The following is an 87,236-nucleotide window of genomic DNA, read 5'->3' on the forward strand; positions in this document are numbered from 1 at the left end:
CCGGTGGTGCAGGTAGGCATGGTCTGGAGAAAGGGCTCCAGCCTGCCGCAGTCGGCCCGCGATTTCGTCGGGATCGCCGAGGCGCTTCGAAGCGGCCGCGGACGCTGAAGAAACGCGTCTGCTTGCATTTGCCGACAGGGGCGCGGCAGTTCGCGGGTTGCAAACGGCGGGCGGGCCGATAAGTTGAAGGCAGGTTTCGGCATCGCCCGGCACCGGCGTCCGACGTGCCCCCCGTGGAGAGGAGTTCAACGATGAACAGGACCGGCACTGCCGCCCGGAGGTTCCTTGCTCTGGCGACGGCCGTCTGCCTCGCCTCGGCCCCTCGATCGGGCAGGCCTGCACGCGGCTTGTCTATCTCGGCCCGGACGACAATATCATCACCGCCCGCTCGATGGACTGGAAGACCGATGTGGCGACCAACCTGTGGGTTCTGCCGCGCGGCATCGAGCGCAACGGCCAGGCCGGCCCCAACTCCTTCGAATGGAAGGCAAAGTACGGTTCGGTCGTTGCCACCGGTTACGACGTCTCCACCACGGACGGCGTCAACGAGGCGGGCCTCTCCGCCAATCTCCTCTGGCTGGTCGAATCCCAGTATCCGGCGCCAAACGTCAACAAGCCCGGCCTGACCATCGCGGCATGGGCGCAATACGTGCTTGACAGCTTCGCCACGGTTGCCGAGGCCGTGGACGCGCTGGAGAAGGAACCGTTCACGATCGTCACCGCCAACGTACCCGGCGAGGAGCGCCTGACGACGCTGCACCTGTCGATCTCGGATAAGACCGGCGACAGCGCGATCGTCGAATACATCGGCGGCAAGCAGGTCATCCACCATGACCGCAAATACCAGGTGATGACCAACTCGCCGATCTTCGATCAGCAGCTCGCGCTCAATTCCTATTGGCAGCAGATCGGCGGCACGGTCATGCTGCCCGGCACGAACCGCGCTGCCGACCGGTTTGCGCGCGCCTCCTTCTACGTGAACGCGATCCCGAAGGACGAAAACCCCAACCGCGCGCTTGCAAGCGTGTTCAGCGTCATCCGCAACGTGTCCGTGCCCTACGGCCTGACCACGCCCGAGGAACCCAACATCTCCTCCACTCGCTGGCGCACCGTGGTGGACCACAAGCGCAAGCTCTACTTTTTCGAAAGCGCACTGACGCCGAACACCTTCTGGGTGGACCTCAACGCGATCGACTTCTCGCCGGAGACGGGCAAGGTGATGAAACTGGACCTCGGCGAGAACCAGGATCACACCTATTCGGGGAACGCGACGTCCAGCTTCCAGGAGGCCAAGCCCTTTGAGTTCCTGGGCTTGTAGGGAGCCGTGACCCCGGCGTGCTGGCGAGGCCGACGGCGCCCCACTGAGCGGCCCTGTCTCGACCTGCGTTTGCAAGGTTTCCATTCGATTTCGGAAATTCCGATACCGCAATTCTGATTAATGAATTTGCGAAAGCGGCAGAAACGGGGCACGCTTCTTTCCGGGAACAATACCGCGCATCAAGCGGACAAACCGGGAGACTATCATGAAGCGATTTCTGCATTCCTGCACCGCGCTGACCCTGTCGCTCTCATTCGCCACCGCCGCCGTGGCACAGGAGCCACTGAAGGAACTGGGCAAGGGCGAAGGCGAGGTTTCGATCGTCGCCTGGGCCGGCTATATCGAGCGCGGCGAGACCGACAAGAACTATGACTGGGTCACGGCCTTCGAGAAGGAGACCGGGTGCAAGGTTTCGGTCAAGACCGCAGCCACCTCGGATGAAATGGTCGCGCTGATGAACGAGGGCGGCTTCGACCTCGTCACCGCGTCTGGCGACGCCTCTCGGCGCCTGATCGCCGGCAAGCGCGTCCAGCCGATCAACACCGACCTGATCCCGAGCTGGAAGACGGTGGACGAACGCCTGCAGAGCGCGCCATGGAACACGGTGAACGGCGTTCACTACGGCACCCCCTACCTGTGGGGACCGAACGTGCTGATGTACAATACCGAGGCCTTCAAGGACGCGCCACCCAAGAGCTGGAACGTCGTCTTCGAGGAGATGACGCTGCCGGACGGAAAATCCAACAAGGGCCGCATCCAGGCCTATGACGGCCCGATCCACATCGCCGACGCCGCCAACTACCTCATGCATCACAAGCCCGAGCTCGGCATCAAGGATCCTTACGAACTCAACGAGGACCAGTACAAGGCAGCCCTCGATCTTCTGCGCGTCCAGCGCACCCTGGTCGGGCGCTACTGGCACGACGCCATGATCCAGATCGACGACTTCAAGAACGAGGGCGTCGTCGCCTCCGGCTCCTGGCCCTTCCAGGTCAACCTGCTCAAGGCGGAAAAGCAGCCGATCGCCTCGACCTTTCCGGAGGAGGGCGTGACCGGCTGGTCTGACACGACCATGCTGCACGCCGACAGCGAGCATCCGAACTGCGCCTACATGTGGATGGAACATTCGCTTTCGCCGAAGGTGCAGGGCGACGCCGCCGCCTGGTTCGGCGCCGTCCCCTCGGTACCCGGGGCCTGCAAGGGCAACGAGCTCCTCGGCGAAGAGGGCTGCGCCACCAACGGCTTCGAGAACTTCGAGAAGATCCGCTTCTGGAAGACGCCGATTTCCAAGTGCGAAAGCCAGGGCGAGTGCGTGCCCTATCACCGCTGGGTGTCGGATTACATAGGCGTGATCGGCGGGCGTTGAGGCCGTTTTATCCCTCCCCCTGATGGCGAGGGTGGCCCGACAGGGCCGGGAGGGGTTTGCAAAGAAAAAGTCCCCTCCCCAACCCTCCCCACAAGGGGGAGGGAGACCGTTTCCATGTGCCGCTCAGATCCCGGTCATTCACCGAGGACTGCCGCATCGTGCCGTACAAACTGTTGCTACCCGGAGTTCGACGCCCATGACCACCGCCGTCCTGTTCGACAAGGTATCCCGCCATTTCGGCGCCGTGCGCGCCGTCGATAGCGTCGACCTTGCCATTGTCGAGGGCGAGTTCTTCGCCATGCTGGGGCCGTCGGGTTCCGGCAAGACGACCTGCCTGAGGCTGATGGCCGGCTTCGAGCAACCCACAGACGGGCACATCGAGATCTTCGGCGAGACGGCGGAGGGCGTTCCCCCCTACCGGCGCAACGTCAACACGGTGTTCCAGGACTACGCGCTCTTTCCGCATCTCTCGATCCTGGAAAACGTCGCCTACGGCCTGATGGTCAAGGGCGTGGCCAGGGAAGAGCGGCTGAAGGCGGCCGAGGCAGCGCTCGCCATGGTCAAGCTGCCGGGCTACGGCACGCGTCGGCCCGGCCAGCTCTCCGGCGGCCAGCGCCAGCGCGTTGCGCTTGCCCGCGCGCTCGTCAACCGTCCGCGCGTCCTGCTCCTCGATGAACCGCTCGGCGCGCTCGACCTGAAGCTGCGCGAGCAGATGCAGGAGGAACTGAAGACACTACAGAAATCGCTTGGCATCACCTTCGTCTTCGTCACCCACGACCAGGGCGAGGCACTGTCGATGGCCGACCGCATCGCCGTGTTCAACGACGGAAAGATCCAGCAGCTCGGTACTCCCGAGGAGGTCTACAAACGGCCGCAGACCCGCTTCGTCGCCGATTTCGTCGGTTCCTCCAACGTGCTCTCGCCGATCTTTGTCAAGAGGCTCGGCTATCCCGCCCGCTACGCCAGCCTGCGCCCCGAGGCGCTGTCGCTCGGTCAAGGCACGGGCGCGCGCAAGACTGTGACCGGCAGGCTCGTGGCCACGAATTTCCTCGGCGCCTCGAACCGGCTGACGATCGAAGCCGACGAGGGCACGCGCATCGCAGCCATGGTGCCGGCCTCGATTGCCGTGCCTGAGCAGGGCAGCGGCGTCACCCTGTCGTTTGCTGCCGAAGACCTGCACCTGATGGACGACGCGGCATGAGCGCGATTACGGACAACAGCATCCTTGAAGGCCGCTCCGGCACCTTCGGCCGGCTGTCGGATTTCTTCTGGCGCAATCCGAAGATCCTGCTCTTCCTGATGCTTGCCCCGCCGCTTCTGTGGCTCGGCATCGTCTATCTCGGCGCGCTGTTCGCGCTGCTGCTGCAGAGCTTCTTCTCGATCGACGAGTATTCGGGGCTGATCAACTACGAGTTCACGCTGGACACCTACCGCCAGCTGCTGATCCCCTCCAATTTCGACATCATCCTGCGCACTGTGGTCATGGCGGCGCTGGTGACGCTGGCATCCGCCCTGATCGCCTTTCCGATCGCCTACTATGCGGCCCGCTACGCGCGCGGCAAATGGAAGGCCCTGTTCTACCTCGGCGTCATGCTGCCGCTGTGGTCGAGCTACCTGGTCAAGATCTACGCCTGGAAACTGATCCTCGCCAAGGAAGGCATCCTCACCTGGATCTTCGCGAAACTCCACCTGAGCTGGTTGCTCGACGGCTGGCTGTCGCTGCCGATCGTCGGCGGCAACTCGTTGTCGATCAGCTATACCGGCACCTTCATCGTGTTCGTGTATGTCTGGATGCCCTTCATGATCCTGCCGATCCAGGCAGCGCTGGAACGCGTGCCGGGCAACCTGATCGAAGCATCGGCCGATCTCGGCGGCCATCCCGCGCAGACTTTCCGCTACGTGCTGTTTCCCTTGGCGCTGCCCGGCATCATCGCCGGCTCCATCTTCACCTTCTCGCTGACGCTCGGCGATTACATCATCCCGCAGATCATAGGCTCGTCGCGCCTCTTCATCGGCCAGGCGGTCTATGCCCAGCAGGGTACCGCCGGCAACATTCCGCTCGCAGCCGCCTTCACCGTGGTGCCGATCGTCATCATGGGCCTCTATCTCTGGATGGCCAAGAAACAGGGGGCCTTCGATGCGCTCTGACCGCACCACCTCCGCGCCTCTCGGCCTGAAGATCGCAGCCGCTCTCGGCCTATTGTTCCTGCACCTGCCGATCCTGCTGATCTTCCTCTACGCCTTCACCACCGAAGAAAAGAGCTACCAGTTCCCGCCGCCGGGCTACACGCTGCAATGGCTCTCGGTCGCCTGGAACCGGCCCGACGTCTGGCAGGCGCTCGGACTTTCCGTCCGCGTCGCCTCGATCGCCACCGCGATCGCGCTGGTGCTCGGCACGCTCTGCGCCGCCGCCGTCAGCCAGACGCGCTTCTTCGGCCGCGAGACGATTTCGCTGCTGGTCATCCTGCCGATCGCCCTGCCCGGCATCATCACCGGCATCGCGCTACGCTCCGCCTTCTCCGTTGCCGAGATCCCGTTCTCGTTCTGGACGATAATACTCGGCCACGCCACCTTCTGCGTCGTGGTCGTCTACAACAATGCGGTGGCGCGCTTCCGCCGCGTCTCGGGCTCGCTGATCGAGGCGTCGATGGACCTCGGCGCCGATGGTTTCCAGACCTTCCGCCATGTCATCCTGCCCAATATCGGCACGGCACTTCTCGCCGGCGGCATGCTGGCCTTCGCGCTGTCATTCGACGAAGTGATCGTCACCACCTTTACCGCCGGCCAGCAGCAGACGCTGCCGATCTGGATGCTGGAGGAACTGGTGCGGCCGCGCCAGCGCCCGGTGACCAACGTCGTCGCCATGTTCGTGGTGCTCGTCACCCTGCTGCCCATTCTCGCAGCCTACTACCTCACCCGCGAAGGCGACCAGGTCGCCGGCGGCGGCAAATAGAACAACGAATTGGACCAAGGGAGATTCCTGATGGACACGCAGATGCTGATCGGCGCACGCTTCGAAGCCGGCACGGAGAGCGAGGAACACATTCTCAACCCCAAGACGGGCGAGACGGTCGCCGACCTGCCCGAAGCCACGCACGCCCAGATCGACGCCGCCGTCGATGCCGCCGAAAACGCCTTCCGCGGCTGGTCGATGACGACGCCCGGCGAACGTTCCGCCTATCTTCTGAAGATCGCCGACGCGATCGAACGCGACGCCGACGGCTTTGCAGCGCTTGAAGCGCTGAACTGCGGCAAGCCGATCAACGCCGTCCGCAACGACGAGATTCCGGCGATCGTCGACTGCTGGCGTTTCTTCGCCGGCGCCGTTCGCTCGATGACGGCGACGGTGGCGGGCGAATACCTCCCCGGCCACACTTCGATGATCCGTCGCGATCCCATTGGCATCGTCGGCTCGATCGCGCCTTGGAACTATCCGATGATGATGATGGCGTGGAAGCTGGCGCCGGCGATCGCAGGCGGCAACACCGTCGTCTTCAAGCCGTCGGAGCAGACGCCGCTTACGGCGCTGAAGATGGCGAAGCTTCTGGCCGACATCCTGCCCGAGGGCGTCGTCAACATCGTGCTCGGCCGCGGCGAGACGGTGGGCAACGCCCTGATCAATCACCCCAAGATCAACATGGTCTCGATCACCGGCGACGTCGCCACCGGCAAGAAGGTGCTGGCCGCTGCCTCGAAGACCGTCAAGCGGACCCATCTGGAGCTCGGCGGCAAGGCGCCGGTCATCGTCTACGACGACGCCGATCTCGAAGCGGTGGTGAACGGCATCCGCGCCTTCGGCTATTACAATGCCGGCCAGGACTGTACCGCCGCCTGCCGGATCTACGCGGAAAAGGGCATCTACGACAAGTTCGTCGCCGAGCTTTCAGCCGCCGTCGCCACCATTCGCTACAACCAGACCGACGATACCGAAAACGAGATCGGCCCGCTGATCTCCAAACGCCAGCGCGATCGCGTCGCAAGCTTTGTCGAGCGCGCAGCCGACGTAAAGCACATCGAGATCACCACCGGTGGCGCGCCCGGCAGCGACAAGGGTTTCTTCTTCCAGCCGACCGTTGTCGCCGGTGCAACCCAGGAGGACGAGATCGTCCGCCGCGAAGTTTTTGGCCCGGTCGTCTCAGTGACCCGCTTCGAGGGTGAGCAGCAGGCGATCGGCTGGGCCAACGACAGCGACTACGGACTTGCCTCCTCTGTCTGGACCCGGGACATTTCCAAGGCGATGCGGGCGGCCGCCCGGCTGCAATACGGCTGCACCTGGATCAACACGCACTTCATGCTGTGCAACGAGATGCCGCATGGCGGCGTCAAGCAGTCCGGCTACGGAAAGGACATGTCCGTCTATGCGCTGGAAGACTACACCGCCGTCCGTCACGTGATGATCAACCACGGTTGAGAACGCTCCTCTACCCGGCGGGCAAGGCTCGCCGGGCGCCCCCGCTTCCACGGCGCAGGGAACAAATTTCCGTCTCGAACGTATTCCTCTCCGGTTCAAGAGAGGACACTGCAATGCTGAAATGGGCCCTTATTTTTCTCCTGATTTCGCTCGTCGCCGGTTTCCTCGGCTTTCGCGGCGTTTCCTCGGCGGCAGCGACAGTTGCAAAGGTGCTGTTTGCGATCGCTCTGATTCTGTTCCTGATTTTCGTCGTGCTCGCCTTCATGGCAGGAAGCGCGGCACTCTAGCGATTGTCCGGATCTCACCTTTAGGTTGACGATAAAAGACCGCCACCACCTTGGCGGTCTTTTTTGTTGCGCATCGGCAACATCGCCACAAACATGACGTTTGCAGTCATATAAACCTTGCGCAGCGCCATAACATGAGCAGAACAGTCATCTTATCGACTTAGTAACATCATGAGACCTTTCCCATGCCACTGACCTCCTCGCCGATACGCCGCACGATCGTCCTTGCGCTTGCCGGAACCTCCCTCCTGACCCTCTCCCTTTCGGCGCGTGCGCAGGACCAGGCTGCCGCGGCATCCACCGAAGGCACGACGACGCTGGAGGAGATCGTCATCGACGGCGGCAGTGGCGGCGTGATCACGGCAGATGGCTACGTCGGCAAGAGCAGCGCGACCGGCGCCAAGGTCGACACGCCCTTCCTCCAGACCCCGCAGTCGGTGTCGTCGGTCACCAAGGCGCAGCTGGAAGACCGAAACCCGCAGAACCTCATCGACACGGTCGCCTATACCCCGGGTGTCCGCGTCAATGCCTACGGCTTCGATCCGCGCTTTGATTCCTTCTCCGTCCGCGGCTTCGATGTCCTCTACACGGGCGTCTTCCGCGACAACCTGCGCCAGCCCGGCGCCAGTTCCTCGGTCTTCAAGACCGAGCCCTACGGCCTGGAGGGCGTCTCGATCCTGCGCGGCCCCTCGTCCGCCCTTTACGGCGCGACCGGTGCCGGCGGCCTTTTCAACCTTGTCACCAAGCGCCCGACGGAAGAAACGCTACGCGAGGTGCAGCTTCAGTACGGCAGCCACGATCGCTTCCAAGGCCAGTTCGACTTTTCGGGTGCCGTGAACGACACCGATCCGTTCTACTATCGCCTCACCGGACTGGCGCGCAATTCCGATACGGAGCAGGTCGGCGTTCCCGACGACCGGATCTACATCGCCCCCGCCTTTACCTGGCAGCCCGACGACGACACCCGCCTGACGGTTCTGGGCGAATACTCCCGCACCAAGACCGGCGGCACGGCGGCCTATTACTACGACTCCACGGCCGGCAAGGTGACGGACTTCTTCTCCGGCAACCCCGCCTTCAACGATTCCGTGCAGAACCAGGGCCGCATCGGCTACGAATTCGAGCATCGCTTCAACGAGACCTTCACATTCCGCCAGAACGTGCGCGCCTCGACGCTGAATATCGATGCCGACTGGGCCTTCGCCTATGCCCCGAACGCCATCGATCCGACGCTGATCGATCGCAGCGCTGGCACCTTCGATGAACGCCTGTCGGCCATCGTCATCGACAACCAGCTCGTCTCCGAGTTCGAGACCGGCGCCTTCGGTCATACGCTGCTGACCGGCGTCGACCTGATGAAGCTGCGCTACCGCTCGCTGGGCGGCTACGGCGTTTCGCCGCCGCTCGACACCAACGACCCGGACCGCGGCGACCCCGTTGATCCGATCCCGTTCAGCGAGCGCGTGGATCAGGACCAGTGGCAGGTCGGCACATATGTTCAGGACCAGATCCGCTACAACGCCTGGACGCTGACGCTCGGCGGGCGCTATGACTGGGTTTCGACCGACACGGACTCGACCGATCTGCTGGGCGGCACCGTCACCACGCTCGACCAGAGCGACCGTGCCTTCTCCAAGCGCGTGGGCCTGACCTACGAATTCGACTTCGGCCTGGCGCCCTACGCCAGCTATTCGACCGCCTTTGCGCCGAACGCGGGCTTCAACCAGGAAACCGACGCGCCGTTCAAGCCGACGGAAAGCGAACAGGAAGAAATCGGCGTCAAGTATCTGCTGCCCAACAGCAATACCATGCTTTCCGCGGCCCTGTTCAACATCGATCAGGATAACGGCCTGTACTATACGGTCGTCGACCTGCCGACCGGCCCCGCCAACGTCCAGGTCCAGCGCGGCAAGCTTCGCTCGCGCGGCCTCGAGCTCGAGGCCAACACGAGCCTGGACAACGGACTGTCGCTGACCGCCTCCTACACCTATACGGCAATGAAGATCATCGAGGGTCCGGAAGCGACGATCGACAACGACGTTTCCTCCGTTCCGCGCCACCAGGCAGCCCTGTGGGCCTTCTACACCATGCCGGAAGACACCGCGCTCGACGGCGTTGGCGTCGGCGGCGGCGCCCGCTTCATCGGCTCCAGCTACGGCAATGACGAGAACACGATGGAGAATGGCTCCCGCGTCCTGTTCGACGCAGCCCTGCGCTATGACTTCGGCGCCCTGGACAAGAAGATGGAAGGCCTGGCCCTGCAGGTCAACGCCACCAACATCTTCGACCGCCGCGATCCGGTCTGCTCGGCAGGCTTCTGCTACAAGGACCAGGGCCGCACGGTGATCGGCTCTCTCAAGTACACGTGGTGATCCATTGAGCGCTGTCCCTCCCAGGACTGACGAGACCGTCTTCGGGCCGCAAGGCCTGAGGGCGGTCTTTGCCGGTGAGCATGCCTGGTGCGGCGAGAAGATGATGCTGTCTTCCGAGCTGGCAGACGGCATCCCCGTCCGCCAGTTCTTCGAGGGCGGCGCATTTGCCGACGGGCTCGAGACCTATTCAAGGACGCACGGCGTGGATCGCCGTGCCGCCGCCTCGTTCTGGTCGCTGTACTATTTTTCGGCGCTCTCGATCCCTTATGTCGTCGCCCGCCGTGCCGAGCTCGCTCTCCCGATCGGCATCGACGAGATGACGATCGCGCTTGGGGACGACGGGCTGCCGCGGGCGTTCGGCCTGCCGCGTGTCGGCGACTGGTGCGAGATCGGCGCGCCGACGGATATCGCCATGCCTCTCGTGACCGGGCATCTGGGCGAAGTCATCGCCCGTTTGAAGCAGCACGCCGGCATCGCGCCCAAGCTTGGCTGGAACAATGCGGCCGTCTACATCGACTACGCGCTGAACAGCACCTCAACCGATCCCGCCGCCGGCCCGGATCCCTGGCCCGCTCGTGAATTGTTCGAAGAGGCCTGCCTGCCGGATGGGTCGCCCAACCCCTTCAAGGGTTGCCTGCGCCACGAGATGGAAGGGGAGCAGATCCACTGCCGCCGCAAGGTATGCTGTCTGCGCTACATGCTGCCCGGCATTCCAAGCTGCGGCGAACTCTGCGCGCTGCCTGCACAAAGGAAGCATTGACGTGCTGCGAATTGCCACCCTCCTCCTCTTCCTTGTGTTGCTGCCGGTCCATGCCAGCCTGGCGGACGAACGCTGGCCGTTGACGGTGACCGACGCGCTGGGACGCGAGGTCACTATCCCCGAGAAACCAAAGGCGGTTCTGCTCGGCAGCGGCTTCAACCTGATCGCGCTGTCCCTGATCCATCCCGATCCCGTCAACCTGCTTGCCGGCTGGGCCGGCGACATGAAGGGCGACAATCCCGCCATCTACGAGAGCTTCCGCCGGAAGTTCCCTGAGATCGACGATGTGCCGTTGATCGGCGACGGCACCGGCAATTTTTCCTTTGAGGCCATACTGTCGCTGAACGCGGATCTGGCAATCCTCGCCAACTGGCAGGCCGACACCGAGCTTGGGAAACAGGCGATACAGTATCTCGAACAGATCGACGTCCCCGTCGTCGTCGTCGATTTCAACAGCGATGCGCTGAAGAACACCCCCGACAACATGCGTCTCCTCGGCCGCATTTTCGAGCGCGACGAGCAGGCGGAAGCATTTGCCCGCTTCTATGAGGATAGGGTGAAGTTGATCCGCGACCGTGTCGCCGCCCATCCGGAACCCGGCCCGACCGTGCTGATGGATGCCTTTCCCAACGACCAGACCTGCTGCTATGCCTATGGTACCGGAGGCCTGGGGGAATTTATCGGCATCACCGGTAGCCGCAATATCGCCTCCGACCTCCCCCGCCAGGGCGGCGTGGTCAGCATCGAATACATCATCGCTGCCGATCCGCAGGCCTATATCGCCACGGCCTCGCCGGGCGGTACCTACAGCGCATTCTCCGTCGGTCCGGGCGTTCTTCCAGACGAAGCGCGGCAGACGCTGAAGAGCGCGACCGAGCGGCCGGTGCTCGCCGACCTTTCGGCAATCCGGAACGGCCGCGTCTACGGGCTCTGGAACTTCTTCAACGCCGTCCCCCTGAACATCCTTGCCGCCGAGGCCTTCGCCCACTGGCTGCGCCCCGATCTCTTTGCCGACATCGATCCGGAAAAGAGCCTCGCAGAGATCAACGCCCGCTTCGCCGCCGTCCCTTTCGAAGGCGCCTACTGGATCAGCCTGAAGGAGTGAGGGCTTCGCAGGTGGCGGGAAGGCGTGCCTCCCCTGCCACGGCCACCTCATCCGCGTGCCGGCACGGCGGCCCGGCGGAACGTGTCGCCTTCCCAACCCACCCCAGCTGCCACATCACGATTGCGCGATCACATCCCCTGAAGCCCGCTTTACCGGCAATCTGCGCTCCTCCGCTCCTCCGCCATCCCCAATTGCATGATTGCAACGGTCTTTTGGCTTTGCGCGCGGCAGGCTATATGAAGGTTGGGGAGGATCTTGATGATCTGGGCATTCGCAGTCGTCGCCGTCGCCGTTCTCTATCTCGCCGCGCGCTACAAGCGTTTCCAGAGCTGGGTCGAGCCTGTCCTCACCATCACGGTCGCGATCGGGCTCGCGAGTGCGGCCCTGATATGGCTGACGGACAGCCGCAGCGTCACGCCTGAACCGGTCGTCCCCCGCAATGCGGTCGCCCCAGAAGAGATCACGCTCTCCGATATGAAGTTCGCCGTCGGCCAGCCGGTCACGAGCTATCGCGTCACCGGCGTGATCACCAACAACAGCACCGCCACGCTCCAGTCGCTGCGGCTCAGCATTACCCTTGAGAATTGCCCCGGCGGCGTCTGCACACAGGTCGGCACGGACGCCGGACTGGTCGTGGTACGCGTGCTCCCGGGTGAAAGCCAGCCCTTCACCACCTTCGCCGTCTTCACCGGTAGCGACCTGTTGCAAATCACCGACCCGAAGTGGACATGGGTCGTCAGCGACGTGCGCGCGCTGCCGCGTTCGATCCCGGCCCAGTAAGCCGCTGCGACCGGGCCCCAACGTTCCGGCCCACCTGCGATGCTCAGAAGTAGATGCGGAACTTCTCCCGTATCGCCCGGTCGATCTCAGGCTCGAACAGCGGCCCTCCCGCCTCGGCGAGGATCCGGTTCTTCCGCTCGATCGCCTTGGCGACTAGGTCCGGCCTGCCGATCTCCGCCCATTCCTTCGGGCTCGTACGGTCGGCAACGGCCGGATAGACGTACTCCGTCTGCATCAGCGAAAGCGTCTGCGGATCGCCGAGATAATGGCCCGGACCGCCGAGGCAGACCGACCGCATCGTCTCCAGCGAAACCGTGTCCTCGGTGACGTCGATGCCGCGGATGCAACGCTGCACCTGACCGAGCAGGTCGTCGCCAAGCACCAGGCTTTCGAGGCAGAAGCCCAGCAGCGAGGCATGCATGCCGACCGCCTCGTAGACCATGTTGAGCCCCGAGAGACCCGCCATGACATTCGAGATTGCCTGTTCCCAGCCGGCCTGCATGTCCGGCAGCTTGGCGTCGGCGATCCCCGCCGCAGCCCCGCCCGGCAGACCGTAGAACTGGTGCATCTGCGCGCAACCGGCCGTCAGAAGCGCCTGCTCGCCCGAGCCGCCCGACATTGCGCCCGTGCGCAGGTCCGACACGAACGGCCAGGTGCCGAAGATCGCCGGATGGCCGGGCGCCATGGCGTTGACGTAGACGACGCCCGCCAGGCACTCGGCGACCGCCTGTACGATCGCGGTCGCCAGCGGTGCCGGCGCGGTCGCGCCCGCCTGCCCCGCCGAGAGCAGCAGGATCGGCATGCCGGCGCGAATGCAGGCCTCCATCGTGATGCAGCTCTCCTCGGCAAACTTCATCGGCGGCACGACGAAGCAGTTGGAGTTCGACACGAACGGCCGCGCCCGCCACCTGTCCTCCCCGCCCGCCATCATGTGGATGAGGTCGAAGCAACCGGCGACGTGGGAAGGGTCTGAGAAACTGGTGCCGACATGCTTGGAGGTGCCCGCGCAGCAGCCGTAGAGCGTGTTGATGTCCATCAGGAAATTGTCGGCCACGTCCCGGCAGACCATCGCCCGCTGGAAGAAGTGCACGTTGTCGAGGTGATGGACGAGCTGGGCGGCGTTATAGAGGTCCTTTGCGGTCGATTCGCGATACTCCCGCTTCTCGACGTCGACGATGTGCACCGCCGCCCCCGCCGTGCCGTAATAGACCCGCGTGCCGGTCAGTTCGAGGTCGTATTTCGGGTCCCGGCCGTAAAGGGTGATGCCGCGCGCGGCGAGCGCCAGCATGTCCTCGACCAGTGCGCGGGGGAATCGGATCCGCCCGTCCTCGCCGAGGATCGCGCCGGCGCCCGTCATGATGTCGATGCCGGACTTCGGCGCATTGGCCAGCCCGATGTTCTCTAGCGCATCGAGTGCCGCCTCATGGATCCGGCGCACGCCCGCCTCCGTCAACGGCCTGTACTGCCCGCCGGAAAGACCGGGCCGCACAGGGCGGACGTTCTCCGCCAGCGGTGCGGCCCGCATGGCGACGCGCGCGGCACGGCCGCCGGCGCGCCGGGACGTCTGGGTTGCCTCGGTTATGCTCATTGCGCCCTCCACCTGCTGCCGCTTTGCGCGGATATTGACGCGCGAAAGCAGATTCAGAACTTCAATTCCGCTGCATAGTCCCTTGAATTGATTCCATTCCATTCAACCCGACGTCCTCCAGAAACGCCGGCAAGGCAGCACGTTCCCGCTCGCACCTGCAGCGCTGCTTGGCGCGACCGACCCCACAAGCACCGTCCTGCCGGACCCGATCCGGCATCCAGCGCGCGCGAGTCCTTGCGCGCAAGAGGTGCACCTTCTCATGCCGCTGACGCGGCGTAGCTGGACCCCGGATCTAGTCCGGGGTGACGGGCGTGGGTGGCCGCCCGGTATCCATCACAACTTGCCGCCGCGGCTTCGGCGACCGCCCTCAAGCACTGTATGCAACAGGAGCAGGCCCGCGCCTTTTCCCTCACGCCCGGCTGATCTCGTCGAGATACCAGTCGATGTAGCGCAGCTCGTTCTGCTCCATCGGCGCGATCGGGCCGGGCTCGAAGTAGTGCGAGCGCACCCCGCGCGCGGTATGTTCGATGATCGCCTTGTCCTCGTCGGTGGTGACCCTCCACAGCCAGGTCAGCCGGTCGAGGTCATAGTCGCGCCCCGCCTCGGCCTTGCCGTCCACAAGCCAGATCAGTTCCATCTCGCAGGTCTCGGCCGTCTTCGGGATGAAGCGGTAGATCATGCCGTGGTCCGGATAGCAGACGAGGAAGGTGGTGCCGCCGAGGTGGATCGAGGTGACGCCGCCGTCGAAGTCGGCGAAGCGGCCCATCAGCGGCGCCACCGCCGCCCCGTCCTCGCTGCCGCTCTTCACCCCTTCGTAGAGTGCGTAGCGGAAGGCATGGATCGCCTCCTTGCCGTTCTCCGACGTCTGCCAGTGGTTGCCCGAGCCGACCTCGATGCCGAGTGCGCAGGTGCGCTGCTCCATCGCCTGGTTCATCGCCTCGATCATGTGCAGCGGCTGCTCCAGCGCATGGGTCTGAGAGTATTCCGGATGCGCCGGGCCGCAATGGTAGCACTCGACGTAGTTCTCGACCGCGAGCTTCCAGTTGGCATTGATCGCATAGCTCTCCCGGTGTGCGACCCTGGCATTCGCCCAGCCATACTGGCCACAGGTCGCATGCAGGAGATGCTCGACCTCGGTGAAATCGAGCGGCACAGGCGCGAACGAGATGAAGACGAGGCCCTCGACCACCCGCACATGCAGCTTCTTCAGCCCGTGGTCCTCGCGCCTGAACTCCTTCGGCATCAGCCGCGCGGCACGCAGCGCCCCGTCATTGGAATAGGTCCAGGCATGGTAGGGGCAGACGAACACCCGCGCATTTCCCTTGTCCTTGGTGCAGACTTCGGCGCCGCGATGGCGGCAGACGTTCAGCAGCGCATGGATCGAACCGTCTGCATGCCGCGTCAGGATCACCTGCTCATCGGCGATGCGGAACAGCTCGAAATCGTTGGCGTTCGGAATGACGCTCTCGTGGGCGATGCAGTGCCAGTGCCGGCGGAAAACGCGCTCCAGGTCGCGCGCGTAGATGTCCTGGTCGTGGTAGAAGGCGCGCGCCAGGCCATGGCCCGGTCGGTGCTCCGCGACGAGGCGGTCGATCCGGTCGCCGGATGGCGCGTTGACGTCCTTGAGATCGGAAACGATCACCTGAAAGCTCCATGAAACGAGGGGAAAGAAACAAACACGGTCATTTTGCGGCCTGCTGGAAATAGGGTCGCGCCTTCAGGTGCAGCATCACCACCGGATAGGCCATCAGCAGCGCCCCGCCGAGGAAGGCGCAGAGGCCCGTTGCAAAATCGAGGTGCCCCTCGTCTGCCGCCTTCATGAAGATCGCCGTCCCGGCCGGCAGAAACAGCACCACCGCGGTGGCGAGCCCCGGGGAGAAGCGCCCCTTGGTGCGGATCACCGGCAGGATGTGGAAGAACACGGCGTTGATCAGCATCAGTGCGGCAAAGATCAGCGGGACCAGCGGCAGGGTGGGCGCCAGTTGCGCCTGGGCGACGCCAACCGCGATCACCACCGCATTGGTGACGTAGAAATCCGCCCACTCCACCGGCAGCCCGACGACGCTCCGCGCCCAGTTGCGCCAGTCGAACGTATGCTCCTCCATGACGTGGACGGCATAGGCCGCCATCGCCAGCCACGCGAGATCCTGCAAGCTCATCGAAACCTCCAGTCAGCCCGCGTGCGGGCAGCAACCATCGTCGGGAAACATGCGTCTGCTGTCTTCGTCGTCGGTCGTCCCTACAGGCGCACCCGCGCAGCCTTCGGGTCGTACATCGGCACGAGCGATGCTTCGGCCTTCACGCGCACGCCGGCGATCTCGATCTCGTAGCCGGATGCCAGCACCTGCTCTTCGCTTTCGCCCTCGCAGGGCACGTAGCCCATGCCGATCGCACCGCCGAGGAAGTGGCCGTAGTTGCCAGACGTGATCGTCGAGACGATCTTGCCGTCGCGCACCAGCGCCTCGTTGTGGAAGAGCAGCGGCTCGGGATCGGCGAGCCTGAACTGCACCATCCGCCGCTTCAAGCCCTTGTCCTGCTTGCGCAACACCGCCTCGCGGCCGATGAACTCGCCCTTGTTCACCCGCACCGCAAAGCCGAGGCCGGCCTCCAGCACGTGGTCCTCGTCGGTGATGTCGTGGCCGAAATGGCGGAAGGCCTTCTCGATGCGGCAGCTGTCGAGCGTGTGCAGCCCGCAGAGCTTCAAGCCAACATCAGCGCCGGCCTCCTCCAGCGCCTCGAACACATGCGCGGTCTGGTCGGTGGAGACGTACAGCTCCCAACCGAGCTCGCCGACATAGGTGACGCGATGGGCGCGGGCGAGCCCCATGCCGATCTCGATCTCGCGCGCGGTGGCAAACGGATGGGCGGCGTTGGAGAAGTCGTTCGGGCTGACCTTCTGCATCAACTCCCGTGCCTTCGGTCCCATCACGCAGAGCACGCTTTCGGCAGCCGTGACGTCGGTGATGACGACGAATTCGTCCCGGAGGTGCTTGCGCAGCCAGGCAAGGTCGCGCTGCAGCGTCGCACCGGGCACCACCAGCAGAAACGCCGTTTCCGACAGCCGCGTCACTGTCAGGTCGCTCTCGATGCCGCCGCGGGCGTTCAGCATCTGAGTATAGACGATCTTGCCGGGAGCGACGTCCATCTGGTTGGCGCAGAGCCTCTGCAGGAAGGAGAGCGCGTCGCGCCCCTCCACCCGGATCTTGCCGAACGAGGTCATGTCGAACAGGCCGACGCCCTCGCGCACCGCCATGTGCTCGTCGCGCTGGTTGTCGAACCAGTTCTGCCGCTTCCAGCTGTACTTGTACTCCCGCGGCTGGCCCTCCTTCGCGAACCAGTTGGCCCGCTCCCAGCCGGCGACCTCGCCGAACACGGCGCCGCGGGCCTTCAGGTGATCGTGGATCGGCGAGCGGCGGACCCCGCGCGCGGTCGCCATCTGGCGATAGGGGAAATGGTCGGCGTAGAGCAGGCCGAGCGTCTCGGAGACCCGGTCCTTCAGGTATGCGCGGTTCTTCTGGAACGGCTGCGCCCGGCGGATGTCGACCTCCCAGAGGTCGAACGGCGGCTCGCCGTCGTTCATCCACTGCGCCAGCGCCATGCCGGCGCCGCCGGACGAGACGATGCCGATCGAGTTGTAGCCGGCCGCGACCCAGTAGCCCTTCAACTGCGGCGCCTCGCCGAGATAGTAGCGGTCGTCGGGCGTGAAACTCTCCGGGCCGTTGAAGAAGGTGTGGATGCCGGCCGTCTCCAGCATCGGCATGCGGTTGATCGCGTTTTCGAGAATGGGCTGGAAGTGATCAAAATCCTCCGGCAGCTGGTCGAAGCAGAAATCTTCCGAGATGCCGTCCATGCCCCACGGCTTGGCCTTCAGCTCGAAGGCGCCGATCAGCATCTTGCCGGCGTCCTCCTTGTAATAGGTGCACTCGTCCGGAACGCGCAGGACGGGAAGCTGCTTCAGCCCCGCGATCGGCTCGGTGACAATGTAGAAGTGCTCGCAGGCATGCAGCGGCAGCGTCACCCCGGACATGTCGGCGAGCGTCCGCCCCCACATGCCGGCGGCGTTGACGACGTTCTCCGTCTCGATCGTGAAGTTCTCGCCGTCCCGCTCGCAGGTGACGCCCGTCACACGGCCGTCCTTCGTTACCACCGAGGTAACCTTCACGCCCTCGATCACCGTCGCACCGTTCTGCCGCGCGCCCTTGGCGAGCGCCATCGCAATGTTGGCCGGGTCGCACTGGCCGTCGAGGGGAAGGTGCACCGCGGCCTTGACGTCGGCCGTGTTCAGGTGCGGGTATAGTGCCTTCACCTCGTCGACCGAAATCTCGCGCACGTCAATGTCGAAGGCGCGGGCGAGCGATGCCTGGCGGTAGATTTCCTCCCTGCGCTCGTCGGTCAGCGCCACCGTCATCGAGCCGCACTGGCGCATGCCGGTGCCGATGCCGGTCTCGGCCTCGAGCTTGACGTAGAGGTCGGCGGAATATTTCGCCAGCCGCGTCATGTTCTGCGAAGCGCGCAGCTGCCCGATCAGGCCCGCCGCATGCCAGGTGGTGCCCGATGTGAGCTGCTTGCGTTCCAAAAGCACCACGTCGGTCCAGCCGAGCTTAGCAAGGTGATAGGCGACCGAGCAGCCGGAGACGCCGCCGCCGATGATCACAGCACGGGCTTTGTTCGGAATGGGCTTGCTCATGCGCGCAGTCTTTCATTGTTGGGGTCGAACAGCGGCCCGTCCGGCTGGACGGTGGCCTTGAACCGGTCGCCATAGATCTCGACCTCGACCTCGGTGCCGGGCTCGGCAAGATCGGCGCGCAGCATGCCGAGCGCGATCGACTTGCCGACCCGGTAGCCCCAGTTGCCCGAGGTGGTCTCGCCGACCACCTGTCCGCCGTGCCAGAGCGTCGACATATAGGGCGCGTCGCATTCGCCGGCCTCGACGGTCAAAAGCACGAAACGCTTGGAGACGCCCTGCTGCTTCTCCCGCTCCAGCGCCGCCTTGCCCTTGAAATCCGGCTTCGACCAGTCGACGAAGCGTTCCAGCCCGCCCTGCAGCACGGTGTAGTCGGTCGAAAGATCGCCCTTCCAGGCCCGGTAGCCCTTCTCGATGCGCAGACTGTCGAGCGCCTCCATGCCGAACGGCTGCAACCCGTGCGCCTGCCCTGCGGCCCAGACTGCGTCGAAGATCGCAGGTGTATCCTCGACCTTCGTGTGGATCTCCCAGCCGAGCTCCCCGGCGAAAGACACGCGCACCAGCTGGCACCAGCGGCCGGCGATCTGGCAGCTCTGATGCGTCAGCCAGCCCTTGGCGAGATCGGCATCCGACACTTCGGCCAGGATCGCCCGCGAATTCGGGCCGGAGAGGATCTGGCAGGAAAAATTGTCCGTCACGTCATCGACCGTGAACGTGGCGTCCTTCGGCAGATGCTTCTTCAGCCATTCCAGGTCGTGCCACTGCGCGGTAGCAGCCGTGATCAGGAAGAAGAAATCCTCGTCCAGCATCATGACAGACATCTCGGTGACGATGCGGCCCTTGTCGTCGGAAAAATACGCAAGGCCGATGCGGCCGGGTTTTGGCACGCGACCGGTAATGAGCGAGGATAGCCATGCGGTCGCCCCCTCGCCCTTCACCCGAAAGCGGGAGAAGCCTGGCAGGTCGAGGATGCCGGCAGCCTCCGTGACAGCGCGGCATTCCGCCTCGATCCGCGGCCGCCAGGGCCCTTCGCGGTTCCAGGTCTGAGTTGATTCCTCGGAGGAGTCGTCGCCGGGCTTCGCATACCAGTTGGCCCGCTCCCAGCCGTTGTAGGGCTTGAACTGGGCGCCGAGGGCGGCGATCCGGTCATGAATCGGCGAGAGCTTGCGGTTGCGGCCGGCCGGCCATGCGTGTTTCGGAAAATGCATCGCATACTCGTGGCCGTAGATCTCCATGCCCTTGTCGATGCAGTAGTCCTCGGCAGAGGCGAAGCTGGTGAAGCGGCGCGGATCGCAGGACCACATGTCCCACTCCGTCTCGCCCTCGGTGATCCATTCGGCGAGTACCTTGCCGGCCCCGCCGGCCTGGCAGATGCCGAAGGTGAAGACGCAGGCCTCGAACGCGTTCGGCACGCCCGGCATCGGCCCGATCAGCGGGTTTCCGTCGGGCGCATAGGGGATCGGCCCGTTGATCATCCGCGACAGACCTGCGGTGCCGAGGATCGGCACGCGCTCGCAGGCGTCGTTCAGGTACCATTCCAGCCGGTCGAGATCGTCCGGGAACAGCTGGAACGAGAAATCATCCGGCATCGGATCGTCAGCGGTCGTCCAGTGGGCCTTGCAGTTCCTCTCGTAAGGACCGAGATTCATCCCGGTCTTTTCCTGGCGGAGATAATAGGAGCTGTCGACGTCGCGCAGGAGCGGCAGCTTGTGGCCGACCTCCTTCGACCAGGCGGCAAGCTCCGGGATCTCCTCGAACAGGATATACTGGTGGCTCATCACCATCATCGGCACGTCGCGGCCGAACCATTTGCCGACCTCGCGGGCATAGTAGCCGGCGGCGTTGACGACGTATTCGCAGCGGATCTCGCCCTGATCAGTCGAGATCACCCACTCTTCGTTCTCCCGGCGCGCGCCGGTGGCGGGACAGAAGCGGAAGATCTTGGCGCCGAGGTCGCGCGCGCCTTTCGCCAGCGCCTGGGTCAGCTGCGCCGGGTCGATGTCGCCGTCATAGGGGTCGTAGAGCGCGCCGGTCAGTTCGTGCGTCTCAAGAAAGGGATACTTGCCGCGCATCTCGTCAGGGGAAAGGATGTCGAGGTCCATGCCCTGGTAGCGGCCCATGCCGACGACGCGCTTGAACTCCTGCAACCGCTCCTTGGAGTGGCCAAGCCGGATCGAGCCGGTGACGTGGTAGTTCATCGGATAGTCGACCAGATCGCCAAGCTCGCGGTAGAGCGAGGCCGAATAGCGCTGCATGTTCATGATCGACCAGGAGGACGAAAAGGTCGGCACGTTGCCGGCCGCATGCCAGGTCGAGCCCGCTGTCAGCTCGTTCTTTTCCAGGAGCACGCAGTCGGTCCATCCGGCCCTCGCCAGATGGTAGAGCGCAGAGGCGCCGACCGCCCCTCCCCCGATGATGACGACGCGTGCATGTGACGGCAGGTTCGACATTCTCTTCCCCTTGATTGCCTGCGATTTGTGGCAACCAATTCGATGCCCGACAAGCGGCCAGAATCCGCTTTATTGATCGAAGATTTCGATTAGTGTCGGCGTGTCGAATTCACTCCTATCCGTGGAGGTTGCGCCTCATCCGCCCGCCAACCAGAGCCCGCCCATGCAGATCGAACTCATCGAAACCTATCTCGACCTGATGGAAACCCGCAGCTTCAACCGCACCGCCGAGCGGCTGAACCTGACGCAGTCCACCGTGTCGCACCGAATGAAGGCGCTGGAGGCGGTGCTGGGGCGGCCGCTGTTTGCCCGTAACAAGGGCGGCACCCAGCCGACGGCGGCGGGCCTGCGCTTTCATGACCACGCCAAGGCGATCCAGCACCAGTGGCACGAGGCCGCGCGCGCGGTCGAGACGGCGGGTGCCTACGAACGCTCGATGCGCATTGGCCTGCAGCACGACCTCGCCGCCCACTATGCCGGCGACTGGCTGGCGGCGGTGCGCAAGGAACTCCCCGGCACTTCGATCTATCTGGAAGTGGACTATTCCAAGCAGATGAACCGCGATCTCGCGGCAGGCGACCTGGATCTCGCGATCCTCTACACGCCGCACCATCTGCCGGACCTGCACTACGAGCCCATCGGCGACGTGCGCTACGAATTGGTCAGCAACAAGGTGACGCGGATCGGGGATGTGAAGCCGGAAGACTATATCCAGGCCGTCTATTCCCCCGCCTTCGATCGCCTGCATCGCCAGGCTCTTCCCCACCTCTCGACCGCGCCGATCGCAAGCGGCGAAACGACGGCGATCATGGCGTTGATGGCAAAGCTCGGCGGTTCCGCCTACGTGATGGCGCCCGATGCGCTCCGCCTTGTCCGCAGCGGGGCGGTGAGCCGCGTGCAGGATGTGGAGCCGATCCCGCAGACCGTCTACGCCGCCGTCAACGTCCGCACCCGCCACGCCCACCAGCATCGCCGCATCATCAGTCTTCTGCAGGCGCTGCTGGCCACCTGATCGCCTCCCGCGGCAACCTGATCGCAACGCACATCCCTACCATTGCAACTGGATGCCCGCAGGCGCATCATTCTCAGCCTTCGGTTCCCTAGCGTGAAATTGCGGGTTCCGATCGGAACGAGGCGGACGCCATGAACTGCGCGGCATGCGGCTTCAAGGTCGAGGACGGTTTTGCCTTCTGCCCCAGATGCGGAGCATCGCAACAGAAGATCTGCTCTTCCTGCGGCCAGGTTTCTCCGCCTGACTTCGCGTTCTGTCCCAAATGCGGAACGAGCCTTGTGCCTCCGACCGGCATGGCGAGCCCGGCCAAGCCGCAGTCGGCGGGCGCATCTGCGGGTTCGCATCCGCACCCGGGAACGCCCGCAGCACCTTCTGAAACGGAATCCGACCGTCGCATCGTCACTGCGCTATTTGCGGATCTCTGCGGCTACACGACGCTCGGCGAGCGGATCGATCCGGAGATGCTGCAGTCCCTGCAGAACGAGGTGTTCGAGGAATTGAGCGCCGCCGTCGCCGCCGAGGGCGGCTACGTCGACAAGTTCGTCGGCGATGCGCTGCTGGCCCTGTTCGGCGCCCCGGTGGCGCATGAGCGGGATCCGGAACGCGCATTGCGGGCCGCACTCGACATGCGCGTGCGGATATCGCGCATCGGGGAGCGCTGGCAGACGCGCCTCGGCCAGCCGGTGGCGCTGCATATCGGGGTGAATACCGGCCCGGTCGTTGCCGGTGGCGTCGGCGTCGGCGGAAGCAAGTCCTACTCGGTCACCGGCGACACGGTGAATACCGCCCAGCGCCTGCAGGCAATGGCCGGGTCAGGCGAGATCCTGGTAGGTGCAGTCACGCGCCGTCTGACGCAGCACGCCTTCGATTTCACCGCCCTCGGCACCCTGCCGCTGCGCGGCAAGGCGGGAGAAACGCCGGTCTTTCGCCTTGAAGCCTCGCTCGACGCGCCGCCGCCGGCGCGCGGCCTTGCAAGCTTCGGCATCGACACCGCGATGATCGGCCGCGACGGCGATCTCGCCACCCTGATGCGGTGCCTCGACCAGGTCCGCGGCGGCGCCACGCAGCTCGTGCGCGTCATCGGCGATGCCGGCATCGGCAAAACGCGACTGGTGGAAGCCTTCCTCGACCGTATCCGGGCCGCCCAGCCAGACATCACCATCCGTCAGATCGCCTGCTCGTCGCTCGGAGAACCCTCCTATGGAGCGCTTGCAGCAAGCCTCCGGCAGGCCTACCGGATTGCTCGCGACGACAGTCTCGAGCGATGCCGCGACCTGCTCGTGGCCGGATTGACCGACCTCGGCCTGGCCAGGGAAGAGATCGACAGGCTGAAGCCCCTCTTCCTTTTCGTGCTCGGCTTCGGCGATCCCGACGGCGCGCTGCGTTTCCTGGAGCCTGACCAGTTGCGGCGGCAGATCTTCCATGCCATGCGCACCCTGTTCGATCGGCGCATGGAGCAGTCCCCGCTGCTGGTGGTGATCGAAGACCTGCATTGGGCCGACAGCGTCTCCATCGATGCGCTACGGTTCATCATGGACCGGATCGAAAGCCGCAGGCTGATGCTGCTCGTCACCCACCGCCCCGGTTTCGAGACGGAGGTGCTGAGCTCCGCCCGCGCCAGCCAGACGACGCTGAGGCTGAGCCCGCTGTCTACCAGCGAAGCCGGCGCCCTCCTCGATGGCGCGCTGGAGGGCTGCGTCCTGCCGGAAGCACTGCGCAGGCGCATCGTCGAGCGGGCCGAAGGCAACCCGTTCTTCATCGAGGAAATCCTGCGCACGCTGATCGAGACCGGCATGCTTCATCGCGCAGCGTCGGGCTGGCAGGCGCAGACCGCGGCAGCCGACACCGAGATGCCGCTCGGCATCCAGGCCATGATGCTGGCCCGTCTCGATCGGCTGCCGTCCGGCGCGCGGCGGCTGGCGCAGGCCGCCTCGGTCATCGGCCACCGCTTCGACGTGGCTCTGCTGAAGGCGCTTCCCACGGGCATCGATGACATCGAGGCGAACCTCCAGCGCCTCGCCGAGGCCGACATCATCGAGGAACTGGTGGACATTCCCTCGCAGGCCGCCCCCCGTTATGCCTTCCGCCAGATGCTGCTGCACGAAGTCTTCTACGACAATCTGCTGCTGCGACGACGAACCGAGTTGCACGGCGCGATCGGCACCCTGCTCGAACGCCGCCAGGGCGGCGTGCCCGAACATCCGGAGCAACTGATCGAGCTCGGCTACCATTTTGCCGCTTCGGCCGAAAAGGAGAAGGGCGCGCGATACTTCACGGCCGCCGGCGATCTCGCACGCAAGGCCTATGCGAACGCCGACGCCCTGCGCCTCTATGCCCGCGCCCTATCGGCTGCCGAGGCAGCGGGCGGCGATTGCTGGCAGATCCCGGGCGAGCGCTACGCCGACCTCTGCCATCCGTTGGGCCGCGGTGAGGAGGCTCGCCACCTCTATGAGGACCTGCTGGCGGCCGCGCGCAAAGCTGGCGACGTGACCGCGGCCGCGCGCATCCTGCGCAAGCTCGGCCAGCTTGCCTTCGAAGGCGGTGACCGGGAGCGGGCGACCACGTGTTTCGACGAAGCACAGAGCCTGCTCGAAGGCGTCGATGCCCCGATCGAGCTCGCCCACCTGATGCAGCGGCAGGGACATTTTGCCTTCCGCGCCGGCGACTACCGGCGGGCAGCTCTGTGGGCGGACCGGGCGCTGGAATGCGCCAACCATCTGCCGCCGCGGCCGAACGAGGCGGAGAAGGCCGATATCGCGCTGGCGATCGCCCGCGCCTTCAACACAAAGGGCGTGGCATTGGCCCGTCTCGGCCAATCCCGGGAAGCGCTGCAGATGGTCGAGCGCAGCGTCGAGATCGCGCTGGGCGCAAACCATCTCAATACCGCGTGCCGCGGCTACACCAATCTCGGCGCACTCTACACGACGATGGATCCGGCCCGGGCGATCGAAGTCTGCAAGCGCGGTTATGACATGGCCAGGCAGATCGGCGATCTCGGGCATCAGGCACGCCTGCTCACCAACCTCGCCGTCGCCTTCTGCACCTTCACCGACCGCTGCATGGCCCAAGGGCTTCCGGCCGTGGAGGAGGCAATCGCAATCGACCGCGCGCTCGGCCAGCGTGACCATCTGCCGGTTCCGCTTCTCGTGCTCGGCCAGATCCGCCAATGCCATGGCGCAATCGACGCCGCGCGCGAGAATTTCCTGGAAGCACTCGACCTCGTTCGCGACAGCGCGGAGGCGCAACTGCTGTTTCCGTGCTATGATGGCTTGGCGACGCTCTGCCTCGAACTGAACGAACTGGAGAAGGCGGAGGAGTATTTCGAACTGGCGCAGCAGGTCTGTGCCAGACACGGCCTCGACCCTGATGCCCTTATCGTCCTGCCGTTTCTCGACTAGCCGCGGCTGCGGTCTTCGGTCCGCGAGCGCAGCAAACGAAGGACAAACGAGAAGCGCCGCGCGTCCGGCCCCGACCTAAGGCGCTTCAGTCGGAGGAGCAACCAATGGCAGAGCATGCAATGGAACGCCCCCTTCGCCCCGGAGATCGCGCGCCGAACGTGGTGCTGGATGCGATCAACCACGGCGGCAAGGTCTCGATCGAGGATTTTCGCGGCCAGTCAGGCGTACTGGTCGGGCTTTTCCGTGGGCTGCAATGCCCCTTCTGCCGCCGCCACATCGCTGCCTCCGCCGAGCTGGCCTCCTCGCTGCACGCGAAGGGCATCGACAGCCTCACGGTCGTCAACACCCCGATCGAGCGGGCGCGGCTCTATTTCCGCTATCATCCGCTGCCAGGGGTGATCGCAGCTTCTGATCCCGACAGCATTGCCCACCGCGCCTTCGGCCTACCGAACCTGCAGTTCACCGAGCATGAGGATGCCTGGCCCTACAAGGTCTCGATCCCGACCGTGATGTCGATGCGGATGGAGATGCCGGGCGAGTTGCCCGAGCCGATGAACCCGTTCGACGCGTCGACCTACCTCAATACGCTGGACGGCTACGAGAAGACCCCGGCCGACGAGAAGACGGAGGAACGCACGGGCGGCCAGCTTGTCGGCGAGTTCCTGCTCGACCGTAACGGGATCGTGCGCTGGTCGTTTACCGAGGTCGACGGCGAGGGATCGAACATGTTCGCGATCCCGCGGGCAGAGGAACTGATGTCGGCAGCCTCGCAACTGCCGCATTGAAGCATGCCGCGAAAAGCGCGCCGCGGAACTGCGACAACGACACGCGCAAGAACAATGGCTTCAAGCGTGTCGCGCGAAGCCTTTTTTCACGCAACAAGACGCGCTGCTCGTCGGCGCTCAGGCCGTGACTGCGTCGGCAAGCGACGGCTGCCGCTGCCCGCCGCCTGCGACCGAAAAGCGCATCCGGTATTCGCTCGGCGAAATTCCGAGGATCTTGCGGAAGATCTTCCTGTAGGCATTGCTGTCGTCGTATCCACTCTGCCAGGCCACCTGTTCGATGGAGAGATAGGAGCGCTCCAGGAGTTCGCGCGACTTGGCGATCCTGAGGCGCTGGCAGTATTCGGTCGGATTGATCCCGGTCGCCTTCTGGAAGCGGCGCAGGAAGGTGCGCTCCCCGAGCCCGGCGCGATCGGCCATCATCTGCAAGGTGATGCCCTTGGTATTCGCCCCATGCAGCCAGTGCTGGATCTTCAGGATGACCTGGTCGCCATGGTCCATACGCGGCGCGAAGACGCTGTAGTAGCTCTGTTCGCGGGCCCCGGGATCGACCACCATGAAGCGGGCCGTTTCCAGCATCACCGTCGATCCCATGAAGCGGTCGACAAGCTTCAGCCCGAGATTGATCCAGGCCATCATGCCGCCGGTCGAGATGATGTCGCCCTCGTCAATCATCAGCTTGTCGGTATCGACATGCACCTGCGGGAAGCGCCGAGCGATCTGCTCGGCATGCGACCAGTGCGTCGTCAGCGCCCTGCCCTCGACCAGGCCGGACTCGGCCAGGAGATAGGCTCCCCCGCAAACCGAGGTCAGCACGGTCCCCTCTGCATGCCGCTGCCGCAGCCATTTGGACATCTGCGCAAGATCGCGCTTCAATTGCAGTTCCACCGAAAGCGTCGGCGGCAGGATCAGCGCGGAGAGCTGGCCGACAGGGTGCGCCGGGTCGCTGTCGAAGCCGCGCGTCACCGAGCCGTCCAGGCCGAGCTTCCAGTGGCTGGTGCGGATCTGCGGCGCGTTCATGCCGTGCTGCTCGCGGCTCTGGAGATTGGCGACGTTGAACATGTCGGTCAGGCCGTAGACGGCGGACATCAGCGCCTCCTCGTGCACGACGATGCCGATCTCGGCGGGCTCCATGGCCGTCACCTTTGTCAATTCTGCCTCCATCGTTGTCAGCTTTGCCGGTCGAGAGATCCGGCAGGCGGCTGTATCTATTCAATCACAGCTTCGGAACGGAAGCCAAGAGTTGAAACAAAACAACGATCTGCTCGGAAAGGAACACAGTCATGGCAAAGGCAATCGCAACCACCGCGACCGCAACGATCTCCCGCCGCAACATCCTGGCCGGGGCATTCGGCGCAGCCGCAACCGCCGCCGCAGTAGGCGCAGTCCAATCCCCCGCAAAGGCGGCTGACGCTGCCCAAACCCAAACGAAGTCAGAAGGAGCAACGACCATGGCAAGCAGGATCATCACCCGCGACGGCGTCGAAATCTACTACAAGGACTGGGGTCCGAAGGACGGCCCCGTCGTCGTTCTCGCCCACGGCTGGCCGCTGTCTTCCGACAGCTGGGAGGCCCAGGCCTTCCATCTGGCGAACAACGGTTTCCGCGTCATCACCCATGACCGCCGCGGCCACGGCCGCTCCAGCCAGCCCTGGGACGGCAACGACATGGACCACTATGCCGACGACCTGGCCGACGTGATCGAGCAGTTGAACCTGAACGACATCTTCCTCGCCGGCTTCTCCACCGGCGGCGGCGAGATCACCCGCTACATCGGGCGCCACGGTACGAGCCGGGTCAGGAAGGCCGGCCTGATCTCCGCCGTGCCGCCGCTGATGGTCAAGACCGACAAGAATCCCGGCGGCCTGCCGAAGGAAGTCTTCGACGGCATCCAGGCGGCGAGCCTGAAGGATCGCTCGCAGCTCTACAAGGATATCGCCTCCGGTCCCTTCTTCGGCTTCAACCGGCCGGGCGCCACCGCTTCGCAGGGCATGATCGACAGCTTCTGGCTGCAGGGTATGATGGGCGGCCACAAGAACACCTATGACAGCATCGTCGCCTTCTCGCAGACCGACTTCACCGAGGACCTGAAGAAGTTCAACGTACCGACGATCATCATCCACGGCGACGACGACCAGATCGTCCCGATCGACGCCGCCGCCCGCGCCTCGAAGAAGCTCGTGCCGCATGCGATCCTGAAGGTCTATCCGGGTGCCCCGCACGGCATCACCGATACCCACAAGGACCAGCTGAACGCCGACCTGCTGGAGTTCGCCAAGTCCTGACCGGCACGATCCTGACCGGTAGGGCACCCAGCGCATCGCTCTCGCAAACCGGCATCGCTCCCATGGGGGCGGTGCCGGGCTTTCCTCCAGACGAAGGACGACGCCCATGAACCGCCCCGTTGACAGTTCCGCATTCGCCCTCACCCGCCGCCAGCTTCTGTCCGGCGGCGCCGCACTCGCCGCAAACAGCCTGCTTCCGAAGGGGGCATTTGCCGTCGAGGCCCATCGCTTCGACCATGGCAGCTTCGATGTCACCGTCTTAAGCGACGGCTTTCTCACCCTGCCGGCTGAGGTGCTGCTGCCCGACGCGACCGCCGAGGAACGCCTGCCGATCCTGAAGCGTCTGGGCGGCGATGCCGCCGGCGCCCCCGTTCAGGTCAACATCCCGCTGATCCGCACGGGCGACGAGCTCATCCTCGTGGACATCGGCTCGGGCACAAGCTTCCAGGACAGCGCCGGCAGGCTGGCCGAAAACCTGCGGGCCGCAGGCGTCGACCCCGCCGCGATCACCAAAGTGGTGTTCACCCATGCCCATCCCGACCATTCCGGCGCGACGCTCGGCCCGGACGGAAAGCTACTCTATCCGAACGCCGACTATGTGGTCAGCGCTGCCGAATGGGAATTCTGGACCGACCGGGACTTCGAGAAGAGCCAGCCGGAGGCGCTGCACGGCTTCGCCCGCGGCGCAAGGCGCGATCTCCTTGCCGTCCGGGACCGGCTGCGGCTGGTGAAACCCGGCGACGAGGTCGTGCCCGGCATGACGGTCCTGAATACCCCCGGCCATACGCCCGGCCACATCTCACTGCATCTCGACGGTGGCGACGGCCTGATCGTGACCGGCGATGCCGCGACCAGCAACGTCATCTTCTTCGAGAATCCCGACTGGCATTTCGGCTTCGACACGCAGGCCGAGACAGCACTTGCGACCCGCAAGGCGCTGATCGCCGAGGCGGCGACCAGGAAGACCAAGCTTCTCGGCTACCACTGGGCCTATCCCGGCGTCGGCTTTGCCGAGCGCAAGGGCGCCGCCTATCGCTTCGTCCCGGCATCGTGACAAGGCCGCTTCGCCCTGCCCTGCCCCGAATCTACCTTTGCCGCAGGGTTCGGGGTTTTCCTTTCGCCCATCGCTTCTATGTCTGTCCCTGTATATCTGTCCCTGTATAAAGGATGAAAGGGAATGGAATGAACGAACGACTGACGGTGGCGGCCGACACCATCCGCACCCTTGCGGTCGACCTGCCGGTCAATGCGACCTTCCACATCTGGCTGAAGGCGACAGGGCACAACAGCTTGGGCTCTGTCTCCTTCGCCAACGCTCGCGGCAAGTTCGCCGAAGTGTCGATCGCCAATGCCGAGGAATACGGCCTGCGCATCTATCAGGTCTTCGGCGGTGGTCACGTCGAACTAAGCTTCGACACGGCGACGACGGCGGTGTCGGTGATCTACTGGTTCACCGCCGCCGACGTGCTGGAGACCGGCATCACGGTCGTCCACACCAACCGCGGCAACGCGCCCCCGGAGCTTCCGGGCGGCTACCATTTCCGCCCGCCCTTCGGCTGGATGAACGATCCGAACGGCTTCGGGCGCTTCGATGGCCGGCCCCACCTCTTCTACCAGCACTATTCGCACGGCCTGCGCTGGAACACGATGCACTGGGGGCACGCGGTTTCCTCCGATTATCTGCGCTGGCGCCACCTGCCGATCTTCCTCTTTCCCTCCGAGGACCTGACCGCCCGCCCTGACAAGCGCGGCGGCGCCTTTTCCGGCACCACCATCCCGCTGGTCGACGGCCCCGGCATCCGCGTGTTCTTCACCGAGCAGGTCGCCGACCGACAGCCCGAGCAGCAGATCCAGCTCACCGCCACCTCCTCCGACCTGATCACCGCCGGACAGGCCGAGGTGGTCCTTGCCAGCCGCCCCACCGGCGCTGGCCTGACGCCGGACTTTCGTGATCCCTACGTGTTCCGGGGACCGGACGGGCTCTGGAAGATGCTTCTCGGCAGCCAGAGCGACGAAGGTGGCGTCATCCTGCTCTACGAAACCGAGGACCGGACGGCTGCGACCGGCTGGACCTATGTTGGCAAGCTTCTGGTCGAGGAGCGCTACCGCACGACCGCGATCGAATGCCCCTGCCTGCTGCCGCTCGACGGCCCGGCCACCAGCCGCTCGACACGCTGGGTGCTCGTCTACGGGCTGATGAACAGCAAGGACGAGGAGACCGGCCGGCAGAACCTGACGATGGCCGATGTCGGCTGGTTCGACGGCCGCAGCTTCTCCAAGGAATTCGGGCAGGAGCTCGATTTCGGCACCGACAACTACGCCTTCCAGGCCTTCCTCGACGGCGATCGGGCCGTTGGCATCGGCTGGCTCGCCAACTGGGCCGACGCGCATCCGGACATCGACTTCCCGACGGCCATGACATTGCCACGCGCGATGCATCTTTCGGACGGCATGCTGCTGACGCCGCCGATCGGCGCGGCCGAAAGCCTGCGCAGCCGCATTCTCGACCGCACGCGGCTTGCCGCCGGCGAGACGGTGACGTTCGACAATGGCGCGGTCGAGATCCTCTTCGATCTGGACGAAGCCGGGGCGACTTTCGAGCTGGAACTGGATCACCCCGGGGCCGCCATCGCAGTCTTTCGCGACCAGCGCGGCCTCGGCATCCGCTATGAGCGCGACGACGGGCCGGCGTCGCCGCTCTACGTCGCCCGCGGCGCCAATCCGCGGCGCGTGCGCGTCTTCCTCGACTACGGCTCGATCGAGGTCTTCGCCGACCGCGGCCGCTGGGTCGGCACGAAACGCATCGACGGCTTCGAGCCGATCCGCGCCGCCCGCTTCAGTGCAGGCGCGCAAAGCGTCGTGCAGGCCACGGTATGGGCCTTGAAGCTCTGAGAACCAGCCTTGCTCACGTTGCCCTGGCATAGGCCAGGATGAAGAGAACGAGGGATGCGATCGAGGTGACCGTGCGGACGTGGTTCCACGCGGTCCAGCGGCCCAGATAGGTCTTCCATAGCGCCTCGCCTTCCGGGCTCGCCGGGTTCACCGCGGCGAGCGCGTCGTTCATCGGGACATTGAAGACGATGGTGACGCCGAGCGTGCCAACCAGGAAGACGGCAGCAGCTCCGATCGCAAGTGCACTGCCGGGAGCGCCGTTCAGGAAAGCCAGGACGATTATCGCGACCGCCAGCAGCGCCGTGCCCATGAAGGCGGCAAAGAACAGCGGGTTCTGGATCACCACGTTGATCGCGTTCATCGCCGCGATGCCTTCGCCCGCCGGCAGCCGCGCCAGCGCCGCCATGATGCACACCGAAAAGATGAAGAAGAGGCCGGCATTCAGGCCCGCACCGACGGTGGCGACGAGGAGAAGCAAGGTGTAGGCGGCCACGGCAATCCTCCGAATCTACTGGCGGGGGCGCAGGCGTGCGGCCCGGCTCAGCTATACCAGCTCTCGTCCGTGTGATCACCGACAGTTGAACGGAATTGCCGGTCGGCCCCGGCAAACGCCTGTGCTACAGTCTTCGCTTGCACGGTTGGCGCCTGAATCGCGCCGCGCATCGCCGCCCTGTTCCGCGTTTCCGTCCCAAACGGCAGCGGACGTTTCCGCAGGAGGGAAATGCAGGATGCTGCTTGCCGCACTCGCCATGTTCTTCAGCGTGACCGCCTATGGCGATACGCACGCCGTCGCGACCGAAAGCGGCACTGTCGTCGATCTGGAGCTTGTTCTTGCCGTCGATGTTTCCGGGTCGATGGACCTCGAGGAGGCGCAGGTCCAGCGCGCCGGCTATGTGTCCGCCCTCACCCACCCCGAGTTCCTTGCCGCGATCCGCGAGGGCTATAACGGCCGAATCGCTCTCAGTTACTATGAGTGGGGCGGCTCCGTCAGCGCCAATTCACGGATGCCCTGGGCACTGATCGAGACGGCCGAGGACGCTCGTCGCTTTGCCCAGAAGATCAAGGAGCGCCCTTTCGCATCGATGCGCGGCACGTCGCTCTCGGCCGCGCTGGCCTATGGTTCCACGCTTTTCGAAGGCAACGGATATGACGGCGCCCGGCGGGTGATCGACGTTTCCGGTGACGGCCCCAACAATTACGGCGCGCCGGTGGCGCCGGCCCGCGACGCGGCGACGGCGCTCGGGATCGTGGTCAACGGGCTTGCGATCATGATCCGTCCCTCGGCCGCCTACGGCCCGCTCGACCGCTACTATGCCGATTGCGTGATCGGCGGCCCCGGCGCCTTCGTCGTCGCGGTGCAGGAGCCCGAGGATTTTGCGATCGCCATCCGGCGCAAGCTGGTGCTCGAGGTCAGCGGCCGCCTGCCCCCGCCGAACGTCTTCGCAGCGGCCGGCGACAGCGACTGCCTGATCGGCGAGAAACTCCGGCCGGGCTTCGACCAGTATTACCCGGAACTGAACCGATGAGACGCGGCCGAACGCGTTCAGCGTGACGGCCGCTCTTGCTCCGCCATGGCGCGAAGCATCCACATATCCCGGGACTGACCTGCGGGCGCAAGCCCTTCCGGGTGTCTTGCGACCGCGACCGGCCGCGTTACTCGACCCGCTCGTTTGCCGGACGGCGGGGCCATGTCGAGGTGGCCGTCAACACCCCCTGAAACAAGCCACGAGCGGGCTGCCCATCGCAACCTATTCCTTTATTTATGGAAATATGCTTTAATTGAATGAACGTTCAGCAAAATGTGGGGAAGAAGATGAATGAAGTGATCCGCGACATCTCCATTCCGAACGACTGGGACCGCAGCGGTCTGCCGGGATGGTGCTATCACAGCGCCGCCCTGCTGGAGCTGGAGAAGCAGCATATTTTCCGGGAGCACTGGCAGATCGCCTGCCACGTCTCCGACGTCCCCGAACCCGGCAACTACATCACGCTGGACGTGATCGGCGAGCGCGCCCTGATCCTTCGCGATCAGGACGGTGAGATCAAAGCGTTCCACAATATCTGTCGTCACCGCGGCTCGCGTCTCGTCGCCGACAGGAGCGGCACCTGCCGCAACGCGCTCGTCTGTCCGTTTCACGGCTGGGTCTACAATCTCGACGGCACGCTGCGCGGGGCCGCGCGCCCCCGCTCGTTCCCGCCCATGGACAAGCACGAATTCGCGCTGAAGACCATCGAATGCGAGGTCTGGCAGGGCTTCGTCTTCATTCGCTTCGCTCCCGGCCCGCAAGCGTCCGTGGCCGAGATCATGCGCCCGTTCGAGGCGGAACTGTCGCACTACCGTCCCGCCGAGATGGTGCCCGTCGGAGAAATCCACACGCAGGAGACCCCGGTCAACTGGAAGTCCGTGCGCGACGTGGACAATGAGGGCTACCACGTGGCGATGGCTCATCCCGCGCTACAGGATCTCTACGGCTCGACCTACTACGACGAGCCCTTCGTCGACGGCCTCTGCCGCTCGTTCGCCACCTACAATCCCCATGCCGGGCGCCGCTGGAGCGTCGGGCGCTACGTGAAGATCGCGCCGGAAAACAAGAGCTTGCCGGACCATCTGCGCAAGGCCTGGATCTATTTCGGCATCTTCCCCAATGCCGTGATCGCGGTGACGCCGGAAAGCCTGCAGTTCTACCAGGAGTTCCCGATCTCCGTCGGCCGGACGATGCTGCGCGGCGGCGTATACCGCTACCGCGACGAAACCCGCGAGCAGGCCGCCGCCCGCTATCTCGCCGCACGCATCGACCGCGATACCCAGGCCGAGGACGTTCAACTGACCATCTGGTCGAACGAGGCCATGACCTCGAACGCCTTCGCCGGCTTCTACCTGTCGGATCTGGAGTACGGCGTGCGGACGCACCACGACCATCTGCGGAAAGCGCTGCCGGTGATGAACCTTGCAACCCCGCCGGACGAGAAGGACATGGCGGCGAAGAATGCTGCCATGCGCTGAGCCGCTTGGCTCCCGCCAACCCTTGCAACGCAGCCTAAAAAAGAGCCCGCTTTCGCGGGCTCAAAAATGTCGGGGCCGGGAATGAGTGACCCCGACAGGCTGGCAGACGGCGGCCTCAGCCGCGCCACAGTCCTTCCCGAACCAGGTCGTCCATCGTCAGCTCGATGCCGCGGCGAAGGATCGCCGCCATGTCGTCGATCTGGCTGGTGCTGATCGTCAGCGGCGGCGACATCACGCACATGTTGATGAGCGGCCGCACCAGCAGGCCAAGCTCCTGGCAGTGGTTGTCGATGCGCTTGCCCACCTCGAGGTCGAGCGTCAGCGGATTGTTGCTCACCCGGTCGGCCACGCATTCCACGCAGGCCATCAGCCCCATGCCGCGCACCTCGCCGACCAGCGGAAGTTCCTCCAAAGCCTTCAGGCTGGATTGGAAATGGCCGGATATCGAGCGTGCGTGCTCCAGAAGCCCGTCTTCGAGAAGATCGAGGTTCTTCAGTGCCACGGCACATCCGACCGGATGGCTCGAATAGGTGAGCCCGTGCGCGAACATCGCCTCCGAATGATTGGAGCGGCGCAGTTCCTCCAGAAGACGTCCGGCGATCATCACGCCGCCGAGCGGGAAGTAACCTGACGTCACGCCCTTGGCAAAAGTGATCATGTCCGGATCAAGGCCGAATACCTCCTGCGAGGCAAAGACGTGCCCGAGCCTTCCGAAGGCGGTCACAACCTCATCGGCGATGAAGAGGATGTCGTTTTGCCGGCACAGTTCGCGAATGCGGCGCAGATAGCCGTCCGGCGGAACGATGACGCCGCCCGATGCCATCACCGGTTCGGCGACGAAGGCACCGATGCGCTCGGCGCCGACCGTCTCGATCACGTCCTTGAACTCGGCCACCAGATAGTCGCAGAACGCCACCGCTGCCACACCCTCCGGCCGGCGGAACGGATTGGGGCAGGTCAGCTTGACCACCTGCTCGCCGGCGCCGTCCATCCAGTCCTGATCGCGCGGCCGCCCGTTCAGCGAGGCCGAGAGATAGGTGGAGCCATGGTAGGCGCCCTGGCGCGAAACGATCAGCTTCTTCTCGCCCCGTCCCTTCACATTGTTGGCAAACTGCATGAAGCGCAGCGCGGTCTCGACCGCCGAGGAACCGCCGGTGGTGTAGAACACGTGGTCGAGCCCGTCGGGCGCATGGCCGGCAAGCCGTCCTGACAGGAGTGCTGCGGGCGCGTTGGTCGTGTACCAGGGCGAATTGTAGGAAAGCTCCATCGCCTGCGCCGCCATGACCTCGGCCAGTTCCCTGCGCCGGTGACCGGCGTTGACGCACCACATGCCGGCGGGCCCGTCGATCAGCCGGCGTCCGGCGGCGTCGGTGACGTAGATACCCTCCCCGCCTTCGATCCGCCCGCGGGCTTCCGCACCGATCGAGCCCGACATGGGCCAGGGCTGCACCAGATGACGCTCGGCCAGCAGCGTCAGCTCGTCTGCAGCCTCCTCCGCCATTGCCCCACCCTGCATTCCGGTCGACTTCGGTATCGCAGCCATCCCACGCTCCAGACACGTTGAAAAACGTAATTCATCACTCAACACAATGAAAAGAATATTCTTTTCACCAAATATTGAATGTTCGTTCAATCAATATTGCAGAATTAGCGCTTGATTTCAATGGCGGTTTGCGCTCATCTTTCGACAGGGAACAGCAACAGCCGAAAAGGCGGTCGAGATGAAATCTGCATCAGAGGCAGGCGGGTTCTGTCCCGTGCTACAGATCCGTATGCAGGGCCAGGATCACATCCAGGGAAAGTCGCGGCGATGAGCACCGCGGCCATCGCCAGTTCACCGGAAAAGCCGGCTCCCGCCAAAGGCATCCGTTGGCTGCACGGCGAGGAGGCCCGCGGGCTGGCGATGATCTCGCCGACCCTGCTTTACGCGCTTGCCCTGCTGCTTGTGCCTGTCCTGCTGGTGATCGCCTACAGCTTCTGGACCCAGAACTACCTGGAGATCGACCGTACCTTCACGTTCGAGAACTACCGCCTCGCCCTGACGGAGCCGATCTACCGCGACCTTTTCGTGCGCTCGCTGTGGATCTCGATGCTGACGAGTGCCATCACCGTCGTGTTTTCCTATCCGATCGCCTGGTACATTTCCTTCCACGGCGGCCCGCACAAGAACCTCTGGCTCTTTCTCGTCACCATTCCCTGCTGGACCAGCTATCTGCTGCGGGTGATGTCGTGGAAGGTGATCCTCGGCTATGGCGGCGTCCTCAACACCGGCCTGATGGCTGCCGGCGTCATCGACCAGCCGATAACGTCGCTGCTCTACAATGCCAATGCCGTCGTCATCACTCTCGTCCACAGCTGGGCCGCCTTCGCGATCCTGCCGATCTACGTCTCGCTGCAGAAGATCGACCGGTCGTTGATTGAGGCTGCACGCGACCTGGGCGACGGTGCCGTGCGCTCCTTTCTGCGCGTCACCCTGCCGCTGTCCATGCCCGGCGTCATCTCCGCCTTCCTGATCGTGATGATACCGACGGTCGGCGACTACGTGACGCCCAAGCTGGTGGGCGGCAAGGACGGTGTGATGATCGCAACCGCGATCCAGGCGCAGTTCGGCAAGAGCGCCAACTGGCCGCTCGGCGCGGCGCTATCGGTCACGACGATGGTGCTGGTCTCGCTGGCGGCGGCAGCCGTCGTCCTTTCCCTTCGCTTTGCCGTGCGGAGGTTACGCTGATGCTGCAGAGAATTCGCTTCCTGCCGTTCTTGCCGCTCTACGTGGCGATCTATTTCCTCTTCCTTTATCTGCCGATCCTGCTTCTGCCGGTCTTTTCGTTCAACGACGCGGCGACCACCACCTTCCCCCTCGCCGGCTTCACGACGAAATGGTACGCCTCGCTGTGGGGCAATTCCGTGCTGCTGCAGGCTGCGCGCAACAGCCTCGTCGTCGGCGTCTGCGTCTCCCTGCTCAGCACCATCCTCGGCATCTGCGCCGCCCGCGCCATCACCCGCTACCGCTTCCGGGGCCAGCGCGCCGCAGGCGGGCTGATCATGGCGCCACTGTTTCTGCCGGAGATCATCGTCGCGGTATCCTTGCTGATGATCGCGCTGCAGTTCGGGCTGCAGCTGTCGCTCGTCACCGTGATCCTCGGCCAGGTGGTCTTCTGCATCCCCTATTCCATGTCGGTTCTGGTCTCCGGCTTCGAAGGATTCGACCGCAGCCTGGAGGAGGCGTCCTACGATCTCGGCGAGACAGCCTTCGGCACCTTCCGGCGCGTCACCCTGCCGGTGGTGGCGCCGGCGATCGTCTCCAGCCTGCTCGTCACCTTCACCATCTCGCTAGACGAGTTCATTCTCGCCTTCTTCCTTTCCGGCACCGAACCGACACTGCCCGTCTACATCTGGGGACAGCTCCGCTTTGCCGCCAAGCTGCCCGGCGTGCTGGCGCTCGGAAGCCTGATGATCCTCGCCTCCGTCGTCTTGCTGACCGTTGCCGAAGTGCTGCGCCGGCGGGCCGAACGGCGCACGCAAGCCGCACTCGCCCACTGACAGGAGCCCCCATGTCTGACCGCCCGATGATCTCCATCGAAAATGTCTCCCGCTACTACGGGGTGTACAAGGCGCTCGACGACGTATCGCTGCAGATCGGCGAAGGCGAGTTCTTCTCGCTGCTCGGGCCATCCGGCTGCGGCAAGACCACGCTTTTGCGTTCCATCGCCGGCTTCGACGTGCCGACCAGCGGCGAAATCCGCATCGACGGCGTCGCCTCGACCCTGCTGCCTGCCAATCGTCGCCCGACCAACATGGTCTTCCAGAACTATGCGATCTTTCCGCATCTCGACGTCGGCGAAAACGTCGCCTACGGGCTGAAGCGGCTGAGGCTGGATGCGGCCGAGGAACGTCGGCGCGTCGCAGATGCGCTCGACCAGGTGCGGCTGACGGGCCTCGACCGGCGCAAGGCCAACGAGCTTTCGGGCGGCCAGCGCCAGCGGGTGGCGCTCGCCCGCGCCCTCGTCATGCGCCCCAAGGTGCTGCTACTGGACGAACCGCTCTCCGCACTGGACAAGAAGCTGCGCGAGCAGATGCAGGTCGAGCTGCGCAGCCTGCAGCAGGCCGTCGGCATCACCTTCATTCTCGTCACGCATGACCAGTACGAGGCCCTGGCACTGTCGGACCGCATCGCCGTGATGTTCGGCGGCTGTATCGCCCAGGTGGCGACGCCCAAGGAGATCTACCAGCATCCCCGCACGCGCAAAGTTGCAGATTTTCTCGGCGGCATGAATTTTCTCCGCGCCCGCCTCCTTGCCGACCGCAAGGGCGACGTATCGGTCGACGCGGCGAAATTCGGCACGGTGAACCTGGCAAAGCCGGTGGGCTTCACCACATCCGACGGCCACGTCACGGTCGGCATCCGGCCCGAACGGCTTCGCCTCCTCTGGGACGACGAGAAGGCGCCGCACGAACTGACCGGCCGCGTCGAGAACCGCGCCTACTTCGGCGAGGTGACGCATCTGACCATCGGCGTCGATGGCCTGGAGCAACCGCTTTCCATGGTCGAGACGAACGACTACGGCGCCGACGACCTGCCGGTCGGCGCGGAGATCAGGCTGGCTTACGACCCCGACGCTTTCGTGCTGCTGGCCGATGACGAAATGGGCCTGCGGGCCCGATGATGCGCCACGGGCGCTGGCCTGGCCGACCGCGCTCGTCGTGCACCTTTGCCGTCCGTCACCGCTTACAGGGCATTCTCTCCCCCGGCCGCCATGATCCGTTCCGCCGCCATCCGCCCGGCCACGATGGCCCCTTCGATGTAGCCTGGATAGGAGAGCGACAGTTCCGAACAGGCAAACTGGATGCGCCCTGCGCCCGAGCGCAGCACGTCTTCGGCATCCTTCGCCCGCAGGTCGCAGACGGTGTCACTGTAGCCGCCGCCGCTCCATGCGTCGCCGGTCCAGTCCCGCAGCAGGATGGCGGTCGCCGTGCGGGCAGGCTCCCCCAGAACGTCCGCAAGCTTTCCAAGGATCATCGCCTCAAGCGAAGCTGGCGGCATCCCCTGTGCGGCGATCGCCAGCGGACCGCCGACGAAGACCACGAGCGCGGCACCGAGCCCATCGTGGCTGACGTCGCAGGCAAAAAGCCCCGACGGATCGAGCCAGGACACCATGCCGCTCAGGCCGCGCTCGCGCCAGAACGGACGCGGATAGCGCACCAGCGCCTTGATGACCGCCCCGCTCCTCCACACCGAAAGCGCCCGTCGGAGCGCGGCCGGCAGATCCGGTTCGAAGCCGATGCGCGACGTGGCCACCGGCGGCACGGCGACAACCACGTGCCTTGCGGACAACAGCGCCTCCCCGGCCTGAACCTGCACGCGATCCACCCTCATCGAGATCTGCGTGACCGGCCTGCCCGTCAGGACCCGGCCATCCAGACCCGCTGCCATGTCGTCTGCCAGCGAATGGATGGTCTCGCCGACGAAATACTCGATTTCCGATTGCCGGTTGGTGATCCGCCGATCGTTGGAGACGAGGTACCAGAGCGGCAGTTCGCCGATCGGCCTGCACCATAGCCCCTCGACCGTCGAACGAAAGGCCCTTGCAGCATCGGCGCTGACAGGCTGCGCGGCCAGCCAGTCCGCGACGCTCATCCCGTCGATGGCAGGATCCCGCGGGTTGAGCGCCCTCATTCGCAGACGAAGGGACCGTGATTCCGCATAGGCCTTGTCCGGCGCGTCGATCGCCGGCTGGACGACGAAGGCGCCCTCGACCGGGGTCTGGACCAGCGTCTTGCCGTAGCGGCGGATCAACGCCATAACGTTCGTCATGTCGTCGCATACGAACTGGCCGCCCGTATCGACGCGTCCGCCATCCGCAAAGGTCTGCGCCGCGACCCGCCCGCCGACGCGCGCCTGCGCTTCCAGCACGACAACGTCCAAGCCCCGCTCGAACAGCACCGCTGCAGCCGAGAGGCCGGTGAACCCGGCCCCGACGACGATTACGTCATGATGCTGCGCCATCAGTAGCCGGACTTGATCTTCTCGAACTCGGCGATCATCTTCTGCCGCAGTTCCGTCGGCAGCGGCGACTGGAACAGCGTGTCCTTCACGAACTTGTCGATATCGCCATAGCCCTTCTGATCCAGAAGCGCCGGATCGACCGCAGCCATTCCCTTGGCATTCGAATGCCCGTAGCCCCAGGATTCGACCATGTAGTTGGCGACGGGCGGATCGGTCAGCGCGTTCAGATAGTCGTATGCCTTGTCTTCGCTGCCCTCCCCGCCCTTGAGCCGCACGTAGCCGCAGACCCACGTCGACAGCCCCTCATCCGTGTCGCGCTTCATCTCGACGGGCACGCCGTCCGCCTGCAGCGTGACGGAGGTTTCGTTCCAGGCCCAGGCGAGGTCGACCTCGCCGCTCGCCATCGCCTGGCTCAACTCGGTGTTGTCGGTCCAGTAGAGGCGTATGTTCTGATGCACCTGGCGAAGGAAGTCCGACGCCTCCTTGAACTGTTCATCCGTCATCTGCGACCAGTCCTTCAGCCCGATCGCAAGGCTTGCCAGCGCATAGGCATCGTCGACATTGTCGCCGATCGAGACCCGGTCCTTGAATTTTGGATCGGCGAAAGCCTTGAGCGAGGCCACCTCCTCCGGCTTCACCGTATCGGTGCGGTAGGTCAGCACGGTGTTTCCCCACTCGAACGGAATGAGCCAGGCGGTGCCGTCCTCCGACGTCATCAGGCCCTTCATCGCCTTGAACCCCGGTAGCACGTCGTTCCAGTTGCGAAGCTTCGATGTATCGAGCGGCTCCAGCAACCCCGCCTCCCGCCACTTCGCCACGCTCTGCGAACAGGGATGGGCGACATCGGCCTTGAAGCCGGCGCGCAGTTTCTGGAAGGCCTCCTCTTCGTCGCCGAAGAAGGCGAAGTCCGGCGGCGTCTCGTGTTTTTCCATGTAGGCGGGGAAGAAGGCCGGCTCCTCGTAGCCGGACCAGTCGAAGACGGTGAGCCCGTCGCTGGCCCGTGCAGGCAAGGCGGTGGAGACCGAAAGTGCAGCGGCGAAAGCGGCAACGAGAAGTTTGCCCGTCCTGTAGCTGATGCTCATGCTCATTCCCCTTTTGACGTTGGCTATTTGGGTCCCGTTCGCGCGATATGCTTCGGAAACATGGCCGCGATGGCCTCGATGGCGGCCTCGTGAGCCCTCTCTCGGGTCAGCCCGTCGCCCATCATCAGGCGCAGCCAGAGCCCTTCCAGCATGGTCGAGACGGCGAGCGCCATGGGCTCGACCACATAGTCGTAGCCGCCCTCCTCCTTGAGCCGCGCACACAGGGAGACGACGATTTCCTGATACTTGACGTCGCGGGCGCCGCAGAGCGCCTGGTAGGTCGGCCGCGACTTCGCCTCGCCCCAGAAGGCGCACCAGGCGGCAAGCTTGCGCTTGGTGCAGATCTTCCGGTCGAAATCGGCAGCGACCAGCGCCCACATCTGGTCGGCCGGCCGCTCGCCCGCCTTCTCCAGCGCGGCATACCAGTGATTGGCATATTCGTCGGCCATGAACTGCAGCGTGGCGACGAGCAGCTTTTCCTTGCTCTCGAAGTGGAAGTTGACGATGCCGCGCGAGAGCCCCGCACCGTCGGCGACGTCGGCAAGCGTCGTGTCGGCATATCCGCGCCTGGCAAGCGAATCGATCGTCGCCTCGATCAGTTGCAGCCGCCTCGTTTCCTTCGATGCCTTGCGGCCCTTCTTCTCGACTTCCGTCACTTCCTTCTGCGCCGCACCTGCCCGCATCTTCACCGCCGTTCTCATTTTGGGATTTCGCAGCGCCTCGTTCACGGATGGCCTCCGCCCGGCTTGCTGCCGCGCAGATGAGTGGGGCAATGCTCGCCGGTGTCAAGCACCTTCTGCATCGCGCTCCAGATGCGGATGTTCTTTGCCACGTATTCCTCGCCGACGGCGGCCACGGCCTGCGCATGCAACGGTCCCGAGAGCCGTTCGAGCTCGCCGCGGGCAACCTCGCGATACCAGGCGTTGCGGTTTTCCGCCGATACGTCGACGAAGCCCGCTGCCGTCATCGCCTGCAGGTAGCGCTGCGGCGAGGCCATGCCGAAGCTCAGCCCCTCGGCGGCGACATACTCCTTCATCTCGGTCGACGGCTCACCGTCATGCGCGATCAGCCAGTCGGACGCCGCCAGCCGCCCGCCCGGCTTGAGCACGCGGAACAACTCGGAAAACAGCCATTCCTTGTCGGCCACATGGATCATCGCGTCCTTGGAGAAGACGACGTCGAACTCCCCGTCGTCGAAGGGCAGCGTTCCCGGCGGCGTGGCGATGAAGCGCACCTGCGCCGTCAGCCCCTCGCGCACCGCAGCCAGCCGCGCCCGGTCGATCACCGGCTGCTCGACATCGTAGCCGACCACTTCGGCGGGAGCGTAAGTCTTGGCGATATGCAGCGTGATGCCGCCGGCTCCGCAGCCGAAGTCGAGCACCGCCTTGCCGGCAAGATCGAGCCCAGAAAGCACGCGATCGACCTCTTCCGGGCCGCCAGGAGAAAGGTATCCATCCCCCCAGACCACCGCCAGAAACCGGATCGCCGCATCGTCGTATTCGGCCTCGTGTCCCGCTTCGCTCTGGTTTTCCGCCGTCATATGCGCCCTCGAAACCAGCCGCATCCCGCTTGCGACTAAAACGAAATTTTACCGGATTATCAGAGGATTGCAACATACTTGCTGAATATTCATTCAAAATATCTGGACAAGCTTTTGGCTTTGATGCAGCCTTTTGGCAACTGAGGGAGAACGAGCATGCAGCGATATGACGTCCTCGTGGTGGGCGGCGGCCATAACGGCCTGGTCACCGCCGGCTACCTGCAGCGGGCCGGCCTGAAAGTGGCTGTGCTGGAAAAGAACGGCTGGGTCGGAGGTGCGGCCACGAGCCGCGAACTGACGCCCGGCTTCCTCTATTCCAACTGTTCATACGTCTGCTCGCTGTTCCGCCCGGAGATCATGCGCGACCTGGAACTGCCCCGGCACGGCCTGCAGGTAGTCGCCTATGAGGGCGGCGCGGTGCTGACCCGCGACGGTGACTATCTCGCCTCCTACCGCGACCATGACAGCCATCGCCGCGAGTTCGCCCGCTATTCGAAGCGCGATGCCGAGGCCTACGAACGCTATGCCCGCGACGTCACCCGCCAGTGCCGGTTCATCCAGCCGCTTTTGATGCGCACAGCCCCCGACCCCTTCGGCTTCCGCCCGCGCGACATCGCCGAACTCGTCTACCTGGCGAAGAAATTCGGCGAATTCAGCCCCAGCGAAATGGCCGAGACGCTGCGCTTCTGGACCATGTCGATCTCCGACTTTCTCGACGAGTATTTCGAGACCGACGTCATCAAGGCCTACCTGGCGATCTCCGGCATCATCGGCACCGCGCTCGGCCCCATGTCGCCGGGAACGGCCTACGTGCTCCTGCACCACTACATGGGCGAGGTCGATGGCTCGGTCGGCGCCTGGGGCTATGCGCGCGGCGGCATGGGCGCAGTCACCCAGGCGCTCGCCAGTTCCTTCCTCGCAGCCGGCGGCACGATCCGCACCGATGCGGCAGTGGCCAAGATCTTTTCCCGCGGCGGCCGCACCACCGGCGTCGTGCTGGAGAGCGGCGAGGAGATCCGCGCCAATCTCGTCGTCTCCAATGCCGACGTGAAGCGCACCTTCCTGAAGCTGGTCGACGAAGCCGACCTGCCCGAACACTTCGTCCACCGGGTAAAGCACTTCAAGATGCGCGGCTCGTCGGGCAAGGTGAACATCGCGCTCGACAGCCTGCCGGAGTTCCCTGCTCTGCCGAAAGGCTCATCCTGCATCCGTGGCGACCTGCACTTCACCGACAGCATAGAGCGCATGGAACGCGCCTACGACGACTGGAAGGCCGGGCGCTGGTCAGCCGACCCGATGCTCGATGCGATGATCCCGACCACGCTCGACCCGACCATGACCTCGCCGGGCAAGCACTTCATGAGCTGCTTCGTGCAGTACTGCCCGCCGAAGGTTCAGGGTCGCGACTGGACGGATGCCGACCGCGCAGCCTTCGCCGAAACCGTTATCGGCCAGATCGCGGACTATTCACCCGGTTTCCGCGACCGCATCGTCCACATGGAGGTGCGCACCCCGCGCGAACTGGAAGCCGAGGTCGGGCTGACCGAGGGCAACATCTTCCAGGGCGAGCTGACCTTCGACCAGTTGCTGTTCAACCGCCCGGTGCCGGGCTACGCCCAGTACCGCAGCCCGATCGCCGGCCTCTACATCTGCGGCTCCTCCACCCATCCCGGCGGCGGCGTCATGGGCGCGCCCGGCCGCAACGCCGCCATGGAGATCCTCCGCGACCTCAAGCGCAGCCCCGAAACGATGAGCAACGCCCATGACGTCATCTGATGCGCCCGCAAAATCATCGACAACATCCGCAACCGCCTATGACGCGATCGTCATCGGCGCCGGCCACAACGGCCTTGCCGCCGCCGCCAAGCTCGGCCGCAGCGGCCGCAGGGTCCTGGTGCTGGAGGCGGCGAACGCGCCGGGCGGCGCAGCCCGCGGCCGCGAATTCGCGCCGGGCTTCCGCTCGGCCGGCCTGCCCCATCTCATCAACCGGCTCGACCCGGAGGTCGCCCGCGACCTCGGCCTGTCGCTTTCGGCCACGCCCGGCCATGCCATGCCGACCGCAGTCCTCGACGGGATGAACGAACCCGCCGTCCTGCGCGGCGCCTATGGCGAGACGATCGACGGCGTGTCAGCGGAGGAGGCCGCAGCCTTCGGACGCTTGCGCGACAAGCTCGCCTTCCAGGCCGGCATCCTCAAACGCTTCCTGCGCCGCCCGCCGCCGCAGCTCGGTGCGATCGGCATCGGCGACGTCTCGACGCTGATGGCAGCAGGCTTCGGCCTGATCCGGAAAGGCCGCGCCGAGGGCCGCGATTTCCTGCGCATGCTTTTGATGAACGTCGCCGACGTCGCAGAGGAATACCTCGATGACGACAGGTTGAAGGGCCTGCTCTCCTTCGATGCCACGCTCGGCATCCACCTCGGCCCGCGCTCGCCGACCTCGCTGCTCGGCCTTTACTATCGCCTCACCGGCGAAGTGGACGGCAAGTCCGGCGGGCAGTTCATCCCGGACGGCGGGATGGCCGCGGTCGCGCCCGCCTTCCTGAAGGCCGCCGAGGGCGCCGGCGTCATCATCCGCTGCGGTGCGCGTGTCGGCCGCATCCTCGCCGATCGCGGCAGCACCCGCGGCGTCGTGCTTGCGGATGGTTCCGAGCTGACCGCCCCCGTCGTCGTCTCCGCGATCCATCCGCAGGCGACATTCCTGCATCTGGTCGATCCGGCCGAGACCGGCACCGGTTTCCTGCGCGCCATCCGCCATGTCCGCACAGCCGGCAATGTGGCCAAGCTGGACCTGGCACTCTCACGCATGCCGAATTTCACCGGCCTCACCGGCCGCGACCATGCCGGCCGCATCGTCATCGCCCGTTCGATGGCACATGTGGAAGAGGCCTTCAACCCGGCCAAGTACGGCGAGTTCTCGCAGGACCCGGTGATGGAGATCGTGCTGCCGAGCCTCGCCGACGCCTCGCTGGCGCCGGACGGTGCCTGCACGCTTTCGGCACTCGTGCAATACGCCCCCTACAGGCTGCGGCAGGGGTGGGAGACCGGCAAGCCGGCCTTCCTGAAGATCGTGCTCGACATTCTCGAGCGTCATGCGCCCGGCATCGGGCGCACGGTCGTCGCGGCGGATCTCAGCACTCCGGTCGACATCGAGGCCGAGTACAACCTCCCCGGTGGGCACTGGCACCACGGGGAGCTGCAGGCCGACCAGTTGCTGATCAACCGTCCGACGGGGGCTGCATCGGGCTATGCCACCCCGATCGAAGGGCTCTACCTTGCCAGCGCCGGCGCCCACCCAGGCGGGGGCATCTCCGGCCTCGCCGGCTGGAACGCCGCCCGCCACATCCTTGCCGGAGGCAGCCGATGAACGCCCTGACAAAACCGCTGAATGCCACTGAGGCCCGCCGCGCCGCCCGCAACCACATCCTCACGCCCCGGCTGGAGACACCGTTTCATCCACGGCTTGCAGCCCTCGACGTGGTCAACGACTGGTACAACTGGGCCGGCTACAAGGCGCCGCATTCGATCTTCGACGAGGAGCTGGAGTATTTCGCCATCCGCTCCACCGCCGCACTGTTCGACATCTCGCCGATGGTGAAGTACCGCATCAAGGGTTACGACGCCGAGCGCTATCTCAACCGGCTGACGCTGCGCGACGTCCGCAAGCTTGCCGTGAACCGCATCCACTACACGGCCTGGTGCGACGACCACGGCCACGTCCTCGACGACGGCACGCTGTTTCGGCTCGGCGAGCAGGACTTCCGCCTCTGCTGCCAGGAGCGCCACCTGCCCTGGCTGCTGGACAGCGCCTTTGGCTTCGACGTGGAGATCTTCGAGGAGACCGAGGAGATCGCCGGGCTCGCCCTGCAGGGGCCGACAAGCCATGCGGTGCTGGCCGAGGCGGGCTTTGCGGGAACCGAGCGGCTGAAGCCGTTCGACATCGCGACCTTCCCCCATGACGGCGGCCCCGGCTGCAGCGCTGTGACGATCTCGCGCACCGGCTTCACCGGCGACCTTGGCTACGAACTTTTCGTCCCGCGGGCTGCCGCCCTGTCGCTATGGGACAGGCTGTGGGCTGCTGGCGCCGAGCACGGCATCCGCGCCATCGGCTATTCCGCGCTGAACCGCACCCGCATCGAGGCCGGCTTCATCGTCGCCAATGCCGACTTCGTCACCGCCGAGGGAGCACTGCGCGCCGACCGGGTCCGACTTCCGGATGAAATCGGCCTCGACTGGCTCGTCGATCCGGACAAGCCGAGCTTCAACGGCCGCCGCGCGATCCTGGACGCACGTCGGAATCAAAGCTTGAAGCACATCCTCGTAGGCCTTGAAATCGAAGGAAATATCGCCGCCGAACACGCGATCGTCTACCATCGCGGCAAGCGAGAGGTCGGCCTGGTCACGGCCGCCACCTGGTCGCCCACCGCCAAGCGCAACATCGCGATCGCCAGCCTCGAACGCCCCTACGGAACGAAATTCGTCGACGACCTCTGGGTAGAGATCTACGCGATGCGGGAGCTGAAATACCAGAAGATGATGAAGCGCGCGAAGGTGGTCCCCCGGCCGTTCGTCAAGCTGGCAAGGCGGACGGCGACACCGCCGGGCCTGCGGTGAGGAGACCTGGTGAAGCAGGGCTCAGCACAAGCAGCCCGCCCACCGCAATTGAGCGCACGGACACCGATGGACGAAGAAAGCCGCCACCAATGGGAACTGATCCGGACACCCGCAGGCGTCGAATGGTCGGGGCGCGCCCGCTATGCGGCGGCGATGTACTTTTACCAGAAGGGGATAATGGCCGCCGACGTGCTGGAGGTCTACCGCATCTGCTCGCGGCTTGATGCGGAAGATCCGCTGTCGGTACTAAGACGCTGGAAAATCGGCGAAGACTGGATCGAGAAGCTCGAGACGACGGTCAAATGACCTTTTGAACGGCCACAGCGACCGCGCCTTACGAAGAGACGCCCGCCACCCGGCGGGCGCCCGTCACGCTCACTTGGCCGCCTGAAGACTGCCGATCAACCGCCGCAGCCCTTCCCGCCCCTCGCTGGCCAGGTCGAACCGTCGGCCGAACAGCAGCCATTCCGAGCAGATGCCCTTCATCATCCAGCGCAGTGCGGAAGCGGCGGACTTGGGCGTCCAGCAGGTGCCAAGCTGGCCCTTTTCAGCCGCGCGCGCGAACGCCGCCTCCAGTGTCTGCATGTGCCCGTCGTCCACGCCCTGCTGCTGTTCCAGCACCGCCGAAAGCTCGCCGGTATAATCGCAGCGAAGCAGGATCGAAAGGATGCGCTGTCGCTGCTCGTCATTGGCCAGCGTGTCCAGCCATTCCGCCGCGACCCTCTCGATCACCGTCAGCACCTCGGCATCCTCGGATTCGAGTTCACGCGCGACCATGTCCTCCTGCGGCAGCGGCACCGACTTGTAGAGTTCCATGAAGAGATCGGTCTTGTTGGCAAAATGCCAGTAGATGGCGCCGCGGGTCACGCCGGCGGCATGGGCCACATCCTCCATCGTCGCGTTGGAGACGCCCTTCTTGTAAAAGACGCGTTCGGCCGCACAGATGATCTGCTGGCGCGTGGCTTCGGCGTCCGCTTTGGTCCTTCGCATGTTCCCCCCGTCAACGGGAATGCCCGCCTTGCGGCGGGCATTCGCTGGTCACTCGCCAGGTGCCGGTACCGGCTCGGCGGACGGCTTCTCCTCCTTCGGCTTGCGCCCGAAGATGTTCATGATGAACACGAAGAAGACCGGCACGAAGAAGATGGCGAGAATGGTGGCCGAGATCATGCCGCCCATCACGCCCGTTCCGATCGCGTTCTGGCTGGCGGCGCTGGCGCCAGAGGCAATCGCCATCGGCAGCACGCCGAGGGTGAAGGCCAGCGAGGTCATCAGGATCGGCCGGAAGCGCAGCCGGCAGGCCTCGATGGTGGCCTCGAGCAGCGGCTTGCCCTCGGCCCTGAGGTCCTTGGCGAACTCGATGATCAGGATCGCGTTCTTCGCCGAAAGGCCGATAATGGTGATCAGCCCGACGAGGAAGTACACGTCGTTCGGCATGCCGCGCCAGGTTACCGCCAGCACCGAACCGATGACGCCGAGCGGCACCACGAGCATGACCGACAGCGGGATCGACCAGCTCTCGTAGAGCGCGGACAGCAGCAGGAACACGAACAGGATCGACAGCGCGATCAGGGCCGGCGCCTGCGAGCCGGACTGGATCTCCTGCAGCGACTGGCCGGTCCACTCGTAGCCGAAGCCACTCGGAAGTTCGCCGGCAAGGCGCTGCATCTCGGCGATGGCGTCACCCGAGGAATACCCCGGTGCCGCCTGTCCGGCGATGCGGATCGACGGATAGCCGTTGTAGCCAACGATCTGCTGCGGGCCGCGCAGCCAGTCGACAGTGGCGAAGGACGACAGCGGAACCATGCCGCCGCTGGCGTTGCGCACGTTCAGGTTCAACAGGTCCGCCGTCTGCATCCTCTTCTCCGCGTCCGCCTGCACCGTCACGCGCTGCATGCGGCCGGAATTCGGGAAGTCGTTGATGTAGGACGAGCCGAGGTTGGCCGAGATCGTCGAGTTGATGTCCGCGAACGTCACCCCGAAGGTGTTCGCCTTCTCGCGGTCGATGACCAGGTTGACCTGGGCTGCATCCGGCATGCCTTCGATGCGCAGCCCGGCAAGGACCGGGCTCTGCTGAGCCGCGGCCATCAGCTGGTCACGTGCAGCCGACAGCGCCGCCTGCCCCAGTCCGCCGCGGTCCTGCAGGCGGAAGGTGAAGCCGGTGGAGTTACCGAGGCCCTGGATGGGCGGCGGCGACAGCGAGAACGTCATCGCGTCCTTGATGCCGAACAGTTGCATGTTGGCCCGGCCCGCGATCGCCTCGGCCGAATCCTCCGGCCCGCGCTCCGACCAGTCCTTCAGGGGAACGAAGGCAAGGCCGGCGTTCTGGCCGGTACCGGAGAAGCTGAAGCCGGAGATCGCCACGATGCCTGCGACGGCATCCTCGCCGAGGAATATCTTCTCGACCTGCTGGATGACGTCGGCCGTCCGCGTTCCGCTGGCCTCGGACGGCGCCTGCATGTCGACGATCAGGTAGCCCTGGTCCTCGTTCGGCAAAAAGCCGGTCGGCAGCTGCATGTAGGCATATCCAAGCCCCACCAGCAGCGCGAGATAGACGACCATCAGCCGGCCGGACCGCGTGATGATCCTGCTCACCACGCCGGAATAGCCGTGCGCCGTCTTGTCGAAGCCGCGGTTGAACCAGCCGAAGAAGCCGCGCTTCTCGTGGTGGCCGTGCTTGATGGGCTTGAGGAAGGTGGCGCAGAGCGCTGGCGTCAGGGACAGCGCCAGGAAGCCGGAGAACAGGATCGACACCACCATGGTCAGGCTGAACTGCTGGTAGATGATGCCTACGGCGCCGGGGAAGAAGGCCATCGGGATGAACACCGCCGACAGCACCAGCGTGATGCCGATGATGGCACCCGTGATCTGGCCCATCGCCTTCTTCGTCGCTTCCTTGGGCGACAGACCCTCCTCGGCCATGATGCGCTCGACGTTCTCGACGACCACGATGGCGTCGTCGACGAGGATGCCGATCGCCAGCACCATGGCGAACATGGTGAGCACGTTGATCGAGAACCCGGAGACATACATGGCCGCGCAGGTTCCAAGCAACGCCACCGGAACCACCAGCGTCGGGATGATCGTGTAGCGGATGTTCTGCAGGAACAGGAACATCACGATGAACACGAGCCCGATCGCCTCGATCAGCGTGTGGATGACCTTTTCGATCGACACTTCGACGAACGGCGTCGTGTCGTAGGGGATGCTGTATTCTAGGCCGGCCGGGAAGAACCGGGACAATTCGTCCATCTTCGCGCGGACGCCCGCCGCCGTCGACATCGCATTGCCGGTCGGCGACAGCTGCACGCCGATCGCCGCGGTCGGATTTCCGCTGAGGCGCGTCGAGAAGTTGTAGCTCTCGCCGCCGATCTCGATGCGGGCCACGTCACGCAGCCGCACCGACGACCCGTCCGGGTTGGCGCGCAGCACGATCGAGCCGAATTCTTCCGGCGAGGCGAGCTGTCCGCGCACGAGCACGGTCGCCGAGATCTGCTGGCCGATGGGGTTCGGCTGTGCACCGATCTGGCCCGCGGAGACCTGGGCATTCTGCGCCGAGATCGCGTTGTTGATGTCGTCGACCGTCAGGTTGAGGCCGACCATCTTGTCCGGGTCCACCCAGATGCGCATCGAGCGCTGGGTGGAGAACAGCGTGGCGCTGCCGACGCCTGGCACGCGCCGGATCTCGCCCAGCACGTTGCGGCTCAGATAGTCGCCAAGCCCGATCGCGTCGGTGTTGCCGTCCGTCGAAGACAGGGCCACCACCATGAGGAACGACGTGCTGGCCTGCTCCACGCGCATGCCCTGCTGGGTCACGGCCTGCGGCAGGCGCGGCTCGACGCGGGCGATACGGTTCTGCACCTCGACCTGCGCCTCGCCGATGTCGGTGCCCGGCGCGAATGTCACGTCGATGGAAATGCTTCCCGACGATTCGGAGGTCGATTCGAAGTAGAGCAGACCCGGCACGCCGTTCAGCTCTTCCTCGATCGGCCGCGTCACCGACTGGTAGATATCCTCGGGCGCAGCGCCCGGATAGTTGGTCGAGATCGATATCTGCGGCGGCGCGACGTTCGGGTACTGCGCCACCGGCAGGAGCGGGATGGTGATCACGCCTGCCAGCATGATGAAGATGGCGACGACCCAGGCGAAGATCGGCCTGTCGATAAAAAATCTTGGCATTGTTCAGGACCTCAGTTCGCCTTTGCGGCCGGCTCTGCCGCCCCCTCGCCCGCCGCAGGCTGCGCCTCGGCTGCTTCCTTCGTCGCGGTTTCGGACGTCGTGTCGGTCGGCTGCCAGTCGGATGGCGCCACGGCGGCTCCGGGACCGATCTTCTGGAAGCCTTCGACCACGACCTTCTCGTCCGGCTTGAGGCCGCTCGTCACGACGAAACGCTGGTCGACCGCGCGGCCGATGTTGATCCGCCGGATGTCCAGCTTGTTCTCGCCGTTGACGACATAGACCTGCGCCTGACCGGCGGTGTCGCGCTGGACCGATTGCTGCGGCACGAGGATCGCATTCCTCTGGATGCCCTGCTGGATCTGGACGCGGACATACATGCCCGGCAGCAGGTCGTTGTCCGGGTTCGGGAATTCGCCACGCAGCGTCACCTGGCCGGTCGTCTCGTCGACGGCCGCCTCGGAGAACAGCAGCTTGCCGGTATGGTTGTACGTCGTGCCGTCGTCAAACAGCAGCGTCACGTCCGCCGAATTGTCGTTCATCAGGTCGCCGTCCTGCAGCGCCTTGCGCAGGCGGATCAGGTCGGTGGCCGACTGGGTGAAGTCGGCATAGACCGGGTCGAGCTGCTGGATCGTCGCGAGCGCCTCGGTGCCGCTGGTGCTGACCAGCGCGCCCTCGGTGATCAGAGCCCGGCCGATGCGGCCGGTGATCGGCGCCTTGACCTCGGAGTATTCGAGGTTGAGCCTTGCTGACGCTAGGCCAGCCTCGGCGATCGCAACGTCGGCGTCCGCCGCCGCAAGCTGCGCCACTGCGTCATCGAACTGCTGCTCGGAGGCGACGTTCGACTTCTTCAGCTGCTCCTGGCGATCGGCCGCCTGCTTGGCCTGAAGCTGCACGGCCTTGGCACGCCGCAGCGTTCCCTCGGCACTGTCGACCTGCACCCGGAAGGGCTGCGGATCGATCCGGTAGAGCACGTCGCCTTCCTTCACGATGGAGCCCTGCTCGAACACGCGCTCGACGATGATGCCGGAAACGCGCGGGCGAACCTCGGCGATGCGAGTCGCGGCGATCCGGCCCGGCAGCTCGTTCATGATCGGGGCTTCCTCAGCCTTGGTCGTGATCACGGCCACCGGCGTCGGAGGCCTTGCCGGCGCATCCGCCGGCTTGTCTTCCTCCTGCTGGCAGCCGGCGAGGAAGAGCAGGCTTCCCATTGTCGCAATTGCAATCGATCTGATGATGCGCATCGGTTTTTCCACGATCAAGGAGAGGCCGGCGGCCTCGAAAAAGGTGCGTGTCTCGGCCGGAAGGCCTTGAAATGATTCGATGCGGAAAGCCGGCAGGCCTCCGCATCGTAGTTTACAGACAGCGATGTATGTTAAATGCTGACAAAGCGCAACGCATCTATCGCGCCGCACAATCCTGATCACGAGATTGTGATGAGGGTCCTCATCGTATGGCTTCACCATTTGCATTGAAACGATGCAGATGGCCGGAATTTGGTGTCGCGTGCACAAATTCATCCGTTTGGTAATGGTGTTCGCCGAATAGGCGGGCCGTCAGCAGCCCGGCTTTCTCGCTGTCGAGATAAACGATCGTGTCGGCCCCGAGGTGCTCAACATGCACGATCTTGCCCGTCCATTCGCCACTCTCGCGCGACAGCGTCATGTGCTCCGGCCGGATGCCGATCGTCGTCGCGTCGCTCCGCCCGAGCCGGCCCGCATCGATGAAATTCATCGCCGGCGAGCCGATGAAGCCGGCCACGAACAGGTTGGCCGGCCTGTTGTAGAGTTCCATCGGCGAGCCGACCTGCTGGATCACGCCGCCGTCGAGCACGACGATCTTGTCGGCCAGCGTCATCGCCTCGACCTGGTCGTGGGTGACGTAGATCATCGTCGCCTTCAAGTCCCGGTGCAACCGCGCGATCTCGAGGCGCGTGTTGACGCGCAGTGCCGCGTCCAGGTTGGAAAGCGGCTCATCGAACAGGAACAGCTTCGGCTCGCGCACGATGGCGCGCCCGATCGCCACGCGCTGGCGCTGCCCGCCGGAAAGCTCGGCAGGCCGCCGGTCGAGATACTTCTCCAGCGACAGCATCGCCGAAGCCTTCTTCGTCCGCGCCTCGATCTCGGCTTTCGGCGCGCCGGCCTGCTTCAGCCCGAGCCCCATGTTGTCCTTGACGCTCAGGTGCGGATAGAGCGCATAGGACTGGAACACCATGGCGATGCCGCGCTTGGCTGGCGGCACGGCGCTGACTTCGGCGCCGTCGATCAGGATGCTGCCGGAGGTCGCATCCTCAAGGCCCGCGATAATGCGCAAAAGCGTCGATTTCCCGCAGCCCGACGGTCCGACGAAGATGACGAACTCGCCGTCCTTCACGTCGAGGTCGATGCCCTTGAGCACGTCGACCGGCCCGAAGGACTTGCGCACGGATTTCAGTTGCAGGGAGCCCATCGTCGTTCCTTCTTTTATAGTTTCACCGGTCGGCCGGTGCGCACGCTTTCGTCGGCGGCAAGGCAGATCCTGAGGGACTGCACCGCATCGTCCATGTGCCGGGTCAGGTCGACATCCTCACGGATCGCCTTCAGCACATAGGCCTGCTCGCGATCGCAAAGTTCCTGGTGTCCTGGCTCGCCGGCCATCGTCAGGTCCTCGTCCACCTTGAGGAAGCGGCCATCCGGCCCGGTCTCGGCATTGTGAAGGCGGATCACCGCCGTCTTGGTGTGGGTATCGATGTCGTCGGACTTGGCGTTCGGGTCCATCACGATCGACACCGACCCTTTCGGCGACATCACGTCCTTCACGAAGAAGGCCGTCTCAGAGATCATCGGCCCCCAGCCCGCTTCGTACCACCCGAGCGAGCCGTCTTCGTAGAGCACCTGGAGGTGGCCGTAATTGTACATGTCCGGCGCGATCTCATCGGAAAGGCGCAGCCCCATGCCGCGCACTTCGACGGGCCTGGCATCGGTGATCTGGCACATGACGTCGACATAATGCACGCCGCAGTCAACGATCGGCGGCGTCGTCTGCATCAAGGCCTTGTGCGTCTCCCAGGTCGCCCCGCTCGACTGCTGGTTCAGGTTCATGCGGAACACGTAGGGGCCGCCGAGCTTGCGGGCTTCGGCGATCAGCCGCATCCAGGAGGGATGGTGGCGCAGGATGTAGCCGACGACGAGCTTGCGGCCGTTGGCCTTGGCGCAGGCGACCACGCGCTCGGCATCGGCGACAGTCGTCGCCAGAGGCTTCTCCACGAAGACGTGCGCACCTGCCTCCATAGCCATGACGGCAAAGTCGGCATGGCTATCGGAATAGGTGTTGATCGAGCAGAGCTCGGGCTTCAGTTCCTTCAGCGCCTCCGGGAATGAAGGCAGAATCTCGTAGCCTGCAAGCGCATCCGGGAGCTCGACCTTCGAGCGGTTGACGAGGCCGGCAATCGTAAAGCCCGGGTTCTCGTGATAGGCCAGCGCATGGCTGCGCCCCATGTTGCCGAGGCCCGCGGAAAGAACGCGGATCGGATCGGACGAATGGCTCATTTCACTGCTCCCGAAGTGATGCCGCGGATCAGTTGCCGCGAGAAGGCGAGATAGAGGACGAGGACGGGCAGGATCGCCAGCGACAGGGCGGCGAGCACCGCGTTCCAGTTGGTGACGAACTGGCCGATGAAAATCTGCGAGCCGAGCGTCACCGTCTTGGTCGCCTCGCTCGGCGCCAGGATCAGCGGAAACCACAGGTCGTTCCAGATCGGGATCATGGTGAAGACGGCGACCGTCGCCATCGCCGGTCGCACCAGCGGCAGCACCAGGCGGAAGAAGATGGAGTATTCCGACAACCCGTCGATCCGCCCCGCATTCTTCAGGTCGTCGGAAACGGTGCGCATGAACTCCGACAGGATGAAGACTGCGAGCGGCAGCCCCTGCGCCGTATACACCAGGATCAGCGCCGTCAGCGTGTTGACGAGCCCGGTCGCGACCATCCCCTGCAGGATCGCCACCGTGCCGAGCCGGATCGGGATCATGATGCCGAGTGCCAGGTAGAGACCCATCAGCGTGTTGCCGCGGAAGCGGTATTCGGACAGCGCGAACGCCGCCATCGCCCCGAACAGCAGAACCAGGGCGATCGACACGACTGTCACGATCAGGCTGTTCTGGAAGTAGAGCGCAAAATCCCCCTGCCCCAGCACGGTCTGGTAGCCCACGAGATCGAAGGTCGACGGCGTCGGCAGTTGCATCGGGTTGCGGAAGATGGCGTTGCGGTTCTTCATCGAGTTGATGATCGTCAGAAACACCGGGAAGACCGCGACCAGCGTATAGGCGATCAGGGCGGCGTGGACGAGAGCCGTGCGGGAAAGCGAGGTGCGTGCCTTGGACATGATCGGCCCCTCAGAACTGGTAGCGGCGGATGCGCCGCTGGATGACGAACAGGTAGAGCGAGACGCCGGCGAGGATGATCAGGAACATCACGGTCGCGATCGTCGCTCCCATCGAGCGGTCGCCCAGCTGCAACTGGAAGCCGAAGAAGGTGCGGTAGAGGAGCGTGCCCAGGATGTCGGTCGACCCGTCCGGCCCCGCCAGTGCGCCCTGCACCGTGTAGACCAGGTCGAAGGCGTTGAAATTGCCGACGAAGGTGAGGATCGAGATGATGCCGATCGCCGGCAGGATCAGCGGCAGCTTGATCTTGAAGAACTGCGCCCAGCCGGTCACGCCGTCGCATTCGGCAGCCTCGATCACCTCCTCGGGGATGTTGAGGAGGGCGGCGTAGATCAGCATCATCGGGATGCCGACATACTGCCAGACCGAGATCAGCGAGACGGCGATCAGCGCAGAGTTCGGCTTGCCGAGCCAGGGCGCAAACAGCGATTTCAGCCCGACGAGGTCCATCAGATAGGGCGAGACACCCCAGATCGGCGACAGGATCAGCTTCCAGATGAAGCCGACGATGACGAAGGAAAGCAGCGTCGGCAGGAAGATGGCGGTCCGATAGAAGGCCGCCCCGCGCAGCCTCGGTATCGATAGAAGGGCAGCAAGCGCGATCCCGATCGGGTTTTGCACCAGCATGTGGATGACGAAGAAGAAGAAGTTGTTCTTCAACGCGTTCCAGAAGTCGGCGGCCCAGCGCGCGTCTCCGAACAGCGTCTGGAAGTTCCTGAGGCCGACGAAGGTGGACTGTCCATCGACGGTGTTGAAGAAGGAGAGCCTGAGCGTCTCGAACAGCGGCAGGATCATCACCGCGCTGTAGACGACGAGCGCCGGCAGCAGGAACACCGCAATGTGCCAGCGGCGCGGTCGTCGCTCGACCTGAAGTTCGGCTTCTGAAACTGTGGCGTCCGTCATGGTCTCTGCCCGCTGTTGACGTTCGTTCGACGATCCCCCGCCAAATGCGGAGAGCGCCACACGGCTGGTCCTGCCGCATGATGCCGCGCCGGGATGTCCCGGCAGATGAAATTTCAGCCTACACGTTTTTCCGGGCGACGCTCTTCAGGAGATGACGCGGACCTCGGACCGCGATCACAGGAGACGGAAATGCCGCCCCTCATCCGCCTGCCGGCACCTTCTCCCCGCAAGCGGGGCGAAGGACTGTGCCGCACCCATCATGCCGACCGGCACGCAAGCGGGGTCGGCAAACGCCATACAAGTCCCCTCTCCCCGCATGCGGGGAGAGGGCCAGGGTGGGGGGCAGTCGCCTCCCGCCCGACGTCACAGGCTCACTTGGCCGGCTTGAACCAGCTGTCGAGGCCCTTCTGAAGCTTTTCGGCGGCTGCCTCCGGCGTATCCGTGCCGTTGATGACGTTGGCCGACATCGTCCAGGTTTCGTTTTCGAGGTTCGGCGTGCCGCGCGACAGGATCTGGTAGGTCGAACGGATCGTCGGCTTGCACTTCTCGCGCCAGTAGACGAATTCCTGCGCCAGCGGGTCCTGCATCTTCACCGCCGTCGAGTTCAGGCTGAAGAAGCCCGGTAGCGAGTTGGCATAGATGTCGGCGAATTCCGGCGAGGCGATGAAGGTCAGCAGCTTCTTCGCAGCTTCCGGATTGGCGCTTTTGGCGTTCAGGCCGATGCCGATGTCGTTGTGGTCGGAGATGTAGCAGGTGTCGCCGGCCGTCTTCACCGGCGGCGGGAACGCGCCCATCTTGAACTGCGCCTGCGTGTTGAACAGGCCGATTTCCCAAGAGCCTGCCGGATAGATCGCAGCGCGGCCGAGCGTGAACAGGTTCTGGCTGTCGGGATAGGTCTGGGCCTCGAAACCGTCGCCGAGATAGTCCTTCCACTTGGCCAGCGCCTTGAACGGCTCCACCCACTGCGGGTCGGTCAGTCTCTGCTCGCCCTTGATCAGCGCCAGGCGGCCTTCCTCGCCCTTCCAGTAGTTCGGACCGATGTTCTGGTAGCCCATGGTGGCGGCTTCCCACAGGTCCTTGGTGCCCATGGCCATCGGAATGTAGTTGCCGTCGGCCTTGATCTTGTCGAGGGCGGCGAAGAATTCTTCTTCCGTTGTTGGAACCGCGATGCCCAGCTGGTCGAAAGCGTCCTTGTTGTAGATGAAGCCGTGGATGACCGAAGCCATCGGCACGCAGAACGTGGTGGCGCCGTCGTCCGTCGTCCAGGCGGACTTGGCGACGTCCGAGAAGTTCTCCATGCCCGGCAGGTCGTTCAGGCCAGCCAGATGCTTCTTGTTGTAGAGCTCGAGTGACGCGTCGAACGGACGGCAGGTGATGAGATCGCCGGCAGAGCCCGCATCCAGCTTCGCGTTGAGGGCGGCGTTGTACTCAGTCGGCGCCGTCGGCGCGAAGGTCACCTTGATGCCCGGGTTCTTTGCCTCGAAGGCCGGGATGATCTTGTCCTTCCAGATCGAAAGGTCGTCGTTGCGCCAGCTTTCGATCGTCAGCGAGACGTCCTGCGCCTGAGCTATCCCGGCTGTGCCGAGAATGCTGGTGGCAAGGAGCAGTCCCTTGATCAGGTTGCGTGTCATGACATTCTCCCTTTTGTGCGCCCGTTCGGCGCGTTCCCGTTATCGGAGGTTCTTCAGGGCGCGCCGCAGGCTCTGCCCAGAATTGTTCAGCGCCGCCTCTGCCGCGGCTTTGTCCGTTGCGCCGGCAGCGATCAGCACGGCCGCCTTCACCGAGCCTTCGGACTGCTCCAGCAGCCGTCCCGCCTCTTCGAGACCCACGCCGGATATACCCGAAACGATGCGGGCCGCCCGGTCCTTCAGCTTGATGTTGTCCGCCTTGAGATTGACCATGTAGCCGTCATGCACGTGGCCGAGCTGGATGCCGACCAGCGTGGAGAGCATGTTGAAGGCGATCTTCTGCGCCGTCCCCGCCCCCATGCGCGTGGACCCGGAGACCACTTCCGGCGGCGTCTGCAAGAGCACGGAGATGTCGGCATAGGCAAAAAGCGGCGCACCGGGATTATTGGCGAGCGCCACGACCTGGGCTTCGTGCTCCCTGGCGTAATCGGCGATCGCGATGGCATAGGGCGTCGTGCCGCTGGCGGTGACGCAGATGACGCAGTCGCCCTTGCCGATACCGGCGCGCTCCGCATCCAAAAGCGCAAGCTGCTCGTCGTCCTCGTAGCCGCCCGCGAGATCCTCGAGGCTCGCCGCCCCGCCCGCAAGCAGGATGATGATGCGGTCACGCGCGATACCGTAGGTGCCGGGCAGCTCGAGCGCGTCGGCCATGCCCATCAGGCCGGAACTTCCCGCTCCGACGTAGACGAGCCGGCCGCCGCTGCGCAGGGCTTCGGTGGCGAGCTTGGCCGCCTCGGCGATATCCTCCAGCGCGTTGTCGACCGCGGCAGCGGCCTGCTGCTGGGCCGCGGACAGGACCTTCAGCACATCCAACGGAGGCCGCTCGTCGAGCCCCTCCGCCTGTTCGTGCCTGGCTTCAGTTCTGGCAGATGCCATTGCGTAGTCTCCCTTGCGGAAGATTTAATGCCAAAAACATACCAATTGTCCATAGGAAATTAACATGTATGAATGGAAAAATCCCGCCATCATATTTTATCCATCATTTTCAATAATTTCGCTCGGAAGAACCGACCGCCATCCGTTTTCCCCTTGGTTAATGGTATTTTTTTGGTATTGTATTTTTCGGAGGTCCCCATGGCAGATTTCATCATCGGCATCGATGGCGGCGGTACGAGTTGCCGCGCGGCGGTCGCGGACCCGCGGGGCGTCGTCCTCGGCCGGGGCAAGAGCGGCGCGGCCAACATCCTGACCGATCCGAACAACGCCATCCAGAGCATCACCGACGCTGCCGAGGCCGCTTTCCGCGACGCCGGCCTGCCGCCGGAAGAGGTGCGCAATGCCGACGCCTTCCTCGGTCTTGCCGGCACCAATGTCGGCAACCTCACTCAATATGTGCGAGAGCGCCTGCCCTTCCGCCACACCGACATCGATTCCGACGGCCTGATCGCATTGCAGGGCGCAATCGGCGATGCGGACGGCTCCGTCGCCATCCTCGGTACCGGCACGATCTTCATGGCCCGACGCGACGGCAAGGTCCACTATATCGGCGGCTGGGGCTTCACCATCGGCGATCTCGGCGGCGGCGCCCGCCTCGGCCATGCGCTGCTACAGGAGGCGCTGCTCGTCCACGACGGTATCCATGAGGGATCTGCCGTGACGGCGGCCATTCTCGACGAATTTCGCCACGACCCGACCGCGATGGTCGAGTTCGCCCGGCTTTCCAAGCCAGGCGACTTCGGCCGCTACGCGCCGCTCGTCTTCCGGCATGCGCAGGCAGGCGACAAGGGCGCGCTGGCGCTACTGCAGGACGGCGCACGCTCCGTCAACGAGGCGCTCGACGCCATCACCCGGATCGGCGGCCACGAGCGGCTGTGCCTGCTCGGCGGACTGGCGCCGCTCTACCCCGCATGGCTCGAAGCGCGCCACCGGGCAATCCTGGTCGAGCCGCAGGCGGACGCGCTGACGGGCGCCGTTGCGCTGGCTGCAAAGCGCCACAAGGAGAGAGCGCGCGATGACGAGCCGCGGCGGGACGAGGCCGGAGACGCCTCATGACCGCACTGCTGGCCACGATCCTGTCCCCCGAGCGCCTGCAGGCTGGCGGATCGGGCCCGCTTTACCTGAAGCTTCGCCAGACGCTGGAAGAGGCGATCAACACCGGCAAGCTGAACCACGGCGACGCCCTGCCGCCCGAACGCGACCTGGCCGATTACGCCAATATCAGCCGCGTGACGGTCCGCAAGGCGGTCGACGACCTCGTCAAGGACGGGCTTCTGGTGCGCCGGCACGGCTCCGGTACGTTCGTCGTCAAACCGGTGTCCAAGGTGGAGCAGTCGCTGTCGCGGCTGACCTCCTTTACCGAGGACATGGCCCGGCGGGGGCTGACGACGCGGGCGCAATGGCTCGACCGCGGCCTGTTCCACCCCTCGCCCGACGAGATGATGATCCTCGGCCTGCCGGCCGATGCGGTGGTCGCCCGCCTCGGCCGCCTGCGCATTGCCGACGATATGCCGCTGGCGATCGAACGCGCCTGCATCTCCTCGGAGTTCCTGCCCGACCCCGCGCAGGTGACCGGTTCGCTCTACGCCGCCCTCGAGCAGCGCGGCTGCCGACCGGTGCGCGCCGTACAGCGCATTTCGGCCTACAATATCAAGGAGCCGGACGCCGCACTCCTCGGCGTTACCCCCGGGGTGGCCGGACTGTCGATCGAACGCGTCTCCTACCTTGCCTCCGGCAGGGTCGTGGAATTCACCCGCTCGCTCTACCGGGGCGATGCCTATGACTTCGTCGCGGAACTGACGCTTTCGGATACGTGAGCCCACCGCTGCAACGGAAAGACCAGACCATGCAGACCAATATGCGCCGTGAAGTGAACGAAATCCCGGAAGCCGCCGCCCGGCTTCTTTCTGAACAGAGAGATGCGATTGCCCGGACGGGCAGCGCGCTAAAGGCCGCCGATCCGCGCTTCCTCGTCACTGTCGCCCGCGGCTCCTCCGACCATGCGGCCCTGTTCCTCAAATATGCGATCGAACTGACCGCCGGCCGCCCTGTCGCCTCGCTCGGCCCCTCGCTCGCCTCGATCTACGGCGCGAAACTGAAGCTGGACGGCGCAGCGGCCATTGCGATCTCGCAGTCGGGCAAGAGCCCTGACATCGTCGCCATGGCAAAAGCTGCGACCGACGCCGGGGCGATCTCGATGGCGCTGACCAACACCATCCCCTCTCCGCTTGCAGAGGCCTGCAGCCACCCGCTCGATATCTGTGCCGGCCCCGAGATCAGCGTGGCCGCCACCAAGTCCTACGTGAACTCGATCGTGGCGGGTCTTGCGATCCTCGCCGAATGGACGGGCGATGCAGCGCTGAAGTCGGCGGTCGCAGCCTTGCCCGACCAGTTCGCAAAGGCGATCGCGCTCGACTGGAGCGATCTGATCGCGGATCTGGCGGAAGCGAAATCGCTCTACGTGCTCGGCCGCGGCCCCGGCCTTGCGATCGCCAGCGAAGCCGCATTGAAGTTCAAGGAAACCTCGGGGCTGCATGCCGAAGCCTATTCGTCCGCTGAGGTGCTGCACGGCCCTGTCGCTCTGGTCGGCCCCTCGTTTCCGGTGATCGCGCTGGCCGCCCGCGACGCCGCCGAGCAGTCGGTGACCGGCATGGCCGATGGACTGGCCGCGAAGGGCACCTATGCCTGCGTTACCTCGGCCGGCGCCGTCGCGGCCAAGAAGCTGCCTTTCGTCGCCACCGGACACCCGATCACGGATGCGCTGGCGCTGATCGTCCCCTTCTACGGCTTCGTGGAAGCCTGGTCGCGCGCCCGCGGCCTCGACCCCGACAAGCCGGTCAACCTGAAGAAAGTCACGGAGACAAGATGAGTGCCCTGACCGCATTCTCCGCCGCCAGCATCTTCGACGGCGACCTCTGGCACGACGACGCGGCGCTGCTGGTCGGGGACGGCAGGGTCGTGGCGATTGTCGCCCGGCATGACATTCCGGGCGGCGTGACGCCGGTATCGCTGGGCAGCGCGCGCATCGTGCCGGGCTTCGTCGACCTGCAGGTCAACGGCGGCGGCGGCGTGCTTCTGAACGAACAGCCGGATGTGGACGGCATCCGCACCATCTGCACGGCACACGCCCGTTTCGGCACGACGGCGCTGCTGCCGACGCTGATCACAGACACGCCGGAAATCACCGCCCGCACCATTGCCGCAGGCGTGGCAGCACGCGCGGCGAAAGTTCCCGGTTTCCTCGGCCTGCATCTGGAGGGTCCTCATCTCGCGATCGCCCGTAAGGGCGCCCACGATCCGAAACTGATCCGCCGCATGGAGGCCAACGATCTCGCCCGCATCGTCGAGGCGCGGGGCCGGCTCGACGCCCTGCTGACGACAGTCGCGCCGGAAAGCGTGAGCGACGAACAGATCGCAGCGCTGGCAGCGGCCGGCGTGACCGTTAGCCTCGGCCACTCGGACTGCGGCTATCGCACCGTCAGTGACGCGGCTGCCGCTGGCGCCAGCATGATGACCCATCTTTTCAATGCGATGAGCCCGCTCGGCCATCGCGAACCCGGCATGGTGGGCGCAGCACTCGACCTCGGTCACCTCAATGCGGGACTGATTGCCGACGGCTTCCATGTCGATCCGGTCTCGATCGGCGTCGCTCTGCGTGCCAAGAAGGGTCCCGGCCGCATTTTCCTCGTCACCGACGCCATGTCGCCGATCGGCACCGACATGACCGGCTTCACCCTCAACGGCCGCGAGATCTTCCGCAAGGACGGCCGCCTGACGCTTGCCGACGGCACGCTTGCCGGCGCCGATATCGACATGGTCTCCTGCGTCCGCTTCATGCACGAGACTGTCGGCCTGGACCTGGAGGAGGCCCTGCGCATGGCCTCGCTTTATCCCGCCGAGGCGATCGGCATGACCGGTCGCAAGGGCCGGCTCACCCATGGGCATGACGCCGATTTCGCAGTGCTCGACGAAACACTCGCCGTGCGTGCGACCCATATCGGCGGCAAAGAGGTGTTCCGCGCCTGAGGCTTGTGCGATGCTGGCGCACGGCAGTCCGGCTGCAGCGGAGCCCCCAAAGTGTCGGGCGATTTCCTGCGGCAAAGGTGCGAAGCGGAACAGCGAAAAACAGAGGAATAGCGCTTTTCCGGTGATCCCGTTTTCACCGGAGATGCGCTAGGGTGCGCCTTGCCTCGTTCCATAAACGCGCCGGATCGATCGTACCCGGCGCCCTCCCCGACATCTTTGACAGGTGAGCCATGCAACTGATTTTCGACGGGCACAACGATGTGCTGCTCCGGCTGTGGACCAACATGCAGGGTGGAACCGATCCGGTCGCCGAATTCCGCGACGGCACAGACCATGGCCACATCGACGCCCCTCGCGCCCGCAGCGGCGGTCTGGCGGGTGGCCTCTGCGCCATCTACATTTCGTCCGGTCACCACGCGCCTCGGAAGCCAGACCTGAACGGGCACTACGCAACCCCGCTCGAGGCGCCGCTGGAACGGCAGCCGTCGCTCGACATCGCGCTTGCCATGGCTTCGATAGCCTTCCGCCTCGACCGCGCCGGCGCCTGGCGGCTATGCCGCTCGACCGCCGATATCCGCAGCGCCTTCGAGGACCGCACCTTCGCAGCTGTCCTGCACATGGAAGGCTGCGAGGCGATCGACCGCGAGCTTCAGGCGCTGGAGACATTCTATTCCGCCGGCCTGCGCTCCCTCGGACCGGTCTGGAGCCGCAACAACATTTTCGGCCACGGCGCGCCGTTCGCCTACCCCGCATCGCCCGATTCCGGCCCCGGCCTCACCGAGGCGGGCTTCGACCTCGTGCGCGCCTGCAACCGGCTCGGCATCCTCCTGGATCTTTCCCACATCACCGAACAGGGCTTCTGGGATGTGGCAAGGACGACCGACCAGCCGCTGATCGCCACGCATTCCAACGCCCACGCGTTGACTCCGGTCGCGCGCAACCTGACCGACCGGCAGATGGATGCGATCAGGGAAAGCCACGGGCTCGTCGGCCTGAACTATGCCACCACCATGCTGCGTTCCGACGGTCAGGAAAACGCCGACACCCCGATGTCGGACATGGTGCGGCATGTGGACCATATGGTGAAACGCATGGGCATCGATTGCGTGGCGCTCGGGTCCGACTTCGACGGAGCGACGATCCCGGCGGGCATCGGCGATGCGGCCGGCAGCCAGCAGATGGTTGCGGCACTTCGCGCCGCCGGCTATGACGCGGATGCGCTTGCAAAAATCTGCCGCGAGAACTGGCTGCGCGTGCTCGGCAAGGCCTGGCACGAAGGCTGACAAAAAGGTGATGGACGCCGCCGCGAGCATGGCGGCGGCGGCCCTCGAGAGGCCGGTTAGTCCGACAGGCGCGCCTCGCCAAGATCGACATCCAGAACGCGCGCCAGCCCATCGGCGACGATCGCATGGTCGATGCGTTGCGGCACGCCGGAAACCGTCACCGCGCCGACGCAGCCGAGCCCATCGATCAGGATCGGAAATCCGCCGCCATGGGTGGCGAAATCGGAGAGCGGCAGGTTGTGTGCTTCCTCCTGGCCGCGATGGGCGAGCGCCAGCCGGCGGCCGACGAGATAGGAAGAGTGCCAGAGCCGCAGAACGGTGTTGCGCTTGCGCCGGATCCATTCGGCGTTGTCGGTCGACGTTCCCTCGATGACGGTGTGGAACAGGATGCGATCGCGCAGCGAAATGTCGATCGCGATCGCCGCGCCGCGCTCCTGCGCGATGTCGCGCAGGATGTTGCCGAGCCTCCAGGCGGTGTCGGTGTCGAAGCGTTGAAACCGCAGCAGTTCTTCCTGCCGCTCGAGCCGCGCGATGTCGCCCTTGAAATCCTCGGTCACGCCTGTCTCCTCCCAGTCCTGTCATGCCTGCGTAGCCTGCGGCCAGCGCGGGCACAAGTACCGATGGCGGAACGGCGGAACCAGCAAGCCATCCGGCGCATCTATCTGCGGGTGATGCAGCGGAAGCCGATATGGGTCGTCGCCGCGTTCTCCTCGTGCGCATGTCGCGCAGCCGGGCGATAACGCCGGCAATAGTTGGGGGCGCACAGGTGAGAGCCGCCCTTGACCACGCGGCGCGCGATCATCACGTCCGGCAGGCGCGGGTCGCGGCTCTCCTCTGCGTCACCGCCGCGCGGATTGACCGGAACGCAGCAACTGCTCCCGGCCGGTTCGGGATGGCGGGACGACCAGAAGTCGCTCGTCCATTCCCAGACGTTGCCGATCATGTCGAGGAGCCCGTAGCCGTTGGGCGGAAAGCTTCCGACCGGCGAGGTGCGCTCGAAACCGTCGGGCTTGAGGTTTTCCGTCGGGAACATGCCGTGCCAGGTGTTGGCCATGAAGCGTCCGTCCGGCACCAGTTCGTCGCCCCAGGCGAACTCCGTGCCCTCCAGCCCGCCCTTGGCGGCGTACTCCCATTCGGCCTCCGTAGGCAGATCCTTGCCCGCCCACTCGGCATAGGCCTTGGCGTCCACATAGGACACCTGAACCACGGGATGGTCATACTTGCCGCGAATATTGCTCTGGCCGCCGAAAGGCCGGCGCCAGTTCGCGCCGAACTTGTAGTGCCACCATTGCGACGGATCCGGCCCGCTTATCCGCCTCGGCGGATCGAAGATCACCGAACCCGCCTTCAGCATGTGCGGCGCGGCGCCTGGATAGTCCGCCGCGCTTGCCCGCTTCTCGGCCACGGTGACATAACCCGTGGCCTCCACGAAGGCCATGAACTGGCGGTTGGTCACCGGAGCGACGTCGATCCAGAACCCGTCGACACGAACAGGATGCGCCGGCGCCTCTTCTGGATAGTGCCGGTCGGATCCCATGACAAAAGTGCCGCCTTCGATCCAGACCTGGCCCGGTTCAGCCGCAGCGCGATCGCCCTGCTCGACCCCCGGGCCTGCCACCTGCCCCGACTGCGAGAAGCGCTCGTTCATTCGCCCGTCCTCCGGCTGGATATCCACCCGCAAGGGTCGTTCAATCTGCAGGCGAGATCAAGGGGCGATGACAGCAATTACCGCGCCTGGTGGCAGAGGAACAGCCGTTCAATAGGCGGAGCCTGCCTCACCCGCCGCAGCCGCCGCCCTCTGCTCCGGCGTCAGCAGGTCCCGGTGGTGCGCCAGCGCTACGTCCGGGTGCGAACGCAACCGGCTCTTCAGGTGGTTCTGGCCGACCTCGCGGAAGATCGGGTTCAGCGGATCGACCGAAATGCCGCGTTCGGCACGCTTCAGGTCTTCGGGCAACTCGATCACCGGAATGGTCGCGTCGTAACGCGAGCCGAGGAAGAAGGCGACCGAGAAGCGCTCGGCACCGGCCGGCGGGGCCACCACGTCATGAACGTCGGCGCGCACATAGCCGTTGGTGGCCAGTTCCAGAAGCTCGCCCGTGTTGATGACGAAGGTACCGGGCACAGGCGGCGCATCGATCCATACCCCCTCCTCCGTGCGCACCCGAAGCCCCGGGATCACATCCTGCAGCAGCACCGTGACAAAGCCGCCATCCTTGTGCGCGCCGACTCCCTGGTCGGTCTCCGCGACGTCGCGGCCCGGATAGCGGATGATCTTCAGGAGCTGCGAAGGCTGCGGCTCGTAGATTTCGGCAAAGGCGTTCTCCGGCTGGCCGAGCGCGACGGCGATCGCCTTCAGCACGTCGATGCCGACGCGGGTGACCTCGGCCTGATATGCCAGCAAAAGCGGCTTGAGCTCCGGCAGGGCGTCCGGCCACTGGTTCGGTCCGAGCAGGCGCTTCCAGGGCTGCGTCTCGGGGCCGATCTCGACGGCTTCGCCCTCGGTGTTGATATCGAGCTGTTCGCGCCAGTCCTGCTCGCCGCGTGTGCGTTCGCGGCCGGCACGGTTGTAGCCGCGAAAGTGCGGCGACTTCACCATCTCGATCTCCAGCTTTTGTTCCAGCGGCAGCGCGAAGAAGCGCTTGGCGGTGGAGACGACGTCCTGGATCAGTTTAGGATCGACGCCGTGGCCCGTCAGGTAGAAGAAGCCGTGGTCGTGAAGGATGGCCCGTAGTTCGGCGACAAACGCCGCGCGCTCGCCATCGGAGCCGTGGAAGCGCGAAAAGTCGACGATAGGCAGCCCGGCTTGGACGGGGTTGGCATGAACGGTCATGGTATTCTCCTCAAGATGAAATCTGGTCGCGGGTAACAGGCGGCTGTTCGACGGGCCTTCATGCGCTACGGCTGCGCGCGACGCGATGGTTGACCCGCCGCGCCGCCCAGTCGCCGGCCACCTGCACGGAGTGGACGATGGCGACGAGGATGATGACGACGGCGATCATCACTTCCGGCATGAAGCGCTGGTAGCCGAAGCGGATGCCGAGGTCGCCAAGCCCGCCGCCGCCGACGGTGCCGGCCATCGCCGAATAGCCGATCAGGCTTACGAGCGTGACGGTCTGGCCGGCGACGATGCCCGGCAACGCCTCCGGCAGAAGGACCTTGAAAATGATCTGCAGCGGCGTCGCCCCCATGCTTTCAGCCGCCTCGATCAGGCTCTGGTCCACCTCGCGCATCGCCGTTTCTGCAAGACGCGCATAGAGCGGCGTGATGGCAACCGTCAGCGGCACGATCGCCGCGATCGTTCCGACCGTGGTGCCGGCCACGAGCCGGGTGAAGGGAATGATCGCCACCATCAGGATGATGAACGGCGTCGAGCGGACAAGGTTGACGATCGTGCCCGCAACCTTGTTGAACAGCGGCCGCTCGAGAAACTGACCCGGCGCCGTGACCACGAGCAGGACGCCGAGCGGAAGACCGATGAAGGTCGAGAGCACAGCAGAGGCCGCGACCATCGTCAGGGTCTGTTTCAGCGATTCGAACATGAGGCCGACAAGCGCCGGCGGCAGAAGATCAAAGAACATGGCCGACGATCTCTCCATGCAGGCCGAGGGAAGAAAGATAGGCCAGAACCCCTGGCAGGGTCGGCGTTCCCCCGGCGGCAACCAGCGTCAGCACGCCGAGCGGCTTGTCGTCGATGTAATCGATGCGACCGTGCAGGATGTTCGGGCGGATGCGAAACTGCTCAACCAGTGCCGCAAGCACCGGCTCGTGCGCCGCCTGGCCCGCAAACACGATGCGCAACACCGGACTTGAACCCGGCGCCGGCGACGGGCGCAATCGCTCGCTGACCTGCCGGGGAAGGTCGTGGGCGACGATGCTCGACAGGAACGAGCGTGCAACTTGCGATTTCGGAAAGGCAAGTACGTCGAAGGTCGGGCCGCTCTCGACCAGCTTGCCGTGCTCCAGCACCGTGACATGACTTGCGATCTGCCGCACCACGTCCATCTCGTGGGTGATCAGCACGATCGTCAGGCCGAGGCGGCGGTTGATGTCCTTCAGGAGCGCCAGGATCTGCTCGGTCGTTTCCGGGTCCAGCGCCGACGTCGCCTCGTCCGACAGCAGGACCTGCGGATTCAGCGCCAGGGCCCTGGCGATACCGATGCGCTGCTTCTGGCCGCCCGAAAGCTCGGACGGATAGGCGTCCACCTTCGCCGAGAGTCCCACGAGTTCGAGCAGTTCGGGAATGCGCCGGCGGATCTCATTCTTCTCAACGCCCGCGACCTCGAGCGGCAGCGCCACATTACCCGCAGCGGTGCGCGACGACAGAAGGCTGAAATGCTGGAAGATCATGGAGATGTCACGCCGTGCGGCGCGCAATGGCGCTCCGGATAGGCTGCTGATCTCGCGGCCGGAGACGAGCACCCTGCCGGACGTCGGTGCGACAAGCCCGTTCAGGCAGCGCACCAGGGTGCTCTTGCCCGCCCCCGATCGGCCGATGATGCCGTGAATGTCCCCTTTGCCGATCGCCAGACTGATCCCGTCGAGGACCGGCCCTTCCTTCGGATCGTAGACCTTCGTCAGATCCTCGATCCGGATCAGGGTCTCGGGTTTCGGCAGGTCCGCCGAGGAAAGCCGGGCTTCAGCAGCCACGGAAAACGGACGGGCAAGAGCATTCATGCGATCACCAGCCCGCAATGACGTTGCCTTCGAACGTCTTCTCGACCACCGCCTTCACCTCCCGCGACTTGTAGGCCTCGATAAGCGTCTGAACCCATGGGGCGTCCTTGTTCTTCTCCGCCACCGCGATCAGGCAGAAGTAGTCCGACAGTTGGTCCTCGACGAGCAGTGCGTCGCGGTTCGGTTTCAGCCCTGCCGAGAGCGCAAAGTGAGAGGTGATGACCGAGAAATCGACGTCCTCCAGCGAGCGCGCCAACTGCGCGGTCTCCATCGGTATGATCTTGATGTTTTTCGGGTTCTCGACAATATCGAGCTCGGTGGCATTGAAGGTCAGGCCCGGTGTGAGCTTGATGACCCCACCCGCCTCGAGCAGTTTCAGTGCACGGCCGAGATTGCTTGGATCGTTGGGAATGGAGATCTGCGCGCCCTCCGGCAGCTCCGCCAGGCTCTTGAACCTTTGCGAATAGCCGGCCATCGGCAGGAGCACAGTCCGGCCTCCGACGGCAACGAGATTGAGGCCCCGGTCCTTGTTTTGCTGGTTCAGGTAGGGGGTGTGCTGAAAGCCGTTGGCGTCGAGATCCCCGTCGTTCGTCGCCGGATCGATCAGCGCGCCGTCGGAGAACTCCACCACCTCGACGTCGAGGCCCTTGGCCTTGGCCACCGGCACCAGCGCCTCGGCGATCTGCGCGTGCGGGCCGGCCGTAACGCCGAAGCGTATCGTCTGGGCGAAAGCGCCGCCTGCGCCCGCGAGCAGGCCGATTGCCGTGAGTGCGGTGATGAATGTCGATGCCTTGCGCATTGGAGGTCCTTTTCGTGAAGTCAGGTTCGCCGGCAGATGGCGCCGGCAGGCAGTTTTGTCGGGCAATGGGTCAGGAGGCCTTTTTCCAGCCATGGGTGTCGCGCCATCGCGCCAGCCTGTGTACGGCCTCGCCGAGCGTCTCGAAGCTCTTGGCAAAGCAGAAGCGGACATGGCTTGTGACGTCGCGTTCGGCGTAGAATGCTGAGACCGGCACGGGCGTCACTTTCGCTTCGACCGTCAGTCGCCGGCAGAAGGAAAGGTCGTCGCCGACCGGATCGAACGCACTGATATCGGCGATCGCGAAGTAGGTGGCAGGCGCGTCCGCGACATCGAAGCCGGCAGACAGAAGCCCGCCGAACAGAGCGTCGCGGCGCGCGGCAAGGCCGCGCCTCAGATCCTCGAAATAGCTATCTGGCAGGTTCAGGCCGGCCGCGACCGCCGCCTGCAATGCCGGCGGCGTGGTGAAGGTGACGTACTGGTGCGCCCGCGAAATCGGCGCCAAAAGCTCCGGCGACGCCGAGACGTAGCCGACCTTCCAGCCGGTGACGGAGAACGTCTTGCCGGCAGAGCCGATGCGCACGACCCGATCGCGCAGTTCGGGAATTGCCAAAAGCGAGACGAATGCGCGGTCGTCGAAAACCAGATGCTCGTAGACTTCGTCGGCGACGATTACCAGGTCGTGCCGCTCGGCCAGTTCGGCCAGAATCGCGCGCTCGGCTTCGTCGAAGACCTTGCCGATCGGGTTCATCGGGTTGTTGACGACGATGAGGCGCGTGCGTGGGGTAATCGCCCTTTCCAGCGCCTCGCGGGGCAAGGCCCAGTCCGGCGGCGACAGCCGTACCGGGACCGGTATGGCCCCGGCGCGGCGGATCAGCGTGGCATAGGCGTCATATGCGGGTTCAAAGAGGATGACTTCGTCGCCATCGTTCAGCAATGCGAGGAAAGTGTCGGCCAGCGCCTCCGTCGCTCCGGACGTGACCAGCACCTCGCGCTCCCAATCGAGTTCGATCCCCTGGAAGCGGCGGCTGTTTTCAGCGACCGCACGGCGCAGTTCGGGCAGGCCGAACATGGGCGGATACTGATGGGGACCGTCGCGCAATGCCTTTACGGCCGCCTCGATCAGTTCCGCTGGTTCCAGCCCTTCCGGAAAGCCCTGCCCCAGATTGAGCGAGCCCGTTTCACGCGCCAGCCGCGACATCGATTCGAAGATCGACGTTCCCTGCGCGCCAAAGATGCGATTTGCCAAAGCTGTCCCCTGCGTCAAATTCAGGGAAAGAATAGTGTCTATAAATTTTATAGACAAAGAGGATTTTTCCCAGTTTGCGCTGAAGCGGGAAACAGCTTTTCGTACGCGCATTCGCCCGCGACATTGTACCACGGAACCGCAAGCATCCGACCCGAGGAAGATCAATCAGGACGGCGGCAATATCGGATCAGGCAAGCGCGCTGGACAGCGCCAGGAAAGAAAAGCCGCCGAGGATGCAGGCGGCTCCCTTGTAGGAATGGCGGCGCAGGCTGCCGGGCAGGGCCGAACCGAGCGCAACCCATCCGAGCCCGGCCATGCTTGACAGCAAGACGAAGGTGGCGACCTTGAGCGCCATCTCGTCGATGCTCGCCTGCGGTATCATCATCGTGCCGACGATCATCGCCTTCGGGTTGACGATGGTGGTGAGGAACACGCGCGTGAACGCCCCCGAGCGCACGGCGCCCTGGAGCTCCGGGGAAGCCGCCCACAATTGCACAGCGGAGACGGCGAGCCATGCGGCCGCCAGTATCTTGAGCGCCGGCAGCGCCCACCACAGATCCTTCACAAGCGCTGCAAACGCCACAAAAGCAGAAATTGCGATCATATAGCCGGCGGCCTCCGCCAGGGGCAGATGGCGCGCCGGACGCAGACCAAAGACAGCACCCGACGCCGCAAGAACCGTATTGGTAGGTCCCGGAGTAAGCAGGATGACGGCGGAGGTCAGAATGAAGGTCAGCAAGGAACTGTGCTCTGAGCCGGATGCGGACGTTTGCAGCGCAATTTCCGTCATGTTCACAATTCACGCAAGACACGGCAGCGCTCCGCGCGCACCGGCCGCACGGTCTGCGGCTTTAGCCGGATGCAACCCGGAAATCCCTGCAAAAAGGGCGCTCGACCCTTGCGGGGAGCGCCCTTATCCTGTCGGAACGTTCACGGCTCGGCAATGCCGATCCCATGACCATCCGTTTTGCAGGCAGGCTGCGGATATGTGAAAGTTCAGCACGTTTTTCAAGGTTTCAAGGCGAAGAATCTCATGGAATGCACGGCGGTCCACACATCAATCCGACGCGTCGTCGCCGATCTGCAGACGTAGCAGGCGCCATACGGTTCAGCGGCACGCAGAACTTCGAATCGCAGTCACCATTGCGGAAAAATGCAGACTTTACGTTTCGGCAGGCTGTGTCCATGGTGATCTCCCGCTTTCGAAACGCCTGCTGCGCGCAGATCTTTCCGCCCCGTCACCGCCCGCAAGGACACCAGTCATGAGCGACAATTTCCTCTTCGACGGCCCTGCCCATGCCGAAACGACGATCCTCCTGGCACATGGCGCCGGCGCTCCGATGGACTCCGCGTCGATGACGGCAACCGCGCAGGCGCTTGCGGCCGCAGGCTTTCGTGTCGCGCGCTTCGAATTCGCCTACATGGCCGCAAGGCGCGTTTCCGGGGAGCGCAAACCGTCGCCGAAGGGCGAGACGCTGAAGCCGGAATATCTGGAGGCTGTCCGCACCCTGCCGGCATCCGGGCGACTGATCATCGGCGGCAAGTCGCTGGGCGGACGCGTGGCGAGCATGATCGCGGACGAACTCTACTCAGCGGGAGCGATCGCCGGCCTTCTCTGCCTCGGTTACCCGTTCCATCCGCCGGCCAAGCCGAAACAGCTGCGCACGGCGCATCTTGTCGACCTGAAGACGCCGACGCTGATCTGCCAGGGCACGCGCGACGAGTTCGGCACCAGAGAGGACGTCGCCCACTATCGTCTCTCGCCCGCGATCCGGATGCTCTGGCTTGAGGACGGCGATCACGACCTCAAGCCGCGCAAGACGATTTCCGACTTTTCCGCCTCCGATCATCTGCAAACGCTGGCGCAGACGGTGAAGGAGTGGTCCGGCAGCCTCGCAGGCTGATGACCTAGCTCAATCCTCCGGGTAGCAGGCGGACGGATGCAGGACCGGAGAATAGCCCGCCGCGAGCGCTGCAAGCGTCGAAGGCGGCGTCAGCACGCCGTCGATCACCGCAGGCAGCGGCGCCGGGCGATAGCCACCCGGTTGCCAGAGGAGGGTTCGGCCGCCCCTGACGAGAAGGGCGGAACCGCCGGCAGCCACCATCGCCCCGTCCGGCAGCATTGTCACCGGATGGCGGAGCGGATGAAGCCGCTTGCGCCCCTTGTCCAGCCGTTCCATGTGCAGCACCGCGTCGATGTCCGCCGCCCCCTGCGCCGTAACCGCGCGCCCCGCGCTCCACGCCTGCCGGAACGCGAGCGCCGCGTCACGCCGACAAAGGAAGCAGGGTCGATGCCCGGCAGCCAGCGCCGTCGCCTCGTCCAGAAAGAACAGCTCCGTCCAGCTGCGGCGCGCCATCACCTCGCGCCGGATACCCTTGTATTCGCAAGCGCAGGTGATCCAGGCCTTCGTGGTCCATCGCCGCCGGGTGAGCGTACGTGTGGCGGGATCGTGAAGAATGCCGCGATTGCCGGTGAAGAGGCCGCGCGCCTCGACGGCGACGATGTCTGCGAAGGGCGTCACCCGGTTTTGCAGGGGCATGGAATGCCTTTCGAATACGAAAAATCCGAGACTTTGCCGTGGAGCCAAGTAAAGCCAGAAGCTGCACGCAGGTTCAACCGTACCGCCGGCAGCAGAGCGAACGATGGGCGGCGCCGCTTTCCCTGCAATGCAAGCGCCGTACTGCTTTCGGCTTGATCGACAGCGATTCCGGCAAGTGTTACCATTTTGGCACGTCCAGCAGCATTACGTTCTCGAATGCCGTGCAGGCATGAGAGTAACCGAGGCAGAGATCGTTCTTGATGATTGTTTTGTCATTCAGCTGATGCATGCGCCCGGGGGACCTGGATCACGCATGTGCTCCGGGATCAGGGAGGCTGTTCGGCATGGCGGACCGTCACCATGTGCAATCGCCCGCAACGGCGCCCGCAGCCGCCCTTGCCCCCTCATCGGGGCATTCGCGCGCCGCCGATCGCGTCAAAGGCTGCCCATTCTCACCGGAAAATCGAAGCCCGCAGACACACCATCCTTACCGCCGGTGCTTCGGCATGCTGCCGCACCACCTCCACCCCTCCGTTGAACATCTTGTCGCGCTGGGCGCAGCCTTCCGTTTCAACGATACCGACAGGGAAGCCGAAACCGACATCCCGGTCGGCTACACCTATTTGTGCCAGCTCGTCTTCCACGACCTGACCTTGATGGTCGTGCCAGCCGCCGGTGCGTCGCCCTTCAACCGCCATTCCGGCCGCCTCCAACTCGACAGCATCTTCGGTGAACGGCCGGCGCGCGACGGGCGCGCCGCACCGTTGCCGATCGGCAGGACCATGCCGGGCGGGCGACCGTGCGACCTGCCGCGCGACAGGATCGGGCGTGCGGCCATCTGCGATAGCCGCAACGACGACAACCTGCCGCTGGCGCAGACGCATCTCGCCGTCCTCCGCTTCCACAATGCCATCCTGTCCGCCTGCCCCGGCCAGTCGCGGAACGAAGTGCGCGCGCTTGCCGTCGCCCATTTCCAGTCCGTCGTCCTGCACGACCTGCTGCCGCGCCTGATCGATCCGGCGGTCTACGAGGACGTCATGGCCAACGGCCGCTGCATCCTGCACCCCACCCCGGAAATCGGCGACGACTTCGCAATACCGCTGGAGTTTGCCGCCGCCTGCGCCCGCTTCGGCCATGCGATGATCCGCAATCTCTACCGCTGCTGGAATTCCGAGAACCCCGGAGCCCGGCTCTACGCATTCTGGCGAAACACGTTCAACAGCAGCGACCGGCCACTGGACGGCACCGGGGATCTCGCCCGCACCCGCCTGTTCGACGATTGGATCGCCGACTGGGGCCGACTTCTTGGCGACCCGCCGGGGCGCTTCGGCCTGCCTCCGTTACTCGCGTCGCGCATCGACACTGTCTTCGCCCATCCCCTGTCACAAGTGCCGCAACAGGCACTGCCGCGGCTCGCGGCCAGCAGCCTCCAGCCTTCCACCAACATCGCCACGCTTTCCCTGCTGCGCGGCCTTTCGCTTCGTCTGAACAGCGGGCCGGCGGTGGCAGCGAAGATACTGGCGCTGTTGCGGGCACAAGGCCGGGCCGGTTTTCGGCTGCTCACCCCGCAGGACATGCTGCGCGACGAGCCCGATGAGGCCCGACGACTTCTGCTGCTGCCGGCAGGTGGTGGCGGCACGCTCGCCGCGCATCCGCCGCTTTGGCTCTACGTCCTCAAGGAAGCCGCCATCCTGCAAGGAGGCATGCGGCTCGGGCCGGTCGGAAGCCGCATCGTGATGGAAACGCTGCATGCGGCAATCGAAGCGGCCCATCCCTCCATTCTCGACAGCGGCTGGCACCCCGATCCGCGCCTCCGCCCGTCTCACCCGGAGAGATACAGCTTCCCCGACCTGATCGCATTCGCAGGCCTGTCCACCCCATGACCAACCGAAAGAGGAAAGGATGACGACATGTCGACGTTCAAGGTGCGCCTAAACGGCAGCGAGTTCGAAGGCGGCAAGCTTGCCGCCAAGGAATACAACCGCCTCTACCCGGATTTCTCCACTGGCGCCCTGTCGCCGAGCGAGCTCTTCGAGAAATGGATCAAAACCCTCGTCAAGACGGCCAATGTGGTCGTCACCTACGGCATCAACGACTGGCCGGTCTCGCTTGACGGCCAGGACCGGCTGATCGCAACACCGACCACCGGACGGACATTCCGCCTCAAGCTGAGATCGGACGACGACAATTTCGGCCTCCGCAAGGTGGTGATGATCACGCCGTCGCAGAAGCCGGAGCTGAACGAGCAATACCTCTCCGACATCGTGACGCGCATCAAGAATGCCGCCCAAGAAACGGATGCCATGGCCTATCTGCTCGGGACCATCCTGCTGCGACGCTGCAGGTGAGGAACTCGCATCTGCAACGGTGCCCGACGAAAAGGCCTGTCGGGCACAGGTGCGCAGCGTTTTGCGACCACGGCATGAGCAAAAAAAGACATGAAGCGCGTCGCGCGGACCTCCTGAACGCGATACGCTTAAATGAAGGGCACGTCGTTCAATTCGGCGATCCTCCGGGGACGGCTGCACCATCCCAATTGCATCGGCACGTCGAACAGGCGGCCGGCAGCAAACCGGGCCGAAAGCGGCCGAAGCCCCGGCACGATCACGCGGGCGGCAGGAACGCCGAGGCGGGCGCGCGTCATGTCGATGACGAGAAGGCGCAGGCCACGATCCCGGCAGAGGCGGGCGCATTGATCCAGAGTCGCCGGCATCGGCGCATTGCCATCGGCCCCGGAAGCCATCGATCCGGCCGGCACGAGATGCGGCATCGCCGCGCAGCTGACCGTATCGAGCCAGAACTGGAAGGGGTCCCCCGGCTCCGCCGGCATCGCGCGGCGCAGATCGAGCGAGTAGAGCGTCTGCATCATTTCCGTCATCGCCGCCGTTCCGGCCCGATGTGGATCGAAATGCGCGGCCACGCCGATCGCGACCGTCCCGCCGCGCGCGTCGGCGGAAACCGCCGCCCGAGCGGCGATGCCGAAATCGGTGGTGATGTCCAGGAGATGGCAGGTTCGCCCCCGATCGCCCAGCCAGGCGACGATCGCCGGCGCCCCTGGCACCCCGTCAAGGGGCACGGCCGGCCGCCTGTGCCGGCCATACCACCACAGCGCTGTCGCGTCGCGCTCGACCAGTTCGAGGAAGGCGGATACGGCGGCGTCCTCGCGCGTCCGGCCGGCCGCGCAACCATTGCTGTCGGCGACGGCAAAAGTGCCCGCCGCGTCGCGATCGCCGTAGCCGATCAAGCACTGCGCCGCTGTGACGTAGGCCCGGCCGGATCCATCGGGCGAAAAGGCTTCGACCCATTCCACCTCCACATGCTCGTCGAAGCGCTCCGGCAGCCAGTCATAGCCGCCATGCCGGAGGTTCCAGCCCGCCCGGCGCTCGTACTGTTCGTCGCTTGCCAGCAGCAGGGATGCCGGATGGATCGCAGCCTTGCCGAGGCTTGCAAAGGAGGCGCGAACAAGGGGCTCGTCGCCCCAGCAGGCGCAGGAGACGAGTTCCGCCGCCTCCCCGGCACAGCTCATGCGCGCCTGGTCCGCCGTGAGCCCGCGCCCCGCAACCAGCCGCCCGCTTCCGGGACGCGCGGCGTCCGGAAGCCACGGGCCAGTGACCTCACCCGGCACACGAGGCATCGCGATGGTCAAATGCACCGGAAACGCCGGCGGATTGATCGGAACGATTTCGAAGAGCGACTGGAGAGGGGTTTCGACGCCTGCGTCCATAGCCTGCCCTCTCCGATTGTTCCGCCTATTGCCCGTAGATATCGAAGGAGAAGTATTTGTCCGTGATTTCCTTGTACTTTCCGTTGGCGCGGATCGCCTTGATCGCCGCGTTCAGCTTCTCCCGCAGGGCGTCGTCGCCCTTGCGCAGCCCCAGGCCCGCACCCTGTCCCAAAAGTTCCGGATCGTCGGGCACGTCGCCCTTGAACTCGCAGCAGCTTCCGGGTTCCGATTCGAGGAATGCATCGAGGCCGATCGCCTCTGCCTGCAGGGCGTCGATGCGACCGGAAACGAGATCCTGCTGCGCCTCGTCCTGCGTCTGGTAGATCTTGATCTCGGCGACGCTGCCGGCGAAGTGCTTGTGCACGTAGTCCTCATGCGTGGTTGCAGCCTGCACGCCGAGCACGAGGCCCTTGAGACCCGCGGCGTTCGCCTCCATCTGCCGGTTCTTGGGGCCGACGATGCGGACGGGAGAGCGATAGTAGGGGTCGGAGAAATCGATCAGCTTCTTGCGGTCCTCGGTGATGGACATGGAGGCGGCGATGATATCGATCTTGCCCGTCGTCAACGCGGGAATGATGCCGTCCCAGGCGACAGGCGTCACGGCGCAATCGAGCTTCGCCTCGGCGCAAAGCGCTTCCATGAATTCGATTTCCCACCCGCCCCATTTGCCGCTGGCATCCGACGCGGCAAATGGCGGATAGGGCTCGGCGGCAACTCCGACCTTGACCGTTTCCGCCAGTGCGGCGGCCGTGCCCAGCAGCCAAAGCGACATCATGAAGGCGATCGTCTTGCTGAACGCTCTCATCACACCCTCCAAACGGCAGGTACTGTTCTCTGAAGGTCGATCGACTGTGCGTGGCGGCAAAGCGCGAAACGCAGCAGACTGATGTCGATGTTTCCTAGACGCGCCATCGCCCCATAAAATTCTAGGGAACCATTTCCTCCGCTTTTGCAGCCCCATCACTCAACGGCAAGGCCGGCGAGATGAAGGCCACGCACGAGCCGCTGCCGCGCCTTCTCCTCCTTGAAAGGCAGGCCATGCAGCACCCAGGAGACGATGCCGCTGTCGTCGGGCGCCGTCTCTCCCCATTGCCGGCGCACGGATGCAAGCAGTTCGCTCCCGGCCACGCGGGCCTCGTCGGATCGGCCGAGATGGGCGAGTGCTGCCGCACGCCAGGCATGCAGGTCGAGCATGCTGCCCGTTCCCTTTTCCGCCGCCGAGACGCTTCCGGCATAGTCGCCCGCGATGAAATGGATACCGGCGATATACCCCCACTGATAGGACGCGACCACCGGCGAAAGCTCCAGCGCCAGCCGCTCCATCAGTTCCGCCCGGGCAGCATCGCCCAGGAAGGCGAGCCCGTGCGCGCAGGAAAGCAGCGTGCGTGGATTGTTCGGATTGAGCTCGAAAGCGAGATCGTAGTGGATGGCCGCCTGCTCGAACCGACCCGCCATGATGCAGGACCAGGCGAGCGTCAGGTGGGCGCGCGTTTCGAGCGGATCGAGCTGGACCGCCGTCTGCGCCAGCCGAAGCGCCTCGGACGCCAGCGCGGGATCCCGGCGGTAGCCCGGCACGATCAGGTGGCGCACGTTGAAGATGCTGGCCAGGCTGGAATAGGCGGGCGCGAACTGCGGCATCGCCTGGATGACTTCGCGAAACAGTCCCTCCGCCTCGGTCTCCGCTTCCGGCGCCCAGCGCAGAAGCAGGTTTTCACCCCGCAGCCAGGCATCGTAGGCGGAAAGCGAAACGTCGCGCCGCCCGCCGCCGCCGGCCACGCGCTCGACGGAAAGATAGATATCGAGCGTGGCTGCGACCCGGCGCGCAATGCCGGCCGATGCCGCAATCCAGTTGTCGAGCACCAGCGGAAAGCGCTCGCTCCACAGCACATGATTGCTCCTCACATCCGTCAGCGTGATGACGATCACCCCCTCGCCGGCCGGCGCACGCGCATCCAGCCGGTAGTCGATCGTGGACCCGCCCGCCTCTGCCAGCCCCTCGCCGCGATCCTCGATGATGACCCATTCCCGGAACTTGGTCAGGCATCCGACGATATCGGCGCGGAAACCGCTCAACAGGTGCGCCGCACCGGCGGCCTCCTCCGTACCGTCGAAAGGCCGCACCTCGATCACCGGCAGCCGCCCGCTCTGGATTCGCGCTGCGACGGCGTGAGGGCCGCTGCCATTCGCATCGGATCGGCCCGATCGGATCAGCGCCACGATCTCCTGTGCCTCGCCTGATGGCCCGATTCCGAATTCGGAAGCGAGCACGTCGTTCAGGTTGCGATAAACCCGAAGGGCTGCAGCCGCCTGCCCCTCGGCCACGAAGGCGCGCATCAGGATGCAGGCGGCACGCTCATGGGTCGGATCGATGGCAAGCAGTGCAGTGGCGGCCGGCTTCATCGCCGTGAGATCACCGGAAAAACGCTCCACGCACTGCTCCAGTTGCTCCACCAGCCGCTCGCGCCAGCGGTGACGCGCCACCCGCAACCATGCGGCAAACACCTCGTCCACGTGATCGAGCCCGGCCAGGATCTCGTCCGGCGAGGCGCGGCCGTCGAGCAATTCCCGCGCGATCGCGCCCTGCGCCAGCCCCTCGCTGATGACGTGCAGATCGACCTCGATGCTGCCGGGCGCCACGCTGACCTTTCCGAGATCGGTGGTCGGCGCCTCACATTGTCCTCGCCTGAACACCTCGCCGATCTGCTTCAACGCCGCGCTCAGCGCGTGACGCGCCGCCGCATGACCACGATCGCTCCACAAAAGCCCCGCCAGCCGCTCCCGCATCTCGTGCGAGCGATGGCTAAGCGCGAGATAGCCGAGAAGCGCGCGCACCTTGGGCGAGTTCGGCGTCAGTTCCTCGCCCGCCTCGCTGAAGGCGGCCATGCGGGAAAGCACGGAAACCGACAGCTTGCGCCACAGGCGGCGTTCGCGCTCCCCACGCCTGTCTTCACCACCGACGACCTGGTAGGCGACGACCGGCCGCGGAATGTTCTTCAGCGCCTGCGGGCCGAGATTGCGGAAGGTGGCGACGACGTGCCGGTCGACCTGATCCAGCACTGCCTGCGAAACGCAGATGCCGCCCGGCTCCGCAAGCGATTGCAGGCGCGCGGCCACATTGACGATGTGGCCGAAGAGTTCGCCGTCGCGGAACTGCACCTCGCCGAGATCGATCCCCATGCGAAAGCTGATGCGGCGTTCTTCCGGAAGGTAGGCGCCGATCTGGCGGAACCGCTTCTGCACCTCCAGCGCGAACCGTAGCGCCTCGACCGCGGACTCGAAATCGGCCAGTGCCCCGTCCCCCATCGTCTTGAGGATTTCGCCGCGATACTGCGGGGCCAGCTCGCGGAAAACGTCGAAGCAGCGCTGGATGAATTCGACGGTGGATGGCTCGTCGTGCGCCATGTGCTGGCTGTATTGCACAGCGTCTGCAAACAGGATCGCCTTGAGCAAGCTTTGCTGCATCGTTACCTGCCGCGATCTTGGCTGCAACCATAACCGACGTCGAAAGCTCCGCCGTGAACTTGGCCGGCTTCCGGATGGAACTGCATCAAAACAAAGAGATAGCGCGGGGTACGGATGTCGGGCCGACGACACGCGCCTCTCTTTCGTCACAGGCTACTGTGCGGCCCGGTAGAAAGACACCGCTTAATGGTTGCGGACCTCCGAGACATCACCACCTTGCGCACTGTCCGACCAGCATCTGCCTGGCGCAAGAGGTTGCACCGGTCAGGACCGCTTTCGCTTCCGCAAGAGCGAGGGTTTCAGCCCGCGCAGAAAATTGTCGGCGGCACGAATGATGTTCGTCAGCGAAATCAGCTTGTCCACCTCCGCGTCGGTATTGGACAGCCGCTCGGACAGGACCTCGGACGCGGCGAGCGCGATCTCGGCCGGTGGAATTTCGGGGAAACGTTCAGCGAGCTTCTGGTAGGGGTTCGATCCGGCACCGCCATGGATCGCTATCTTGCCGAGACGGGAAAACAGCCGCAGAAAGACCTGCTCGAAACTCCAGTCGTGAACCGAGACCACGCGCCACTTCTCACTGCGGCGGGCGGAAAAACCGGCAAGAATGATCCGCCCCGGCAACCGCAGTTCGCTCAGCCAGATCGCCATGGCAAAGCCGCTCGTCGGCACTTTGCCTTCGGTGTAGAGCGGATCGAAATGCCCGCGCAGATCCAGATGCCCGGTCGGCGCGTCGTGGAAATCGGCGGCCGTATTCGGCTTTTCATCTTCCGCAAGGCGGATGTTCATGATGCCGAGGAAATGTGCCTTGTCGAAGAACGACAGAACCTCGTCGACCTCGCCGCGATAGACGATCCCCGCTCCGCGCGGCTGCCCGCGCGTGACCAGCAGCGCATGCCCTTCGAACGGTTGGTCAAGAACCTTGAAGACCTTGTTGAAGAACACGAACAGCGTGCCCGCCGGATACTGGGCCTGCAACTCGCGAACGTTCGACGCCGTGCTGTTGGCGACGAGCACGATGTCCGAATAGGAGGAGAAGAGCTGACGCCATGCATCCGGCTGCGTCTGCCCCGAAGTTGCCCCCCGCGGCGGCAGGGGGCCGTTCGCGGGATCGGCCATGGGAATATCGGGCGATTGCGCCAAGAACTATGCCTTCTGCTGTACCGAGAGCACGCGGTCGCGCATCGCGAACCACTCCTCGGCATAGTCATCGTCCTTGTATTCGTCGAAATACGGACCGCCGTCGGTGAAGTGGACGATCTTCGCGTCGTCGCGATAGTCGTACTCGTTGACGAGATAGTTCCATTCGACCGGCACGGAGCCAATCTGCTCGTCGCTTTCCAGCCACTTGAACTGGTGAAGCTGCAGGCCCGTCGCCGTATTGACGAATTCCTTGCTCAACGCTGTGCACTTGGCATTGTTGAACAGGATCATGCTTGACCAGTTCTTCTTCTCGTACTTGGTCTGCGTCTGGCCGAGGAACTTCGTCTCGATCTTCGGAACGTAGTCGTGCTTGACGCACATCGCGGCATACTTTTCGTCGCGCAGCGCCCACAGCTCGGCAATGTCCGCGCGCGCCAGCATGTCGCAATCCATGAACATGCTCCAGCCTTCGAAACCGCTGAGATAAGGCACGAGAAAGCGCGAGAAGGAAAACTCGGTCGACTGCAACGCGTTGCGTTCGCGGTAGAACATCGGGCCGAGATTGTTCAGGACGATCGGTGAAAACACGACCGGAATGCTGGAACGTTCAATAATGCTCTGGCAAAGAACGTGATAGGCGACAACTTCCTTCGAATCAAAACCGACAAAAATACGTGCGACGTCATCTCTCATGTCGAAGCCTTCCGCTTTTCTACCCATCCATGGGGCATTTCAGCTTGTCTGTTGGCAAATCTCAATTTGCCACCGCGCCGCGCGTCGCGAACCGGCAGCGGGGTATCGTGTGCATGAGGAAAGAAGCGATGTCAATGCGACAGAAGGCCGGAACGGCGGGCACAAACGCCTATCTTCGACCGGCCACTGGCCTGCAATGACAATGCGCAATATATAGTGCGCGGGTCATGCGACCGGGCATGAAAACGGGACTTCTGGAGGCGGAATGCGCTGGTTCGGAAAAAGCAAGAGCGGCATAAAGGCCCTGACCATCACGCCGCCGCAGCCCGCCCCGGAACGGCACGGCATTGCCATTGCGTTGTGCGTCAAGAACGAGGCGAGCTACATCGAGGAATGGCTGCGGTTTCACCGGGCCGTCGGCGTTCGCCACTTCGTCGTCTACGACAACGGCTCGACCGACGAGACCTGCGCGATCCTGCGCGACGTGCTTTCGCCGGGTGAACTGACGCTGATGCCGTGGGCTGGCCGCGTCGTCGCCACCAAGGCCGATCAGTTGATCGATGGCCAGGTGCTGGCGCACGCCCATGCAATCCTGAATTTCGGTGGCAACTTCAAGCGAATGGCCTTCGTCGATGCCGACGAATTCCTCCTGCCGCGCAAGGGCGCGACGATCGAGGAGGCCCTGGCCGCGACCGGCGGCTTTCCCAACGTCTCGCTGCCCTGGCACATGTTCGGGACCAGCGGCCACAAGAGACGGCCGGACGGCCCGGTCACGCTGAACTACACTTGGCGCGGCGCCGAACCGATCAGCAACCAGGAGCACTCGACGAACTTCAAGTGCATCGTCGACCCCTGCGAGGTCGTGGAGGTGACGATCCACCAGTTCAAGACGCGACAATTCGGCGATGCGACGGTCAACGATGCCGGCTTCCGCACCAGCCGCGACGGCCGCAAGGACCGGAAATTCTATTCGAACGCCTTCCTGCAACTGAACCACTACTACAGCAAATCCGAAGAGGAGATGATGGCGAAGATGGCGCGCGGCTCCAACTACGCCGTCTCTGCCGAACGGCTCGAGGAAAAGATGCGGACCACGCTGGGCAACATCCAGCAGGCGGAAACAGAAGATCGAAGCATGCTCGACTTCATTGCCGCCCACGGCATCCGGCTTTCGTCCGCGCGACAGCCCTGCCCCTCCGCAGGCGCTGCGACGTCCTGAGGGCGCCGACCGGCAGCGCCTGGCTGAGGCCCTGCCGCGTCAGATCCGTTCTGTAAGGCCCGTCTATATCAGGCACGCCCCTGCCAGAGCGGCAGGCCCGACGTTTCGGCCACTTCGGGATCGGCGGTGAACACGGGATAGCCCTTTTCCCGCAGCCGCTGCAGCACCTTCTGGTCCATGTCGCGATGAAACCGCGCAAGGTTTTCCTGATTGTAGACGTGTCCGGTGGACTGTGGATTGATGCCGGTCAGGATGACCGCCGGCGCGCCGTGATAGAGGGCGAAGAGGGCCGCGTTGATGCCGTTCGAGCATTTGCTTTCGGCATCCAGCTCGTCGCTCTTGAATCCGCAGATGCGGTCTAGCAGCGCCATGCGCTGATAGCGATCGACGATCGTTAGGCTGTGATAGCCATAGTCGAACGCCTTCAGCCCCTCCTCCAGCGAGGGCCTGCCGTCGCGCCACAGCAGGACGTACAGCGCTCCGGTCCTCTGTCCCGACAGAACGCGGCGCACCTCCACCGCATTGGTGTTCGTGCCGCGCACCTGGTTGAACATCATGAAGGTGATGTCGGGCGCCTTCAAACCCCAGCGCTGCGTGACGGTCTGCGCACCGTTGATGGTGACGACGCGGAAACCTTCGTCGAAGCCTGCGGGCTTGTGGGAAACCGGCGCGGAGCCGACGACGACGACCGGACCGTCAAGTGGCACGACGGTGGCCGGAGGAGCTGGACGCAGGAGATTGTACTTGATCCGCCGGTAAATCCGGGTCTTTGCGTCTGAAAATGCCACTCTAGCCGTCCATCGAAGATCTGTTTCTTCTCCGATAAGATGCAGCCGCTAGCGCGGCTGTCAATGCGCGCCGCTGCTTAGATCGCGCTCGGCGCGAACGGTTGCGAGCGCGATCGGCGGTGATTTGGGTCGTGCGCCCCGCATCTTCAGAAGCCGCGCAGGCGCGCCGCCGTAGACGCCAAAGGGCACCGTCTCTCCCTTGACCACACTGTTTGCGCCGATGACGCAGCCTCTTGCGATGTGGCTGCCGCCAAGGATCTTCGCGCCGGCGCCGATCCATACGTCATCCTCGATCACGATCGGCTTCCTGACGATGGGCTGGCGGCGGATGGGCAGATCCACATCGTCATATCCATGTTCGAAGGATGCAATGACGACGTGCGCGGCGATGCGGACGTCGTCGCCGATCCGAATGCCGCCGTGGCCAAGCAAAACCGAATGATCGTTGATGGATACGTTGCGGCCGATTTCGATGTCGCCGCTTTGCGCGTCGATCACCACACCCGATCGCGTCGAGATGCGATCGCCGATCCGGATCGTGCCCTGGCGCCAGCGAAAACGCGGCAGGTACGGCATCTTCGGCCGCCTGCCGATCTTCAGCGAGCCTCGCGAAAAGAAAGCCCGAAGTTTCACCAGAGGCCCGAAATTCAACATTCTCTGCCGTCCCATATATTGCAGCTTGGCGCTGGCGCCGCCGCCCCGCATCGCTTGGCGCCCGCCCGGGCGGCAATTGAGGGAGCTATCCTTAGTCCTTAATTAAAGACCGCCACACCATGCGCAGGGCTGACATCCAATTCTATCCGGCATCAGCGCGGCGGAATTTCGTCCTTGCAGACACGTTCGCGTGATTGGCCGGATTCGCGTACACTCGTCGACGGCACGGCGGAGGGCAAGCGATGGCGATCAAGCACATGCTTCTCGGACTGGCGCTGACGGCACTGACTGCCTGCACTTCGGCAGGGCCCCTGGCCGAGCCTCCGGCCGAAAAGCGCCCGCATGACATGACCAGCTGGCAGATTCTAAATTGCCCGGATTGTATCGATGGCGGGCCGCGCCCGCCTGTCCGATGACCGGCCTGCAGCCGGAGGCCTGCGCGAGCAATGCTGTCGTCTCGCCGTGCGGCCGGTATCGCTATGCTCTGGGGCGCCGATGGTCGGAGACCGGCGGCATCGTGGTCTGGATCATGCTGAACCCGTCGCAGGCCGACGCCAGCAGCAACGATCCGACGGTCCGGCGCTGCATATCCTTCTCCCGGCAATGGGGCTACGGCGCGATGATTGCCGTGAACCTCTACGGGCTTCGCGCGACGAACCCGGACGAGCTCTACTGCGAAGTGCATCCGATCGGCCCCGAAAACGACACCTACCTCGCCATGGCATGCCGAGAAGCCGGCAGCGATGCAGGCGGCAGAGGCGCCGTGGTCGCAGCCTGGGGTGCGCATCCCCTGGCCCGCGCCCGCGCAGGCGAAGCCCTGCGCCTCACGGGGAGCCACATGCATTGCCTCGGCACCACGGCGAACGGTTGCCCACGGCATCCGCTCTACGTTCCCTCCGCGCAACCGCTCGTTTCCTATCGGCAGGCAGCAGACGCATAAAGTGCCGCAGTCGCACCGAAAAAAGCCGCCCATCCTGCAATGAGCGGCTTCGAGATGTTTGCGGCCGCACGGCCGGTTCGCCCGACCGTGGGCTAGTTGCCTACAGCAGGAAGTCCCCTTCCTTGAGGTTCACGAGGCTGTCGATGTGGATGACGAAGTCGGCCTTGCCGTCGCCGTTGACGTCGCCATAGACGTA

General features: G+C 64.8%; 74 protein-coding genes and 1 pseudogene (1 of these 75 running past the window's edge). 38 read left to right on the forward strand and 37 right to left on the reverse strand.

Annotated features, from left to right (window positions below):
- From CRO48_RS12800 to CRO48_RS12855, 12 genes and pseudogenes are all read left to right on the forward strand, one after another.
- Positions 1–108, forward strand: the end of a protein-coding gene (locus CRO48_RS12800; protein ID WP_097139822.1) for a LysR family transcriptional regulator. 801 nt of this gene lie to the left of the window's left edge; the window shows 108 of its 909 coding nt (coding positions 802–909); its start codon lies beyond the left edge, outside the window; it ends in the stop codon at positions 106–108.
- 220 nt (positions 109–328) lie between these two features.
- Positions 329–1,318, forward strand: a pseudogene (locus tag CRO48_RS12805) (linear amide C-N hydrolase); the annotation flags it as partial.
- 205 nt (positions 1,319–1,523) lie between these two features.
- Entirely contained in the window at positions 1,524–2,684 is a 1,161-nt protein-coding gene (locus tag CRO48_RS12810) for an ABC transporter substrate-binding protein (RefSeq protein WP_097139826.1), read from the forward strand.
- Between the two features lie 196 nt (positions 2,685–2,880).
- A complete protein-coding gene (locus CRO48_RS12815; protein WP_097139828.1) occupies positions 2,881–3,885 on the forward strand; it encodes an ABC transporter ATP-binding protein in 1,005 nt (334 codons plus the stop codon).
- Positions 3,882–4,832, forward strand: coding sequence for an ABC transporter permease (locus CRO48_RS12820; RefSeq protein WP_097139830.1), 951 nt, complete (start codon positions 3,882–3,884; stop codon positions 4,830–4,832). The genes CRO48_RS12815 and CRO48_RS12820 overlap by 4 nt, the downstream gene beginning before the upstream one ends.
- The gene (locus CRO48_RS12825; protein WP_097139832.1) at positions 4,822–5,637 is read left to right on the forward strand and encodes an ABC transporter permease; all 816 of its coding nucleotides are present in this window, start codon (positions 4,822–4,824) and stop codon (positions 5,635–5,637) included. Before CRO48_RS12820 ends, CRO48_RS12825 begins: the two co-directional genes overlap by 11 nt.
- A 30-nt stretch (positions 5,638–5,667) precedes the next feature.
- Complete coding sequence (locus CRO48_RS12830; protein WP_097139834.1) at positions 5,668–7,095, forward strand: gamma-aminobutyraldehyde dehydrogenase; 1,428 nt, start codon at positions 5,668–5,670, stop codon at positions 7,093–7,095.
- A 113-nt stretch (positions 7,096–7,208) separates the two neighbouring features.
- A complete protein-coding gene (locus CRO48_RS12835; RefSeq protein ID WP_097139836.1) occupies positions 7,209–7,382 on the forward strand; it encodes a DUF1328 domain-containing protein in 174 nt (57 codons plus the stop codon).
- Between the two features lie 185 nt (positions 7,383–7,567).
- Positions 7,568–9,754, forward strand: a complete 2,187-nt coding sequence (locus CRO48_RS12840; protein WP_097139838.1) for a TonB-dependent siderophore receptor — start codon at positions 7,568–7,570, stop codon at positions 9,752–9,754.
- 100 nt (positions 9,755–9,854) lie between these two features.
- The gene (gene fhuF, locus CRO48_RS12845; RefSeq protein WP_097139840.1) at positions 9,855–10,514 is read left to right on the forward strand and encodes a siderophore-iron reductase FhuF; all 660 of its coding nucleotides are present in this window, start codon (positions 9,855–9,857) and stop codon (positions 10,512–10,514) included.
- A gap of 1 nt (position 10,515) precedes the next feature.
- Positions 10,516–11,619 (forward strand): ABC transporter substrate-binding protein, encoded by a 1,104-nt coding sequence (locus CRO48_RS12850; RefSeq protein WP_407071926.1) that lies wholly within the window; start codon positions 10,516–10,518, stop codon positions 11,617–11,619.
- Between the two features lie 258 nt (positions 11,620–11,877).
- Positions 11,878–12,399 carry a hypothetical protein gene (locus CRO48_RS12855; RefSeq protein ID WP_097139842.1) on the forward strand — a complete coding sequence of 174 codons (522 nt, stop codon included), beginning with the start codon at positions 11,878–11,880 and terminating at the stop codon, positions 12,397–12,399.
- A gap of 43 nt (positions 12,400–12,442) precedes the next feature.
- On the opposite strand, the gene CRO48_RS12860 is transcribed toward CRO48_RS12855, so the two are convergent.
- The 5 genes from CRO48_RS12860 to CRO48_RS12880 all read right to left on the reverse strand — a co-directional run bounded on the left by CRO48_RS12860 (position 12,443) and on the right by CRO48_RS12880 (position 21,121).
- Complete coding sequence (locus tag CRO48_RS12860) at positions 12,443–13,987, reverse strand: trimethylamine methyltransferase family protein (RefSeq protein WP_097139970.1); 1,545 nt, start codon at positions 13,985–13,987, stop codon at positions 12,443–12,445.
- Between the two features lie 409 nt (positions 13,988–14,396).
- Entirely contained in the window at positions 14,397–15,626 is a 1,230-nt protein-coding gene (locus CRO48_RS12865; RefSeq protein WP_097139972.1) for an aromatic ring-hydroxylating oxygenase subunit alpha, read from the reverse strand.
- A 43-nt stretch (positions 15,627–15,669) separates the two neighbouring features.
- Positions 15,670–16,146, reverse strand: a complete 477-nt coding sequence (locus tag CRO48_RS12870) for an HXXEE domain-containing protein (RefSeq protein ID WP_097139845.1) — start codon at positions 16,144–16,146, stop codon at positions 15,670–15,672.
- 80 nt (positions 16,147–16,226) lie between these two features.
- Positions 16,227–18,674, reverse strand: coding sequence for a GcvT family protein (locus tag CRO48_RS12875; protein WP_097139848.1), 2,448 nt, complete (start codon positions 18,672–18,674; stop codon positions 16,227–16,229).
- Complete coding sequence (locus CRO48_RS12880; RefSeq protein WP_097139850.1) at positions 18,671–21,121, reverse strand: GcvT family protein; 2,451 nt, start codon at positions 21,119–21,121, stop codon at positions 18,671–18,673. Before CRO48_RS12880 ends, CRO48_RS12875 begins: the two co-directional genes overlap by 4 nt.
- Positions 21,122–21,284: 163 nt before the next feature.
- On the opposite strand from CRO48_RS12880, the gene CRO48_RS12885 reads away from it, so the two are divergent.
- The 3 genes from CRO48_RS12885 to CRO48_RS12895 all read left to right on the forward strand — a co-directional run bounded on the left by CRO48_RS12885 (position 21,285) and on the right by CRO48_RS12895 (position 26,316).
- Positions 21,285–22,133, forward strand: a complete 849-nt coding sequence (locus CRO48_RS12885; RefSeq protein WP_097139853.1) for a LysR family transcriptional regulator — start codon at positions 21,285–21,287, stop codon at positions 22,131–22,133.
- A gap of 131 nt (positions 22,134–22,264) precedes the next feature.
- Positions 22,265–25,531 (forward strand): AAA family ATPase, encoded by a 3,267-nt coding sequence (locus CRO48_RS12890; protein WP_097139855.1) that lies wholly within the window; start codon positions 22,265–22,267, stop codon positions 25,529–25,531.
- Between the two features lie 104 nt (positions 25,532–25,635).
- Positions 25,636–26,316 carry a redoxin family protein gene (locus tag CRO48_RS12895; protein WP_097139857.1) on the forward strand — a complete coding sequence of 227 codons (681 nt, stop codon included), beginning with the start codon at positions 25,636–25,638 and terminating at the stop codon, positions 26,314–26,316.
- A 117-nt stretch (positions 26,317–26,433) separates the two neighbouring features.
- Here CRO48_RS12895 and CRO48_RS12900 read toward each other — a convergent pair whose 3' ends face one another.
- Positions 26,434–27,456 (reverse strand): GlxA family transcriptional regulator, encoded by a 1,023-nt coding sequence (locus tag CRO48_RS12900; protein WP_342588268.1) that lies wholly within the window; start codon positions 27,454–27,456, stop codon positions 26,434–26,436.
- Here CRO48_RS12900 and CRO48_RS32900 point away from each other — a divergent pair.
- From CRO48_RS32900 to CRO48_RS12915, 4 genes are all read left to right on the forward strand, one after another.
- A complete protein-coding gene (locus CRO48_RS32900; RefSeq protein ID WP_245423506.1) occupies positions 27,446–27,724 on the forward strand; it encodes a hypothetical protein in 279 nt (92 codons plus the stop codon). The two genes, CRO48_RS12900 and CRO48_RS32900, sit on opposite strands and share 11 nt — an antisense overlap.
- Before the next feature lie 40 nt (positions 27,725–27,764).
- A complete protein-coding gene (locus CRO48_RS12905) occupies positions 27,765–28,598 on the forward strand; it encodes an alpha/beta fold hydrolase (protein WP_245423507.1) in 834 nt (277 codons plus the stop codon).
- Between the two features lie 106 nt (positions 28,599–28,704).
- Positions 28,705–29,652, forward strand: a complete 948-nt coding sequence (locus tag CRO48_RS12910; RefSeq protein ID WP_097139861.1) for an MBL fold metallo-hydrolase — start codon at positions 28,705–28,707, stop codon at positions 29,650–29,652.
- Positions 29,653–29,780: 128 nt separating this feature from the next.
- Entirely contained in the window at positions 29,781–31,490 is a 1,710-nt protein-coding gene (locus CRO48_RS12915) for a GH32 C-terminal domain-containing protein (protein ID WP_097139863.1), read from the forward strand.
- Positions 31,491–31,503: 13 nt separating this feature from the next.
- On the opposite strand, the gene CRO48_RS12920 is transcribed toward CRO48_RS12915, so the two are convergent.
- On the reverse strand, positions 31,504–31,983 hold the full coding sequence (locus CRO48_RS12920) for an anthrone oxygenase family protein (protein WP_245423508.1): 480 nt from the start codon (positions 31,981–31,983) through the stop codon (positions 31,504–31,506).
- Between the two features lie 238 nt (positions 31,984–32,221).
- Between CRO48_RS12920 and CRO48_RS12925 the strand changes: the two genes are divergently transcribed.
- Entirely contained in the window at positions 32,222–33,016 is a 795-nt protein-coding gene (locus CRO48_RS12925; RefSeq protein ID WP_407071927.1) for a DUF1194 domain-containing protein, read from the forward strand.
- Between the two features lie 287 nt (positions 33,017–33,303).
- Positions 33,304–34,494 (forward strand): aromatic ring-hydroxylating oxygenase subunit alpha, encoded by a 1,191-nt coding sequence (locus CRO48_RS12930; protein ID WP_097139980.1) that lies wholly within the window; start codon positions 33,304–33,306, stop codon positions 34,492–34,494.
- A 115-nt stretch (positions 34,495–34,609) separates the two neighbouring features.
- On the opposite strand, the gene CRO48_RS12935 is transcribed toward CRO48_RS12930, so the two are convergent.
- Positions 34,610–36,010 carry an aminotransferase gene (locus CRO48_RS12935; protein WP_097139982.1) on the reverse strand — a complete coding sequence of 467 codons (1,401 nt, stop codon included), beginning with the start codon at positions 36,008–36,010 and terminating at the stop codon, positions 34,610–34,612.
- 387 nt (positions 36,011–36,397) lie between these two features.
- On the opposite strand from CRO48_RS12935, the gene CRO48_RS12940 reads away from it, so the two are divergent.
- From CRO48_RS12940 to CRO48_RS12950, 3 genes are read left to right on the forward strand one after another with little or no spacing between them, the layout of a single operon-like run.
- The gene (locus tag CRO48_RS12940) at positions 36,398–37,222 is read left to right on the forward strand and encodes an ABC transporter permease (protein WP_245423518.1); all 825 of its coding nucleotides are present in this window, start codon (positions 36,398–36,400) and stop codon (positions 37,220–37,222) included.
- Positions 37,222–38,034 (forward strand): ABC transporter permease, encoded by an 813-nt coding sequence (locus tag CRO48_RS12945; RefSeq protein WP_097139867.1) that lies wholly within the window; start codon positions 37,222–37,224, stop codon positions 38,032–38,034. Before CRO48_RS12940 ends, CRO48_RS12945 begins: the two co-directional genes overlap by 1 nt.
- 26 nt (positions 38,035–38,060) lie before the next feature.
- Positions 38,061–39,158 carry an ABC transporter ATP-binding protein gene (locus tag CRO48_RS12950; RefSeq protein ID WP_097139984.1) on the forward strand — a complete coding sequence of 366 codons (1,098 nt, stop codon included), beginning with the start codon at positions 38,061–38,063 and terminating at the stop codon, positions 39,156–39,158.
- 62 nt (positions 39,159–39,220) lie between these two features.
- Here CRO48_RS12950 and CRO48_RS12955 read toward each other — a convergent pair whose 3' ends face one another.
- From CRO48_RS12955 to CRO48_RS12970, 4 genes are read right to left on the reverse strand one after another with little or no spacing between them, the layout of a single operon-like run.
- Positions 39,221–40,498 carry a flavin monoamine oxidase family protein gene (locus CRO48_RS12955; RefSeq protein WP_097139869.1) on the reverse strand — a complete coding sequence of 426 codons (1,278 nt, stop codon included), beginning with the start codon at positions 40,496–40,498 and terminating at the stop codon, positions 39,221–39,223.
- Complete coding sequence (locus tag CRO48_RS12960; RefSeq protein WP_097139986.1) at positions 40,498–41,580, reverse strand: extracellular solute-binding protein; 1,083 nt, start codon at positions 41,578–41,580, stop codon at positions 40,498–40,500. Before CRO48_RS12960 ends, CRO48_RS12955 begins: the two co-directional genes overlap by 1 nt.
- Positions 41,581–41,603: 23 nt before the next feature.
- Positions 41,604–42,281 carry a TetR/AcrR family transcriptional regulator gene (locus CRO48_RS12965; RefSeq protein WP_097139988.1) on the reverse strand — a complete coding sequence of 226 codons (678 nt, stop codon included), beginning with the start codon at positions 42,279–42,281 and terminating at the stop codon, positions 41,604–41,606.
- Positions 42,282–42,304: 23 nt separating this feature from the next.
- Entirely contained in the window at positions 42,305–43,120 is an 816-nt protein-coding gene (locus CRO48_RS12970) for a methyltransferase domain-containing protein (RefSeq protein ID WP_097139871.1), read from the reverse strand.
- 156 nt (positions 43,121–43,276) lie between these two features.
- Between CRO48_RS12970 and CRO48_RS12975 the strand changes: the two genes are divergently transcribed.
- From CRO48_RS12975 to CRO48_RS12990, 4 genes are read left to right on the forward strand one after another with little or no spacing between them, the layout of a single operon-like run.
- Entirely contained in the window at positions 43,277–44,896 is a 1,620-nt protein-coding gene (locus CRO48_RS12975) for a phytoene desaturase family protein (RefSeq protein ID WP_097139873.1), read from the forward strand.
- On the forward strand, positions 44,883–46,484 hold the full coding sequence (locus CRO48_RS12980) for a phytoene desaturase family protein (RefSeq protein WP_097139875.1): 1,602 nt from the start codon (positions 44,883–44,885) through the stop codon (positions 46,482–46,484). The genes CRO48_RS12975 and CRO48_RS12980 overlap by 14 nt, the downstream gene beginning before the upstream one ends.
- Positions 46,481–47,731 (forward strand): aminomethyltransferase family protein, encoded by a 1,251-nt coding sequence (locus tag CRO48_RS12985; RefSeq protein ID WP_097139877.1) that lies wholly within the window; start codon positions 46,481–46,483, stop codon positions 47,729–47,731. The genes CRO48_RS12980 and CRO48_RS12985 overlap by 4 nt, the downstream gene beginning before the upstream one ends.
- A gap of 9 nt (positions 47,732–47,740) precedes the next feature.
- The gene (locus CRO48_RS12990; protein WP_342588267.1) at positions 47,741–48,037 is read left to right on the forward strand and encodes a hypothetical protein; all 297 of its coding nucleotides are present in this window, start codon (positions 47,741–47,743) and stop codon (positions 48,035–48,037) included.
- Between the two features lie 69 nt (positions 48,038–48,106).
- Here CRO48_RS12990 and CRO48_RS12995 read toward each other — a convergent pair whose 3' ends face one another.
- The 9 genes from CRO48_RS12995 to CRO48_RS13035 all read right to left on the reverse strand — a co-directional run bounded on the left by CRO48_RS12995 (position 48,107) and on the right by CRO48_RS13035 (position 59,792).
- Positions 48,107–48,721: a TetR family transcriptional regulator gene (locus CRO48_RS12995; protein ID WP_097139881.1), complete on the reverse strand. Its 615-nt coding sequence runs from the start codon at positions 48,719–48,721 to the stop codon at positions 48,107–48,109.
- A gap of 48 nt (positions 48,722–48,769) precedes the next feature.
- Complete coding sequence (locus CRO48_RS13000; RefSeq protein ID WP_097139882.1) at positions 48,770–51,907, reverse strand: efflux RND transporter permease subunit; 3,138 nt, start codon at positions 51,905–51,907, stop codon at positions 48,770–48,772.
- Between the two features lie 11 nt (positions 51,908–51,918).
- Complete coding sequence (locus tag CRO48_RS13005) at positions 51,919–53,148, reverse strand: efflux RND transporter periplasmic adaptor subunit (protein WP_245423509.1); 1,230 nt, start codon at positions 53,146–53,148, stop codon at positions 51,919–51,921.
- A gap of 202 nt (positions 53,149–53,350) precedes the next feature.
- Positions 53,351–54,352: an ABC transporter ATP-binding protein gene (locus tag CRO48_RS13010; RefSeq protein ID WP_097139884.1), complete on the reverse strand. Its 1,002-nt coding sequence runs from the start codon at positions 54,350–54,352 to the stop codon at positions 53,351–53,353.
- Between the two features lie 14 nt (positions 54,353–54,366).
- A complete protein-coding gene (locus CRO48_RS13015; protein ID WP_097139886.1) occupies positions 54,367–55,431 on the reverse strand; it encodes a Gfo/Idh/MocA family protein in 1,065 nt (354 codons plus the stop codon).
- Positions 55,428–56,267 (reverse strand): carbohydrate ABC transporter permease, encoded by an 840-nt coding sequence (locus tag CRO48_RS13020; protein WP_097139888.1) that lies wholly within the window; start codon positions 56,265–56,267, stop codon positions 55,428–55,430. Before CRO48_RS13020 ends, CRO48_RS13015 begins: the two co-directional genes overlap by 4 nt.
- Before the next feature lie 10 nt (positions 56,268–56,277).
- On the reverse strand, positions 56,278–57,228 hold the full coding sequence (locus CRO48_RS13025; protein WP_097139890.1) for a carbohydrate ABC transporter permease: 951 nt from the start codon (positions 57,226–57,228) through the stop codon (positions 56,278–56,280).
- Positions 57,229–57,599: 371 nt separating this feature from the next.
- The gene (locus tag CRO48_RS13030) at positions 57,600–58,859 is read right to left on the reverse strand and encodes an ABC transporter substrate-binding protein (RefSeq protein ID WP_097139892.1); all 1,260 of its coding nucleotides are present in this window, start codon (positions 58,857–58,859) and stop codon (positions 57,600–57,602) included.
- Positions 58,860–58,898: 39 nt separating this feature from the next.
- Complete coding sequence (locus CRO48_RS13035; RefSeq protein WP_097139894.1) at positions 58,899–59,792, reverse strand: N-acetylmuramic acid 6-phosphate etherase; 894 nt, start codon at positions 59,790–59,792, stop codon at positions 58,899–58,901.
- A 198-nt stretch (positions 59,793–59,990) separates the two neighbouring features.
- On the opposite strand from CRO48_RS13035, the gene CRO48_RS13040 reads away from it, so the two are divergent.
- The 5 genes from CRO48_RS13040 (at position 59,991) to CRO48_RS13060 (ending at position 65,161) form a co-directional block, all read left to right on the forward strand.
- On the forward strand, positions 59,991–60,908 hold the full coding sequence (locus CRO48_RS13040; RefSeq protein ID WP_097139896.1) for an N-acetylglucosamine kinase: 918 nt from the start codon (positions 59,991–59,993) through the stop codon (positions 60,906–60,908).
- Positions 60,905–61,669 (forward strand): GntR family transcriptional regulator, encoded by a 765-nt coding sequence (locus CRO48_RS13045; protein WP_097139899.1) that lies wholly within the window; start codon positions 60,905–60,907, stop codon positions 61,667–61,669. The genes CRO48_RS13040 and CRO48_RS13045 overlap by 4 nt, the downstream gene beginning before the upstream one ends.
- Positions 61,670–61,698: 29 nt before the next feature.
- Positions 61,699–62,721, forward strand: coding sequence for an SIS domain-containing protein (locus CRO48_RS13050; protein ID WP_097139900.1), 1,023 nt, complete (start codon positions 61,699–61,701; stop codon positions 62,719–62,721).
- Positions 62,718–63,878 carry an N-acetylglucosamine-6-phosphate deacetylase gene (nagA, locus tag CRO48_RS13055; RefSeq protein ID WP_097139903.1) on the forward strand — a complete coding sequence of 387 codons (1,161 nt, stop codon included), beginning with the start codon at positions 62,718–62,720 and terminating at the stop codon, positions 63,876–63,878. The genes CRO48_RS13050 and nagA overlap by 4 nt, the downstream gene beginning before the upstream one ends.
- 230 nt (positions 63,879–64,108) lie before the next feature.
- The gene (locus CRO48_RS13060) at positions 64,109–65,161 is read left to right on the forward strand and encodes a dipeptidase (protein WP_097139905.1); all 1,053 of its coding nucleotides are present in this window, start codon (positions 64,109–64,111) and stop codon (positions 65,159–65,161) included.
- Positions 65,162–65,217: 56 nt separating this feature from the next.
- Here the strand turns inward: CRO48_RS13060 and CRO48_RS13065 are convergent, their stop codons facing one another.
- The 8 genes from CRO48_RS13065 to CRO48_RS13100 all read right to left on the reverse strand — a co-directional run bounded on the left by CRO48_RS13065 (position 65,218) and on the right by CRO48_RS13100 (position 72,619).
- The gene (locus CRO48_RS13065; protein ID WP_097139907.1) at positions 65,218–65,718 is read right to left on the reverse strand and encodes a heme-degrading domain-containing protein; all 501 of its coding nucleotides are present in this window, start codon (positions 65,716–65,718) and stop codon (positions 65,218–65,220) included.
- Between the two features lie 101 nt (positions 65,719–65,819).
- Entirely contained in the window at positions 65,820–66,809 is a 990-nt protein-coding gene (locus tag CRO48_RS13070) for a formylglycine-generating enzyme family protein (RefSeq protein WP_097139909.1), read from the reverse strand.
- A gap of 108 nt (positions 66,810–66,917) precedes the next feature.
- Complete coding sequence (locus tag CRO48_RS13075) at positions 66,918–67,991, reverse strand: isopenicillin N synthase family dioxygenase (protein ID WP_097139910.1); 1,074 nt, start codon at positions 67,989–67,991, stop codon at positions 66,918–66,920.
- Positions 67,992–68,049: 58 nt separating this feature from the next.
- The gene (locus tag CRO48_RS13080; RefSeq protein ID WP_097139912.1) at positions 68,050–68,739 is read right to left on the reverse strand and encodes a methionine ABC transporter permease; all 690 of its coding nucleotides are present in this window, start codon (positions 68,737–68,739) and stop codon (positions 68,050–68,052) included.
- Positions 68,729–69,835, reverse strand: a complete 1,107-nt coding sequence (locus tag CRO48_RS13085) for a methionine ABC transporter ATP-binding protein (RefSeq protein WP_097139915.1) — start codon at positions 69,833–69,835, stop codon at positions 68,729–68,731. Before CRO48_RS13085 ends, CRO48_RS13080 begins: the two co-directional genes overlap by 11 nt.
- Before the next feature lie 4 nt (positions 69,836–69,839).
- A complete protein-coding gene (locus CRO48_RS13090) occupies positions 69,840–70,634 on the reverse strand; it encodes a MetQ/NlpA family ABC transporter substrate-binding protein (protein WP_097139917.1) in 795 nt (264 codons plus the stop codon).
- 70 nt (positions 70,635–70,704) lie between these two features.
- The gene (locus tag CRO48_RS13095) at positions 70,705–71,880 is read right to left on the reverse strand and encodes an aminotransferase (RefSeq protein WP_097139919.1); all 1,176 of its coding nucleotides are present in this window, start codon (positions 71,878–71,880) and stop codon (positions 70,705–70,707) included.
- 187 nt (positions 71,881–72,067) lie between these two features.
- On the reverse strand, positions 72,068–72,619 hold the full coding sequence (locus CRO48_RS13100) for a LysE family translocator (RefSeq protein WP_245423510.1): 552 nt from the start codon (positions 72,617–72,619) through the stop codon (positions 72,068–72,070).
- Between the two features lie 523 nt (positions 72,620–73,142).
- On the opposite strand from CRO48_RS13100, the gene CRO48_RS13105 reads away from it, so the two are divergent.
- Positions 73,143–73,784 carry an alpha/beta hydrolase family protein gene (locus CRO48_RS13105; protein ID WP_097139922.1) on the forward strand — a complete coding sequence of 214 codons (642 nt, stop codon included), beginning with the start codon at positions 73,143–73,145 and terminating at the stop codon, positions 73,782–73,784.
- Between the two features lie 9 nt (positions 73,785–73,793).
- On the opposite strand, the gene CRO48_RS13110 is transcribed toward CRO48_RS13105, so the two are convergent.
- A complete protein-coding gene (locus tag CRO48_RS13110; protein WP_097139924.1) occupies positions 73,794–74,420 on the reverse strand; it encodes a hypothetical protein in 627 nt (208 codons plus the stop codon).
- Positions 74,421–74,926: 506 nt separating this feature from the next.
- On the opposite strand from CRO48_RS13110, the gene CRO48_RS13115 reads away from it, so the two are divergent.
- On the forward strand, positions 74,927–76,303 hold the full coding sequence (locus tag CRO48_RS13115; RefSeq protein ID WP_097139926.1) for a peroxidase family protein: 1,377 nt from the start codon (positions 74,927–74,929) through the stop codon (positions 76,301–76,303).
- 27 nt (positions 76,304–76,330) lie between these two features.
- A complete protein-coding gene (locus CRO48_RS13120) occupies positions 76,331–76,768 on the forward strand; it encodes a hypothetical protein (RefSeq protein ID WP_097139927.1) in 438 nt (145 codons plus the stop codon).
- Positions 76,769–76,896: 128 nt separating this feature from the next.
- Here CRO48_RS13120 and CRO48_RS13125 read toward each other — a convergent pair whose 3' ends face one another.
- The 5 genes from CRO48_RS13125 to CRO48_RS13145 all read right to left on the reverse strand — a co-directional run bounded on the left by CRO48_RS13125 (position 76,897) and on the right by CRO48_RS13145 (position 83,439).
- Positions 76,897–78,144, reverse strand: coding sequence for a YcaO-like family protein (locus CRO48_RS13125; RefSeq protein ID WP_097139929.1), 1,248 nt, complete (start codon positions 78,142–78,144; stop codon positions 76,897–76,899).
- 25 nt (positions 78,145–78,169) lie between these two features.
- Entirely contained in the window at positions 78,170–78,949 is a 780-nt protein-coding gene (locus CRO48_RS13130) for a transporter substrate-binding domain-containing protein (protein ID WP_097139931.1), read from the reverse strand.
- A gap of 155 nt (positions 78,950–79,104) precedes the next feature.
- Complete coding sequence (locus CRO48_RS13135; RefSeq protein WP_097139933.1) at positions 79,105–81,606, reverse strand: BTAD domain-containing putative transcriptional regulator; 2,502 nt, start codon at positions 81,604–81,606, stop codon at positions 79,105–79,107.
- Between the two features lie 264 nt (positions 81,607–81,870).
- Positions 81,871–82,722 carry a 3-deoxy-manno-octulosonate cytidylyltransferase gene (locus CRO48_RS13140; RefSeq protein ID WP_245423511.1) on the reverse strand — a complete coding sequence of 284 codons (852 nt, stop codon included), beginning with the start codon at positions 82,720–82,722 and terminating at the stop codon, positions 81,871–81,873.
- A gap of 27 nt (positions 82,723–82,749) precedes the next feature.
- Complete coding sequence (locus CRO48_RS13145; RefSeq protein WP_097139995.1) at positions 82,750–83,439, reverse strand: glycosyltransferase family protein; 690 nt, start codon at positions 83,437–83,439, stop codon at positions 82,750–82,752.
- Positions 83,440–83,704: 265 nt separating this feature from the next.
- On the opposite strand from CRO48_RS13145, the gene CRO48_RS13150 reads away from it, so the two are divergent.
- Positions 83,705–84,658: a glycosyltransferase family 92 protein gene (locus tag CRO48_RS13150; RefSeq protein WP_097139935.1), complete on the forward strand. Its 954-nt coding sequence runs from the start codon at positions 83,705–83,707 to the stop codon at positions 84,656–84,658.
- A gap of 68 nt (positions 84,659–84,726) precedes the next feature.
- Here CRO48_RS13150 and CRO48_RS13155 read toward each other — a convergent pair whose 3' ends face one another.
- Complete coding sequence (locus tag CRO48_RS13155) at positions 84,727–85,446, reverse strand: membrane-anchored protein (protein WP_097139936.1); 720 nt, start codon at positions 85,444–85,446, stop codon at positions 84,727–84,729.
- Between the two features lie 60 nt (positions 85,447–85,506).
- Complete coding sequence (locus CRO48_RS13160; RefSeq protein WP_176526745.1) at positions 85,507–86,022, reverse strand: acyltransferase; 516 nt, start codon at positions 86,020–86,022, stop codon at positions 85,507–85,509.
- Between the two features lie 490 nt (positions 86,023–86,512).
- On the opposite strand from CRO48_RS13160, the gene CRO48_RS13165 reads away from it, so the two are divergent.
- Entirely contained in the window at positions 86,513–87,040 is a 528-nt protein-coding gene (locus CRO48_RS13165; RefSeq protein WP_097139940.1) for a DUF1643 domain-containing protein, read from the forward strand.
- Positions 87,041–87,236 lie beyond the last annotated feature (196 nt).

The organism is Rhizobium subbaraonis (assembly GCF_900220975.1).
GTDB lineage: Bacteria > Pseudomonadota > Alphaproteobacteria > Rhizobiales > Rhizobiaceae > Mycoplana > Mycoplana subbaraonis.

What these genes read in the sequence shown, in the direction of transcription:
- CRO48_RS13020 (WP_097139888.1), bottom strand. Translation starts at nt 56,267, where the DNA reads ATGTCCAAGGCACGCACCTCGCTTTCCCGCACGGCTCTCGTCCACGCC.
- CRO48_RS12935 (WP_097139982.1), bottom strand. Translation starts at nt 36,010, where the DNA reads ATGCAGGGTGGGGCAATGGCGGAGGAGGCTGCAGACGAGCTGACGCTG.
- CRO48_RS12995 (WP_097139881.1), bottom strand. Translation starts at nt 48,721, where the DNA reads ATGCGAAGGACCAAAGCGGACGCCGAAGCCACGCGCCAGCAGATCATC.
- CRO48_RS12815 (WP_097139828.1), top strand. Translation starts at nt 2,881, where the DNA reads ATGACCACCGCCGTCCTGTTCGACAAGGTATCCCGCCATTTCGGCGCC.
- CRO48_RS13070 (WP_097139909.1), bottom strand. Translation starts at nt 66,809, where the DNA reads ATGAACGAGCGCTTCTCGCAGTCGGGGCAGGTGGCAGGCCCGGGGGTC.
- CRO48_RS12905 (WP_245423507.1), top strand. Translation starts at nt 27,765, where the DNA reads ATGGCAAGCAGGATCATCACCCGCGACGGCGTCGAAATCTACTACAAG.
- CRO48_RS12860 (WP_097139970.1), bottom strand. Translation starts at nt 13,987, where the DNA reads ATGAGCATAACCGAGGCAACCCAGACGTCCCGGCGCGCCGGCGGCCGT.
- CRO48_RS12955 (WP_097139869.1), bottom strand. Translation starts at nt 40,498, where the DNA reads ATGGCGCAGCATCATGACGTAATCGTCGTCGGGGCCGGGTTCACCGGC.
- CRO48_RS13050 (WP_097139900.1), top strand. Translation starts at nt 61,699, where the DNA reads ATGCAGACCAATATGCGCCGTGAAGTGAACGAAATCCCGGAAGCCGCC.
- CRO48_RS13075 (WP_097139910.1), bottom strand. Translation starts at nt 67,991, where the DNA reads ATGACCGTTCATGCCAACCCCGTCCAAGCCGGGCTGCCTATCGTCGAC.
- CRO48_RS12825 (WP_097139832.1), top strand. Translation starts at nt 4,822, where the DNA reads ATGCGCTCTGACCGCACCACCTCCGCGCCTCTCGGCCTGAAGATCGCA.
- CRO48_RS12930 (WP_097139980.1), top strand. Translation starts at nt 33,304, where the DNA reads ATGAATGAAGTGATCCGCGACATCTCCATTCCGAACGACTGGGACCGC.
- CRO48_RS13005 (WP_245423509.1), bottom strand. Translation starts at nt 53,148, where the DNA reads ATGCGCATCATCAGATCGATTGCAATTGCGACAATGGGAAGCCTGCTC.
- CRO48_RS13045 (WP_097139899.1), top strand. Translation starts at nt 60,905, where the DNA reads ATGACCGCACTGCTGGCCACGATCCTGTCCCCCGAGCGCCTGCAGGCT.
- CRO48_RS13000 (WP_097139882.1), bottom strand. Translation starts at nt 51,907, where the DNA reads ATGCCAAGATTTTTTATCGACAGGCCGATCTTCGCCTGGGTCGTCGCC.
- CRO48_RS13015 (WP_097139886.1), bottom strand. Translation starts at nt 55,431, where the DNA reads ATGAGCCATTCGTCCGATCCGATCCGCGTTCTTTCCGCGGGCCTCGGC.
- CRO48_RS12940 (WP_245423518.1), top strand. Translation starts at nt 36,398, where the DNA reads ATGATCTCGCCGACCCTGCTTTACGCGCTTGCCCTGCTGCTTGTGCCT.
- CRO48_RS13060 (WP_097139905.1), top strand. Translation starts at nt 64,109, where the DNA reads ATGCAACTGATTTTCGACGGGCACAACGATGTGCTGCTCCGGCTGTGG.
- CRO48_RS12980 (WP_097139875.1), top strand. Translation starts at nt 44,883, where the DNA reads ATGACGTCATCTGATGCGCCCGCAAAATCATCGACAACATCCGCAACC.
- CRO48_RS12970 (WP_097139871.1), bottom strand. Translation starts at nt 43,120, where the DNA reads ATGACGGCGGAAAACCAGAGCGAAGCGGGACACGAGGCCGAATACGAC.
- CRO48_RS13135 (WP_097139933.1), bottom strand. Translation starts at nt 81,606, where the DNA reads ATGCAGCAAAGCTTGCTCAAGGCGATCCTGTTTGCAGACGCTGTGCAA.
- CRO48_RS12945 (WP_097139867.1), top strand. Translation starts at nt 37,222, where the DNA reads ATGCTGCAGAGAATTCGCTTCCTGCCGTTCTTGCCGCTCTACGTGGCG.
- CRO48_RS13125 (WP_097139929.1), bottom strand. Translation starts at nt 78,144, where the DNA reads ATGGACGCAGGCGTCGAAACCCCTCTCCAGTCGCTCTTCGAAATCGTT.
- CRO48_RS13130 (WP_097139931.1), bottom strand. Translation starts at nt 78,949, where the DNA reads ATGAGAGCGTTCAGCAAGACGATCGCCTTCATGATGTCGCTTTGGCTG.
- CRO48_RS13080 (WP_097139912.1), bottom strand. Translation starts at nt 68,739, where the DNA reads ATGTTCTTTGATCTTCTGCCGCCGGCGCTTGTCGGCCTCATGTTCGAA.
- CRO48_RS12810 (WP_097139826.1), top strand. Translation starts at nt 1,524, where the DNA reads ATGAAGCGATTTCTGCATTCCTGCACCGCGCTGACCCTGTCGCTCTCA.
- CRO48_RS12875 (WP_097139848.1), bottom strand. Translation starts at nt 18,674, where the DNA reads ATGAGCAAGCCCATTCCGAACAAAGCCCGTGCTGTGATCATCGGCGGC.
- CRO48_RS12880 (WP_097139850.1), bottom strand. Translation starts at nt 21,121, where the DNA reads ATGTCGAACCTGCCGTCACATGCACGCGTCGTCATCATCGGGGGAGGG.
- CRO48_RS12855 (WP_097139842.1), top strand. Translation starts at nt 11,878, where the DNA reads ATGATCTGGGCATTCGCAGTCGTCGCCGTCGCCGTTCTCTATCTCGCC.
- CRO48_RS12975 (WP_097139873.1), top strand. Translation starts at nt 43,277, where the DNA reads ATGCAGCGATATGACGTCCTCGTGGTGGGCGGCGGCCATAACGGCCTG.
- CRO48_RS13090 (WP_097139917.1), bottom strand. Translation starts at nt 70,634, where the DNA reads ATGCGCAAGGCATCGACATTCATCACCGCACTCACGGCAATCGGCCTG.
- CRO48_RS12960 (WP_097139986.1), bottom strand. Translation starts at nt 41,580, where the DNA reads ATGAGCATCAGCTACAGGACGGGCAAACTTCTCGTTGCCGCTTTCGCC.
- CRO48_RS12985 (WP_097139877.1), top strand. Translation starts at nt 46,481, where the DNA reads ATGAACGCCCTGACAAAACCGCTGAATGCCACTGAGGCCCGCCGCGCC.
- CRO48_RS13120 (WP_097139927.1), top strand. Translation starts at nt 76,331, where the DNA reads ATGTCGACGTTCAAGGTGCGCCTAAACGGCAGCGAGTTCGAAGGCGGC.
- CRO48_RS13035 (WP_097139894.1), bottom strand. Translation starts at nt 59,792, where the DNA reads ATGGCATCTGCCAGAACTGAAGCCAGGCACGAACAGGCGGAGGGGCTC.
- CRO48_RS12895 (WP_097139857.1), top strand. Translation starts at nt 25,636, where the DNA reads ATGGCAGAGCATGCAATGGAACGCCCCCTTCGCCCCGGAGATCGCGCG.
- CRO48_RS13145 (WP_097139995.1), bottom strand. Translation starts at nt 83,439, where the DNA reads ATGAGAGATGACGTCGCACGTATTTTTGTCGGTTTTGATTCGAAGGAA.
- CRO48_RS12965 (WP_097139988.1), bottom strand. Translation starts at nt 42,281, where the DNA reads ATGAGAACGGCGGTGAAGATGCGGGCAGGTGCGGCGCAGAAGGAAGTG.
- CRO48_RS13140 (WP_245423511.1), bottom strand. Translation starts at nt 82,722, where the DNA reads ATGGCCGATCCCGCGAACGGCCCCCTGCCGCCGCGGGGGGCAACTTCG.
- CRO48_RS12885 (WP_097139853.1), top strand. Translation starts at nt 21,285, where the DNA reads ATGCAGATCGAACTCATCGAAACCTATCTCGACCTGATGGAAACCCGC.
- CRO48_RS13160 (WP_176526745.1), bottom strand. Translation starts at nt 86,022, where the DNA reads ATGCCGTACCTGCCGCGTTTTCGCTGGCGCCAGGGCACGATCCGGATC.
- fhuF (WP_097139840.1), top strand. Translation starts at nt 9,855, where the DNA reads ATGATGCTGTCTTCCGAGCTGGCAGACGGCATCCCCGTCCGCCAGTTC.
- CRO48_RS13105 (WP_097139922.1), top strand. Translation starts at nt 73,143, where the DNA reads ATGAGCGACAATTTCCTCTTCGACGGCCCTGCCCATGCCGAAACGACG.
- CRO48_RS13115 (WP_097139926.1), top strand. Translation starts at nt 74,927, where the DNA reads ATGCTGCCGCACCACCTCCACCCCTCCGTTGAACATCTTGTCGCGCTG.
- CRO48_RS13165 (WP_097139940.1), top strand. Translation starts at nt 86,513, where the DNA reads ATGACCGGCCTGCAGCCGGAGGCCTGCGCGAGCAATGCTGTCGTCTCG.
- CRO48_RS13010 (WP_097139884.1), bottom strand. Translation starts at nt 54,352, where the DNA reads ATGGGCTCCCTGCAACTGAAATCCGTGCGCAAGTCCTTCGGGCCGGTC.
- CRO48_RS13150 (WP_097139935.1), top strand. Translation starts at nt 83,705, where the DNA reads ATGCGCTGGTTCGGAAAAAGCAAGAGCGGCATAAAGGCCCTGACCATC.
- CRO48_RS12870 (WP_097139845.1), bottom strand. Translation starts at nt 16,146, where the DNA reads ATGAGCTTGCAGGATCTCGCGTGGCTGGCGATGGCGGCCTATGCCGTC.
- nagA (WP_097139903.1), top strand. Translation starts at nt 62,718, where the DNA reads ATGAGTGCCCTGACCGCATTCTCCGCCGCCAGCATCTTCGACGGCGAC.
- CRO48_RS12890 (WP_097139855.1), top strand. Translation starts at nt 22,265, where the DNA reads ATGAACTGCGCGGCATGCGGCTTCAAGGTCGAGGACGGTTTTGCCTTC.
- CRO48_RS12835 (WP_097139836.1), top strand. Translation starts at nt 7,209, where the DNA reads ATGCTGAAATGGGCCCTTATTTTTCTCCTGATTTCGCTCGTCGCCGGT.
- CRO48_RS13025 (WP_097139890.1), bottom strand. Translation starts at nt 57,228, where the DNA reads ATGACGGACGCCACAGTTTCAGAAGCCGAACTTCAGGTCGAGCGACGA.
- CRO48_RS12915 (WP_097139863.1), top strand. Translation starts at nt 29,781, where the DNA reads ATGAACGAACGACTGACGGTGGCGGCCGACACCATCCGCACCCTTGCG.
- CRO48_RS12820 (WP_097139830.1), top strand. Translation starts at nt 3,882, where the DNA reads ATGAGCGCGATTACGGACAACAGCATCCTTGAAGGCCGCTCCGGCACC.
- CRO48_RS13030 (WP_097139892.1), bottom strand. Translation starts at nt 58,859, where the DNA reads ATGACACGCAACCTGATCAAGGGACTGCTCCTTGCCACCAGCATTCTC.
- CRO48_RS13110 (WP_097139924.1), bottom strand. Translation starts at nt 74,420, where the DNA reads ATGCCCCTGCAAAACCGGGTGACGCCCTTCGCAGACATCGTCGCCGTC.
- CRO48_RS12950 (WP_097139984.1), top strand. Translation starts at nt 38,061, where the DNA reads ATGATCTCCATCGAAAATGTCTCCCGCTACTACGGGGTGTACAAGGCG.
- CRO48_RS32900 (WP_245423506.1), top strand. Translation starts at nt 27,446, where the DNA reads ATGGCCGTCACCTTTGTCAATTCTGCCTCCATCGTTGTCAGCTTTGCC.
- CRO48_RS12910 (WP_097139861.1), top strand. Translation starts at nt 28,705, where the DNA reads ATGAACCGCCCCGTTGACAGTTCCGCATTCGCCCTCACCCGCCGCCAG.
- CRO48_RS13085 (WP_097139915.1), bottom strand. Translation starts at nt 69,835, where the DNA reads ATGAATGCTCTTGCCCGTCCGTTTTCCGTGGCTGCTGAAGCCCGGCTT.
- CRO48_RS12840 (WP_097139838.1), top strand. Translation starts at nt 7,568, where the DNA reads ATGCCACTGACCTCCTCGCCGATACGCCGCACGATCGTCCTTGCGCTT.
- CRO48_RS12830 (WP_097139834.1), top strand. Translation starts at nt 5,668, where the DNA reads ATGGACACGCAGATGCTGATCGGCGCACGCTTCGAAGCCGGCACGGAG.
- CRO48_RS13040 (WP_097139896.1), top strand. Translation starts at nt 59,991, where the DNA reads ATGGCAGATTTCATCATCGGCATCGATGGCGGCGGTACGAGTTGCCGC.